Below are 112720 nucleotides of genomic sequence, written 5' to 3'. Positions count from 1 at the left end.
CCCTGCCAGGACGCCCTCGTGACCGGACAGCTCATCGACGTCCCGGACCTGCTCACGGACCCGCGCTACCCGCGCTACAGGAAGGCCATGACGGGGAGCGGAATCCGGTCGGTCCTCGGGATCCCCATCGCCGTCACTGCCGCCTCGCACGCCCTCGCGGCGTTGAACTGCTATGCCGAGGGCCCCGGCGGCTTCCCCGAGGAGCGGCGTGCCATGGCCCAGGAGCTGGCGCGGCTCGCGTCCAAGTCTTTGCTTCTCGCGATCAGGGTTGCCAACCAGTCGGACAGGACCGCCGAGCTGGCCGCCAAGGTCGAGTCGCTCACGGCGGTCAGCCTGGCACTCGGGCTGATCATGGCCCGCACGGGCTGCAATCCCCAGCAGGCCATGGAAGAGCTCCGGAGCGCTTCGAGCGACGGCGAGCAGGAGCTCGGGGACGTGGCCTCCTCGATGCTGACGCACTTCGGCCGCGACGATCCGAGGGCGCGGCTGAGCTGATCCGCGTCAGTCGTGCCACCGGCCCTTGTCTTCCGGGCAACCACACTGGGAAGGTCGGGACCATGACGTTCTACATCGAGTACTCGGTCCCGGCCGAAGGCGGCGACGCGGACCTTCCGGTCAACGACGCCGAAACGTCAGGCGCGGTCCGGCTGACACAGGTGCCCGCCGAGCACGTGCACACCGCCGAGCTACCGGTCAGGAGCGCCGTCTTCGGCGCGAGCCTCGCCGAGGCCAAGGAGGCGGCGGAGGAGGTTATCTCGCACAGCCGCGCGACCCGGGCCGAGCTGTACGACGACGAGACGGACAGCCTGGACGCCGGCAGCGGCCGGCTGGTCGCGCGCTATTCAGAGGACGGCCGCTGGTCGGACCAGTAGCCGCCCTCCGGACTCGGGTCAGGCCCTACTGCGGGGTGCCCGCACCGAGCCTGCCCGCGAGCCGTTCGCGCATGGCCGCGCTGGCCTCGTTGAGGCCAACGATCTCTACGCGCTTGCCGTGATGGCGGTACTTCTCGAGGATCGCGTCCACGGCGGCGATGGTCGAGGCGTCCCAGAGGTGGGAGGCGTGCAGGTCGATCACGACGTCCTGCGGGTCATGCGCGTACTCGAACTGCGTGTAGAGGTCGTTGGAGGAGGCGAAGAACAGCTCGCCCTCCACGGTGTAGGTCGCCGTCTCGCGCCCCTCGACCGTCGCGACGGCCCGCCGGACGGTCACGAAGTGGGCCACCCGCCGCGCGAAGAGCACCGTCGCGACGAGCACCCCGACGCCGACGCCGGCGGCGAGGTTGTGGGTGAGCACGACGACGACGACGGTCGCCGCCATGACCGTGGTCTCGCTCTTGGGCATGGCCTTGAGCGTCCGGGGGTGGATGCTGTGCCAGTCGAAGGTCGCGACGCAGACGAAGATCATCACCGCGACGAGGGCCGCCATCGGAATCAGGGACACGAGCGGTCCGAGGGCGACGACGAGGACGAGCAGGAACACGCCGGACAGGAACGTCGAGATCCGCGTCCGCGCCCCGGATGCCTTGACGTTGATCATCGTCTGGCCGATCATCGCGCAGCCGCCCATGCCGCCGAGGAAGCCCGTGACGATGTTCGCCACGCCCTGGCCCCAGGCCTCGCGGGACTTCCGCGAGCGCGTGTCGGTGATGTCGTCGACGAGCTTGGCCGTCATGAGCGATTCGAGCAGTCCCACGAAGGCCACGGCGAGGGCGTAGGGGAAGATCACCTGCAGCGTCTCGAGGCTGAAGGGGACGTCAGGGGTGAACAGCTGCGGGAGGGAGTCGGGGAGCTCGCCCTTGTCGCCCACGGTCGGGACCGAGATGCCGGCCAGGACGGTGATGAGCGTGACGGCGACGATCGCCACGAGCGGTGCGGGCACCGCCGTCGTCAGTCTGGGGAGTCCGACGACGATGGCCAGCCCCAGCGCTGTCAGCGGGTAGACGAGCCACGGGACGCCGATCAGCTCGGGCACCTGGGCCATGAAGACGAGGATGGCCAGGGCGTTGACGAAGCCGACCATGACCGAGCGCGGGATGAACCGCATGAGCCGCGCCACGCCCGCGAGGCCGAGGACGATCTGGAGCACGCCGGCGAGGATGATGGCCGCGATGAGGTAGTCCACGCCGTGGGACTTCACGAGCGGGGCGATCACGAGGGCGACGGCGCCCGTGGCGGCGGAGATCATCGCGGGCCGCCCCCCGACGACGGCGATCGTCACGGCCATCGTGAACGAGGCGAACAGGCCGAGCCTCGGGTCGACCCCGGCGATGACCGAGAACGCGATCGCCTCGGGGATCAGGGCCAAGCCCACCACGAGGCCGGCCAAGGCCTCGGTCCTGAGGCGGGACGGGGATCGGAGCGCCCGCCGCAGGGACCGGGCCTCCTCAGGGCTCTCGGTCCGGAGGGCGGGGGCAGGCATGGGTCTCCAAGGGGTGCATCGAAAGGGGATCGCCTTCAATTCTACGGGCCGCTAGCGGGGCTTCCCTCCTCGTCCCGCGCACGGCTGGTCTCGCGCACGGGGCGCGCCGCGTCGACGCCCGGCGCGAACCCCAGATGCTGGGCGTAGGCCCCCATCGTGAGGTTGACGAGGTCGCCCGTGAGCTGGTCGAGGCCGAACTGGATGCCGACGGTCCGCATCGCCCCGAGGTCGATCAGGACCATCCCCTCGACCCCGACGTTCTTCTCGAGCCACGAGAACAGGTACGTCTTCTCGCGCAGCTTCCAGTAGGTGCAGGCGTCGGTGTCGCCGAGGCCCGCCTCGGCCCCGCCGACGCACAGCCAGGTGAACAGCCGGCGGTTGAGATAGACGTGGTCGTAGACGTCGTCGCTGCTGTAGGCGTAGCGGAGGCGGTGGCCGATGAGCTCGTCGGTGGGCTCGTGGAGGGGCCGCGCCCCGGCGCAGTCGGTCGTAACGCCGTCGGCCGCCACGCCGTCGAGCCTGCCCTGGAACCACTGCTGGCGGGCCCGGTGGGGGTTCGGCTCGAGTCCCAGCTCCCCGACGGCGCCGGTCGCGAGGCCGCTCGTGAGGTCGAGGGCCATCGTGACGGCGACCGGGTGGTCAGCCTCCTCGCGCAGGTAGTGCAGGAAGAACAGGCCGGGCTGCATCTCGAAGACCTCGTACGAGGCCTCGCCCCGCTGCTCCCCCGCAGCGCCGCGGATGGTCCACGTGAGCCTCGAGTTCGGCGTCGAGGGCCTCAAGCACGTCGCCGTCCCGCAGGTCATCAACGGCTGACGCCTGCGAGCCGCGCGCACTCCTCCCACAGCCGCCGCCGCGCGTCGGGGTCCGAGCCCATGCCCGGCGTCGGCAGCTCCCGGCGCTTCATCCACAGCTTCCCCGTGACGGCCGCCGCCTCGTCCGAGGTGGCGAGCCAGACGGGGGTGTCGGCGCCCACCCCGGCGGGCTTGCCGAAGGTGTCCGTGACCCAGCGGAAGGGCCCGCCGACGTCCGTGAGCAGGGACGTGCCCGGGACGAGGCCCGGATGCACGGCGTTGACCACCACGCCCGTTCCCCGCAGGCGCTCGGCGAACTCCTGCGTGAGGAGGACTCGCGCGAGCATTGTGGGCGGCGTCGAGCGAAGGTAGCTGTACTCGCCCTTCGCCGTCTGCAGATCGTCGAAGTCGAGCCTCGTCCGCCCGTACTTGGAGGCGATGTTCACGACGCGCGCAGTCCCGGCCGCGGTGGCCGCCCGCCTGAGCGCGTCAGAGAGCAGGTCCATGAGCAGGAAGTAGGCCATGACGTTGGTCGCGAAGGTCAGCTCGAGTCCCTCGCGAGTGACATGGCGGTCCTTGCGGAACACACCGGCGGCGTTGACGAGCACGTCGAGCCGGTCGTGACGGGACAGGAACTCCCGCACGGCGGAGCGGATCGAGGCCTGCGAGGAGAGGTCGCAGGCGAGCGGCTCGAGCCTGGCGGAAGGGACGACGGCGCGGATGTCCCGCATCGCGCCTTCCGCCCGGGCCTGCGAGCGCCCGACGACGACGACGGTCGCCCCCGCGCGGGCCAGCCCGGTCGCCACCGCCCCGCCAATGCCGCCGGTCGCGCCCGTCACGAGGGCCACGCGCGCGTCCAACGGTTCCATGGCTTCGCCTCCGCCTGTTCAGTCGCCGATGGCGCGTCAGTCGCCGATGGCGCGTCAGTCGCCGATGGCGTGCCGGGCGCGGCGGACGATCAGCGGGTCTGGTTCGTAGACGACCCCGGGGTCCTTGCCCTCGTAGTCGAATTGGTGCAGGAAGTACCGCATGGCGTTGATCCGCCCGCGCTTCTTGTCGTTCGACTTGACCGTGATCCAGGGGGAGTGATCAGTGTCGGTGCGGAGGAAGGTGGCCTCCTTGGCCCTCGTGTAGTCCTCCCACCGGTCCAGGGATGCCAGGTCCATGGGCGAGAGCTTCCAACGCCGGACCGGATCGATCTGCCGGATGGCGAAGCGGGTCCGCTGCTCGTGGCGGGTCACCGAGAACCAGAACTTGGTCAGGTGGATCCCCGAGTCGACGAGCATCTTCTCGAACTCGGGGGCCTGCCGCATGAAGGTCTCGTACTCCTCGTCCGTGCAGAATCCCATGACGCGCTCGACGTTCGCCCGGTTGTACCAGGAGCGGTCGAACATCACGATCTCCCCCGAGGTGGGCAGGTGCTGGACGTAGCGCTGGAAGTACCACTGCCCATGCTCCCTGTCGGAGGGGGTGCCCAGCGCGACCGCCCGTGCGGAGCGCGGATTCAGGTGCTCCGTGAACCGCTTGATGGTCCCGCCCTTGCCGGCGGCATCGCGGCCCTCGAAGACGATGACCTGCCTGAGGCCATGGTCCTGGCCCCAGTACTGGAACTTGAGCAACTCGACCTGGAGCCGGTACTTCTCCAGCTCGTACTCCTCGCGGGTCATCCGCTCGTCATAGGGGAAGTCCTCCCGCCAGGTCTCGACCGCCGAGCCCAGCGGGTCGATGAGTTCGGGGTCTTCCCCCTGGCCGCCCCTAACGGTGTAGCCACGATCAACGAGATCGTCGATCGCCTCCCTCAGGTTCTCCCTGACCCACCACTGGTTCTGGCCCGGCCAGCGGACCTCGGCATCACTCATCCTTCGTTCACCCTCCCAGATACCTTCTCCGCCGTTCCCTGCCCACATGATCCGCCTGCCAGGCCGCGGATTCCACGGGGCTGCCGCAGATGATGGAACAGCGCACGACGGCGGCGGGCCAGCTGCGCTCCCGGCCCACCCGCCGTCGTGCGCGCCGCCAGCTGCCCTGGGCCGCTGCCGGGTGAACGGTGGGTGCGGGGGCAAGTAGTCGCCGGCTCCGCAAACGGGTACCGATCCCCGGTGTGCCCGGGCCCTGCGGACCCTAGGCTCATAACGACTGTTATGACTGACGGTTTCCCCGAGCTGGGACGGGTTGCCTCGGCCTCGGAAGGACCCGTGAGCACATGCCCCAGCGAGCCTCCGCCCTGCTCGACGACCGGCCCGGGGGACAGCGACCCCGGCGACGCCGTGCGCTCAGGGCGGCGCGCGCCGTCGTCCTCGCCATCCTGCTCGCGCTCGTGGCCGTCGTCGGCTACCTCGGGTACGCGGGCAGCCGCTTCGACGCCCAGACCGAGAAGATCGAGCAGGCCTTCCCGGACGGGTCCACCCGCCCGCCCAAGCAACAGCCGGGCGGGTCCGCTGGCGCCGCGCCCTCGCCCGGCGGCGCCGCCCCCGCCCCCGCGGACGGCCCGGCGGACGACGGCGGCGCGCGGCCGGCGTCGTCCGGCGCGGCAGTGAATATCCTCCTCGTCGGCAGCGACAGCCGCGACACGTCCGGCCGGCCGCAGGCCGGCGCGGGCGAGCCGTCCGACCAGCGCTCGGACACGATGATGCTCCTGCACATCCCGGCGGACCGGCAGGGCGCGTACCTCATCTCGGTGATGCGGGACCTCTGGGTGACCATCCCGGGACACGGCCAGGCGAAGATCAACGCGTCCCTCGCGTCCGGCGGCGTGCCGCTGCTCGTGCAGACGCTCGAGTCCCTGCTCAAGCAGCGGATCGACCACGTCACGCTCGTGGACTTCGCCGGGTTCGAGGTGCTCACGGATGCGATCGGCGGCGTGACCCTCGATGTGCCGGCGCCGTTCACCTCGAGCATCCTCGAGGGCCAGCGCTTCGAGGCCGGGACCCAGGCCATGGACGGGGAGACGGCGCTGGCGTTCGTGCGCGAGCGCTATGCCTTCCCGGACGGGGACTACCAGCGGGTGCGGAACCAGCAGGCGTTCGTGAAGGCGGTGCTCGGCAAGGTGGCGCAGCCTAGCGTGCTGGCCAACCCGGTGATGCTGGCCAAGCTCGTGGACGGCTTCTCCCCGTACCTCGCCGTGGATCAGGGCTTCGACTCGCGCACGCTCGCGCAGCTGGCCTTCGAGCTGCGCGACGTGCGGCCCTCCGAGCTGGTCAGCTTCACGCTCCCCACGGGCGGGATCGGGACGTCCGCGGACGGGCAGTCCATCGTGCTCCTCGACGGCGTCTCGACGAACGCCCTCGCCGCCGCAATGGCTGAGGGGACTGTGCCCCAGTTCGTCCAGGCGAACGGGCTGGAGGACGGGAACTAGGAGGCACGCCTCCCAACGTTGCGGGGTCACCTCCCAACGTTGCGGGGTCACCTCCCAACGATGCGGAGTCACCTCCCAACGATGCGGAGTCACCTCCCAACGATGCGGGGTCACTGTTGCAGCGGGACGAGCCCCCTGCGCTCCGGGGCGCACGACCGCGCCACTCGGCCGTCCCGGCCGACTCGCCCGCCGTCGTCGGCGCCCTCATCTTCACGTGAGCATCACGAGGGCGCTCGCTCCTACGCAACCGCATTGCAGGGGGATGACCCCGCAACGTAGGGACATGACCCCGCAACGTTGGGAGGTGACCCCGCATCTGGAGGAGAGTCAGCCCAGCAGCGGCCCCAGCGCGTCCGCGAGCGCCGCGGCGCCGACCTCCGCATCCTCGTCCACGAGGTGCTCCTCGGGCGAGTGGGACGCCGTGGGCAGGTAGGCCGCCAGGACTCCTGCGTCGTGCCCGGCGCCCGGGTCGAGCACGGGCGCCGGGCAGCGAGTCGAGCACGCGGTCGGTGAGCACCTTGTCGACGGAGCTGCACATCGAGGACCGCCGCCGGATAGCAGCCCCGCCCGGCTCACCTTTTGGTATTTTGAGACAGGAATACACCTCTGGTCTGGCTCTCGGAAGGACGTCGGATGCCTCTCGCCGAACCGTCGCCCCTCGTGGCCTCGGTCGCGTCCGAGATCGTCAGGTACGTCGTGGCGACCGGGCAGCCCGAGGGCGCGCGGCTGGTCGAGCGGACGCTCGGCGAGCACTTCAAGGTCTCCCGTTCTCCCGTGCGCGAGGCGCTCCGGATCCTCGAGGCCGAGGGCGTGGTCCGCAAGGCCGATCGGGGCGGCTACGTCGTCGCCCGGCTTCCGGAGGCTCCGCCGGTCCAGAGGGAGCCGTCCACCGACGAGCGCTACTACCAGGTCGCGGCCGACCGCCTCGAGGGCCGGCTCCCCGACCGGGTCACGGAGAACTACCTCCTGCGCAGGTACGGGTTCACCCGGACGGAACTGGGCGAGACGCTCCGGCGGATGTCCGCCGAGGGCTGGATCGACCGCACCCCGGGCTACGGCTGGGAGTTCCTGCCCATCCTCGACTCGCTCGCGAAGTACCGCGACAGCTACCGGTTCCGGCTCGTCATCGAGCCGGCGGCGATCCTCGAGCCGACGTTCGTGCTCAACGTCGAGGCGCTGCAGAGGTGCCGCGAGGACCAGCAGCGGCTGATCGACGGCGACATCTGGGACGTCTCGAACGCCGCGCTGTTCGACTCCAACACGGCCCTGCATGAGGCGATCATGGAGTGCTCCAACAATGCGTTCCTGTCGGAGGGCCTCCGCAGGGTGGACCGGCTCCGCCGTCTCATCGAGTACAAGAAGTCCCTCCCCCGCGAGCGCGCCCTCGTCCGGTGCCGCGAGCACGTCCAGCTGATCGACCTGCTGCTGGCCGGCCACAACGAGGCCGCCGCCGCCTTCATGCGCGAGCACCTGCGGAGCGTCACGGTGGAGAAGACGCGGGAGACGGAGCCGGCCGGGGAGACGGAACCGGCGCCAGAGCACGGCGCCGAAGGACCTGGGGCGGCCATCAGCGCCGGAGGGACTTCTCCACGCCGCTGAGCGCCAGGAGCGCGCAGCTGAACCAGATCGCTCCCGCCGGCCCCAGCCCGACCGTCGCGAGGCCCGCTCCCAGCGGCAGGACGACTTGGCCCAGCCGGTTGCCCACGAGCCGCACGGCGAGCGCAGGCCCGCGCCACGCGGCGGGAACCGCGATCGAGACGAGGGACATCGTGATCGGCTGCCCGAGCCCGAGGCAGAAGCCGCCGGCGAACAGGCACGCTCCGGCCAGCCAGGGCTCGGCCACGAGCGCGGGAGGGGCCGCGAGGGCCAGTCCGGCACCGTAGAGGCTGGTCAGCAGGAGCGCCTTGGACGACAGCCGGGAGGACAGCCACGGCAGGAACGCCCGGGAGAGGATCGACGCCGCGCCGCGGACGGCGAGCAGCGCGCCCACGACCGCCGGCCCGACGCCCGCCTGCTCGGCGACGATCGGCAAGAAGGCCGTGAGGATGTCCACCATCCCCAGCAGAGCCAGCGAGGCGAGGAGGTGGGAGCCGACGCCCGGCACCCGGAGGATCCGGCCCATCGTCGCGCGGCCGGCCGGGCCCGCCGCCCGGGGCAGGCTGCTGGCCTGGGCCTGTGTCTCGACCGGATCCGCGGCCGCCCTGGCCGCCGATCGGCGGGGCCGGCCGGGCTGGGCCCAGGGGGCCCACAGGGCAGGGAGGGCGAGCAGGGCGACGCCGGTCGCGATCGCCAGCGCGAGCGCGATCCCGGGCTCCCGCCCCGGCGAGGACCCGCCGTCGTCCGCCCCGAGGAGCAGCCCGGCGATCAGCGGGCCCACGAGCTGCCCGGCCGAATAGGCGGCGGTGAACCAGCCGAAACCCGCGTCGAGCCGGTCGTCGGGAACGTGCCTCGCGACCGCCGCCTGCCCGGCCACGGTGAAGATGAGGTGCCCCATGCCGAGAAGCGCGCTCCCGGCCGCGACGAGGACGACCGTGGGCGCGAGGGCTATGCCGGCCGACCCTGCCGCGAGCAGGATGCCGCCGATGGCCATCATGTGACGGAGCCCGCCCAGCCGCGCCGCGAGCCGGCCGAGCGCCATGGCGCTCACGAGCGGGAGGAGCGCGTACACCGCCGTCACGAGCCCCACGGCGAAGGGTCCTGCCTCAAGGGCCAGGAGCTTGTACGTCGTCACGGGCCGCACCAGGTTCAGCGCGGTCTGCGTTGCCAAGGCGGCCGCGACCAGCAGCCACAGCCAGGCGCCGAGGGCGCGCGCAGGGCGGGCGCTCACACCCCAACCCGCGCGAGGGCTCCGTGGTCGGCTGCTTCTGGGATGGGCATGGAAGGCCTCCAAGGAGAAGGGCGGGAAGGGCTCGTGTCCCACGACACACCGTGGTTTATGGTAGCCGCTAAATACCAGTCCTCCCGATCCAGCCCTCGTCTTAAACCACGAAGGGGACGGCAGCCTCCCGGGCGCCGTCCCCTTACGTTGGTTGCGAGGGATGTCCAGAATGGGGTCAGATAATGGCCTCCTTGAGCTGGCGGGCGGCCTCGGCCGGGTTCTCGGCGCCGTAGATGGAGCCGCCTGCGACGGCGACGTCCGCGCCGGCCCGCTGGACCGAGGCGATCGTGGAGAGGTTCACGCCGCCGGCGACGGAGAACGGCACGCGGGCGCGCTCGCCCGCCGTCAGCAGGACGCTGAGGTCGTAGCCGGGCTTGGCCTGCTCGTCGAGACCGGCGTGGAACTCGACGAACTTGGCGCCGAGCTGGCGCACCTCCTGAGCGCGGGTCACCTTGTCCTCGACGCCGATGAGGTCGACGACGACGCCCTTCTGGTGCGCGCGGGCGGCCTTGACCGCGCCAGCGATCGTGGAGTCATCGGCGGAGCCGAGCACGGAGACGAGGTCTGCGCCGGCCGTGAAGGCGAGGTTCGCCTCGAGCTCGCCCGCGTCCATCGTCTTGAGGTCCGCGAAGACCACCTTGTCCGGGTGGGCCTCCTTGACGGCGGTCACGGCGGAGAGGCCGGCGTTCTTCACGAGCGGCGTGCCGAGCTCGATGATGTCGACGTGCTCGGCGACCTGCTTGGCGAGGGTGAGGGCCTCTTCGGTGGTGAGCACGTCCATGGCGACCTGGAGCTTCATAGGTTCCTTCTTTCTCTTGCGGTGGGCTGGTGGGGGTGGTTCTGGGGCTACTCGAGGTTGGCGTGGCGCAGCCACAGCTCCTCGGCCGGGGTGCCGTCGGCGCCCCACAGGCTCTGGAACACGGCCTCGGAGGCGAGCAGCAGCGCCTGCTCGAACAGGCTGCCGGAGTACTGGCGCGAGAGCGCGCCGCCGTGGTCGGTCTTGCGGGCGGCGGGGACGACGACGACGGCGTCGGCCCGCGCGGCGAGCGGCGACTCGGGGTCGGTCGTGTACACCCCGATGGTGGCGCCCACGGCGGAGGCGGTGCTGGCCGCCTTGACGACGCCCGCCGTCGTCCCCGAGCCGGACGCGGCGAGCAGGAGGTCGCCGGAGCGGATCGCGGGGGTGGTCGTGTCGCCGACGACATGCACCTCGAGGCCGAGGTGCATGAGCCGCATGGCGGCCATGCGGAGCACGAGGCCGCTGCGGCCGGCGCCGGCGACGAAGACGCGCTCGGCGCGGCGCACGAGGGCCGCGAGGTCGGCGAGCTGCAGGCGGTCGAGCTCTGCGGCGGTCGCGGCGATCTCGGCCTGGATGAGGCTCAGGTTGCTGTGGACGGTGTCCGGCGCGATGGCTGCCCCGGCGAGGGAAACGTCCGCGTCGCTGCGGGAAACGTCGATGCTCACGCTCGCTCCTGTCTGTCTCAGTGTCATGTCCCGGTCCGGGCTCGTCCCCGGCGGCTGTATCCATCGTCGCGGCCCGAACGGGCGGGGAAAGCTGCCATTCAGGACAGTCCTTGCCACCCTTTCGGGTAGGCAGGGCGGGTGCTGGCGGGTTACGCTCGAGCGCATGACTGCCTCGCCCGCAGCGCTCAAGGACGAGCGCCTGGACCTGCTCGACGCCGCGGCCCTGCTCGCCGACGCCCCGCTCCTCGAGATCGCCGAGCGGCTGCGCACTGCCCTCGAGCCCTACGTCCGCTGCCGCGCGCTCGTCATCTTCACCGAGGACTGCACCGGCCGGCCGCAGAAGAAGGCCGGCGCGGAGGAGGTCATCTCGCGCGTCTCGATCGAGGAGCTCGACCGGATCCGCGACTCGCTGCCCGGGCTCGAGCCGCGCTGGGCCGAGGAGGAGGTCGCCGGCCGCGTCCGGCCCGTGCTGGCCCTGCGCTCGAGCACCAACGCGCTGCTCATCCTCACCGACCCCACCCCCGCGCCGGGGTGGGACGAGCGGGTGGACCTGCCCGCCGTCGTGCGCCTGTGGCACCTCGCCGCCGTGCGGATCCGCGAGAAGGTGGCGGAAGCGCCGCCGTCGTACCTGCGCGAGTCCCGCGCCGCGTCCGCCGAGCGGGCCCGGCTCACGGCCGAGCTCACGGACCAGCACTCGACGACGCTCGAGACGATCCTCGCGGCGCTGCGATCCAGCGCGATGGACGACGGCGCCGCGCGCCGCACCGCCGTCGACCTCGCCGCCGCGGCGCTCGTGCGCCTGCGCAGCCTCGGCGAGCGGACCACGGCGCTGCTCGAGGAACCGGTCGCGAGCGCGTTCGCCCGGCTGCTCGAGGACCTGCGCCCGCTCGTGCGGTTCAGCGGGATCGACGTGCAGTTCGTCGAGCCGCCCGCGGACGGGCGGGCGCTGCCCGGGGAGGTTGCGCACGCGGCGCGGGCGATCGTGCGGGCCCTCGTGCTCGCCATGGTCGAGCAGGACGACGTGAGCCGCGTGCGCACGCAGTGGGACTGCGACGGGACGAACCTTCTGATCAACGTGCGCGACGACGGCAAGGGCCAACTCTCGCTTGACGCCGAGAGCCTGCGCCGCATCGGGCAGCGGGTCGAGGCGCTCAACGGGCGGCTGAACGTCGAGGTCATGTCAGGCTGGGGGGCCGACGTCGCCGTCGTCCTGCCGCTCGACGCCCCCGAGCCGCCCTCTGCCGCGGCCGCGGGGTGGGGGCTCGGGCCGCGTGAGGAGGAGGTCTTGCGCCTCCTCGCCGCCGGGCTGCGGAACCGCGCCATCGCGGCGGAGCTGCACGTCTCAGAGAACACCGTAAAGTTCCACCTGCGGAACCTGTTCCGCAAGCTCGGCGTCGCGTCCCGCGCGGAGGCCGTGGCCCTCGCAGGGCCGCCCGGCCATGGCCAGCGCCCTCGGCAGCAGACAGTCAGGAAATAAACACAGTGCTGGACCTTCACCGCCTCACGCTGCTGAGGGGAGTCAAGCTGCACGGCAGCATGAGCGCCGCAGCACGGGAACTCGGGTATAGCCATTCCGCCATTTCGCAGCAGCTGGGAGTGCTGGAGAAGGAGACCGGCGTCGTGCTCCTGGAGAAGGTCGGCCGCAGCGTCAGGCTCACCCCGGCCGGCGAGGAGCTCGTGCGGAACACCGAAGCTATCCTCGCGGCCATCGAGCGCGCGGAATCCGATCTGGCCACGGCACACGAGCGGGCCCACGGCGTCGTGACAATCGCCGCCTTCGCCTCGATCAGCCGCAGTGTCATGCCTGCCGCCATGGCCGACTTGGCCCGGAGGTTCCCGGGCCTCGATGTGCGCCTCCGCCGTGAGGAACCCGAAGCGGCCGTCATGCAGCTGATGTCGCGGCAGGTTGATGCCGTGGTGACTGACGCTTTTCCCGGCACCCAAGGTGCTCCCGACGGCGGCATCCACACCACGGTGATCGGCCAGGACCCCGTTCGGGGCTATCTCCCTCACGGCGTGGCCTTCGATGATTTCGATCAGCTTCGCACTGCGCGCTGGGTCCTGGAACCCCTGAGCGCGGCGTCCGCCCAATGGGCCCTGCGGGTCTGCCGCGAACGGGGCATCGAGCCGAATGTCGCGCACTTTTCCTCCGACCTTCTCTTCCACCTCAGGATGGTTGAGCAGGGCCTGGCCGCAGCGTTTCTGCCCGACATGGTCGTGCGGGAAATGGGCAGCACGATCGTGCCGAGCTCCTGGCTGCCCGCCGACCAGCGGAGCATCCAGTACGTCGTGAGGTCCGGATCGGAGAACAGCCCGGCACTTGTCGCCGTACGGGAGGCCATCGTCCAAGCCTTCCAAGCGCACAATATGTAAGCATCACTGACACATAGATGTCATGAACGTTCGCTTGTCCTGACCGATGGCCGCGGCTACGTTTGATACACGCCGGAATCCCCCCGCACTCATGCGGTTGTTCCTGCGGTTCCTCAAGCGAGACCGGAAGGGAGCGAGCGCACATGTCCCTCATCGACGTTTCGTCCGCGGCGACGCCTGGCCCACGGCTGGTGGACGGGCCGGCCCTATGGCCTGCCCAGGCCCACACGCCGACAGTGCTGGGGCGCCAGCTCGTCGTCGAGCGCGGTGAGGGGTCCTACGTCTTCACCGCCGACGGGCGCCGCCTGTTCGACGGCACCGCGGGCCTCTGGCACGCCAACATCGGCCATGCGCATCCGGAGCTCGCCGAAGCCGCCTACGAGCAGATGAAGCGGCTCGAGACCTATCACATCTTCGCGCGCTTCACGAACGACAAGGCCCTGGCCCTCGGCGAGCGGCTTGCCGGGATCTCGCCGATCGACCGCCCGAAGGTGATCCTGAACTCCGGTGGCTCCGACGCCATCGACGTCGCCTGCAAGCTGGCCCGCCGCCACTGGCAGCGCGAAGGCCGGACCAACAAGAAGGTCATCCTCAGCCGCGAGTTCGCCTACCACGGCCTCCACGCCTACGGCACGAGCATCGCTGGCCTCGACTTCAACCGCGAGGGCTACGGCACCGAGTCCCTCGTGCCCGAGACGGCTCGGGTCTCCTTCAATGACCCCCAGGATGTCGCACGGGTGGTCGCCGAGGTGGGGCCCGAGAACATCGCGGCGATCGTCACCGAGCCGGTGCAGGGCACGGGGGGCGTCAACCCGCCAGCGCCCGGCTATCTCGAGGCCATTCAGACGATCTGCCGCGAGAACGACATCCTCCTGATCCTGGACGAGGTCATCACGGGCTTCGGCCGCCTGGGGACCATGTTCGCCGCCGAGCGCTACGGCATCGAACCCGATCTGGTGACCTTCGCCAAGGGAATCACCTCGGGCTACGCCCCGCTGGGCGGCGTCCTGGTCAGCCCGCGAGTGTGGGAGCCGTTCTACGTCGATTCCCCGGAGACGCCGATCTTCCGCCACGGTGCGACCTACGCCGGGCATGCCACCGCCGCCGCGGTGGCCCTGCGGCATCTGGACATCCTCGAGCGCGACGGGCTGATCCCCCGCGTCAGGGAACTCGAGACCGTGCTCGAGAACGAGTTCGCCCAGCTGGCCCAGCGGCAGGCGGCGGTCACCGACGTGCGTGTCGCCGGACTCCTCGGTGGCGTCACCCTCGCCGACCACCTCAAGGCCGAGCACGTTTGCGACGACCTGATCGAGCTCGGGTACATCGCCCGGCCCCTGCGCGGCAACACCGTTCAGGTCAGCCCGCCGTTCATCATCAGCAACCACGAACTCTCGCTCTTTGTCACCGCCCTCGAGCAGGCCATTACCGAAAGGGAAAATCGATGAGCCTCACCGCCACCACTGCTACGCCCCTCATCGCGGCGGACCCGGAGAGTGTTCGGCGCGCCGACGCCGTCATCCAGTCCATCAAGCTCCCCAGCGAGGGCATCGCGGTCCAGGACCCGGCCACCGCTGAGACCATTGCGCACATCCCCGACGCCGACGTCGAGGCGGCGCTCGAGGCCGTCAGCACGGCGGACAAGGCCGGGGCCGAGTGGGCGAAGACCTCGCTCCGCCACCGCGCCGACGTCCTGCGCGCGTGGTACGACAAGCTCGTCGCCCACGCTGAGGACCTCGCGCACCTCATCTCGCGCGAGATGGGCAAGCCGCTCGCGGAGGCCCGGGGCGAGGTCAAGTACGGCAACGACTTCGTGCGCTGGTACGCCGAGGAGGCGGTCCGCCCGGTGGGCAACTTCCGCGAGACGCCCGACGGCGGCGCGAACCTCCTGACGCGCCGCTCCCCCGTCGGCCTCGCGGTGCTCATCACGCCGTGGAACTTCCCCCTGGCCATGGCGACCCGGAAGATCGCACCGGCGCTGGCAGCGGGCTGCCCCGCGGTCATCAAGCCCGCGACCCTGACCCCGCTGACCACGTACTTTGCCGTGCAGCTCGCCGTCGAGGCCGGGGTGCCGGAGGAGCTGGTCCAGGTCGTCACCACGTCGAAGTCGGGGGCCTTCAGCGAGGCCGTCCTCCGCGACCCGCGGGTGCGGAAGGTCTCCTTCACCGGGTCGACGCCGGTGGGTCGCCGACTCCTCGAGCTCGCCTCGCAGAACGTGCTCCGCAGCTCGATGGAGCTCGGCGGCAACGCCCCGCTCATCGTCTTCAACGACGCCGACCTGGAGCGCGCCGTGGAGGGGACGTTCGCGGCGAAGCTCCGCAACGGCGGACAGTCCTGCATCGGTGCCAACCGCATCTACGTCCAGGACGGCATCGCGGATGACTTCGTGGCCGCGCTCACCGAGCGCTTCGCGCAGATCAAGGTCGGGCACGGCCTCGGCACGGGGACGGGCCTCGGTGCGCTGATCGACGACCGGGCGGTGTCCGAGATGAAGGCCTACACCGAGAACGCCGTGAGCCTCGGTGCCGAGCTGCTGACCGGCGGCCACGGGTACGACTCGCCGGGCAACTTCTTCGCCCCGACCGTCCTGGACCGGGTCTCGGCCGATTCCGACGTCGCCACGTCCGAGATCTTCGGTCCCATTGCCGCCATCCAGCGGTTCAGCTCGGAGGCCGAGGTCATCGCCCGTGCGAACGCGACCGAGTTCGGCCTCGCAGGCTACGTCTTCACGGAGAACCTCGACCGCGCCTTCAACGTCGCCGACAGCCTCCAGACGGGCATCGTGGGCATCAACCAGGGCGTGCCCTCCAACGCTGCGGCCCCGTTCGGCGGCATCAAGCAGTCGGGCCTCGGCCGCGAAGGCAGCTCCGAGGGCCTCGAAGAGTACGAGAACATCCGCTTCTACAACGTGGCCCGCCGCGCCACGGCGTAGTTCCACCCCCACCTCAACGCCTTGAGACCGGCGCCCGTAGCGGGCGCCGGTCTCAAGGCGTTAGTTTCCCATCGGAAGGGTTTTCGCCCTAATTATCCGCTCTTCCTGCGCGTCAGCTTGAATATGGAATTCAAATTCGGCGCAGAACTTGCCAAGGATTCGCCGAGTAGGCTGCCGGAAGGGGGCCACGGATGCGAGGATCGTCGGTGGAGGCCCCGCCGCTCGGGCATGTGGAGATCAAACATGGGGGTGCCGAATGGCATGGGATGCGGGTGATGGTGATCCGGGCGGTCTGTACCGGCATCTGGTGGAGCTCGCTCCGGATGCTTTGCTGATGGTGGGCGAGGACGGACAGATTGTCTTTGTCAACGCCGCAGCGGAGGACCTTTTCGGATATGTTCGGGACCAGCTGCTGGGCCGGCATGTGGACATGCTCGTACCGGCGCGGTTCAGGGGCCATTACAAGAACATCAGAAACGGGTTCCCTTCGGGTCCGCGCGTGCGCCGGGTCGGGACTGATCTGAAGCTGTTCGCTCTGCGCCGGGACGGGACGGAGTTCCCCATCGAGGTCGACCTCGCGGCACTGCCCGACGGGGACATCGTCGCTTCGGTCCGGGAGGTCAGCGATCGCCGCCGCGTTGAGACCGATTTGCGCGATGCACTCTCGCTGGTCAGTGCGACCTTGGAGTCCACGGCCGACGGCATTCTCGTGGTGACGGCCGACGGGCGGGTCGCCGGTTCCAACGAACAGTTCGCACGTCTGTGGGGCATTCCGGCTGACCTCCTGGCCTCCGGCGACGACGCGAAGCTGATCGGATTCGTGCTGGAGCAGCTCTCCGATCCGGAGAGCTTCCTGGCCAAGGTAACTGAGCTATACGGCGATCCGGGCGCCGAGAGCCTGGATGTCCTGGAGTTCCGAGACGGTAGGACGTTCGAGCGCTACTCGAGGCCTCAGCGCGTCGCCGAGGAGATCGTCGGCCGAGTGTGGAGCTTCCGCGACATCACTGCGCGCCGACGGGCCGAAGAGCGGGCAAATGAGGCGGTCTCCAGGCTGGAGTGGCTGGGCGCGATCGTGAATTCATCCGCCGACGCGATCGTGGGGTTGACGCCCGACGGCGTGATTGTCAGTTGGAACCCGGGGGCGGAACAGCTGTACGGGTACACCGCTGCCGAGGCGATGGGCCGCGATGCCGGATTCTATATTCCTTCTCACCTGCAGCAGGCCGAGGAAACGGTGATGGCAACCGTGCGTGAGGGAGGGCAGGTCCACAATTTCGAGACCGAGCGGGTGCGCCGGGACGGTTCCATCGTGCCGGTGTCGGTGACGGTGTCCCCAATCATCGACTCCGCGGGAGTGCGGGGGATCGCGAAGATCGCCCGGGACATCACCGAGCGCCGGGCCGCCGAAGCGGAGCTGCTGGCGGCCCGTGAGGCAGCGCTGGAGTCCAGCCGGTTGAAGTCGGAGTTCCTGGCTACGATGAGCCACGAGATCCGCACCCCCATGAACGGTGTCATCGGCCTGACGAGCCTGCTGCTGCAGACCCCCTTGGACGAGGTCCAGCGGCAGTACGCCGACGGCGTCAGAGCGGCGGGCGAGGACCTGCTGGCGCTGATCAACGACATCCTCGACTTCTCCAAGCTCGAAGCCGGCAGGGTCGAGCTCGAACCGGCCCCGTTCGACCCTCGCAGGCTCCTGAACGAAGTCGCCGGCCTGCTCGCCGAACAGGCACAGGGCAAGGGCCTGGAGCTGATCGCGCACTGCCAGCCCGATGTTCCGGCGCTGCTGCTCGGGGACGCCCGTGCCCTGCGTCAGATCCTGCTCAACCTCCTCTCCAACGCGGTGAAGTTCACCGCCGAGGGCGAGGTGGCCGTCCTGGCCACCGCGGAGAGCGCGGAGGCCGGCAACGGCCCGGGGGGCGGGCGGGTGCGTTTTGAGGTGCGCGACACCGGCATCGGCATCGCCCCCGAGCAGCAAGAGCTGATCTTCGACGCCTTCGCCCAAGCCGACGCGTCCACCACGCGCCGCTACGGGGGAACCGGGCTCGGCCTGGCCATTTGCCGCCGTTTGACAGAGGCCATGGGCGGACGGATCGGGGTGAGCAGCCGCGCGGCTGAGGGCTCCGTGTTCTGGCTCAGCGTGCCGTTGGCCGCCGTTGACGCTCCCTCCTCCCTCGAGCCCGACGAGCTGCCTGCCGGGTTGCGGATCCTGATCGTGGACGACAGCGCCACGAACCGGCTCGTCCTCGAGAACCAGCTCAAGGCCTGGCGCACGGAGCCGGAGACCGCCTCAGATGCGCTGGCCGCACTGTCCCGTCTCCACACGGCAGCGGCCGAGGGCCGGCCTTTCGACCTTGCCGTGCTGGATATGTTCATGCCCGGAACCGACGGGCTGCGGCTCGCCAAGGCCGTGGGCCGGGACCCTGTACTGGCCTCCACCTCCCTGCTGCTGCTGACCTCCGCCGGCCAGCCGGACCAGGCAGAACTGGAGAAGGCGGGGATCCGCGAGTGGCTGAGCAAGCCCGTGCGCAGCTCGGAGCTGTACGATCGGATCGCCCGCCTCATCGCAGCCCGCCGTACCCAGCGTGCCCCGGCGGCTCCGGCGGCGCCGGCGCCGCCGTCTGCCCCTGCGGCGCGCGGCAGAGTCCTCATCGTGGAGGACAACGAGGTCAACCAGCTCGTGGCCAAGAGCATGGCGGAAAGCCTCGGGTACAGCGTCGATGTCGTCGACGACGGAACCGCGGCCGTTGAGGCGACAGCACAGGGTGAGTACGCGGCGGTGCTCATGGACTGCCACATGCCCGTGATGGACGGCTTCGCCGCCACCGAGGCCATCAGGGCCAGGGGCGGACGGGACCAGGCCCTGCCGATCATCGCCATGACAGCGGGCGCCGCGGACCGAGACCGGGAGCGATGCCTTGCGGCGGGGATGAACGACTACCTCCCCAAACCCGTGGACATGGCCGAGCTCGAGACCACGCTCGCCCGCTGGACGGACGCGGAAGCACCCGGTGCGCCCGCTCCAGCGGAGCAGCCCCGGACCCGGCGCCCACCAGGACCCCTAGACCGGGACAGGCTGGAGACGCTCCGCTCGCTCGGCGTGCTCGACGCCACGGTCGAGGCCTTCCTCCGCGAAGCCGCCGCGGCACTGGTGGACGTGCGCGTGGCCGGACAGGGGGGCGGGGACGGACTGCAGAGGGCCGCGCACAGGCTCAAAGGCTCCGCCGGGAACATCGGGGCCGCCCGGGCCGCCCAGCTCTGCGCAGAACTTGAAAAACACGGGCGCCAGGGCACCCCTCCGGAGCCGATCCTGCTCGCCGAGCTCGAGGGAGAACTCGCCCAAGTGCGTGACGCCCTGGTTCACGTGCTCTCCGCCGAGCCGTGATCCGGTTTCCCAACGCAGGTTTAGACCGAGTCGAGACCGGCGCCCGATAGGGGCGCCGGTCTCTTACTCGTTGATGCCTACTGGCGGCTGTCGGCCAGAGCCGAGGATGGGACCGCTTCCTTCTGCTTCTGAAGAGCGTGCCGCTTGCGCACGATCGGCCAGAACAGGAGGAGGGCACCGGCCGCGACAAAGCTCGTCCATACCTGCGTGCGTCCGCTCTCGGTCAGCATCATGATCGCTACGATGCCGATGGCACCGGCGATCAGGATGATGTTGAGCCACGGGAAAAGCCACACCTTCAGCTTGAGGTTCGAGCGCTCCTCAGCGGACATTGCGGCCCTCAGGCGCCACTGGGTGACTGCGATGAAGACGTACACGAAGAGGGCCACCAATCCCGTGGAATTCATGATGAAGTCGTAGATTCCCGAGCTCGGCGCGACGAAATTCACGAGCGTCGCGACGAGGCCGCCGATCGTCGAGGCAATCACCGCGAGGGCCGGAACGCCGTGCTTCGTGCGCTTTGCAACGGCGGCCGGTGCAAGCCCCTGTTCGGCGAGGGCGGCGAACATCCGCGAGGCGGAGTACGTCCCCGAGTTGAGCACCGAGATCACGGCGGTGAAGATCACCAGACCCATGATGACCTCCGCTCCGAGGACACCGAAAAGCGAGAACAGATAGGTGAACGGGGCGACGACGGAGGGTTCGGGGAGCTGGTTCCACGGGACGACCGTGACGATGACGAGGATCGCTCCGACGTAGAAGAGCATGACGCGCCAGATGACGGTATTCGCGGCCTGCCGGATTCCCTTTGCGGGGTTCTCCGATTCCGCTGCTGCCATGACGGCGATCTCCGTTCCGAAGTAGGAGAACAGGACCAGCGCAATGCTGGAGAAGATCACGCCCACTCCGTTCGGCACAAATCCGTCGTGTTCCCACAGATTCGATACCGAGAAGGTGGCATCGGGCCAAAGGCCCAGCGCGAACAGAGCGCCAACCACGAGGAACACGACGATCGCGATCACTTTGATGCTCGCCAGCCAGAACTCGGTCTCCCCGAAGGTTCTCAGGGAGATGAGATTGCTGCAGACGAAGATCGCGAGCAGCGCGAGCGAACCAGCCCACGCGGGCAGCGCGGGAAACCAGCCGTGAAGAATGCCGCCGCCGACAACGGCTTCATAGGCGATGACCCCCACCCAGAAGTACCAGTACAGCCAGCCAACAACGTAGGCGGCCCAGTTTCCAAGGCCCACGCGGGCGTACTCCATGAATGAACCGACCGCCGGCCGAGCGGCTGCCATCTCGCCCAGCATGCGCATTGCCAGGAAGACCAACAGTCCGCCGAGGGCATAGGAAATGATGGCCGCTGGCCCGGTGCTGCGGACGATATTGGCCGAGCCCACGAAAAGGCTCGCACCGATGATCCCGCCGAGCGTGATCATGGTGACGTGACGGGTTCTCAGCTTTTGGGTCAAGGGCTGCTCCTCATGGAAAAGGTCTCCTCAGCGGGCGAGTTCGCCCGCTAGGTGAAGCAACCGTATATAGGCCAAAAGGCAGAGAAAAGCGAAAGTTGCTGACACGAAAGTGTTAGTTGCTCTTACATGTCAGAGCCGGAATAGCTGGTTCGGTTCTTCTCGCAGTGAGACTGGCTGCCCGGGACCACGGGGTTCCGGGCAGCCAGCCCAATGCAACGCCGATCGGGCTCCCGATGACTACGTTGACCTCGCTGGCGTGAGCGCCCTCGCGATGATCTCGTAGTGGCGGAACTCACCCACCATGGCACCAGCCTCGTTACTTGCGCTGCGGATCTTCTCCGATGCAGCGAGCGAGGCTTCGAGACTCGAAGCGGAATCGAAGAGCGTCACACCCGTGGCTTGGTTCGAGTCGCGATCGATCAGCCAGAAGCCGCCCTGGAAACCGGGGAGCTGGCGGACCGCCGGGATGACGTTCTCTTTCATCCGTCGAGCGGCTGTCTCAACTTGATCACCGCTGCCACCGGCCTCCGCAACGCGAGCATGGGTTGCGGTCTCGTGCACCTTTTCGCCGGTGTTCGCCAGCACCTCGAAATGGTCCACCGATACAACCTCAGCGCCAATCGCCTGGGCAGCATCGGTCCGGATCTGGTCCGCTGCGGCTCGGCTCGTCTCGAGCGCCTCCTTGGTGTCGAAGAAGGTAAACCCCACGCCGTCTCCCGTGGCGCGGTCAGCGAGCCAGTAACCACCCATGAAGCCCGGGATTCTCTGGGCAGCGGGGATGATCTGGTCCTGGATGACTTTGATCGCGGTATCGAGCCTGTCAGGTGAGGCCTTGGTAACAGTCCTTCTCGCGTAGAACATTGATCCTCCTCCTCGAAAGCGCGCCCGGCGGGCGCCCATCTGGCGTAGCACATGCCCTGAGAGACCTTCAAGGAGCTGGATAGGGCAGTTTAGGGACGCCCCCGCGGGTCGGAGGCCATGGCCCAGCCACGTCCATGTGCAGAGCGTCCTCGCGGCACGTGCTGCGGGTCCAATCGTCCACGCCGGCAATGCCCTGTCGCTTCTAGGCTCGTGTCACAAGGCAGGGGCCCCGTCGCGGACGCGGCCAGCCCGGATCAGACGAGAGGAAGGCTGCACATGCTGCTTGCCGTGATGCAGGCCAGCGCGACGTCGCTGGACGCCGAACGGAATGTGGAGGCCATCGATGCTGCAGCCGCCAAGGCTGCAGCGGAAGGGGCCGACCTCCTCCTCACCCCCGAGCTCTTCCCCGTGGGCTACGAGCCGCTCCGCATCCGCCGGGAGCTGGATCCGGCGGTGCTCCCGTCCCTCCGTGCATCGCTGGCGGCCCTCGCCGCGAGCCACCGTATCGGGCTTGTCTACAGCCTGCCGTCGGTCGGGCCGGACGGAGCATGGCATATTTCCTCGACCCTCCTCGACGCCCAGGGCAAGGTGCTGCTCGACTACTCCAAGGTCCACCTCTTCGGCGACGAGGAGCGCGCCGCGTTCTCGCCCGCGGACGCAGCTCCCGGCGTCGCCTCCATCGCGGGGGTCCGGGTGTCGATGCTCATCTGCTACGACGCCGAGTTCCCCGAGTCCGTGCGGGCGGCCGCCGTGCGCGGGGCGGAGCTCGTCCTCGTGCCCACCGCCCTGGCCGGGGACAGCCTCGCCGTCACACGCGTCCTGATCCCCGCGCGAGCTCTGGAGAACCACGTCTACGTCGCCTACGCCAACCACTGCGGTGCCTTCTCGGGCGGCAGGCTCATCGGCGGCAGCGTCGTCGCCGCACCGGATGGATCCGTGGCGGCAGAGGCCGGACCGGCTGCGGAGCTGCTCTTCGCGGAGGTCTCCACTCGAGCCGTCGGGGACGCCCGCACAGCGGTTCCGTACCTCGATGATCGCCGGCCGGAGGCCTACGGCGCCTGGGGAGTCTGAAGCGCGTCGTTACGCATACTGCAGCGCGAACCACAGCTCGGCCCGCGTCTGGGCCTGCCCCAAGTCCAGCTCGAGCAGGTCGGCCACGACGCCGATCTGGCGCCTCACGCTGTTCCGGTGCAGGCCGAGGGCCTTCGCCGTCGCGTCCCAGTTGCCGTTCTCGTGGAGCCAGCCCCGGAGCACCGCCAGGAGCGGGTCCCGGCGCCCGGGCTCGAGCGCGAGCAAGGGCGCGAGCAGCCTCGACGCGAGCATGGACCCGGCGACGGGACCGAGAAGGCCCGCCACCGTCCAGTTCTCCTCGTCCAGCCTGGCGCTGCGCCCGCTGGACTGCACCCGCGGACGCAGGGCGCTCGCGCGCTGGTAGGCGTCGGGCAGGTCCGAGAGCTCGGTCTGGTCGCCCACGACGAGGCGCCAGCCGAGCCGCTCGACGTCGGCCAGGAGCGCGTCGTCGACCTTGAGCCGCGTGATGGCCGCAAACCCGTACTCGGTGAGCTCGACGAGCTTCGTGTCGAAGACGCGCCGCCACTGGAGCACCTCGCGCACGGGGCTCTCGCCCGAGGGCCACTCCGGCGCGCCAGGCTTGATGCCCTGGACGACCCGCAGGGGTGCCGAGCGGCTCGAGGACGTGCTCTGCGCGAGGAGATCCTTGAGCCCATTGAGGAGCCGGGTCCCAGCGGTCGTCACGCTCTCGGGGTGGAGGAGCATCGTCGTCGCGAGCTGGCTGGGGGCGAGCGAGCCGCTCGTCCGCTGGCGGAAGAGCAGCTCGAGCAGGCCGACCGCAGACGAGACCACGTTGTTCTGGGCCGGGGTCAGTGCGGCGTCGGAGCCCAGCACGAGCGCGCCGAGGGTGGCGTCCTTCGTGCTGCGCAGCGGGTGCCCGACGACCCTCGCCGATTCCGGCGCGTCGAAGCTGTCCGTCTCGACCCGCGGGCCGTGCCCGGACAGCAGCCGCTCCAGCAGCGGCGCGAGGGCCGCTGAGCCGACCCCCGCCTGCCCCCTCGCCCCGTGGCTCCGGGCCCGGATCCTGCCATCCGCGCCGAAGAGGACGGCCCACACCGGGACGCGCTGCACGAGCACGGCCAGGAGCTCGTGCTCGGGGCGCCCCGAGAGGACGGCCCGCATGAGCTGCCGGTTCGCCTCGGCCAGCTCCCGGAAGACGCGGGCGCTGTCCGTCTCGAGCAGGCGGGAGAACTCGAGGCCGATCGCGGCGAAGGGAATCGACTCCGGGATCTCCAGCAGGGTCAGGTTCTGCCGGCGGCACGCCTCGACCACCTCGTCCGGCACGGCGTCGAAGTGCGGCTGGAGCCCGAACCCCAGAGCCCGGACGCCGGCGTCGACAAGTCGCCGGGCATAGGCGTCCGGGCCTCCCTGCGCGCCGCCGCCCAGGAACGGCAGGCCCGTGGTGAGGATCAGCTCGCCCTCGACGAGATACGGCGTCGGGTCCACGAGCTCGCTCGGCTCGACCCAGCGCAGCGGCTCCGGACCGCTGCCGCCGTCGTGCAGGACGCGCAGCCCCGGCGGGAGCTTGGCGAGGAACTGGTCGAGGGTGACATGGCTCAGGGCGGCGGCCGTCTCAGGCGACATGTCCGGGCTCCTGGTAGTCCGGGCACTCGTAGGCCCGAGGGAGCCGGGGGGCGATGCGGTTGATGATCTCGTCGCCGTGGCTGCCGATCGCTGCGCCCCATTCGTCGGCGCTCGCCGCGCCCGCTGCCGGGTCGCCGAAGAGCACCGCGATGTCGCCCACGGCCGCGCCGTCTCCGCTCGGGCCGAGATCGACCATGAACTGGTCCATGCAGACCTTGCCGATCACGGGGACCCGCCGTCCGCCGATCAGGACGACGTTCCTACCGCTGATCTCCTTCGGGATCCCGTCCGCATAGCCGAGGGGTACGAGGCCCAGGAGGCGCGGCTCGTGCGTGATGGCCCGGTGCTCGTAGCTCACTCCCGTGCCCGCCGGGACCTTCTTGACCATGACGATCGGCGCGGTGACCGTCAGGGCCGGCCTGAGGCCGTGCTCGGCGGGGTCCACGTGGTCTGCCGGGGACAGGCCGTAGATGGCCAGCCCGGCCCGCACCATGTCGAAGTCGAATTCCCGGCGCTGAAGGATGTTCGCCGAGCTCGAGACGTGCCTCAGCTCGGGCTCGAGCCCCGCGTCCTTGGCCGCCTGCACGGCGGCCTCGAAGCCGGCGACGGCGGTTGCGTTCCCCGGGTGGGCGGGGATGTCAGCCCACGCCAGATGCGTCCACACGCCGCGCACCTTGAGCGTCCCCTCGAGCTCGGCCTGGCGGGCGCGGGCCACAAGCTCGGGCCAGTCCTCGGCGCGGGCGCCGCCGCGGCTGAGGCCGCTGTCCAGTTCGAGATGCACGACGGCGGGGCGCCCCAGGCCGCGGGCGATGCCGACCGTGGCCTCGAGCTGGTGGACGCTGCCGAGGGACAGGTCGACGTCGTGTTCCAGGGCCTCGCGAATCGCCGCGCTCGTCTGGGTTGCCAGATAGAGCCACGACAGCACCGGGGCGGCGATTCCCGCCCGCCGGAGCGCGATCGCCTCGGTGAGCTGTGCGGTCCCGAGCCAGTCGGCGCCGGAGGCGAGCGCCGTCCGGGCGACCTCCACGAGCCCGTGCCCGTACGCGTTGCCCTTGACGACGGCCATGAAATGCGGGGCCCGCGTGAGGCTCCGCAGGGCCTTGACGTTGTCTGAGATCGCAGATAGATCGACGCTGACCTGTCCGCCCAGGCTCCATCCGGCCAGGTTCTCCTGAAGTGCAATATGTCCCATGAAGGATGACTATAGGGCATTTTGCACTCCCATGAGACATGCCTCACAACCCTAGGCTGGGGAGCGGTGACCCGGACTATGCGGTGACCCGGACTACTAAGGAGGGATGTCGATGATGACAACGCCTGCACCCACCAGACCACCCCTGAGGGCGAGCGGTGCCCGGCCCTCGCTCGGCGCGCAGCTGACGCGCCGCAAGCCCATCTCCCAGATGATCAGCGACGCCGGCGGCGAGGGCGGGCCGCGCCTCGTCCGCAGCTTCGGCGTCCTCCAGCTGACCATGATCAGCGTGGGAGCCACGCTCGGCACCGGCATCCTCGTGATCCTCGGGGAATCCGTGCCGATCGCGGGGCCGGCCGTGTGGATCTCGTTCGTGATCGCCGGCCTTGCGGCACTCCTCTCGGCGGTCTCGTACGCGGAGATGGCCGGCCTCGTGCCAGTGTCCGGCTCGAGCTACTCCTATGCCTACGCGACGCTCGGCGAGGGCATCGCGTGGGTCTGCGGCTGGTGCCTCGTCCTCGAGTACGCGGTCTCTGTCGCCGCGGTCGCCGTCGGGGCCGGGCAGTACGTCAACGAGACCCTGGCCGCCTTCGGCCGATCGCTCCCCGACGCCGTGTCGCAGCCGCCGGGCGACGGAGGCGTGCTCAACGTCCCCGCCGTGGTGATCGTCCTCCTGGCCATGGCCCTGCTCGTCCGCGGGGCCCGCGAGAGCGCGTGGGCCAACACGGCGATCGTCGTCGTCAAGGTCGCCATCCTGCTGTTCTTCTGCGCCGTGGCCTTCACGGCCTTCCACGCCGGGAATTTCGAGCCGCTCTTCCCGATGGGCGCCGCCGGAGTCTCCGCCGCGGCCTCGCGCGTCTTCTTCTCCTACATCGGCTTCGACGCCGCCTCGACGGCGGGCGAGGAGGCCCGGAACCCGAAGCGGGACCTTCCGCGGGCCATCATGCTGTCCATGGCGATCGTGACGGGCCTCTACGTCCTCGTCGCCGTGGCGGCGATCGGCGCCCGCGACTGGCAGTGGTTCGAGGGCACGGAGGCCGCACTCGTGAAGATCCTCGAGGAGATCACCCACCAGCCGTGGATCGCCCTCGTGTTCGCCGTGGGCTCAGTCCTCGCGATCGCCTCGATCGTCCTGACCGTCCTCTATGGGCAGACCAGAATCCTCCTCTCCATGTCCCGCGACGGCCTCGTGCCTCCCATCTTCGCGAGGGTCTCGCCCCGCACCGGCACCCCGGTGGCAGGAACGCTCATCGTCGGCATCGCCGTCGCCATCACCGCCGGCGTCGTGCCGCTCGGGGCGCTGGCTGACGCGACCAGCATCGGCACCCTGTTCGCGTTCGCCCTCGTCAACGTGTCCGTGATCTACCTCCGCCGCCGCCGGCCCGACCTCAGTCGCCCGTTCCGCGTGCCGCTCTACCCGCTCACCCCCGTGCTCGGCGCCCTCATGTGCGCATATCTCATGGCGAACCTCGGGGCGGACACCTGGCTCGTCTTCGGCGCATGGATGGCGGTCGGGGCCGGCCTCTACCTGGGCTACGGCCGCCGCCGTTCGATTCTCGCTTCCCTCAGCGATGAGGACTACATCCTGGCCCTCCGCGAGGAGCGCCCCGAACCCGTGAAGGTTGACGCATGACCGCCGCCGCAGCACTGAACCCCGACGTCTTCACCGTCACGGAGCCCGAGGCTCCGCTCACGATGCTGAACCCGGACTTTCCATTCAGCTACGACGAATACCTCGCGCACCCGGGCGGCCTCGGGTCCGTGCCGCCGGAGCTCCACGGCACCCAGATCGCGGTGATCGGCGCCGGCCTGTCCGGCCTCGTGGCCGCGTACGAGCTCATGAAGCTCGGACTGAGGCCCGTGGTCTACGAGGCCGACCAGATCGGCGGCCGCCTGCGCACGGCCCGCTTCCCGTCCTCGCCGGGGGTCACGGCCGATCTCGGCGGCATGCGCTTCCCTGCTTCCGGGAGGGCTTTCTACCACTACATCGACCTCCTGGGGCTCGAGACGAGGGAGTTCCCCAACCCGCTCGCCCCCGCCACGTCGAGCACGGTGATCGAGCTCGCCGGAACGAAGCACTATGCCGAGACGCCGGCGGACCTGCCGCCCTTCTTCCGGGAGGTGGCCGAGGCGTGGCGGGCCGCGGTCGACGACGGCGCGCGCTTCTCCGAGATGCAGGCCGCCCTCCGGGCGCGCGATGTGGCCCGGATCAAGGCGATCTGGAACGAGCTGCTCCCGACCATGGACGAGCAGACGTTCTACGGCTTCATCTCCTCGAGCGACGCCTTCCGCAAGGCCGGGTTCGCCCACAGGGAGGCCTTCGGGCAGGTCGGGTTCGGCACCGGGGGCTGGGACACCGACTTCCCGAACTCGATCCTCGAGATCCTCCGCGTCGTCTATACGGACGCGGACGACCATCACCGCCTCATTGTGGGCGGCGCCCAGCGCCTGCCCGAAGCGCTGTGGCACCACGCGCCGTCGTCCATGGCCCACTGGCCCCAAGGGACCTCCCTGGCGTCGCTGCATGACGGGTCCCCGCGCGGGGCCGTGGCCCGGATCGGCAGGGCCGCCTACGGGAACCTCGTGGTCCGCGAGCGGTGGGGGCGCGAGACGGCCTTCCCCGCCGTCGTCACCACGTGCCAGTCGTGGCTGCTCTCGACCCGCATCGACACCGAGGAGACCCTGTTCGCGCCGGAGCTGTGGACCGCGATCGAGAAGTCGCACTACATGCAGTCGTCGAAGACGTTCGTCATGGTGGACCGCCCCTTCTGGAAGGACCGCGACCCGGAGACCGGGCGCGAGGCGCTGTCGATGACGCTGACCGACCGACTCAACCGCGCCGTGTACCTCTTGGACGACGGCCCGGACCGGCCCGCCGTCATCCTGCTCTCCTACACGTGGAACGACGACGCCCTCAAGTGGCTCGCGCTCGACGCCGACGAGCGCACCCGCCTCATGCTCCACTCGCTCAAGCAGATCTACCCGGACGTGGACATCGCGGCCCACATCATCGGCCGGCCCATCACGGTCTCGTGGGAGGCGGACCCGAACTTCATGGGGGCGTTCAAGGCCAACCTGCCGGGCCACTACCGCTACCAGCAGCGGCTCTTCACGCACTTCAAGCAGGACCAGCTGCCGGAGGACCAGCGGGGCATCTTCCTCGCCGGTGACGACGTGTCCTTCACGGCCGGCTGGGCGGAGGGTGCCGTGACCACGGGACTCAACGCCGTGTGGGGCGTCATGAAGCACCTCGGCGGCTCCTCGGCGCCAGGCAACCGGGGGCCGGGAGACCTGCTGGATGAGCTCGGCCCGATCAGCCTCGACTGACGCGAGGCGTCGACGCCGCGACGACCACTGGGGGACCATGCGAGAGGGTCTTGGCGCAAGATGCGCCAAGACCCTCTCGATGTCCGTGATCAGCGCATGCCTAGAACGCAGCTGCTCCGGCTTCGGCGACGGTCTGGTCCTGGTCTCCTGACCCGCCGCTGACGCCGATGGCGCCGACGACCTGCCCGTCGCGGGTCAGGGGGATCCCACCGGCGAAGATCATGATCCGGCCCTGGTTGCTCGCGTGGATGCCGTAGAACTGGTTGCCAGGCTGGGAGTTGTCCCCCAGGTCCTTGGTCTGGATATTGAAGGCCCTGGAGGTGAAGGCCTTGTTGATGGAGATGTCGACGCTGCCGATCCACGCGCCGTCCATGCGGGCGTGGGACACGAGGTTTCCACCCTCGTCGACGACGGCGATGTTCATGGGCTGCCCGATTTCGGCGGCGCGCTTCTCGGCTGCAGCGATGATGTCGCGGGCCTCGGAAAGGGATGGCGAGGTCATGCCTGACTCCTATCGTGATGGGGTTGTGACGGGTTGCGTCGGTTGTTGGGTGCTCGCAGAGAGGGGAATGTTCAGGCCTTGACGTAGCCGTTGGGGTTGAGGACGTACTTGGTGGCGGCGCCGGCGTCGAATTCGGCGTAGCCGCGGGGTGCGTCGTCGAGGGTGATGGCCTTGGCGTTGACTGCCTTTCCGATCTGGACCTTGTCGTGCAGGATCGCCATCATGAGCTGCCGGTTGTACTTCATGACCGGGCACTGGCCGGTGGTGAAGGACAGCGACTTGGCCCAGCCGGTGCCGAGGGAAAGCGAGAGCGAGCCGTGCTTGGCGGCCTCGTCGATGCCGCCCGGGTCGCCGGTGACGTAGAGGCCCGGGATGCCCAGGGCGCCGCCGGCGGCGGTGAGGTCCATGAGCGAGTTCAGCACCGTCGCGGGGGCCTCGTGCGAGGCGTCCCGGCCGTGGCCGCGGGCCTCGAAGCCGACGGCGTCGACGCCGCAGTCGACCTCGGGCACGCCCAGGATCTGCTCGATCTGGTCCTTCGGGTCCCCCTTCGAGACGTCCACGGTCTCGCAGCCGAAGGAGCGGGCCTGGGCCAGGCGGCCCTCGTTCATGTCCCCGACGATGACGACGGCGGCGCCCAGCAGCTGCGCGCCCACGGCGGCGGCGAGCCCGACCGGCCCGGCGCCGGCGATGTAGACCGTGGAGCCGACGCCGACGCCGGCGGTGACGGCGCCGTGGAAGCCGGTGGGGAAGATGTCCGAGAGCATGGTCAGGTCCATGATCTTCTCCAGCGCCTGGTCCCGGTCCGGGAACCTCAGCAGGTTCCAGTCCGCGTAGGGGACCAGAACGAACTCGGCCTGCCCGCCGACCCAGCCGCCCATGTCCACGTACCCGTAGGCGGACCCGGGCCGGTCGGGGTTGACGTTGAGGCAGATGCCGGTCTTGCGCTCCTTGCAGTTCCGGCACCGGCCGCAGGAGATGTTGAACGGCACCGAGACGATGTCCCCGACCTTGATGAACTCGACGTCGGGCCCGACCTCGACGACCTCGCCGGTGATCTCGTGGCCCAGCACGAGGTCCTTCGGCGCCGTCGTGCGCCCGCGCACCATGTGCTGGTCCGAGCCGCAGATGTTCGTCGTCACCGTCCGCAGGATCGCCCCGTGCGGGACCTTCCGGCCCACGTTGGCCGGGTTGACCCCGGGCCCGTCCTTGAGCTCGAACGTCGGGTACTCGGTGTCGATGACCTCGACGACCCCCGGCTCTTTGTACGCAACTGCCCTGTTTCCAGCCATGACCACTCCTTCGTGCTCGTTCGCCGCGTATTGGCTAGCCCAGCGCTACAGCGCCCACCGCCAGGACCTTGTCCGTCTGGGCTTGAGTGATATCAGACATGCTTCCTCAGACCCAGCCCCACCAGAGTGAATCCGCCCACGAGGCAAAGGAACTACCCGTTCGGACGGCCGAGCCCACCCAAGTGGGCAGTGCGCCCGTCAGGTCCGCGCGATGGCTGCGATGTCCTCGCTGAAGTCGTCCAGGACCGCCGGCGTCACGGTGGCCCTCGTCTCCTTGATGGCGATGAGGTAGTCGTCAGTCGCGACCGCAGCGGAGTCCTCGGTCCCGCTGTAGACGGCGGCCTCGAAGGCGCGCTGCGAGGCCTTGCGGGCGGCGAACTCGATGTCCGCGGGGGTGAACCGCTCGGAGCTGTCCACGAGGAGGTCGACGTCGATGGCCTCCACGCCCACGGGCGGCAGGTAGCGGCGCCAGATGGCGCGGCGGGCCTCGGCGTCGGGCAGCCCGATCGGGATGAGGTAGTCGAACCTGCCGTGGCGCAGGAAGGCCTTGTCGAGGGAGCGGATGAAGTTCGTGGCGCAGATGAGGATGCGCCCGTTCTGCTCGCGGAAGGCCGGGATGATCTTGAGCAGCTCGTTCGTGACACCCTGCATCCGCGAGGAGGCCTCGCCCGTCCGATGGGCGGCGATCTCCTCGACCTCGTCGATGAACACCACGGCGTGCTCGAGGTCCTGGATCTCGTGGAACGTCTGCCGCAGGGCCGAGGCGAGGCCTGCAGGGTCCGCGGCGAGCCGGGACGGTGAGACCTCGACGAAGGGCCAAGCGAGTCGGGACGCGACGGCCTTCGCGAAGGTCGTCTTCCCGGTGCCGGGAGGGCCGAAGAGCACGACGGCGCGCGGCGGCCGCACGCCGAAGTTCTCCGCGACCTCGGGCTTGGCGAGCGGGAGCACAAGACGCCGCTCGATGATCTCCTTCTCCTCGCGCATGCCGGCGAGCTGGTCCCAGAGGCCCTTGGGCAGGATCCTGCCGCCGAGGTCGGTCAGGCGGGCCGCCTCCTGCGGCTGCAACGGGATGGTGCGCTCGAAGTAGGCGAGATCGCGGGTCTCGTAGCCGCTGTTGCGGTACGCCTTTGCCCCCGTCTCCCCCGCCGGCAGGAGCGCCGAGATGTGGAAGAGGCCGCGTGCGAGGAGGCGCTTCTCGAGCTCGGCGAGCAGGGCGCTGCCCAGCCCCTGGCCGCGCCAGGACTTGGCGAGGCCGAGCATGAGCACGTGTGCCCTGTCGCTGATGGCGCGGGCGACGACGACGCCGACCACCGTCTCCTGCACGAGCGCGACGAACGAGAGCCCCTCGGGGCACGCGTGCAGGATCTCGTTGAGCCCGTGGGCCGGGGCGGCGTCGGTGTCCCTCGTCTCCTCCCAGACTCGGACGACCTGGTCGAGGTCGTCGGCGTGGAACTCTCGGATCTGCCATTGGGCCACGGAAGGGACCGCCTCTCGTCATTGTGAAGTGGTGTCCCTGAAGAGTATTCGGGATCGCACCGGGCAGGAAAAGCGACGCTTCATGACCGATATCCATCGGCTTTCCTGCAGTGACCGCTTAACCGAGGCGGCGCCATCTTCCAGCGGTGCTTCATTGCCGGAGCCGCCAGCTCCGCAGTCAAATGAAGGTGATGCTCCTGGCCCACCCATGGCACGTCGTCGAGACTGGCCCCGCACCCACAGGACCGCCGTGAACCGGTACGAGAACTATCTGCACTTCACCCGCATCGACGCGATCCGCGAGACCGCCTCCGGCCTCCTCGCCGAGCTGCACGGCGAGAAGCTGCGCATCGACGTCATCCGGCACGACGTCGTCCGGATCAAGATCAGCCGCGGCGGGGTCTTCGACGAACAGCCGACCGTGGCCGTGAGCGCCGACGCCTCCGGCTTCGGTGCGGCGTTCGAGGTGACGCTCGAGCCCGACGCCGCGCGCCTGGCGACGTCCGCCATGGTGGTCACGCTCTGGACCGACCCGTTCCGGATCGACATCCGGCGCACGGACGGGACGGTTGTCTTGGAGACTGCCCGCGACGTGGACGGCAGCTACCAGACCTACGCCACGCTGAACGACGCCTTCACCTTCGCCCGGACCTGCCGTCCCGACGACTCCATGTTCGGGCTCGGGGAGAAGACCGGCCGCCAGAACCGCAAGGGCCGGGACTTCACCCTCTGGAACACCGACGTGCTCAACCCGTCCGCGGCCGGCGAGTTCACCCTCGGCCGACAGGCCGGCGACCCAAGGGCCGACCGGACCAGCGCCGAATTCGATCCCTACTACGTCTCCATCCCCTTCCACTACCACCAGAACGCCGTCACGGGGAATGTCTCGGCGTCCTTCATCGACAACGGCTACCGGGGCGCCTACGACTTCATCCCCGCCCAGCACTACCGGGTGCACTTCGCGGGTGGCCAGTACACCGAGTACGTCTTCTCGGGCCCGGACATGCCCGATGTCCTCGAGGCCTACACCTGGCTGACCGGGCGCACGCAGCTGCCCCCGCTCTGGGCCCTGGGCTACCACCAGTGCCGCTGGCACAGCTACTCGGAGGGGGACATCGAGAGGCTTGCCCTCCGGCTGCGCCAGGAGGGCATCCCGTGCGATGCCCTGTGGCTCGACATCGAGTACATGGACGGGTACCGCGTCTTCACGTGGAACAGGGACCTCTTCCCCGACGTCGAGGGCCTCCTCGCCCGCCTGGACGAGCACGGCTACCGGCTCATCACGATCGTCGACCCGGGAGTGAAGGCCGAGCCGGGCTACGCGGTCTTCGACGACGCCGTCGAGCGCGGCGTCCTCTGCCGCACCGAGGGTGGCGACGTCTACATCGGCCAGGTCTGGCCCGGGAACACCGCGTTCCCGGACTTCGCGACGGAGGAGGCGCGGCAATGGTGGGGCGAGCTCAACGCCGCCCACGTCGCGTCCGGCCTCGCCGGCATCTGGAACGACATGAACGAGCCGACCACCGGCGAGATCTCCCCGCTGGGGATGCGCTTCGGCAAGGGCCAGCACTCGCACGAGCGCTTCCACAACCAGTACGCGACCCTCATGGCCATGGGCACCACGCAGGGGCTGCTCAAGGCCATGCCCGACAGGCGCACGTTCGTCCTCTCCCGTGCCGGCTCCCCCGGCATCCAGCGCTACGCGGCGAACTGGATGGGCGACAACCTGGCCAACTGGGACCACCTCAGGGTTGGCATTCCCATGGCCACCGGGTTCGGCATCTCCGGGCAGGCGTTCGTCGGGGCCGACATCGGCGGGTTCTTCGGCAACAGCGACCCCGAGCTGTTCGCGCGCTGGATCCAGTACGGGGCGCTCACGCCGTTCTGCCGCAACCACTCCGTCATCGCGACCCGTGACCAGTACCCCTGGTCGTTCGGCCAGGCCGTGCTGCAGATCGCCAGGGAGGCGCTGCAGCTGCGCTACCGGCTCCTGCCGTACATCTACGCCAGCTTCGTCGCCGCCTCCGAGACCGGTGCGCCCGTGCAGAGGCCCCTCGTCTTCGACTACCAGTACGACCAGATCACCGCCGACATCGACGACGAGTACCTCTTCGGCCCAGACCTGCTCGTGGCCCCGGTCTTCGACAGGGGCGTCACCGCCCGGCACGTCTATCTGCCCGAGGGGCACTGGTACGACTGGCACAGCGACGAGGTCCATCCGGGCCGGCGGCACGTCGTCGCCCAGACCCCGCTCGACCGCATTCCGCTCTATGCCCGCGCCGGCGCCGTCGTGCCCCTGTGGCACGACGCCCCGCCCACCACCCAGGGCCACGCCCCGGCCGCCGTCGAGCTCCACCTGTTCGTGCCCTCCGTCGACGGCGTCCACCGGTCCTTCCTGCAGGAGGACGATGGACTCACCCGACAGGCCCTCGCCGGAGCGAGCATCCGCACTCGCTTCACCGTGACGCGCACCGGCAGCCGTGTCACGCTCGAGGCCGAGGCCACCGGGGACGGGTTCGACGGCTTCGCCCGCCGCGAGTTCGTCGTCGTCCTCCACGGCGCGGAGCCCTCGGCCGTCGACGTCGACGGCGCACCTCGGCTCGCGGACGGCCGCAGAGTGACCATTCCCAACACGGGAGAGTCGTTCACGCTGCGCGTGAGCCTCTGAGGGACGTCAGTATCGCGTGAGGATGCCCTGGAGCGCGGCCATGATTTCGGCATCGCCGTGCGGCTGCCGCTCGACGGCCACCGCAACCGTGGACCCGTCGCGCGTCACCATGAACCGGCCGCCGATGAACTTCACCGTCACGCCGGGCTTGCTCGCCTTCCGGAACTTGACCACGGGATCCTCCTCGAGACTGGTGGGTGCTCTGTGGATCTCGGGCCCCCTCGCTACAGAATGCCTCCGGGGCGCGGCGAAGTGGGGAAGGAAACGGCGAGGATCGGCCCAGTCTTCGGCTGCCTCAGCCGTCACATTTGGGCAAGGTCTGCGCCGGATTCGCGTCGGGTCAGCCCACGGCGGGCGCGATGCCCGTGTATGCCTCCAGCCTGCGCAGGAGCGCGTCCTGGAACCCGGGGTCCGTGGCGGCGGGGTGGGGTCCGCGCGCCCTGCCGTGGCGCCAGTAGCCGCCCGAGCGCGGGGTGATCTCTCCGGCGTCGGCGGTGGCGAGCCATTCCTGCGCACGGTGGCCCTCGTCGAGGTCGTCCGGCGCGCCGGGGCCGCCCATGCGGGTCGGGACCCAGCCGGGATCGACCGCGTGGGCCATCGAGTCCGGTCGCAGCCGGGCGTACGCCATCGCCAGGGCGGTGACGTAGAGCTTGCTGTCCTCATAGGCCCGTCCACGCGCACGGGACGGATCGAGGCCGCGAAGGTCGGCGGAGCCCGAGAGGTGCATCGAGCTGCTCAGGTAGACGAGCCGCGCCGGCGGCGCCATGAGGGCGGTCAGCACATAGGGCGCGACGGCGTTCACGGCCATGACCTCGGGCCCTCGGAGGACCCCCGCGTTATGGATGACGGCGTCGAACCGCCCGATCTCGTTCGCCTGCTGCGCGACGCTCACTGTCTCCTCCAGGTCCCCGAGGTCCCCGTAGACGACGGCGCGCATGGCGCCGCGGAGCGCAGGGTCGGCGACGCGGCCGGGGCGGCGGGCGTGGAGGACGACGTCGTGCCCCGCCCGGGCGAGCGACGTCACCGTCGCGAGGCCGAGCCCCGCGGATGCTCCGGTTACCAGGATCAGTGCCACAGCCTCCACCGTAGGCACCCCGCACTGACGTGAGGGAGGCCCTGCGAGTACCCCGAACGGCCGGGCCAGCCTCCGAGGCTCCTTTCTGACGCCTCTTGACCGATAAAGAGCGTGGCTCGTACTATATCGATATAGAAAAATCTCGAAAGGAGCCAGAAGTCGTGGAACTTCTTCAGTACGCAGCACACACCCCCGCCTTCACGGCGAGCCTCGCGCAGTCCGCCCTCCCGGACGCGCCTGTCATCGAGGACGAAACCGCTCCCCGGCAACGCTCGTGGGCCCACTCCACGCGAGCCGCTATGTCCGCCGCGCTGCACCGCGCCGCCGAGGCGATCGCCCCGACGGGCGTCGCGGACGCCGTCGCACCCGCGAGGCAGATGGGCTGAAATACTGGCCACATGGGCAAGGTGACGCTGCAGACCATCGCCGACGCGCTCGGCGTGAGCCGGATGACGGTCTCCAACGCCTTCTCGCGCCCCGACCAGCTCTCTGCCGAGCTCCGTGAGCGCGTTCTCGCGGCGGCCACCGAGCTCGGCTACGTCGGCCCCGACCCCCGCGCCCGCGCGCTCAAGCGGGGCACCACGGGGGCGGTCGGCGTGCTGCTCACCGACTCCCTCGCCTATGCCTTCACCGACGAGGTGGCCATGCGCTTCTTCAGCGCCATCGCCGAGGAGCTCACGCGGCGGGGCCTCGCGCTGACGCTCCTGTCCGCGGCCGAGACCGACGGCCATGTGCCGGCGCGCGACGTCAGCATGGACGGCGCCCTCGTCTACTCGTGCGACCCCAAGTCCCCCGCCGTGGACTGGCTGCTGAAGCGCCACCTGCCCCTCGTCTACGTCGACCAGACCGACCGGCCCGGCATCCCGAGCGTGAATGTGGACGACCGCGGGGGCGCCCGTGCGGCCGCCCGGCACCTCATTGACCTAGGGCACCGCCGGGTCGGGCTCCTGTACAGCATCCTCGGCAGCGAGCTCGAGGTCGATGCCGACCCGCAGCCCTCGGCCCTGGCCCATGCCACCCGCGAGCGCTACCTCGGCTGGAAGCAAGAGCTCGGGGCCGCCGGCGCCGAGACCGTCAACATCGGGGTCCCGATCGGCGGACGTGACCACCACTACCGCGCCGGCCGGGCGCTCCTCGACCGGCCGGACCGGCCGACGGCGGTGCTGTGCTTCTCCGACGTCATGGCCACCGACGTCGTCCGCGCGGCGCAGGACCTCGGGCTCCGGGTGCCCGAGGACCTCTCGGTCGTCGGCTTCGACGACAGCCCGGTGGCGCTGCAGCTGCGGCCCACCCTGACCACCGTGAGGCAGGACTTCACGGAGAAGGGCCGGCTCGCGGCAACGCTCCTGACCGAGGCCCTCGCGCAGGGTGCCGCCCCCGCGCGCGCGAGGCACCACATGCTGCCCACCGAGCTCGTCGTGCGGGAGAGCACGGCACCGCCGCCCTCCGTCACCGCGGCCGCCGAACGGTAGGCACGACGCCCACGCCGCGGCGGCCTCGCCCGGCGCGCGGGCCATTGCGATCCGGGGTGCAGAGGCGCAGCATCGGTCTCAGGGAGGCATGGGGCGGGACCACTTCAAATGAGGAGGCTTACCGTGCCTGAGATCGAAGAGAGCGTCTCCATTTCCCGTCCGCCGCAGGAGGTTTTCGACGTCGTCAGCAATCCCGAGAACATCCCCATGTTCGACTCGTCGGTGATCCACACGGAGCTCATCGGGGGCGGCCCCGTGGGCGTCGGCACCCGTTTCCGGGGCACGAGCAAGGTCCTGGGCCGGAGCTTCGACTGGACGGCAGAGATCGTCGAGCACGATCCGCCGCGGAGATCCACCTCCAAATCCGTGGAGGGGAAGCTGGACTTCACCGTGTCGATGACCTGCGAGGCGGAGGACGGCGGAACACGGCTGACACAGCGGATCGAGGCGGCCTCGGGGCTCGGCGGCATCTTCGGGCGCATCGGGGACCCGCTCGTGGAGAAGGTGCAGGCCCGCACCGTCCGTGCCAACCTCGAGAGCCTCGCCGAGTACCTCGCCGAGCATCCACACCCTTAGGGCGTGCGATGATGCGCAGAATAGGCGGGCGCCCGATGGGCAGACGCGGCATAGGCCTCATCGGGGCGGTGTATCTGGCCATCGGGGTAGTGGTCGCCAGCACGCACGGGTACCTGGTCGCATGGAACATACCCGGCAACTTTGTGGAAGGACTGGCGGCCATTGTGCTCTGGCCACTCGTGGCCTTCTTTGCTGTCGATCTGCACGGTCTGGTCACGTAGACCGACCTACCTCGCCATGGGAGCGCGCGGCGACCACTCATGCCAGGGGATATGAGGTGACCACGAGGTCCGCCCGGCCTCTGGTCGCCTCGACGAGCCTGGCGTTGGCCTCGTCGGAGCGGAGCACCCAGTCGCGGGCGTGTTCGGGCGACTTGCCGAATTGGACGTGCCGGCGGATGAGCCGCTCGACCCGGCGGGCGGGGTCCGCGTCCACGTACCAGACCTCGCTCATCCACGACCTTGCCGCGGCCCAGGCCGCGTCCTCGAACAGCAGGTAGTTCCCCTCGGTGACGACGAGGCGGGCCTCGGGCGGGACGGCGATGGCCGCTGCGATGGGCTGCTCGAGCTCGCGCTCGAACCCCGGCGCATACACGACGCCGCCCCCGCCCCGCGCGAGGCGGGCCAGGAGCGTGGCGTACCCGTCGGCGTCGAACGTCTCCGGCGCGCCCTTGCGGTCGGCGAAGCCGAGCCGCTCGAGCTGGACGTCCGCGAGGTGGAACCCGTCCATGGGCACATGGGCGGCCCAATGCTCGCCGTGCTCCTGGCGCACGCGGCGGAGGATCTCCTCGGCGAGGGTGGACTTACCGGCGCCGGGCGCGCCGCAGATGCCCAGGATCGCGCGGCCGCCGTCCCCGGGCACGAGGGCGGCGGCCCGGCGGGCGAGGCCGTCGAGGTCCACGGGCGGCTGCCGCACCTGCTGATCCGGCTTGGGAGCCGGGCCGGAGGCCCTGTCGGCGGGGATGTTCACCTGCCTCGGGATTCTGCGAGGCGGCGCATCCAGTAGCGGAACCAGTTCTCGCCGAAGGGCACGTACACGCGCACCGGTATGCCGCGGGCGGTGAGGTCGTGGAGGACCTCCGGCCGAACCCCGAGCACCTGCTCGATGGGCACGGGGCCGAGCGCGGCCAGAAGCGCTTCGCGCAGCACGCCGTCATGGGTGGCGAGGGCGAAGGGCACGTTCGTCGCGGCGATCCTGTGCGCCAAGCGCAGGAAGGCGATGTCCGTGGGCTCGCCGAAGGGCAAGGCCAGATCGGGTGGCTCGACATAGGCACCCTTGACGAGCCGGAGGTGGACACCGGCGTCCAGAAGGCGCCCCACGTCGTCAGGGGTGCGACGGAGGTTGGCCTGTGCCGTGGCACCGAGACGGTCGGCCAACCCTCTGCCGGCGACGTCGAGCACGCACGTCAGCACGGCGTCGGCGCGCGCGTGGTCCTCGGCGCCGACCTGGATCCGCCGGCCCGGCGGCAGCGCCTGGGCGATCACGGCGAGATCGTCGGCGCAGGCTGCCGGGTCGACGTCGAGGCCAAGGTGGGACAGGTCGACCGACAGCCACACATCCTCTGGGAGCCCGGCAAGGTCACCGGCCAGACGTCGATAGTCGTCGGCGACCCGCCGCGCGACGGCCGGGTCATGGACCTGTTCGCCGAACTGGTCGACGCTGCAGCCGATTCCCCGCGCGTGCAGCTCCCGGGCCGCCCGGACGGCGTCGCCGGCCTCGGTACCGGCAACATAGCGTGCCGCCGCCCGCCAGGCCGCGTCCTGCCCTCGAGGCACGGCCTTGACGGTTCGCTCGAATCGGGTGCTGGTGGCCAGGCGGAACAGGAGCGAACGATCAATCGACATGGCTCCATGATGGCAACCGAGAAGCCCGGCTTCGAGCGGTCTGAAGGCAACACGGCCGACGGCGGCTGACGGGTCATGTCCTCTGGGATGCCCGGCCAATCCTGTGGTAAACCTGCCTCATCCCTAGCGCGAACCCGTGGTGCGAGCGCGAGAATGGCTCCCACGGGGAGGATCGGTCAGCACAGCAGGGTTGGGCCAGCGCAGCGCGCCGCTGGCCTCAAGGGGGAGAGATGGGACACATCGGCGCAGGGAGCTCGGCATGAGGGTCCTCGTGGCGGATGGGGACCAGGAGTCCCGGGAGGCGCTCGAGTCCGCGGTGCGGAAGGCGGGCCACGAAAGCATCGCGGCGTCCGATGGGGACGCCGCGTGGGAGCTCTACCTCGAAAGGTCCCCGCACGCGGTGGTGGCTGACCTGCTGCTCCCCGGCCACGACGGACTCGCGCTGTGCCGCAGGATCCGTGCGCAGGACGCCGCCGGCCGCACCTACCTGCTGGTCCTCGTCTCCCCCACCACGAGCGAGGACGTGCTCGCCGGGCTGCGCGCGGGAGCGGACGACTACCTCGTGAAGCCCATCGACCCCGCGGCCCTGCACAGCCGGCTCATGGTCGCGCACCGGGTCACAACGCTCCAGGCCGAGCTCGCCCGCTACCGGTCCGCGCTCTCCGACCGGACCAGGACCGACCCCCTCACGGCGCTGAGCAACAGGCTCCGCCTGAGCGAAGACCTCGCGAGCATGCACGAGCGCGGCCAGCGCTACAGCGAACGCTTCGCGGTCGCCGTGTGCAGCATCGACGGCTACACGGGCTACAGGGAACAGCAGGGCGAGGCGGCCGCGGACCGGTCCGTGGGGGTCGTCGCCTCGGCCATCGCGGCGGCCGTGCGGAAGAGCGACCAGCTGTACCGGTTCGGCGGCGCGGAGTTCGCCGTCGTCCTCCCCCACCAGGCGTGGGCGGGTGCCCTCGCGGCGATGGACAGGATCCGGCAGACGGTGCAGGACTTGGGCATCGAGCACGAGGCCAATCCGGAAGGCGTGCTCACCCTCAGCGTGGGCGTCTCCACCTACAGCCCCGCGCGGCCCGTCACGTCGGAGCGGCTCATCGAGGAAGCCGATCAAGCACTCTCCCGGGCCCGGTCCAAGGGGGCGAACACGGTGGTGCTCGCCGAACCGGACCAGGAGACCGTCAAGCAGGGATGGTGAGGCGCACATGGAACCAGTAGAGATCCCGGGCGGCAAGGGGCGGCTCACGCTGCGACCGGACGGGTTGCTGCATCTGCAGTGGGACGAGCGGATCGTCGTGGAGGGCGCGGACGCCAAGGCGGCCATGGCCAAGGTCAACGAGCTCTGCCAGGGCACCCCGCACCCCATGCTCGTGGACATGGCGTCGACGAAGGCGACGTCCCGGGAGGCCCGCGCCGTCTTCTCCATCCCGTGCGACGCGAACCGGATCGCCCTGCTCGGCTCGAGCCCCGTGGACCGCCTCCTCGCGAACTTCTTCCTGGGCCTGCACACGCCCCCGTGCCCCACGCGCTTCTTCACGTCCCGCTCCGAGGCCATGGCCTGGCTTGTCGACAGCACAGACGAGGGCTGGACCCCGGGCTCCGGGGACATGCGGCGTCGCGGCCTGAGCTGACCTATGGACCCCAGTCCGCCGGACGACGAGCGGGGCATCCTCTCCGATCCGCGCCTGCAGAAGCTCGTCGAAGCGATCCTGACCCTCGCCTCGGGGGACCTGAGCGCGCGCGTCGAGCCCTCGGAGGCCGGGGACGAGCTCGACGCCGTCATCACGGGAGTGAACCTCCTCGCCGAGGAGCTCCACTACGTCTACATTGAGCTCGAGGAACGGGTCGACGAGCGGACGGCCATGCTCCTGCGGACCCAGGCTGAACTCGAGCAGCTGGCCGTCACCGACGTGCTCACGGGGCTGCCCAACCGCTCGATCCTGAGCAACATCGCGACCCGGGCGGCCCACGAGACCGCCGTCATCATGGTGGACCTCGACTCGTTCAAGGAGATCAACGACACCCTCGGCCACGACACGGGCGACACGGTCCTGGTCGAGGTCTCGCGGCGGCTGAAGTCGGCCGTCCGCGGCAGCGACGTCGTCGCCCGCCTGGGCGGGGACGAGTTCGCGATCCTCATCCGGGACACCACCGAGCAGGAGGCCGTGCAGATCGCCCGGCGCGCGCTCGACGCGCTCCAGGAGAACGTGAGCGTGGGCGACGTCTCGGTGCGGGCGACGGCGAGCATGGGCGTGAGCGTGGGCCCGCCAGACTGGCCGCAGCGCGTCCGGGACGCGGACATCGCTATGTACGAGGCGAAGTCGCGCGGGCGCAACACCATCCAGATTTTCAGGCCGGACATGCTCGACGCGACCACCGAGCGGGCCAAGACGGCGGCGGAGCTGCGCACCGCGCTGCAGAGGGACGAGCTCGAGCTCGTCTACCAGCCCGTCGTCGACCTCGGTTCGGGCCACGCCGTCGGCGTCGAGGCCCTCGTGCGCTGGAACCACCCGACGCGCGGCGTCGTCATGCCCGGGTCCTTCATCCCCATCGCTGAGGATTTGGGCCTCATCGTCGACCTCGGCCGCTCGGTTCTCGAGCAGGCGATAGCCCAGATGGGGGCGTGGGTGGACGAGGCCCCCGATCTCCCGGCCTTCACCGTGCACGTGAACCTCTCCGCCACCGAGCTGCGGCGCCCAGGCCTCGACCGCGACATCGGCTCGTGCCTCAAGACGTACGGCGTCCACCCGAGCCGCCTGGTGCTCGAGATCACGGAGACCGTGCTCATGACGCGCGGAAGCGAGGAGGCGCGCATGCTCGGCCGGCTGAACGACCTCGGCGTCAGCCTCCAGATCGACGACTTCGGCACCGGATACTCGTCCATCAGCTACCTGCGCGACCTCCCGGCCCAGACGGTCAAGGTGGACCAGTCGCTCATCAGCACCATCGACTCCGACCCGGACCAGGCGCAGTTCGTCGAGGCGATCCTGCACCTCATCTCCTCCGCGGGCCTCAGCGCCGTCGTCGAGGGCGTCGAGACGGCCCGGCAGGCGGAGCTGCTGCGCGGCATGGGGTGCCCCTACGCCCAGGGCTTCTACTTCAGCCGTCCGGTGCCGCCGGAGCGTGTCCTGGAGGTGCTGGCGGGGTTCTCCGCAGCCCGCGGCTAGTGTTGAGGACATGCGACGCCTTGCCAACCGGATCCGGCTCCTGCCGAAGGTCATGAGGCTTGCCTCGCATGCCCCGCGGAACCCGGGCGAGGCCTGGGAGCGCTACTGGAACACCGTCGGCACCGAAGACGCGGAGATCCTGTGGGACTCCGGGCGGCACGACGAGGGCCGCCCCTACGAGGAGCTCGTCCTGCGGCACCTCGACACCCGGCTGCCCGTCGTAGACGTGGGCTGCGGCAACGGGACCTGGACGCGCTGGCTCGCCGAGCGGTTCCCGCTCGCCCTCGGCGTCGACCTGTCCGCGAGCGCGGTGCACCAGGCGGCCCGGGAGTCGGCCGGGGTGCCGAACGCGGAGTTCGACGCCGTCGACGCCCTCGGCCCGGGCGCCGGGGCCGCGCTCCGTGAACGGCTCGGCGAGGCCAACGTCTTCATCCGCGGCCTCTTCCACATCCTCAAGCCAGAGGCCCAGCACCGGCTCGCCGCGACCCTCCACGACGTCGTCGGCACGCGCGGCCGGGTTCTTCTCACGGAGACTAACTTCCGCGGCTCCGGCCTCGCCTACATCGAGCACCTCGGCGCCACCGGCGACCATATCCCCGGCCCCCTCAGGGCGGCCATCGAGACGCTCCCCCCGCCCAGGCACTTCGGGGCGTCCGAGCTCAGGCGGGCCTTCCCGGACTCCGAGTGGCGCCTGCTCGAGGAGCGCGACGTCGTCATCGAGGCCGTCCCGATGGCCGAGCCCGGCGTCCCCGTGCGGATCCCCGGCTACTGCGCCGTCCTCGCGCCCCGCTGACCCCAGGTCACGTCCCCCGGCTCAGCGGCCCGGGCGGAGGACCCGCGCCGCCCGGATCACCGCGTCCGTGACTTCTGCGAGGCCCGGGGAGTCGAGGGTCCAGGCCTGCCAGTAGAGCTCGAGGTCCTCGGTCCAGGCCGGGTCGAGTTCGACGAGCAGCCCGCCCGGGTCCTGCTGGTCCGGCACCATGCCCCAGCCGAGCCCCGCCCCCACGGCCTCGACGTACTGCACCGAATCCGGGATGAAGTGCTGCGGCGGCGCGGCGTCCGGGGCCACGCGCGCGAGGAGCGCGAGCTGGTGGGAGTCCTTGCGGTCGTACTGCATGACCGGCGCGGCTGCGAGCGCCTCGGGCGTCGCGCCGCCGGGGAACCAGCGCTCGACGAACTCCGCCGAGGCCTTCGCCCGGTAGACCATCGTCCCCAGCGGGCGCACGCGGCAGCCCTGCACGGGGCGCGGGTCGGCGGTCACGGCGCCGACGGCGTCGCCCGAGCGCAGCAGGTCCGCGGTCGCGTGCTCGTCGTCGCGGAGAAGCTCGACGGCGATGCGCCCTCCCAGCGCGACTTCGCGGATCGCGGGCGGGAGCCACGTCGCGATCGAGTCCGCGTTGGCCACGATCGGCACCCGCAGCCGCTCGGCGACGCCGCCCGCCGCCCCCGGCCCGGCGCCGTCGTGCACCTCCTCGGAGCGCAGGGCGAGGAGCGCCTCGTCGGCGATGAGCAGGAGCTGGCGGGCCGAGCGCAGGAGCCGCTCCCCCGCCGGCGTCGGGACGACGGGCTTGAGCCGGCGGACCAGGACGCTGCCGACGCTGCGCTCGAGCGCCTTGATCCGCTGGCTCACGGCCGAGGGCGTGAGGCGCAGCTCGTGCGCGGCGGCCTCGAACGTCTCGTGGTCCACGACGGCGGCCAGCGCCCGCAGCTGCTCCAAGTCCATGAGGGGATGCTACGCGCGGCACTCGATCCACAGCGGCCCGGCGCTCGTCGCGGCCCGGGACACGGCGGAGAGCGAGCCGTCGTTCCCGATCCGGTACGAGGTCACGTGCGCCGAGCCCTCGCCGCACACGAGCAGGAAACGGCCCGAGGGGTCGGCGGCGGCGCTGGACGGCTGGGTCTCCGTGTCGATCCGGCCGAGGTACTCGAGCAGGCCGCCGCGGATCGCGAACGACGCGAGCGTGCCGGTGGAGCGCTCGGTCGTGTAGAGGAAGCGCCCGTCCGGGGTGAGCCGGAGGTCAGCGGCCCAGACGACGCCGGGGCCCGGGTCCACGATGCCCGCCGAGCGGATGGGGCCGGGCACGAGGCCGAGGCCCTCGACGGCCGAGACGCGCTGGAGCAGCTCGAGCCTGCCGTCCTCCGGCTCGCGGGCATACACCGCGATGTCGCCGGAGAGCTCGTGGTTGACGTAGGCGCGGTCCCCCGCGGCGTTGAGCCGCAGGTACCGGGGGCCGGAGCCGGGCTCGGCCGCGACGTGCCCGGTGGGCTCCAGCACGCCGTCGTCCGCCGTTCCCCCTCTCACGCTCCCCGGTCCGACGGCGCCCGCGGGGAACCAGCTGATCCGGTCGTCGCCGAGGGACGTCGCGTAGAGGAAGCGGCCGTCCGGGCTCGCGGCGGCGCAGTGCGTGTTCCGCCCGGACGCGTAGGTCGCGACGGCGCCGTCCGCCCCCGGGAGGGGGACGCGGTCGAGCCGGCCTTGGCCGTAGGAGGCGCTGTACAGCTCCCGCCCGCCCGGGGCGAGCGAGATGAAGCACGTCGAGGCCGGCAGCTCCCGCGAGGGGCCCTCGGCGGCCCGCCCGGCGTCGTCGAGGGCGAGGTCGACGACGTGCGGCCGCACCGCGTTGCACGCCGCGTACAGCGTGCCGTCGGGACCGAAGGCGAGCGCCGCGACGCCGTCCAGGCCGCCGGTGCGGGCGAGCGGCTCGAGCTCGCCGGTCTCCCGGTCGAGGGCGAGCGTGTCGACCGCGCCCGCTCCCGCGCACGCGATCGCGATGAGGGTTCTCTGGTCGGCCAAGGGGTCCGCCTTCCGCTCGTAGGGGTTCCTCTCCCTGACGAGTTTGTACCCCTCGGGCGGAGCTGCACACAGTCTGAAGCTATGAAGAGATGCTAATGTTGATCCAGAAATCGTTAGTTGATCTTCATCAGACCGGACCCTACCGTCGAAGGGTGATCCTCTCCTTCTTCTCCGGCCTCGGGGCGAGCCTCGGCCTCATCGTCGCGATCGGCGCGCAGAACGCGTTCGTGCTCCGCCAGGGCATCCGGCGCGAGTGGATCCTGCCGGTCGTGCTCGTGTGTGCGGTGAGCGACGCGGCGCTCATCTTTGCCGGCGTCGCGGGAATCGGGGCAGCGGTGCAGGGCGCCCCGAGGCTCCTGGACGTGATCCGCTGGGCCGGCGTCGCGTTCCTCGCCGCCTACGGCGCGTTCGCGGCGAAGCGCGCCCTCAACCCGGGCTCGCTCCGCGCGGCGGAGGGCCGCGGCAACGGGACGGTGTGGGCCGCCGTCGGGACCGTGCTCGCGCTGACCTGGCTCAACCCGCACGTCTACCTCGACACGCTCGTGCTCCTCGGCTCGCTCGCGAACGCGCAGGGCGAGGGCCGCTGGGCCTTCGGCGCCGGCGCCGCGACCGCGAGCGCGGTGTGGTTCCCCCTCATCGGCTACGGCGCGCGCTCCCTGAGCGGGCTCTTCGCCCGGCCCGCGGCGTGGCGCGTCCTGGACGGCTTCGTCGCGGCGCTCATGTGGACCCTCGCGGGGATGCTCATCGTCCACGGCTGACACTTGGTGGCGTCTCGTTTTTGGTTACCGTCGCTATTGGGTTGGGGGCCCTGATTAATCTGGCCTGGCCTTGAGGGGCGTCCCCAATGCGACGTCAGGGGGGTTCACTGCCGCCGTTGAAGGCCGTCGGCTTGGGGCGATGACTCACACCACCGCCTGTGGGGCCGGCCCGCGCAGCCACACCAGCTCTTGCGGCGGGTCTCAAGAGTGGAGGGGGAGTGGGGACCGTTCGATCTCGCCGCAGAGGTCAGGGGGCAGCGACGGCGACGGTGATCTCCCCGAGGTTCGGCAGGGCATGCCGCAGGCGGTGATGCGTCTCCTCGCGGATCAGCTCGGTCCGTGGATGCCGTCCGCGACCAGGGCAGCGGAGCCGGTCCGCCGCCCGACCCTGATCCGGTAAACGGCGACGGCCTCGTTCCCGGCGAAGCGTGCCCAGGAGCCCCAAGAGGCTGATCTTCAGCGCCCGCACACCCTCGCGGCTCGCCTCCAGGGCATCGACCGAGTCGGACGCGTCGTGCGTGTGCGGGACGAAGAACTCCTTCAGCCTCGCCTTCCACCCCGTCCCGTGGCCGTGCTCGTGCTGGTGACCATGGTCGTGTCCATGCCCGTGGGCCTCGCCGTGGTGGGGATGTTCGTGGACCTGCGCGTCCTCGAGCACGGCCTCCCGCTCGGCGTCGTGGATGTGCGCGTGCGGGCCGTTGCCGTGGGCGTTGCTCATGCTCCCTCGGCTGCTCACTTCACCGGCCGGACGGCGTTGCGGTGGTGGCGGGGCGTTCCCCCGACAGAGTGCTCGGCCTGGAAGATGGCATCCGAGACCATCTGGAACGCGTGCTCGTTCGCAAGGCGGTAGAACGCCCGCGTGCCCTCCTGCCGCACGCTCACCATGCGGGCCAGCCGGAGCTTGGCCAGATGCTGCGAGACGGCGGGCGGCGCCTTCTCCACGATCTCCGCCAGATGGTTCACCGACAGCTCGCCATGGGCGCGCAGGGCGAGGATCATCCGCACCCGCGTGGCATCGGCCAGCATCGAGAACACCTCAACCGCCAGGTCCACGTACTGTGTGTCCGTCTCAACATCGCTAACCTGCTTATCTGCGCCCATGCGCAAATAGTCCCACTGCCAGCTGCCTCGGGGCAACTAAAGAGTCCCCACGGAAGGACGCTACGAGTCGAGCGAGTTGACTATGTCCAGTGAAGGAAGCCCTCGAAACTTGGGTACTAGGCATCTGCTTGGCTGAAGTCGGCTGGGTGCACGGCGGATTTGGCCCAGCCCAGGGCCGACTGACCATCCCTTTCCGGTGTGTGGCTATCCGTCCTCTGGTCGACGGCGAGCATACAAAGCCCGCCAACCACACACCGAACAACGTAAGGAGATAACCATCGGTGAGCGGGAATCAAGAGGAAGCGGCCGCCGCGGCACCTGGTCATTTACCCGTGGTGGCGGCGGCCGCTTCTCGCGACTGCTGGTGGTCAGCTGGGGCTGGTTGCCACCGTGATCTCTTCGACGTTCGGCAAGGCGTGGCCCAGCCGGTGCTGCGCCTGGCGGCGCACCCGGTCAGCGTCCTCCACCGTCGAGCCGGGGGCTACGCCCACCACCGCGGTGCCGTGGATGCGGTGCCCGATCCAGCGCAGCTGGAGCTTCTGGACGCCCAGGATCCCGGGGGTGTCCTTGAGCGCGTGCTCGGCGCGGTTGACGAGGTCCGGCTCGATCCCATCGAGCAGGCGCCGGCCGATGCTGCGGATCGTGCCCCACAGCAGGACGAAGATCGTGATGCTGATCAGCAGGCCGACGATCGGGTCGGCCAGCGGGAAGCCGAGCATGACGCCGAAGGCACCGAGGACGACGGCCAGGGACGTGAAGCCGTCCGTGCGGGCGTGGATGCCGTCCGCGACCAGGGCTGCCGAGCCGATGCGGCGCCCGACCCTGATCCGGAAGATCGCGACCGCCTCATTCCCGGCGAAGCCGATCACACCGGCGGCCACGACCCACCAGAGGTTCTCCAGCGGTTGAGGGTTGAAGATTCGCTCGACCGACTGCCAGCCAGCGACGATCGCCGAGACCGTGATCACGAGGATGATGAATAGCCCCGCAAGGTCCTCAGCCCGACCCAGGCCGTAGGTGTAGCGCTTGCTTGCCGCTCGGCGGGCGAGGATGAACGCGATCCACAGTGGCACCGCGGTCATCGCGTCGGAGAAGTTGTGGACCGTGTCCGCGAGCAGAGCCACCGAGCCACTGAACGCGACGACGATGAACTGCAGGACCGTCGTGGCCAGCAGCACCAACAGGCTGATCTTCAGCGCCCGGACGCCCTCGGCGCTTGCCTCGAGCGCGTCGTCGATTGAATCGGACGCGTCGTGGGTGTGGGGGACGAAGAATTCCTTCACCGTCGCCCAGAAGCCCGTGCCGTGCTCGTGGCCATGCCCATGCCCGTGGGGGTGTGGGTGCCCGTGGTCGCCATGCCCATGCCCGTGGGGGTGTGGGTGCCCGTGGTCGCCATGCCCATGCCCGTGGGGGTGTGGGTGCCCGTGGTCGCCATGGCCGTGCTCGTGGGCGGAGGCCCCGTGCGGGTGCTCGTGCCCGCCGTGGTCGTGCCCGTGGTCGCCGTGGTCGTGCTCGTGGCGCTGGCCTCCCTGGGGTGCGAGGGTCTCGGGCGCTGGTCTGGGGATGCTCATCTGACTCAATCTCCTGCTATGTGTTGGGAAGGGGTGAGCGCCCGCTATTGGTGGTGGCGCGGCATGGACGAACTCATGTGCTCAGCGTGGTTCAGAACGTCGATGATCAGCTGACGCACATGGTCGTTCTCGAGCCGGTAGAAGACACGAGTCCCCTCACGGCGGGTTTCCACAAGGCCGGCCAGACGCAGCTTGGCCAGGTGCTGTGACACCCCGGTCGGCGGCTTCTCCGACACGTGGGCGAGGTCGTTCACCGGAAGCTCGTCGTCGAGGAGGGCGAACAGCAGTCTGAACCGTGTAGCGTCGGCCAGCATCTGGAACACCTCGGTCGCGAGATCCATCTCGTTCGCGGTGGGGCAGTGCAACTCGGCCGAAGCCTGCTTGTATGCGTTCACGTCTTCGCTCATGGTCTCGGGTGTCCGTCGGCGGTGGCGTGCCACGGGCACGCCACCGCGGATGGGATCTTCAGGATGCGGCCGCGTATTCGTCGACGGCCTCGGCGTGGATGTGCAGCATCCGGGCCAGCATTCCATTACCGCGGGTGTACTTCAGCGGCAGTTGGCCTCCCTCGGCGGCCGCCTTGGCGGTGCCGTCGAAGAAGGCGGGGCCCTGGTCGGGGGTCTTGTCGGACTTGTCGTCCGGGTAGAGGGGGTTGACGGTGTTCTCGATCTTGGGCCACAGGGCACGGGCGGCCTCGGTGGACTCGAAGTCGAGGGCGAGGACGAGGGTGTTGTCGAAGAGCTCGCCCGCCGTCTCCTTGAGGACGGCGCCACCGAGATAGCCAGGGTGGCCGTCGAGCTCACGGAGCCAGTCGCTGAGGTAGGCCCGTGCCTCCTCGCCCTTCTCCGGGTTGGCGACGAAGATGAACAGGTCACGGCGCTTGGTCATGACGGCTCCTTTCCTAGAGGGGTGACGGTTCGATCAGAAGAGAGGCAGCAGACTTCAAACACTGCTTATCTGCATTCATAAGCAGATCTTGACAGAGTCCCGACCCGATTGTCAACAAGTGTATATATGTATATATATGCACCTATCATGCACGCTCGGGGGTGGGCCTGGCCGCACCGTGTGTGGGCTCTCGTGGACGACGATCGCCTACGCTGGCCAGGGAGATCAGGGCCGCGTTCCTGGACCTGCGGGCGTAGAGTCCGTGCCTGCGCAGCCGCCGCCTCATGCCCGCATCGGTGACGTGCCCGATCGATCCCCGTCCCGGGAACAGCCTTTGGGTTCGTTCCGGCCCTGCGTTGACCAGAGGGGTGACGCCGGCCAGCCTCTCGTGCAGGAGCCTGCCCAGCAGTCTTCCCAGCAGCGGGCGGCTGCAGGGCTGTCGAGTCCGATGGAGAGACCCGTGGGGACGGGCTGCCCATCGCTGGTTTCGAGGTGAACCGGGGTGAGCTCGATGATCCGGGCAAGTGGGATGCCGTAGAGCAGCAGCAGCGCACCTGCTGCCCTGACGTCGTCAGGAATAGTGTCGTCGTTGAGGCAGCGCCGGACTTCGGCCCAGCGCTCGTATTCCCCCATCTCGATGCTCGGCTCGAGGTCCTGGGGCGGGCCAGCGGGAGAGCGGGTGAAAGATCCTTTGCGGATGTGGTCATGCAGGATGACAAACTTCGGTGCGCAGCGGCTTTAATGGTCAGGTGGTGGGAGGAATCCGATGATACGTGCCCTGATTGTGGAGGACAGCCCGGACATCTCCGGCCTTCTCGCCTCAACGCTGAGACGCCAGGGCTACGAGACGGCGTCGGCCGCCACGGGGCACGCCGCGCTCGACGCCGCGCGCCGGCTCCGGCCGGACCTCATCACCCTCGACCTCGGCCTGCCGGACATCGACGGCCTCGACGTGTGCCGCAGCCTGCGCTCGTTCACGGACGCGTACATCCTCGTCGTCTCGGCCCGCACGGACGAGGCGGACCGACTCGCCGCCTTCGAGCTCGGCGCCGACGATTACCTGACCAAGCCCTTCAGCCCGCGTGAGCTCGCCGCGAAGGCCGCCGCCCTCGTCCGCCGCCCCCGCACCGCGCTGGAGGAGGAGACCGAGGAGGAGACCGCCGCGAGGGTGCAGCGCGGGCTCATGCCGGAGCAGGCGCCCTCGCTGCCGGGGTACGACCTCGCGGGCGGCTGCCGGCCGAGCCGCAGCGTAGGCGGGGACTTCTTCGACTGGGAGTCGGACGGCGGCTCGCTCGCCGTGAGCCTGGCCGACGCCATGGGCAAGGGCATGGGCGCCGCGCTCGTCGCCGCGACGGCGCGGGCGGTACTGCGCCCCGGACGTCTCACCCGCAGCGCAGCCGACCTCGTCAGGCGCGCCGCCGACAGCCTCGATCCGGACCTCATCCGCCTCGGCTCGTTCCTCACCCTCCTGCACGTGCGCCTGGACGGCCCCACGGGCCGCGTCACCTACGTCGACGCCGGCCACGGCCTGGGGATCCTCGTCCAGCCCGGCGGCCACTGGGAGCGTGTCGTGAACAGCGGTCCGCCGCTCGGCCTCCTCCCCGGCGCCGTGTGGGCCGAGCACGAGCTCGAGCTGCCTCCAGACGGCACGGTCGTCATGGTCAGCGACGGCCTGCTCGACTCGTTCCCCGGCGTGGACGAGGCGCTCGACGCCGTCGCCTCGGCCGCCGCCCCGTCTCCGGATGCGCGCTCCGCCGTCGCGGCGATCCTCGACCTCGGCGAGGCCGCGGAGGACGACCTCACCGCCGTCGTCCTGCGCCGAGGGGGTGAAAGACTGTGAGCCGGCGAGCCCTCATCGTGGAGGACGGCGCCGACATGGCCCTCGTGCTCGAGGCGGCGCTCGAGGGGCAGGGCTTCGCGACGGAGACGGCCGGCAGCGGCCACGCCGCCCTCGAGGCCGCCCGAAGGCTGCGCCCCGACGTCATCACGCTCGACCTCGGCCTGCCGGACATCGATGGCCTCGAGGTGTGCCGCACCCTGCGCTCGTTCACCGACGCGTACATCGTCATCATCTCGGGGACATCGGATGAGGAGCACCGGCTCGAAGGCCTCGAGTTCGGAGCGGACGACTTCCTGACCAAGCCCGTCAACCCGCGCGAGCTGGCCGCCCGCGTGGAGGCGCTCATGCGGCGTCCCCGCGCCGCGAGTGCTCCGAGGAGCGAGCTCGAGACGGCTGCCCAGGTCCAGCGTGGGCTCCTCCCCGAGCGGGCCCCCGTCATGCCCGGCTACGACGTCGCCGGCGCGTGCCGGCCGAGCCGCAGCGTCGGCGGGGACTTCTTCGACTGGGAGTCCGACGGCGACGTGCTCGCCGTGACGCTCGCGGACGCCATGGGCAAGGGCATGGGCGCCGCGCTCGTCGCGGCGACGGCCCGCGCCGCGCTGCGCGGGGGCCGGCTCGAACGGGGCGCCGCCGCCATCGTCCGGCGGGCGGCCGATACCCTCGAGTCGGACCTCCAGCGGCTGTCCACGTTCATCACCCTCCTCCACCTGAGGCTCCAGGGCGCGACCGGTCGGGTGGACTACATCGACGCCGGCCATGGCCTCGGGATGCTCGTGCACGCGGACGGCAGCTGGGAGCGCGTGGTCAACGGCGGCCCGCCCCTCGGTCTCATGCCGGGCGCGGTATGGACGGGGGCCGTCCTGACCGTCGAGCCCGGGAGTGCGGTGGCCGTCATCAGCGACGGCGTCCTGGATGCCTTCGAGACCCTCGACGAGGCGCTCGAGGCCGTCGCCAGCACGATCAGGGGCTCGGAGCGCTCGGCCGACGCGGTCGACGCGATCCTCCAGCTCGCCCCCGACGCGGAAGACGACGTGACCGCCGTCGTCCTGCGCAGGAAGCCAGAGGAACCAGCGGAGCATCCGTGAGCCTGTTCTGGATCCGCCTCGTCGGAGCCCTGGCAGTCTTCGCCGGCGTGAACTACGTCGGGTGGCGGTGGGTTGCCTCGCTGAACTGGGAGGCCTGGTGGATCGCCGTCCCGCTCATTCTGGCGGAGACCTACTCGCTCATCGACGTGACCCTGTTCGCCCTCACGATGTGGCGGCTCAAGGACCGGGGCGAGCCCCCGCCCACTCCCCCGGGCCTGACCGTCGACGTCTTCATCACGACCTACAACGAGCCGATCGACCTTGTGATGGAGACCGCCCTCGCGGCCAAGGCCATCGGGTACCCGCACACAACGTGGGTGCTCGACGACGGCTCCCGCCCCGAGCTGCGTGGGCTCGCCGAGGAGAACGGCGTGGGATACGTCTCGCGCGGCGCGGAGTGGGCCGGCATGCCCCGGCACGCGAAGGCGGGGAACCTCAACAATGCCCTGCACGAGACGCAGGGGGAATTCCTTCTGATCCTGGACGCGGACCAGATCCCGGACCCGCGCATCCTGGACCGGACGCTGGGCTACTTCACGGCACGCAAGGTGGCGCTCGTCCAGACGCCACAGTGGTTCTTCAACGTCCCCGAGAAGGACCCGCTCGGGAGCCAGGCACCCCTCTTCTATGGGCCCATCCAGCAGGGCAAGGACGGCTGGAATGCGGCCTTCTTCTGCGGCTCGAACGCGATCCTGCGCCGCGAGGCGCTCATGCAGCTCGGGCTCGTCGGGTACGTGCGGGAGACCCACGCCAGGGTCGTGAAGGCGCTTGAGGCGGGGCGCGGCGTCGTCCGGCGCGCCCTCCGTCGCGCGGAGGCGCAGGCCGACGGCGCGGGCGAGCTCCTGCGCGTGGTCGACCGGGCGCTCCGCGCGGGGCGGGACCAGCTCGGCTCCGGGGCGTCCGTCGCCGCGGTCACCTTCCTGGTGCAGAACCAGGTCGAGGCCGCGGTCAAGTCCCTCGTGGCGGCGGATGTCCAGGCGCTCGCGGCGGACCTCGCGGAGATCGAGGCCCTCGAGCGCGAGCTGAACGGGACCCCCGACGACCGGCTGGCCGAGGTCGCACCGATCGACGCCGCCGTCGAGCGCCTCTCGGCCCGCGACTGGTCCCCGCTCGGGGCGCTGGAGTCGGTGCAGGCCGTGCTCGACTCCGTCACGGTCGAGCGGCGCGGCGAGGCCCAGCCGATCATGCCGCTCTCCACCATCTCCGTCACCGAGGACATGTCCACCTCGATGCGGCTGCATGCCATGGGCTGGCGCAGCGTCTACCACCACGAGATCCTCGCCAAGGGCCTGGCCCCCGAGGACCTCAAGACCATGCTCACGCAGCGACTGCGCTGGGCGCAGGGCACGATCCAGGTGATGCTCCGGGAGAGCCCGCTGCGCCTCCCCGGGCTCTCGCTCGGCCAACGGCTCATGTACTTCGCCACGATGTGGAGCTACCTCGCGGGCTTCGCCGCGGTCGTCTACCTTGCCGCGCCGGCCGTCTTCTTCGTCCTGGGCATCCTCCCCGTCCAGAGCCTCAGCTCCGACTTCTTTGCGCGGTTCGTCCCGTTCATGGCGCTCAACCAGCTGCTGTTCATCCTGGCCGCGCGCGGGGCCGCGACGTGGCGCGGGCAGCAGTACAGCCTCGCGCTGTTCCCGACGTGGATCAAAGCATGCACGACGGCGGCGGCGAACGTCTGGTTCGGCCGGCCCCTGGGCTTCGCGGTCACCCCCAAGGCGCGGCAGGAGGGCGGGGACGCCCTGCTGATCCTCAGGCCCCAGGCGGTGGTCGCCGCGATCCTCGTGCTCGCCGGCGCCGTGGGAGCGGCGCGGCTGCTGGCCGGTCAGGCCGAGCCGCTGGGTACGCTGGTGAACATGGTCTGGATGGCCTACGACCTTCTGGCACTGAGCGTGCTCGTGGGCGCGGCGCGGTACAAGGGGTTTGAGCAGCAAAGGGGCACCGAATGAACTTCGAGATCGTGGACCGCGGCGGCTACACGGCGCTGGCAGGGACCGGCCGGCTCAACATGGTCAGCGCGCCGAAGCTGCGGGACGTCGTGACCGAGGCGATCGGCCAGGGCCACAACAGGCTCGTCCTGGACATGGCGGGCACCGAGTTCATCGACTCCTCCGGGCTCGGGGCGCTCGTCGGGTGCCTCAAGGCGGCGCGGCAGGCTGGCGGGGACCTGCGGATCGCGAACGTCGGCTCGCAGGTGCAGATGGTCCTCAAACTGACGAGCATGGACAGGATCCTCACCCCGTACGCGAGCGTGGACGAGGCCTTCGGCGATGACTGAGTTCCTCGCGGCCGGCATGGTGCACGGCCCCGCCCAGCCCAACGTCGTCGACGCCTTGCAGGACGAGTTCGCGAGGATCTGGCCGCGGGCCTCGGAGATTCGGCCGGAGGACCGGATGCAGTTCGAGCTCGCCGTGGTCGAGATCGCCAGCAACGTCGTCCAGCACGCCCACGCCACCGAGGGCACGGTGCTCGAGCTCGCCGTAGAGCTCGAGATCCGCCGCCACATCCTGCTCGCCCGGCTCTACGAGATCAACGCCGAGCCCCTTCCGGAGGTCCTCGGCGACGGCCAGCTCCCGCCGCCGGAGGCGGAGCACGGGCGCGGTCTCGGCATGGTGCGCCAGCTCGTCACGACGGTCACCTGCAGGCGCCAGCATGGCTCCAACGTCTGGACGCTGAGCCGCACGCCCGGGGCGCCCTAGCCCTGCGGTCCGTCGTGCCTGGCCCTGCGGCGGTCCCACAGCCGCTGCGACGCGATGACGCCCCCGGCCAGGACGAGGAGGGTCGCCAGGGCCCAGACCCAGTCCGGGACGGGTCCCTGCCCGGAGGCCTGCCGCGCGCCATCGCCGCCCGTCCCGGCCAGGCCGCTGCTCCCGGCCGGGCCCGACGCCGGCCACTCACCCCGCGAGAACACGGCCGCCGGTCCCTCGAGCCGCGATCTCAGCGAGGCGGCCAGGGCCGGTTCCACGGTGAGCCGCCAGTCCCCGATGCGCCCCGCCAACTCGGCTTCCGCCCTCTCGGTCTCCTGCCACAGGACGAGCCCGAGAGACGGCTCGCTGCCCGCCGCCGCGGCGATCTGATCGAGCCACGCGCCCTTGATCTCCACGGCGCCCGCGCCCGGGGAGCCCTCGGCCCAGAGGGCCCCCGTAACGACGGCGAAGGGCTTGCCGCGCCGGGCGGCAAACTCGCCGACGAAGTCCCGGCCGGCGCCGTCGTCCGTCCCGTAGCCGTAGCCGCCCGCCAGCTCGGAGGCGAACTTGCCCGGTTCGGGCACGGTGTTCGGCGTCAGCTTCGGCGGCGTGCCGGCGTCGAAGACGCCGAAGTGCTGGGCCGAGAGGCCCACCCAGTCCACGGCGTCGTCGCCGGGGTAGTACGGGGCGTACGGCGAGTCCTCGGCGCCGACGCTGCCGCTGCGGTCAGTGTCCAAGTCTGCGACCGTGTCCGGCGAGATCCCCTCGATGGCCCCGCGCACCCCCGCGAAGGGGTAGCCGGCGCCGTAGGTCGGGGCCCACAGGGTCTGGGCCCCGGCAGCGTGGACAGCCTCCGCGACGGTGCGGAAGGCCGCGGCGTACGGCTTGGGCCGCTGTCCCCAGACGGTCCAGGTGCCGTTCATCTCCGGCCCGAAGCGGACGAGTATGGGCGGCGTCGCCGCCGTGGGCGCCCCGGTCGCCTCCCTGAGGCCCGCGAGCAGGTCGCCGAGCCGCGCGGCCTCCGCCTGGGTTGCGGCGGCGAGTCCTCGGTCCGGCGCGAGCGTCAGCACGAGCCGGGCGCGGTGGCGCGAGGCCTGCTGGGCCGCGTCCCGAACCCTCTGGCGGCCGGCCTCGTCCAGCGGATAGGGCACCGAGATGCCCACGGCGGACGGGACCGCGCCGAGACGGGACGCGTACGCGGCCAGGCTGTCGCCGTGGTCCAGTTGCGGCCCGAAGGCGGGCAATGCGGCGCGGGACGGCGTCGGGACCGGCGCGGATGCCGCCGGCGCGGCCACGACCGACATCGCCACGGCGGGCGCGCCGCCGGCCGTGGCGGCCGCCGCGAGGGCCAGGGCCGCCGCGAGGGCCAGAGCCGCCGCGCGGAGCCTGATCCCGTTCCTCTGCTGCGTCACGTCCGGCGTGCCGCGAGGGCCGCCGTGAAGGCGTCGGCCGCGGACCGGCTGCTGTTGATCCGCCAGTCGACTTCCTTGGCGTAGTGGAACCAGACGAAGCCGATGACGTCGGGCTGGGCGTTGAGGTAGGCGACGAGGTCGGTGATCCACGTTGCCTTCGATCCGCCCGCCTCGGCGGAGGCGGTCTCGGCGACGATGATCGGCTTGCCGGGGGCGAGGATCCTCAGCTCGGAGAGGCCCTGCCCGAAGAGGGACTGCGGGGACGTCCACGCGCTCCAGGGCTGCGACGTGCCCCAGTTGTAGCCGTCGAGGGCGACCGTGTCGACGTACGCGCCGCCGGGGTAGAGGCCGGCGAGCGGGGTCGAGCCGGCGTACGGGACGTTGGGGCTCCAGACCCACTCGACGTTCGTCGCGCCCGTTGCTGAGACGACGTCGTGCACGTGCCGCCAGGCCGCGGCGTAGTCGCCGGCCTCGTTGCCGTTGACGCCCTCGGACCACGGGTACCAGTTGCCATTCTTCTCGTGCGCGAAGCGCAGCTTCACCGGCTCGCCCCAGGAGGCGAGGGCGTTGCCCCAGCTCGTGATGTACGCGTCGAAGGTGCCCGCGGTGACGTTGTCCAGAGAGTAGGCAGGCTGGTCGACCCCACCGCCCCAGGTCCAGGGCTCCCACGTCAGGAGGGGGACGGCGCCGCGGGCGCGGGCGGCGTCAAGCTCGGCGAGAGGCGGGGCCTGCTGGAAGTCCTTGTAGAGCATGATGAGGCTCGGGGCCTCGCCCGCGAGGGCCGTCACCTCGTTGAGCTCGGCCGAGGCAAGCGGGCCGCCCGGGTTCGCGACGCCGAAGGCGAGCCGCGGCGGTGCCGCCGCAGGGGTCACGGTGAACGACGCCGTCGCCCGGTCCCTGCTCGTCGCGGCAGTGACCGGCACGGTGCCGGTCGAGTACGCGGGGATGCGGACCGTCGTCTGGAACCAGCCGCTGCCCGAGGTCGTGAACGGCGCCGTAGCGGTGCCCGCCGTGACTGTGCCGGCGAGCTTCCTGCCGAACGACGTCCCGGTGACCGTCACCGTGGTCCCGGCCCGCCCCGTCGCGGGACTCAGGGTGATGGCAGCCGTGGAGGTCGGGTTCGCTCGCGGGGCGGCCGTGGCCGGCGCCACTCCCATGGCGCCGAGCAGGAGGGCGAGGAGGACAAGCGGTAGGGCGCGAATGGTGAGGCGGAGCACGGAGGCCTTCTCGGGTGCGGGGGCGGGGCACAGCCCTCCCAGTATCGCGACACCGAGTCACGTTTGTCTCACAGACTGTGAAAAGAATGTGACTCGGGACCTGCTCGCTGGAGAATCCGCGACAATCCCTCGACGCGACTCCGCGAGGGCTTGACCGGCCGCGCGCCTTCCTGCCCTCAGGCCCAGACCCTGAAGCCGCTCGGCTTGTCGTAGAGCTTCCTCGTCTCGTTGCCGTCGGCCGCGATCCAGAGCATCGAGTCGTCCACCGACGCCTGGTCCACGATGCCGGTGGCGACCTGCTTGTTCCATTGCCACACCTCGACCGTGCGCCCCACGAGCTGGGACCAGTCGTCGCGCAGCCCCCTGCCGCTCTCTGTCTTCACCACGCTCGCCCTTCCCATTGTGACCCCGTCATACTACCCTTGATATGTAATTGATATATCAGAGGCGATCGGATGTCTAGCGTCGTCTCTCCGCCCGCACAGTTTCGGGTACGTATCTCGACGCCGAAATGCCCTTTCTGGTACGGATGTCGGCGCCGATCATCGGTTTCGGGTACAGGTCCCCGGGCGTCATCGGGAGGCCGAGGGGAGCCCGGTCCAGGGTCGGCATAGAGCGCGGCGGCGAGCCGAAAACGGCCCGGGGGCGCCCGCCGTCGTGCATCACCCCGGTACCAAGTGCGGGGGCGAGCGTCAGCGGCCGACGGCGACAAACATCCAGCGCAGGGTGAGGTAGCAGCCCGGCGCGCCCATGGGGAGTCGTGCACGTCGTGTGCGATGAAGGCCGTGATCAGCGTCACAAGCCTGGGGTGCTCTGGCCTCATCGGATCGGGCCGGTGACCCCGCATCGTTGAGAGGTGACCCCGCATCCTTGGGGAGTGCCCCCTCATCGCAGGGAGGTGACCCCCCCAACGTGGGGAGGGGAGGGGTCGTTAGGCGCCGGCGCGGATGCGGCTCAGGGCGGCCTCGCGGCGTCGTGCGACGACGAGCTCGTCGACGACGACGGCGACCGCCGGCCCGAGCGCGACGACGACGAGGCACCACACGACCGGCAGGCCGACCGCCGCGAGCACGACGGCCGTCCCGACGATCGCGAGCTTGCCGAGCGTGAGGAGCACGTGCAGCGCGTCGAGGCCCATGAGGTACGAGTACAGCCCGAAAATGCCGAGGACGAACACGGCGACCGGGATCGCGACGCAGGCGACGACGGGGGCGGCCGGCAGCACCGTGGCGTGCTCGACGTAGTAGGCCGCGACGTGCAGCCCTGCCCCCGTCCCGGCGATCGCGGCGAACACGACGATGTGCCCGTACCCCCACACCCACGACTTGTGCCGTTGGTGGTGGAGCGCCTCCCCCGACGGGAAGATGAAATACAGCCACCACATCCCGAACGTGAGCCCCGCGCCCGCGAACCCCATGAGGCCGGCCTCGAAGCTCCAGCCCTGGTGCTCGACGACGGCGGCGAGCGCCGCGACCGTGCCCAGGAGCCCCTCGCCGAGGGCGATGATCGCGAACAGCCCGTACCGCTCGGCCACATGATGCGCGTGCCACGGGGTCTTGCCGTACCGCTCGGCAAGCCAGGGCGCGGCGAGCTCAAGCAGGATGAGCACGCCGGTCATGGCGAAGGCGGGCCCCACCGGCTGGTCGATGAAGATCATCGTGACCCAGCCGACCTGCACGAGGCTCACGAAGCCGGCGTAGGCGAGCGCGGTCCGCCGGTGTGCGGGGTCCTGGGCGGCGGCGCGCAGCCACTGGCCCACGAGGGCGATGCGCATGACGACGTACCCGAGCACGAGCACGGTGTTGTCGAGGTGGTCGCCCTCGTCGACCGAGGCGAACGTCGCCGGGATGCCGAGCGCGAAGATGAGGACGCCGAGCATCTGGACCATGGTCATGACGCGGAAGACCCAGTCGTCCGTGTCGTAGGCCGAGGCGAACCACGTGAAGTTCACCCACGCCCAGCAGACGCCGAACATGATGAACGCGAACGCGGCCAACGAGGACGCGACGTGCCCCTCGGCCATGAGGTGGGCGACCTCGTTGCCCGCGACGCCGAAGGAGACGACGAACGCGAGGTCGAAGAAGAGCTCGAGGGGGCTCGCGGTGCGGTTCTCCTCGTGCGGATCGCGCCCGCCCATGCGCGCCACGTGGTGGTCTTGGGACTGGGTCATGCGGGCAGAGTAGCGCGCGTCAGCCGCACGGCGAAGCGGGGTCGCCTCAGGCGGCGGCCTTCGCCTCCGCGAGAACGCGCCGGGCCTCCGAGCCGCGCGCCCGTGCGCGCCCGCGCACGCGCACGGCGGCCGTGGCGGTCAGTGCCACGAGCGGCAGGGCCGCGGCGATGAGCCAGGCAGCGGTGAGCCCGTGGTCGCGCGCCACCGCGCCGGTCAGGGCGGAGAGGAGGAGGGCGGCCGCGCCTCCGGCCGTGGGCACCGCGGCGAGCCGCGTCGACCGCCAGCGGGCGCTGCCGCCCGACGCTGCCAGCGACCGCGCCGCGACGCTGCCGAGCATGGTGGACGCCCCGAGGAGCACTGTAGCGGGGACGACGGCGGCTGCGAGCGCCGCGTCGGGGATCACCGCCATCCCGAGTGCGGCGGCCAGGCAGCCGGCCATGCCGAGGACGAGCCCAGCCACGACGGCGCGCCGCCGGCCCGCCCGTTCGGCCACGCGTGAGAGCGGCCACTGCAGGGCGAGCGTGCTCAGGGACCACACGACGACCACGAGGCCCATGAGCCCTGCGTCCGCCCCCCGCTCAGCGAGGCCGAGGGGGATGAGGGAGAACAGCTGCGAGTACAGCGCCAGGAAGACGGAGCCTGCCAGAACGACGGGCACGAGAGGCGTGTGCCGCTCGGAGTGGGTGAGCTCCGGCTGCACATCGGTGCCCTCCGGTGCCGGCCCCTTGGGCTCCCGGATCGGAGACGACGGAAGGAGGAACAGGGAGCCGATCCCGACCGCGAGGAAGATGCCGGCGGCGACGAGCGCGACAACGCCCGCATTGCCGGGCATGTGCGGCGCGGCCAGGCACGCGGCCGTCACCGCCCCAGCCTCCCCCGCCATGGCGAGTGCGGCGAACGGGGCGGGGCCGCGGCGGCCGGAATCCCGGCGCCAGCGCGCGTCCGCGGCGCCGACGAGGCCCTCGAGCGCCGGGGAGAAGAGAGCAGCAGCCATGCCGACGACGATCACGCCGGCCACGAAGACTCCGGGGTGCGCTGCAAGAGCGATGGCTGCGAGGCCGGCGGCCCGCATCAGGCACCCCAGCGCGACCATCAGGCGGGCGCCCATGCGATCCGCGAGCACGCCGCCGAGCAGGAACAGTCCCTGCTGCGCCGCCACTCGCGCCCCAATGAGAAGACCGACGGCAGAGGCGTCGAAGGCGTACCGGTCCTGGGCGATGGCGGCGAGGAAGGGCACGACGCTCGAGAAGCCGACCATGAAGAGGGCCTCCATGGCGAGGAGCGGGCGCAGGGACGGGCCGCCGACCGGCCGAGTTTTGTTCACAGTCGACAATCGTACTCTATTGAGAACGATCATCAACAAGCCGGGCGAACCGCGGGGAGGGCTCAGACCTCCACGCGGGCCCTCCGCGGCAGGAAGAACAGGCTCGCGGCGGCCGCGAAGCACAGGGCCGCACCGACATCCACTCTGTCGGGGAGGTCTTCCCACACTAGCCAGCGCCGGGGCGGGTGCCCCATGGCCAATCCCGAGGCGGTGGCCCTGAGGGCTACTCGACGCCTTGGCCCGTCTCGCCCCCCTCGAGCACGCGCTTGAGCGTCTCGAGGTCGGACTGGATCGTGGCGGCGTCGGCCTCGAAGGCGGCGTCGTCCACGCCCTCCGCGCGGCGGAGGTGGAAGACGGCAAGGCTGTGCGGACCGTCGGCGAGAATGCGGAACTGGTTCAGGAACGCCGTCCCGTCCGGGAGGGTGACCTCGTGGTCGAGGATCCCGGCCGCTGTATCCCCGACGAAGCGGACCTCGACGAAGCCCATCGGGGAGTCGGCGAGCCAGCGGCCGCCCTCCTCGCGGATGCCGGCGGCGAGGCCCGAGGCCCAGCGCGGAAGGTTGACCGGGTTGCCGGCGAACGAGGCGACGGCGCGCGGCGACAGGGCGATCGGGACGCTCAGGTGGCGGAACTCGGACATTCGCCAAGCCTACGCCTCCCCCCGCCCCCCTTTCGGGTACGCATCTCGCCGCCATTTCGGGCTTTCGGGTGCACGCGCCCAAACCGTGCACCCGGAGTCAAGGCCCCGGCGCGCTGGGTCAAGCCCCGCCCCGCGCCCCGCCCGGACACTGGATCAACGACGGAACTCACTGTGGAGGACACCATGGAAACGCTGGAGACCAGCCTGCTCGATTCGATCTCCCCCGCCGAGGGCGCCCCGGGCCGCGAGATCCTGGACCCGGCCACGGGCGAGGTCGTCGGCCGCGCGCCGGAGCACACGCTCGAGGACCTCGAGAGCGCCATCGAAGCCGCGGCGGCGGCTCAGCCCGCCTGGGCCGCAGCCGGGCACGAGGCCCGCTGCGCCGCCCTGCTCGCCGCCGCGGACGCCGTCGAGGCCCGCGCCGAGGAGCTCGCACGCCTGCTCTCCCGCGAGCAGGGCAAGCCGCTCAACGGTCCGAACGCCCGCTTCGAGGTCGGCTCGTGCGCGGCCTGGCTCCGCGCCGCCGCGACGACCCCGCTCGAGGCGGAGACCGTGGTGGACGACGGCGAGACCCGCGCCGTCCTGCACTACCGGCCCATCGGCGTCGTCGGCGCCATCGGGCCGTGGAACTGGCCCATGATGATCACCGTCTGGCAGATCGCCCCCGCCCTGCGCATGGGCAACACCGCCGTCGTCAAGCCCAGCAAGAACACCCCGCTCTCGGTGCTGGCCCTGATCGAGGTCATCAATTCGGCCCTTCCCGAGGGCGTGCTGCGCGCCGTCTCCGGCGACCGCACGATCGGCGCCCGGCTCGCCGAGCACCCCGCCGTCGGCAAGGTCATGTTCACCGGCTCCACCGAGGCGGGCAAGGCGATCATCCGCTCTTCGGCGGACACCATCAAGCGCCTGACCCTCGAGCTCGGCGGCAACGACGCCGGCATCGTCCTGCCCGACGCCGACCCCCAGACCATCGCCGAGGGCATCTTCTGGGGCGCGTTCATCAATACCGGCCAGACCTGCGCCGCCCTCAAGCGCCTCTATGTCCACGAGGACCTCTACGAGGACATCTGCGCCGCCCTCACCGAGGTCGCCCAGGCCATGCCCATGGGCGTGGGACTCGACGAGGCCAATGTCCTCGGACCGCTGCAGAACAGGGCCCAGTACGACGTCGTCGCGAACCTCGTGCAGGCCGCGAAGGATTCCGGCGCGCGCATCCTCACCGGCGGCAACCCCGACGAGAGCCAGCCCGGCTTCTTCTACCCCGCCACGCTCGTGGCGGACATCGACAACGACAACCCGCTCGTCGCCGAGGAGCAGTTCGGCCCCGCCCTGCCCATCGTCAGGTACTCAGACCTCGACGACGCCATTGACAAGGCGAACGCCCTCGAGGTCGGCCTCGGCGCCTCCGTCTGGTCGAGCGACCCCGAGAGCGCCCGCGAGGTCGCCGCCCGCCTCCAGGCCGGCACCGTGTGGATCAACCGCCACGGCGTCGTCGACCCCCGCGTCCCGTTCGGCGGGCACAAGCAGTCCGGCTACGGCCTCGAGTTCGGCGTCGAAGGCCTCAAGCACGTCGCCGTCCCGCAGGTCATCAACGGCTGACGCCTCGCCCCCGCGAAGGGGCGACCGACGACGGCGGCGGGCCGGGGAGCAATCCCCGGCCCGCCGCCGTCGTGCACGTTCCGCCCCTCGCGGGCGGATAAAATTGACGAGCGCACAGTGCGGGTCAGCAGGGAAGGCAGAGGGTGGCCGAGAGCGAGAACGACCACGATCCAGCCCTCCTCGGGGGGCGTTACCGACTCCTTGAGGTGGTCGGCCGCGGCGCCATGGCCACCGTGCACCGGGCGAGCGACGAGGTCCTCGGCCGGGACGTCGCGGTCAAGACCTTCCGCGCGCACGCCCCCGACCCGCGGCACGAGCTGCGGCGGCGCGGCGAGATGGAGGTGCTCGCGCGCCTCACCCACCCGAGCCTCGTCCAGCTGTACGACGCCGGAACGGACCCGCTCGACGACGGCACCCAGCGCATCTCCTACCTCGTCATGGAGTTCGTCGAGGGGCGCGACCTGCGCTGCGTCCTCGCCGGGGGGCCGCTCGCGGACGACGACGCGCGGCGGCTCGCGCTCGACCTCGCCGAGGCGCTCGCGTACGTGCACGCCCAGGGGATCGTGCACCGGGACATCAAGCCAGCCAACATCCTTGTTCCGGACGGCGGGCCGGGCACCGGTTCGGCGGCCACCTCGCGGCGGCGCGCGAAGCTGACCGACTTCGGGATCGCGCGGCTCACGGACGCCGCGCGGCTGACCATCACGAACACGACCATCGGAACGGCGAACTACCTGAGCCCCGAGCAGGCGCGCGGCGAGGCCGTCGGCCCCGCCTCGGACATCTACTCGCTCGGGCTCGTGCTGCTCGAGTGCCTCACCGGCACGATGGAGTTCACGGGCAGCGCGGTCGAGGCCGCCGTCGCGCGGCTCATGCGCGATCCGCGAATGCCGCAGGGGCTCGGCGAGCCGTGGTCGCGGCTGCTGCCGGCGATGACCGCGCGCGAGCCCGGCGACCGGCCGAGCGCCGAGCTCGTCGCCGCCGTGCTGCGCCGCGAGGCGGAGCTCCCGGCCGCGGCGGGAGCTCTGGGTGCCGGCGCCGCCACCGAGGTCATGACGCCCGCGGCCGGCACGAGCGTCCTGCCGGCACGGCCCGCACGGCCGCCGCTCGTGGGTGCCGGGGCCGGCGCAGGCGCCGCGGCCAGCGTGGCCCCGGAGCCTGCGGGCACCCAGATGCTCCACACCGCCGGAAGCGCGTCGCCGTCGGCCGGCGCCCATGCGCCGCGCTCGCGCAGGAGACGGCCGCTCGCGTGGGCAACCGCGGCGGTCCTCGTCGTCGCGGCGCTGCTCGTGGCGGTGCCGCTCGCCCTGCAGGCCAGGCTCTCCAACACCGGGGGCACCCCGTCGTCGCCCGCCGCCGAGCAGCCCTCGTCCCCGGCGACGCTCGCCCCGGCCCCCGCACCCAGCCCGAGCGCGCCGGCCCCGAGCCCAATGCCCAGCGCGGGCGACGACTCGAAGGGCAAGAACCGGGACGCGGCCAAGTCGAAGGGCAACGACGACGATTAGCCCGCCGTCGTAGACCGACGTTGCAGTCAGCCCGCATGGGCTGACATGGCTGGGAACCTCGGTGACCCCCGAACCTATCTTCCCGGCGGCCCGCCTCAGCCCTCCCGGCCCGGGATGGGCGCGCCGCTGGGCAGCCCCGCCGCGACGTAGCCCTCGTACAGCTGGTCCCAGTCGGGGCCCGAGCCGGCGCCCCCGTCGTGCGGCCCCTCGGGGCGGCCGAGCTTCCGCGCGAGCTCGGCGAGGCACACGTGCCAGCCGGCGGCGTTCCGGGCGGCCGTCCGCGTGTCGGCGAGCCAGTTCCGCAGCGTGAGCTCGGCCTCGGCGTCGGAGCCCTCCACGAGGAACTCCATGAGGTCCCCGCCCCACTCGAACGCCCAGCGGCGCGGCGGCTCCCAGTCCACGATCCTCTCGGCGCTGGACTCGAGGTTCGGGTCGCCGCCGAAGGCGACGATGCCGGCGTCGTGATCGATGCGCACGCGCGAGGGAAACCAGCCCTCGAGCCCCTCGGCCGTGCTGACGGCGGCCCAGGCCTCGGCGGCGGGGACCGGATAGGAGCGGATGAACGTCACGGCCCCGCGCCCCTCGACCTCGGCGTACTGCCCGTCGAGCTCGTCGATCTCGGCCATGCGGCTCAGCCCCTGAGGAACCCGAGCAGCGCGTCGTTGACCTCGTCGGCGTGCGTCGCGCAGATGTTGTGCGGGCCGCCGTCGATCACCACGAGATTGGCCCCCTCGACGAGGCCCGGGATCCGGGCGGACGAGGCCGCGATCGGCACGATGCGGTCCTCGGCGCCGTGGATGAGGAACAATGGGACCTCCACCTTGGGCAGGTCGGCGCGGAAGTCGGTGCCCCAGATGTCGACGACGGCGAGGGTCGCGAGCGCGGAGGCGCGGAACGCCTTGACCTTGTGCCCGAGCACCGCGCCCTCGCTGACGCGGTTGCCGAGGAGCTGGTCCGTGTTGAGGAAGTTCGCGAAGAACTGCTCGAAGAAGCCGTAGCGGTCGGCGCGGATCGCGTCCTTGATGCCCTCGAAGACATCCCCCGGGACGCCCTCGGGGTTGTCGTCGGCCTGCAGGAGGTACGGGGTGACGGAGCCGATGAGCACGGCCTTTGCCACACGCTCCGAGCCGTGCCGGGACAGGTAGCGGACCACCTCGCCGCCGCCCATCGAGAAGCCGACGAGGACGGCCTCGCGCAGGTCGAGGTGGTCCAGGAGGGCCGCGAGGTCGTCGGAGAGCGTGTCGTAGTCGAAGCCCTCGCTCGGGTGGTCGGAGCGGCCGAACCCGCGCCGGTCGTACGTCACGACGCGGTAGCCTGCCTCGAGCAGCGCGAGGTGCTGGGAGTCCCACGCCTGCCCGTCGAGCGGGAAGCCGTGGATGAGGACCACGGGCTGGCCGCTGCCGTGGTCCTCGAAGTAGAGCTGGATGTCGGTGCCGTTCTCCTGCCCGACGGTGACCTTGCCCATGCGTGCCCCTTCCGCTCCGTGCGGGGCCCGGGCGGCCCCCTTGGCATGCTACTCACGCACGACGGCGGCCGGTCAAGGAGCGCTCGACGGCGCCTGCCGGGGCTGGGCCCCGCTCGGCACGGCTGTCTCCCCCTGCCCACGCCGCATCGCAACACGCTGAAAAGATCTCCGGATAACAGCATGTTGCGATGCCGCGTTTGAGACGCGGGCGGCACCGCTTCCCATGCCGACAGGCGAAGATGGGTCAGTGCCGGTAGGCCGTGCGCACGAGGAGGTCGAAGGCCCGGTCCGGGAGGATCTTGCGCAGCGCCATGAGCTGGGGCGCGCCGGCGCCGACCGCATATCGGGGCCGCGGATGCCGCGACCGGACCGCCCGGACGATCGCCCGGGCCACGACGTCCGGCTCCGAGGCCCGGCCGGGGACATAGGTCCCGGCCATCACGGCAGCGACCCGCTTGGCGGACTCGGCGTAGGCGGTCCCCTGGGCGCTCTCGAGAGCGGTGTCGACGGCGGTCGCGCTCCACTCGCTGAGGATCGGGCCCGGCTCGATGATCACGACCTTGATCCCGAACGGCCGCAGCTCGATCCGGAGCGAGTCGGAGAGCCCCTCGACCGCGAACTTGCTCGCGTGGTACCAGGAGCCGAGCGGTTCGTAGAACTTCCCGCCGATCGAGGAGACGTTGACGATCGTGCCCGAGCCGCGCTCGCGCATGCCGGGCAGGACGAGCTGGATCAGCCGCGCCAGGCCGAACAGGTTGACCTCCATGAGCCCCCGCGCCTCCTCGAGCGGCACGTCCTCGAGAGGGCCGTAGGAGCCGTACCCGGCGTTGTTCACCAGGACGTCGATCCGGCCCGTCTCGCCGAGGATGCCCTCGACCCCGGCGGTGAGCGAGGCGTCGTCCGTGAGGTCGAGCGCGAGGGGGCGCACGCCGTCGTCCGCGAGGGGTTCCAGGCGGTCCACCCGCCGGGCGGCGCCGTAGACGGTGTAGCCCGAGCGGGCGAGCGCCCGGGCAGTCTCGGCGCCGATCCCGCTCGAGGCGCCGGTCACGAGGGCAACGGGCAGCAGGTCCATGGACCCACGCTACCCGCGCGGGCCTCGCCTAGTCTGGAATGCATGACCCGCCGCAGCCTCGCCGCCTCGTCCCGCTCCCAGGTCCCGCCGTTCGCTGTCATGGACATCCTCGCCCGGGTCGACGCGCTGCGGGCCGCGGGGCGGGACGTCGTGAGCCTGTGCGCGGGCGAACCCTCGGCGGGCGCCCCCGAGGCGGTGTCCGCGAAGGCGGCCGAGGTCCATGCCTCGGGCCGGGCGCTCACCTACACCCCCGCCCTCGGGATAGCCCCGCTGCGCACAGCGATCGCCGGCCACTACAGGCGCTGGTACGGGGTCGACGTCGACCCGGCCCGGATCGCTGTCACGACCGGCTCCTCGGGGGCGTTCGTCCTCGCGTTCCTGGCCGCCTTCGAGGCCGGGGACCGCGTGGCCCTCGCCCGCCCGGGCTACCCGGCCTACCGGAACATCCTCGCCGCGCTCGGCTGCGAGGTCGTCGACGTCGACTGCGGTCCCGAGACCCGCTACCAGCCCACCCCTGCCCTGCTCGACGCCGCCGCGTCCGCGCACGGGCCGCTCGCCGGCGTCGTGCTCGCCTCCCCCGCCAACCCGACCGGGACCATGGCCAGCCCCGCCGAGCTCGCCGCCCTCGTGGACTGGTGCGCCGCGAGCGGCGCGCGGCTCGTGAGCGACGAGATCTACCACGGCATCACCTACCCGGACGACGCCGGCGAGCACCGGGCGCGCGGGGTGTGCGCGTGGGAGCTCGACCCGGAGGCCATCGTCGTCTCGAGCTTCTCCAAGTACTGGGGTATGACCGGGTGGCGCCTCGGCTGGATGCTCCTGCCGGAGGAGCTCATCGGCGCGGTCGACGCCCTCGCCGGCAACGTGGCCCTGTGCCCTCCCGCGCCCTCGCAGTACGCGGCCGTCGAGGCCTTCTCCCCCGCCGCGTACGAGCAGGCCGACGGCTGGGTGGCCGGCTACGCCCGCACGCGGCGGACGCTCCTCGACGGGCTCGGCGAGCTCGGCTGGGGCCCCGCCGCCCCGGCCGACGGCGCGTTCTACCTCTACGCCGAGCTCGGCGACCAGCTGGCGCGGTTCGGGGACTCGCGCGAGTACTGCCGCGCGCTCCTCGAGGCCGAGGGCGTCGCGCTTGTGCCGGGCACCGATTTCGACGCCGTCCATGGCGGGCGCGCGGTCCGGCTCAGCTTCGCGGCGGGGCAGGACGCTGTCGAGGCCGCCGTCGGGCGGATCCTGCGGTTCCAGGCGGGCTGACGGCGGCCCTCGCGCCCCCGCTCACCCACGTGGCCAAGGACCTGTCTCGCAGCCAAACCGGTGCAAACCGCGGCCAAAGGACCTGTCTCGCCCCGCCCTCACACGGCTAGGCGACACGCCCTAGAAGCCGACCGTTGGCGTGGCCCTAATGGCGTTGACGGTCCTATCTGCCATGACTTGGGCGTCGCTTCCGGAATCAAGGATCGTATTCCGAGCTGATTCGGGGTCCACCATGACGGCCGTCACGGCGAGGCCGTCTGAAGCCTCGGTCGTCAACAGAGCGTCCACCTGAGCCGCGAAGCACGAGTCACTCGACGTGGAGTGGACGTCCATCGCCACCACGTGGTTGTTGGAGACGAAGTTTCCAACCCCCGCGATCAGCCGGATGATGACAGGCGTCGCACCCGTCGGCCGGATGCTCTGTGAGTCGATGACGTGGGAGAAGTGGTTGCCGACGACAGAGTTGTTGCTGCCGCTGACACGGAGAAGTCCGTGGAGGTCGTCCAATCCGTTGTCGATTCCCACGAAGGGCGTCCAGGGCTCGTGGTCGCGCAGGAAGTGATTCGTGGCCACGAGGTTTTCCGAACTGTCCCCGGCGAGAATGAGCATCCCAGGGTAGAACGAGTGCAGACGGTTGTTGCTGACGCTTGAACGCCTGACGCCCTCGAAATGGACGCTGCTCGCACCACGGGGGAAGACGTTGTTGGCCGTGATCAGCAGCCCGCCATGGTTCTCCGCGTAGATCGAGTGTCCCTTGAAGCCTGCCCCGACCAGGTTGTCGGTGATCTTCGATGCCTGCCCCCACCCGCGCAGCTCGATGCAGCTTCCGCATTCAGCGATGAAGTTGTCGTGAATGGACAGCGCGTCGGCGTTGTAGATCGTGAGGGCATGCTCGAGGTAGACGAACCCCATGCCGCTCATGCGGAACGAGTCATTGGCGCTCGCGACATAGATGCCGGTCTTGCCGTTGACGTAGGTGTTCTCGGGATGCATTCCCGAGCCATCCGAATCGAAGTGCAGCCCGTCGATGCAGAAGTTGGAGAACTCCACCGAGCTGATCCGCGGGCTCCCGCTTCGCTCGACGTAGAAGGCCGCTCCCTTGGATTCATCCCCGTCTCCGCCGAAGGGAATGTCGACGATGATGCGGCTGCCTCCGGGCCACAGCTCATGCAGGTCGGGCCATTCCTCTTCGGGGACGTTGAACCGGATGCTCGAGGACGTAAAGCCGTGTCCCGAGCCCTGGATCGTGAGGAAGCTGACGTTGATCAGCACCTGCGTCCGCAGGTGGTAGTCCCCGGGCGGGAGGTAGATCACCGCGCCGGGCTTTCCCCCGTTGTTCGCATCGGTGTCGGTCTGCCGGTCCTTGATGTCGGCAATGATGCTGTTGATGACTTCGCCGACGTCCTCAGACGGGTTGCCCACGGGCCACGTCGTGACATCGTAGTAGTTGTTGCTTGACATAGGTTCTTCCCCCTTCGTGGCGGAGTTCAGCCGAGCGGGTAGGCCGTGCCGGCGGCATCCCGGGACGAGAGCGTGGCGCCGCCCTCCCGGAGGGCCGGGAACGCCAGGGCGCCGAAGGAGCCGACAATCTCGACGATGGGCCCGTCGACGACGACTCTCACCGGGCCGCTGCACGGCACGGACCACTGCCCCAGGTCGCAGGTCGCCGTCAGGGTGCCTCCCTCGGGCCCCCCGGTTCGCTCGAGCCGGAACACGTTCCGGATCCCCTCATCGAGGGAGAGGCTTCCCCCCTGCGTCCATTCGACGTCGAAGGCGCCCCCCACCGGCAGCTCCCGCTCCCGGAGCTCAGCGAGCGGCCAGCCGGTACCCCGGCGCCCCTCCAGGCTCAGCGGGAGCCGGACCTCGAGCCGGTCCCCGACGAGCGCTAGCCTGTGCGGGAGACTGTGCGCTCCGGCCCAGCCTGCCTCCGAGTCGGAGACGTGGCGGAGCCAGTAGACCATCCCCGGACTGCCGTCCTTGTCGCGGTAGACCGCCCCCGCGTAGTAGGAGGGGCCGTAGGTGAGCCGCCGCCAGGGCGTCTCGGCGACGAAGCGCCCATCGACGATGTCACCGAGGGCGTAGGCCTCGTAGTGCGGGCGCACCGGCTCCCAGACGGAGACGAGCAGCGCCCACTTCTCCCCGACGCGGACCACCTGGGGGCACTCCCACACGGAGCCGGTCCACACGCCGTCGGTCTCGCTCGAGTGGCGCGAGGCGAACACGCCGTCGTACCGCCACGCGGAGAGGTCGTCGGAGGTCCAGGTATAGGCGACCGCGGTCCCGTCGGGGCGGCCGGATCCGATGATCATGCGCCAGCAGGTGCCGTCGTGGAAGACCAGGGGGTCCCGGAACGCCACGGACTCCTCGCCGTCGGGGAGCTCGGCGACCACGGGGCCCTTCACCCAGCCCTCCCAGGTGATGTCGCTGCCCGGGGCCGGCCGGGCGGTGCGGGCCCTGCCGATCTCGAAGGCGTCGTCGTCGACGGAGGTGTAGAACATGGTGGCTGCGCCGTCGGGTCCGGTGGCGATGCTGCCGGACCAGCAGCCGCCGTCGCCCTCCCCCGGCTCGAGGGCAACGGGCCCGGTCGTCCACGTCAGGAGGTCGTCGGAGGTGGCGTGGCCCCACCGGCACTGGGGAGCCCAGTCGGCGGCCCCGGGGACGTGCTGGTAGAAGAGGTGGTACGTGCCGCCGTGGAACGTCAGCCCCAGGGGATCGTTGATCCACCCCGAGGGCGAGGTGAAGTGGAAGGCGGGGCGCGAGAGCTGGTGTCCCGTCCCGCTGCTGGGGTCCAGGGCGACCGGGCTTTCGTCAATCGCGGAATGCTGTGGCATGTCGTCTCTCGCTTCTTAAGTCTGGCGGGGAGGCGCGACCGAGTCGCGGGGCACGAGCGGGCAGGGCAGCAGGACAGGCTCGAAGGGTCCGGCCGGCCGGTCGCTTCCCTCCGAGAGCATCTCTGCGGCGGTCTCGAGCGCCCAGGCCCCCATCTCGTAGTGAGGCAGGGCGACGGTGGTCAGGGCAGGGAAGAGGTTCGCCGCGATGATCTCCTGGTTGTCGAAGCCGACGATCGAGAGGTCCTCGGGGATGGTCAGGCCAAGCTCTCGGGCGGCCCGATAGGCGCCCATGGCCATGCGGTCGTTGTAGCAGAACAGGGCTGTCGGCTGGGAGCGGGCGAGGATCTCCTTGGCGAGCTCGTAGCCCTCTGCGGGTTCCGAGACCGCTTCCCCGACGAGTTTCTCCTCGTAGGGGATGCGGTGTTCCGCAAGGACCTGGCGGTAGCCGGCCAGCCGGCCGTGGGTGGCGGGGACGTCGTCGCTGTTGTTCAGGAAGGCGATGCGGCGGTGGCCCGCCTCGGCCAGGTGCCGGACGGCGGCGACGGCACCGCCGACCTCGTCCGGAATGACGGACGGGAGTGTGCCCGTCCCGTCGGTCGCGTCGATGAGGACGGCGGGCAGCCCGGAGAGGTTCGGGGGGAGGGAGATTGTCCGGTGGTACATCGTGGCGTACAGGATGGCGTCGACCTGCCGGTCGAGGAGCGCCTGCACGTCGGCCCGGTGCGCTTCGGCGTGGCTGCCACGCTCTGCGCTGACGATCACCAAGGTCAGGCCGTGGGCGCGGGCCGCCTCCTGGGCGCCGAGGATGATCCGGCCCGCATGGGGCGTGGTGGCGATCTCCTCGCTGAGCAGGCCGACGAGCCCGGACCTGCGGGTCCGCAGGGCCTGGGCCACTCGATTCGGGCCATAGCCCAGGCGCTGCGCCGCCTCCCGCACGCGGTTCCTCGTCTCCTCTGCGACGCGGGTATGCGGGGTCTCGTTCAGCACGTGCGAGACGGTCGTGACTGAGACGCCGGCCAGTTTCGCCACGTCCCGGATGCCCACGGTCTTCACGGTGTTCCTTTCGATGGGAGTCGCACGGAAGCCTCAGCCCTTGACCGCGCCGAGCGTCATGCCTGCGACGATCCTGCGCTGCAGGAACAGGGTGAGCAGGACGACCGGGATCGAGTAGACGGCGGCGAGCGCCGTCATGGGGCCCCAGTCCAGCCCGAACTGGGTCTGGAAGTTGGCGATGACCACGGGGGTGGTCTGGGAGCGCACCGCGGTGAGCAGGAGCGCGAAGAGGAACTCGTTCCACGAGGCGAGGAACGCGAAGATCGCGGTGACGGAGACCCCGCCCGAGACGACCGGGATGACGACCTTCCACAACGCCCCGAGCCGGCTGCAGCCGTCCACGAGGGCGGCCTCCTCGAGGTCCCGCGGCACGGCGTCGAGAAAGCTGCACATGAGCCAGATCGACAGCGGCAGCGAGACGGTCGTGTGGGCGATCGCGAGCCCGACCGGGGTGTCGGCGAGGCCCACCGAGCCGAGCATCGAGGCGAGCGGGAGGCCGACGGCGACCGGCGGCACCATGCGCGTGACGAGCGAGGCCAGCACGAACACCGATCCCGCGGGGGTCTTGAACCGCGTCACCGCGTACGCGGCGGGGACGGCGAGCACGAGCGAGAGGAGCGTGCTCACGACGGCGGTCTGCAGGCTGTTGACGAACGAGGCCAGCACGCCGGGCCGGCCCAGGGCGCCCGCGTAGTTCTCGAGCGTCCAGGTCGTGGGCAGGAGGGTGGGCGGGACGGCGATCGTCTCGCTCGGCGTCTTGAACGAGGTCAGGATGAGGTAGAGGAACGGGAAGCCGTAGAGGACCAGGGCTGCGGCGAGGGCGGTCCACAGGATGACCCGGGTGCCGCGGCGGCGGGCCTCGAGCCCGCCCGCCTCGGCGGTGCGGCTGGCCCTGCGGACGACGCCGGCCGCGGCCTTGCGCGTCGGGCCCGCCTCGGTGCGGCGCAGGCTGGGGGCGAGGGTCATCAGGTGTCCTTTCCGGGCCGCCAGATCGTGGCGAGGGCGACGACGGCGACGGCGAGCATGGCGACGAGGTAGACGGTGCCCATGGCGCTTGCGAGGCCCGGGTCGCCGAAGCGGACCATGGTGCGGTAGACGAGGAGGCTCATGACCTCCGAGGCCGACTGCGGGCCGCCGTTGGTCTGGATGAGGATCGTGTCGAACGCCCTCGCGGCATCGATGCCGCGGACCACGAGGGCCACGGCGATCACGGGGCGCAGGAGCGGCAGGATGATGCGGAAGAGCAGCACGGTGGGCCGCGCGCCGTCGAGCCTCGCCGCCTCGAGCAGATCGCCGGGGACGTTCTGGAGGCCGGCGAAGAGCACGAGGCACATGAACGACGTCGTGAGCCACACGTCCGGGATGGCGACGGAGTAGAGCACGATCCCCGGGTCCGAGAGCCACCCAATCTGGTTGGGGTCCGAGAGGATCCCGGCTTGGGCCAGGAGCGCGCCGAGGAGGCCGAAGTTGTCGATCATGAGGAACTTCCACAGCAGGCCGGCCACGATCGGGGCGATCATGAGCGGGTACAGGAAGACCGTGCGGAACACCTGCGCCCGGCGCCCGAGCGCGGCGAAGACGAGGGCCATGGCCAGGCCGAGCGCGAACTCCGCGGTGACGACGACGAGGGTGTAGACGAGGGTCCGCCACCCGGCGCCCATGAACGCCTCGGAGGCGAAGGCCGCGGCATAGTTGGCCAGGCCCACGAACTCCCGCGGCCCGCCGGCGACGGGGGAGATCCGGAAGAAGCTGTCGTAGACGAGCCGCAGGAGCGGGTAGGCGACGAAGAGGGCGAGGAAGGCCGCGGCGGGTGCCATGAGGAGCAGGGCGAAGCGGCGGTCGGTGAGGCGCATGGGTGGTCCTTCGCTGGGGACCGGCGCCGGTGCGGGGGATCGGCCCCCGCACCGGCCCCGGGGCTAGGGGTTGACGATGTCCTCGACCTTGGCCTTGGCCTCGGCGAGGAGCGTCGCGGAGTCGCCGCCGGCCACGGCCTTCTGGAGCATCGGGACGAGGACGGTGTCCACGATCTGCTGCCACTTGTCGGTGGCCGGGCGGGTGGCAGTGGCGCGGGCGCTGAGCGTCTCGACGAGCGGGCCGAAGCTCTCGTAGCCGGCCTGGTCCTGGAACTTCTCGTAGGCCGAGACGCGGGCGGCCAGGCCGAGCTTGGAGCCGATCGCGAGGTCGTTGTGGTCGAAGGCGCACTTGACGAAGGCCTTGGCGTTCTCAGCGTTCTTCGTGGCCTTGGGCACCGAGAGGTACCAGGGGCCGGGGATGCCCGCGACGCCGGCCTCGCCGCCGATCATGGGCGCGACGCCGACCTTGCCCGCCACGGGCGAGTCGGCCGGGATCTGCCGGTAGGCATGGGCCCAGAAGCGGGTCATGGCTGTCTTGCCCTGGTAGAAGAGGTTCTGCGCGGCGGCCCAGTCCACCTGCGCGGCGCCCGACGGCGCGGACTTCGCGAGGCCGACGTAGAAGTCGAGGGCCTCGCGGTGGGCCTCGTTGTCGATGATGACCTTCCCGTCCTTGTCGAGGACGACGCCGGGCGAGCCCGCCTGGAGCACGTGGGCGAGCCACTCGGTCTCGACGCCGCCCTTGACGTCCGTGCCGAACATCCCGTCCTTCGTGAAGAACTCCGCGGCGTCCTGGTACTGCTCCCACGTGGTCGGGGCGGCGAGGTCGTAGCCGTAGCGGTCCTTGAAGGCGGCCTTGTTGGCCGGGTCCTCGAAGAGGTCCTTGCGGTAGAAGAGCACCTCGGCGTTGGTCCACACGGGCATGCCGACGAAGTGCCCGTCCGGCTTCGCCTCGGCAACGAGCGCCGGGAAGATGTCCTTCTTCGCCTCGTCCGTGAACAGGTCGTCGAGCGGCTGGACGGCGTCCTTGACGTTCGGCAGCCAGACGGAGTCCACGGCGGCGACGTCGAAGGAGACCTGGCCCGAGGAGAACTCGCTCGTGAGGCGGTTGAAGAGCCCCTCGTACGGCAGCTCGACGAACGTGGTCTTGATGCCCGTGTCCTTCTCGCACTGCTCGGCGATCGGGGTGAGCTCGGCGTGGCCGCCGGCCTCGACGAGGACGGTGACCGATTTGCTGTTCGGGTCGGAGGTGGGGCCGCCCACACCGCACGAGGTGAGGGCGATGGCGGTGACGGCGGCACCGGCCAGCAGGGTGCGCTTCAGCGCGCGGTGTGAGGACAACACTGTCGGCTCCATTCGGGAGGGTAACGGGTGCGAGACGCGGGGGTATTCGGGATGGACGTCGCTGCCGACCGGGGCTCGAGGGCTTCGATCCCGATCCGGCCCGGTGACAAATCGTTCTGCTAAAACGACTTGGCACGACGGTAGGGCCTGCCGCGGCACCCGGTCAAGGGGTCCGGTGAAAAATCATTTTGGCAAGCGGAATTCCGCGGATGAGCGTCCCCTCGACCCGAGACCCCTTGCGTGCACGCCCGAGGTGCCCTAGCGTCCTGTCCAGCGGGCCTGAAGAATCGTTTTGGCACTGTTTGGCCGTGGCCACATCGCCAGCTGGCCCAGCCCCCATCCCCTGCTCAACGAGGAGTGAGTCCATGCTGCGTCTCGACCCCTACCGACCGACCTCCACGCCGTCGTCCATCGGCGTCCCGCCCGGGCACTCCCGCCGCACGGCGCTCCGGCTAGGAGGCGCCGCCGCCCTCGCCGCAGTGGCCACTCTGGGAGGAGGCCGCCGCGCCCACGCTGCACCGCCCGCCGTCGTGCGCCAGCCGCCCGCCCCGCCCGGCCCCCGGTCGGGTGGCTACGCCCGCATCGTCGGCATGCTCTGAGGGGGCCGTCGATGGCGACCGTCTACGACGTCACGACCTGGACCGTGCCCGGCAATCCAGGGCTGACCGCCGCCTACGACATCGGCGCGGTGATCAACAGCATCATCGCCGACGTCAAGGCCCAGCAGACCAGCCAGGCCTCGAAGCCAGGCGCGGTCATCTATATCCCGCCCGGTGACTACTCACTCAAGACCCGCGTCACCGTGGACGTCAGCTACCTCACGATCCGCGGCTCGGGCCACGGCTTCACGTCCTCGAGCATCCGCTACAACGCCGGCAACACCTCCTCATGGCACGAGGTCAACCCTGGCGGGAGCCGCGTCCGCGTCGAGAACACAGACGGCCAGGGGGAGGCGTTCCGCGTCGCGCGCGGCGGCGACCCGCGGCTGAGCTCGGTCACGTTCGAGAACTTCTGCCTCGATGGCGTCTCCTTCGCCCCGCACCAGAACTCGTACCTCAACGGCAAGACCGGCATCCTCGTGGACACGGCCAACGACGCCTTCCGGGTCCAGGGCATGGGGATGGTGTACCTCGAGCACGGCCTCGTGGTGCGCGACGCCGACGCGCTGCGGGTCAGCGGGAACTTCCTCGCCGAATGCGGCAGCTGCGTCGAGCTCGTCGGCTCAGGCCAGGCCTCGGCCGTGACGGACAACCACCTCGGGGCCGGCTATGTGGGCTTCGGCCTCTTCGCCGAGGGGCACGCGGGCCTGCTCGTTGCCGCGAACAACGTCTTCCCGCGCGGCAAGAGCCTCGTCCAGCTCAAGAACTGCTCGCGCTCCACGATCACGGCCAACCGGCTGCACGGCTTCTACCCGGGCCTGATCGTGTTCGAGGGCGCGTGCGACGAGAACCTCGTCCAGGGCAACCACCTCGTGCGTCAGCCCGAGCCGTGGGGTCCCATGCAGCCGTACGGCAACGGGCGAGACGACCTCTTCGGCCTCGTGCACGTGCGCGGCAGCGGCAACACGATCACGGGTAACCACCTCAGCTACGACGTCCCGTCCGCGCAGGTGGCCCCGTCCGGGGCGACGCCCACGATCGTTCTCGTCGCCTCCGGCAGCGGGAACTTCATCGCCACGAACCACACGCGCGCGTCACTCCCGGTCAAGACGGTGGTCCTCGACGCGTCGACGAGCGGATCGATCGTCGTGGACTCAGGCACCGATGAGCAATTCGTGCACCACGGCGCCCAGCACTCCTTCCGCGCGACGCCGTAGGCCCTCGGCCCGGAAGGTCACCCGTGGGGCGCGAACTCCTCGGTGTCGACGTCGGCCTGGCCTGCGGGGGCGTATCGCGGGCCGGAGACGGTGCCCTCGTTGACGAGCTCATCGACCCGGGCCAACACGTCCGCGGGCAGCTCGAGGAAACCGGCCGCGAGGTCCTCGTCGAGGTGCGCGGCGCTGCGCGTGCCCGGAAGGGCGATGACGTGATCGCCGCGGGAGAGGACCCAGGCGATCGCGAGCTGCGCGGGCGAGCACCCGGCGTCGGCCGCGAGGGCGCCGAACCGGTCGAGGAGGGCGAGGTTCGCGGGCCAATGCCCGGCGTCGAAACGCGGCAGGGAGCGTCGGAAGTCCCAGTCGGGCAGCGTCGACGGGTCGCGCAGTACGCCGCCGAACGCGCCGCGGCCGAGGGGGCTGAAGGCGACGAACGCGATGCCGAGCTCGCGGCATGCCTCGAGGGTTCCCAGCTCCGGGTTGCGGGTCCAGGGCGAGTATTCGTTCTGCAGCGCGGCGATGGGGTGCTCGGCGTGGGCGCGGCGCAGTGTCCCCGCGCTGATCTCGGAGAGGCCGACGGCGCCGATCTTGCCCTCGCGCTCGAGCTCGCCGAGCGCGCCCACGCTCTCCTCGATGGGGACGATTTTGTCCCAGCGGTGGAGGTAGTAGAGGTCGATCCGGTCCGTGCGGAGGCGCTCGAGCGACGCATTCACGTGGGCGCGGATCGTTTCCGGCCGACCGTCGATGACTCGCTTGCCGTCGCGGGAGTACATCCCACCCTTCGAGGCGAGGAAGAACTCGTCGCGGCGCGACGACAGCGTCTCGCCCAGGAGCGTCTCGTTGGCTGTGGCGCCGTAGATCGTGGCCGTGTCGAAGTGGGTCACGCCGGCGTCGAGGGCGTGGAGGAGGAGCTTGACGGCGTCCTCGCGGGTGGGGAGCGGCCCATAGGTCTGGTTGAGGTTCATCCAGCCGAAGCCCACGGGCCCGACGTCCTTACCGGCGATGCTGCGGGGATTCACGGTCATCCCTCGATCCTTGCATGCGCGCGCGACCGGTCTGTCATGGGGCGTCACCCGTGGCCGCGCAGCCTCTCCATCTCCCGGCGGTCCTTCTTGGTGGGTCGCCCGGTGCCGCGGTCGCGCTGCGGCAGGCCCAGGAAAGGCGCAGGCGGCCGCTCGGGGGTGTGGTCGGTGTAGCACTTCGACGCTGCCTCGGCGCCGACGCGCTTGACGATGAGCACGTGTACTTCGAGGATCCGCTCGAAGCCACTCTGCCGGATGCGGACCGTGTCGCCGGGGACGACCGTCTGGGAGGCCTTGGCCGGGTTGCCGTTGAGTCGAATATGCCCGGCACGGCACGCAGCCGTCGCGGCCGAGCGGGTCTTGAAGGCGCGCACAGCCCAGAGCCAGGAATCGATCCGGACGGCTGAGGCGGACGAGGCAGCGGGGGCGTGGGAAGGGGCCATGGTGCCCAGCATCCTACCGGCGTATCGTCATTGGATGGGGGGTTACCCCATGTGGGATGGCCAAAGGAGTTCAGCATGCCCGACAAGCAGCCCCATCAGCCCGAGCAGCACAAGAAGCCGTCGAAGACGATCAAGGAGCAGCGCGCGGCCAAGAAGGCCAAGAAGGCCAGCGCGTTCGACACCGATCCCGTCGCGCATCTGCGCAAGCCACGCTCGAGCAAGTAGCCAGCCAGACCAGGACGGCGGCCGCGCGAGTGGCCGCCGTCCTTTGTCCTTGCGTGCTTTCTTTCCCCTTGAGGCATATGCCTCCGACGGGATTCTTCCTAGCGGCCGCTCTGTAGGCCCGCCCGGGCCATGGCATCCGCGTAGCCGCGGCCCATCTCGATGAGCCACTCGGTCTGGCGCTCCCTCGAGCCGGCGAACGCGCGGCCGTGGAGGGCGCGGGCCTTGTAGACCTTGAGGCCACGGCGCCAGATGAGCGGGTTGTCCGTCTTGAGCAGCATCTGCGCGAGGCGGTTCGCCTCGGTGCCGTGGGCGACGATCGCCGAGGCCCGGGGGACGAGCTTGAGGAACGCGAGGAGCGGCTTGAGCCCGGCGTTGACCTGCTCGGGGGTCAACTTCCCGTTGGCCTCACCCGGGGTGAACCAGGGATGGACGTTCCACGGCATGATCCACTCCGGGCGCAGGCCGAGCTGGTACTGGAGGCCTAGCAGGCGCGTCGCAGCGGCGTCGTCGCCTGCCCACACATAGCCGCGCGGGCTGGCCTCGCCCGTGTTGGAGAAGAGGCTCACGATCCGGCACTCGTCCACGGAGTGCATCGGGTCTACGTAGGGGACCTCGAAGCCGGGGCGCAGCTTGCGCAGGAACTCGACGTGCTGGTTCACGGGGGCGATGCTCGGGCCAAAGTTCGGATCCGCCGAGATGGGGGCCTGTGCAGCCGAGATGGGGGCCTCCACCACCGAGATGGGGGCCTGGGCCGCCGAGATCGGGGCCTCCGCCACCGAGACCAGAGCCTCCGCCACCGAAATGGGGGCCTGGGCCGCCGAGATCGGGGCCTCCGCCACCGAGACCAGAGCCTCCGCCACCGAAATGGGGGCCTGGGCCGCCGAGATCGGGGCCTCCGCCACCGAAATGGGGGCCTCCGCGCTCGAGGTCGGGGCCTCCGCCACCGAGGTCGGGTCCTCTGCCACCGAGATGGGATCCTCTGCCACTGAGACCGGGGCCTCCGCCGCCGAGACCGTGGCTGGGGCAACCGCGACCCCGGCCAGCGCGAGCTCGAGCTCCGCCGCCGCCCGGAGGGCCGCCTGCTCGGCAGCCGAGGACGCAGCCAGCGCCTCCTGTGCGACCTGCTCGGCGGCCGACGCCTCTGCGGCAGCAGCCTTCGCCGCCGCGGCCTTGGCGACGGCGGCGGTGACAGCGGACTTGGCAGCGGCCGCGGCGGCATCGGCGGCGCTCCGAGCCCGCTCGGCGGCGGCGCGCGCCTCGGCGACGATGGAGTCGGCCACGCGAGGGGACGCACTGGCCCCCAGGGAGACGGCGGCCTCAACGGGCACGGCGGCGGCCACGGACACGGGAGCCGAGACCGCCTCGGCCTCGTCGCGCATCGCGAGGGCAGCGCGCCGCTCGGCCACGGTCGTCACGATGACCTCGGACGCCGACCCGGCCCGGCTCGTGGACTTCTTGGCGGGGGCCTTCACGGGAGCAGTGGCCGCCGCCTTCGCCGTCGTGGCCTTGGCGGTGCTCCGCTTGGTCCCGGCCTTGGGCCGCGTCGGCTCGTCGAGGTCGTCGTCCTCGTCATCCTCGTCGTCGAACAGGTTGTCGAAGAGGTCGTCGAAGTCGTCGTCCTCGTCGTCGTCGACCTGCGGGCCGTAGCCGAACCCCTCCTCGTACTTGGCGTCGAGCTCGGAGCGATAGTCGGAGTCGAAATCGTCGTAGTAGTCGGGCTCGGCCAGGGCGGTCATGAGGGCGGGGGTCTCCTCGTCTCGGGCGGGCGCGGGCCGGTCGCGGGCGCGAGGAGTCGCGTCCGGTCCGGATTGGTCAGGGGGTGGCTCGGCCTTCGGGCGTGAGCTTCACGAGTCTAGCAACCCGCGGTTGCCGCACGTTCCCCCGATGTTCACCCGAGACGGGCCTCACCCGCGTCCTCACGGGCAATCCCGCCCGCGGATGGGACGGCCGCCACACCAGCCGACGGCGTGTCGCCCACACCCGGGCGTGTCGTCGGAGCCGCCGCGTCCGGCTCCCGAAGCGTCGCACCGGACCCCCAGGGCCTTTGCCCCTCCCGTGCCGGAGCCCGCCGGGCCTACGATCGCAGCATGAGCGCCGTGAGCATCACCGGTCTCGTCAAGACGTTCGGCCGGACGCGGGCCCTCGACGGCCTCGACCTCGAGGTGCGCGAGGGCGAAGTGCTCGGCTTCCTCGGCCCCAACGGGGCGGGGAAATCCACGACCCTGCGCATCCTCCTCGGCCTCCTGCGCGCGGACTCGGGGCGCGTCGAGCTGCTGGGCGGGGACCCGTGGCGCGACGTCGTCGCCCTCCACCGGCGCGTCGCGTACGTCCCAGGAGACGTGAGCCTGTGGCCCCAGCTCACCGGCGGCCAGGCGATCGACCTCATGGGCCGCCTGCGCGGCGGCCTCGACGAGACCCGCCGGGCCGAGCTGATCGACACCTTCGAGCTGGACCCCTCGAAGCGCGGCCGCACGTACTCGAAGGGCAACCGGCAGAAAGTCGCCATCGTCGCCGCGTTGTCGTCGCGCGCCGAGCTGCTGGTCCTCGACGAGCCCACGGCCGGCCTCGACCCACTCATGGAGGCCCTCTTCCGTGAGGAGATCCGCCGCGAGAAGGCCGCGGGCCGCAGCGTGCTGCTCTCGAGCCACATCCTCGCCGAGGTCGAAGCACTCGCGGACCGGATCAGCATCATCCGCCAGGGCAGGGTCGTCGAGACGGGAAGCCTCGAGCAGATGCGCAGCCACGCCCGCACGTCCGTCGCCGCGACCCTGCACGGCGGCACCGACCAGCTCACGTCGATGCCCGGCGTCCACGACCTCAGCGTCGAGGACCACCGCGTCCGCTTCACGGTCGACGCCGACGGCCTCGGCAGCGCGATGAACACCCTCGCCACGCACGGGGTCACGGCGCTGACCGTGACCCCGCCGAGCCTCGAGGACCTCTTCCTCCAGCACTACGGGGAGCGGATCCCGCCCTCGGGAAACGGCGCCGAAGGAATCGCCGGCGAGCACACGCGTGCGGCGGACGACGGCGGCCGGAGCCCCCGCCGTCGTCCGCGCCACCGCGGCACCCCCCGCGAGGAAGAGCGTACCGAGGACGGCGGCCCGCAATGAGCCAGCTTGCCGGCGCCGGCCGGCTCACCCGCTTCGCCCTGCGGCTGGACGCGTGGAAGCTCGTGCCGTGGATCGCGATCATCGCGCTGTTCCCCCTCGCGTCCTACTCGGCCTACGACTCGCTCTTTCCGACGCCCCGGGACGCCGTAGTCCTCGAGGTGAGCCTCCAGACGAACCCGGCGTTCACCCTCCTGTTCGGCCACGCGACGAACCTCGAGACAGCGGCCGGCTTCACGACGTGGCGGATCCAGGTCTTCGGCATGTTCTTCACGGCCCTCATGGCCATCTTCACGGTCACGCGCCACGCCCGGGCCTCCGAGGACACCGGCCAGGCCGAGCTCGTGGACTCCGGCGCGGTGGGGCAGCATGCGCGCCTCGCCTCCGGCGTGCTGCTCGCGTGGGCGGCCTCGGCGGCGGTCGCGGCGCTCATCGCCGGGACGCTCACCGCCGCGGGCGCCGCCCCGGAGGACGCCCTGGCCCTGGGCGGGATGCTCGGCGGCATGGGCATCGCGTTCGCGGGTGTTGCGGCGGTCACGGCTCAGATCGGCTCGTACGCGCGCACGGCCAACGCCCTCGCCGCCGCGGTCCTGGTCGCGAGCTACGTGCTGCGCGGCCTCGGGGACACGCTCGAGGACGCCGAGTGGCTCCTCTGGACGAACCCGATGGGCTGGGCGGAGCTCATCCGCCCGGCCGCCGAGAACAACCCGGGACCGCTCGCCCTGCTCGCCGCCGTCGGGATCGCCACGGCGGCCGTGGGCGCGCGGCTCGCTCGGCGCCGCGACTTCGGGGCCGGGTTGCTCCGTCAGGGCACCGGCCCAGATCGCAGCACGGCCGGAATCTCCCGGCACACCGTGCGGCTCAGCCGAGGCCCGATCGCCTCGTGGCTCGCCACGTCGGCACTCCTGGGCTTCGTCTACGGCATCGTTGCCGGGACCATGTCCGGCTTCTTCTCCGAGAACCCGTTCGTCCAGCAGATCCTGGCCGCCCGCGCCGCGACGGAGGAGGACCTCGTGTTCGCCTTCGTCCAGATGCTCACGTTCATCATGGCCATCATCGCCGCGGTCTTCGGCGTCCAGCTGGCCCTGCGCTTCGCCGTCGAGGAGGACGAGCGCCGCTCGGAGTGGGTCCTCTCGGCGCCCTTGGCCCGCGCGCGGTACCTCGCGCCCACCGTCGCCGCAGCGCTCGGGGCCCCGACGGTCGCCGTCGCGGTGAGCGGCACCGTCCTCGGCACGACGGCGGTCGCGACCGGCACGCGGGCCGACGCGTGGCTCGTGCTCCTCCAGACGCTCGCCCATGCGCCGGCGGTCTGGCTCGCTGCGGCCCTCGCCCTCGCGCTCGTCGGCGCCGCGCCGCAGCTGCGCTGGATCGCGTGGCTCGCGCTGGTGTACTGGATCGTCCTGACGCTCTTCGGTCCCGTGCTCAAGGCCCCCGACTGGCTCATGGACACCAGCCCGTTCCACGTCATCCCCCGGATCACGGCGGACGACGCCGACTGGGCGCCGGTCGTCGTCGTCCTCGCGATCGCTGTGGTGCTGATCACTGCCGGGTTCGCGGCCTACCGGCGGAGGGACCTGCGGACAGTATGAGTCCGCAGGAGGCGGCGGGCGGTGCCCGCGCTGCCGAGGAAAGTGAGAGACTGATGTCTCCGGTCCCCGGCGGGAATGATCCCGGGATCCGGGCGGTTTGCACCCACAAGACGTTGCCTCCCGAAACCATTTCACCCAGGAGCTCCCTTGCCTTCCGCATCCCAAGAAACGCCCTCGGGCGCCGGCCACCCCGGCTCCGTGGCAGAGAAGCATCCGATCAGCCGCGAGAGCCGCCTCGTCGTGACCGTGCTCGTCATCGCGGCGTTCGTCGTGATCCTCAACGAGACCATCATGAACGTCGCCCTGCCGCGGCTCATGGCCGAACTCAGCGTCGACGCGACCACGGTCCAGTGGCTCGCGACCGCCTTCATGCTCACGATGTCGGTCGTTATCCCGACTACCGGGTTCCTCCTGCAGCGCCTCTCGACGAGGACCGTCTACCTCCTGGCCATGGGCCTGTTCAGCGCCGGCACCCTGCTCGCCGCGCTCGCCCCTGGCTTCGGCGTCCTGCTCCTGGCCCGCGTCGTCCAGGCCTCCGGGACCGCGATCATGATGCCCCTGCTCATGACAAGCGTCCTCTCGCTCATCCCGGTCCAGCGCCGCGGCCAGGTCATGGGGACCGTGAGCATCGTCATCTCGGTGGCCCCCGCCATCGGCCCGACCCTGTCCGGGATCATCCTGCAGTTCCTCTCGTGGCGGTTCATGTTCCTGACCGTCCTGCCGATCGCCCTTGCGGCGCTCCTGTACGGCGCCTCGAAGCTGCGCGGCGCCCCCGAGGGCGAGCGGCCGCGGCTCGACGCGCTCTCGGTCATCCTCACGGTGCCGGCGTTCGGGGGCGTCGTGTACGGGCTCAGCCAGCTCGGCGGGGAGGCCACGGTCGGCCTCGGCCCGGCGATCCCGCTCGCGGTGGGCGGCGTGGCCCTCGTCGCGTTCGTCCTGCGCCAGCTCGCGCTGCAGCGCTCGGGCTCGCCGCTGCTGGACCTGCGCGCGTTCACCTACCCGATGTACACGATCGCGACGGCGCTGCTCATGGTCGGCATGATGGCGCTGTTCGGCGTCATCATCCTCCTGCCGATCTACCTCCAGCAGCTGCGCGGCCTCGACACGCTCTCGACCGGCCTCCTGCTCCTGCCGGGAGGCCTCGTCATGGGCCTGCTCGCGCCCAGGGTCGGCAAGTGGTTCGACGCGGTCGGCCCGCTCCCGCTCACGCTCACCGGCACCTCGCTCATCACGGGCGTGCTCGTGGCCCTGAGCTTCATCACCGCGGACAGCCCGGTGTGGATCGCCCTCGCCCTGCACGTCGTCCTGTCCCTGGGCCTGGCCCTACTGTTCACGCCAACGTTCACGAGCGGGCTCAACCCGCTCCCGCGCCACCTGTACAGCCACGGCTCGGCCATCCTGAGCACGCTCCAGCAGGTCGCGGGCGCGGCGGGCACGGCCCTGCTCGTGGCCGTCATGGCCGCCACGACGCACGCCGCCGCCGGGGAGCTGCCCGCGCAGGACGCCGCCGTGGCCGGCTTCCGGGCCGCGTTCCTCGTCGCCGCGGGCGCCGGCGCGATCGCGATCGTCCTCGCCGCGTTCCTGCGCAACCGCGTGCCCGAGCACGCCCCGGCGGGCGAGTCCGCGCCGTCGCCCGCGCACTGACCACGCCGGGAGCCGACCTACCCCGCGGAGAACCCGCCGTCGGCCTTGAGCAGCTGCCCGTTGATCCATCCTCCGGGCCGGCTCAGGAGGAAGGCCACGACGCCGGCGATGTCCTCGGGCGTGCCCAGCCGCCCCCAGGGCTGCTGTGCCGTGCCCGATGCCCGCACGCCGTCGTCCATCCAGCCCGTGTCGATCGGCCCCGGATTGAGCACGTTCGCCGCGATCCCGAGGTGCGCGAGCTCGCGCGCGGCGGCGAGGACGATCCTGTCCAGGGCGCCCTTGCTCGCGCCGTAGGGCAGGTTGTGGACCGTGTGGTCCGAGGTCAGCGCCACGATCCGCCCGAGGCCCGCCCACTCGGGCGGAAACTGCTCGGCGAAGGCCTTCACGAGCAGCCACGAGGCGCGGGCGTTGACGGCAAAGTGCCGGTCGAAGGATTCAAGGCCCGTGTCGAGGATCGACGAGTCGACCGACTCGGCGTGGCTGAGCACGAGCGCGCGCACCGGCCGCTCCGCGCCGGCGTCGTCGAGCAGCCGGCGGGGGACCTCGGGATCGGCCAGGTCCGCCTCGAGCGTGCTGACCGCGGCGCCGAGGCCGCGCAGTTCCTCGGCGAGCCGGCCGACGTCGTGCGGCTGGACGCCCCACGGCATGCGCGCGTCGTAGGGCGACCAGTACGCGAGGGCGAGGTCCCAGCCGTCGCGGGCGAGCCCGCGCGCAATCCCCGCCCCGATCCCGGCGAGGCGACCGACGCCGGTCACGAGCGCGAGCGGGCGGCCGGCGGCCTGTTCGGGAACGGGGCTGGTCACGGGCGGCGCTCGTAGACGACCGTCGTGCGCAGGGCCCGGAATCCGACCCGCTCGTACAGCCCGACGGCGCCCGTGGGGCTCTCGGAGTCGACCCCGAGGTCGGCGAGCCGGTAGCCGGACTCCCGCGCGGCGCCGAGGACCTCGGACAGCAGGCGGGTCGCGAGGCCGCGTCCGCGCGCCCGGCGCCGCGTGCCGACAAGTGCGACGTAGAGCTCCCCGGGAACGAACTCATTGCACAGCACGTACGCGTCCACGGCCTCGTCCGGGTCCAGCGACGGGTCCGCGCTGAGCGCCACACGGCTGAGCGCGGGCCGGAAGCTGCGCGCCGCAAGCTGGTCGGACCAGCGCGCGGCATCCCGCTCGACGGCGCCCCAGTGGTCCGAGAACGCCTCGTTGTGCGCCCGGCGGGTGCCCTCGGCGTGGTCCTGCGCGAGGGGGAGCACGACGGCGTGGTCCCCGGTTCTGTCCGAAGTCCAGGACCTGGCTCCGGGCCTGGCACCGGCCGGGGCACCGAAGGGGGAAGCCGGGGCCCGCCAGCCCGCGAGCTCGGCTCGCATGTCCTGGAAGTACCTCGCGGGGCCGTAGCCGCGGGCGGCCGCGAGACGCACCGCCGAGGAGCTGGGCTTGCCGCACCACACCGAGCACACGAGGGGCAGGCTCGGGTAGCGGGCGGTGGCCAGCTCGGCCGCTCGGGGCTCGATCCAGTCCATCACGGCACGCCCGAGGCCCATGCCGCGCCACTCTGGGTGCACCCCGCCGGAGAGCAAGGCCTTGGCCATCCGGTCCACGAGCCCCTCGGAGATCCGAAGCTGGCCGTAGGCCACCATCGTGTCCCCGTCCCAGGCCGCGATGGTGTCGAGGGAGGGGTCGACTCCGGGCTCGCCGAGCTCCTCGACGAGGTCCTCGGGCTCGTAGAACTCGTCCGTGTCGTCGACGCGGGCCAGGAGATTGCTCAGCTCCGCCCACGCGGGAGCATGGTCAGGCTCGATCGGCTTCCAGACGACGCTCATGGCGCTCCTCGCGGGCGAGCACCGGGCAGAGGGCCCGGGCGGCAGACGGGTGCTCCCACGCTAGCACCGGCGCCCCGCGGAGGGGAGCAGCGTGGGTCCACAGCGTGTGAACTTCTGGAGACAAGTTATCCACAGGCTGGGCATAAGTCCGTGGATACCGGCGGGTTGCCGCTAATCACATGCCTGTAAGTTATCCACGCCGTGGACAAGCCTGTGGATATCCGGAGGCGCGGCGTTCAGACCTCGAAGCCGTCCACCACGAGGTCCTGGTACTCCAGGTGCCGCTTGAGGAAACGGCGGACGTAGGGGCAGTAGGGCCGAACGCGCTGACCCTTCGCGCGCACGTCGTCGAGGGCGAAGGTCACGAGCCGGCTCGCGAGGCCGAGGCCCGAGTACGCCTCGCCCACTTCTGTGTGGTCGAACGCGATCACCGCGCCGTCCTCCTTGAGCCGATACTGCGTGAAGCCTGCCGTCACGCCGTCCACACGGACCTCGTAGCGGTGGCGCTGCGGGGTATGGACGATCGCGACGACGCCCTGCTCTGCTGCGTCCGTGGGTGCCTGGGCGGGCATGGTGTCCTTGCTTTCGGGGTGGATGGTCGTCGGGGGGCTGGTCTTGGGGCGGCTGGTCGTGCGGCGGCCGTCGCGCGCCCCGCCGCGTGGGCGGAGCCGGACGTTGGGAAGGGCCGGCGCCGGAAGCGCCGCGTCGCCCCCGGTGAGCTCGACGACGGGCCCGAACGGCTCGCCGTCGTGCGCCATGCCCGCCTCCGCGCCTTCCGCCTTCGCGCTGCCCGGCTCCGCACCGATCTGCGCCTGCCACAGCGCGCGGAACCCGACGATCTCCTCGTGCGATCGGCCCACGAAGTTCCACCACATGGTGATCTCCTCGCCGAACGGGGGGCCGCCGAGGATCATGATGCGGATCCGGGTATCGCCGGGGTTCTCGAGCCTCACGCGGGCCCGACCGGGCGCGGCGTAGGCGAGGTGGGCCTGCGGTACGGGCTCGCCGTCGAGCACCGCCCCGCCGCTGTCGGGCAGGAAGGCATGTTCGAACTCGGTCGCCAGATCGAGGACGACGGCGGCCCCCGGCCCGAGCGAAAGCTCGGCGCCGAGCAGGGCCGAATAGGTACGCACCGGAGAGGCGGAGCCGTGCAGCTCGCCCAAGAACACGCGCAGCTCGGCCCCCCGAACGCCGTTGCCGCCTGCGTCCTCGAGCACGACGGCGTGCGGCACGTAGCGCTCGAAGCCCGGCCTGGCGCCGCGGAAGGGCTCGGGGAGGGCCGCCCACAGCTGGACCCCGTGGAGGACCGTCGTGGCTGGCGTCGAGTATTCGGAGTGGTTGATGCCGCGGCCGGCGGTCATGAAGTTGAGCTCGCCCGGCCGCACGCGGGCGTGATGCCCGGCGCTGTCGCGGTGCTCGACCTCACCCGAGAAGAGCCAGCTGATGGTCTGCAGGCCTGTGTGCGGGTGCGGCGGAACCCGCATGCCGCCCGTCGCGGAGACGTCGTCGGGCCCGTAGTGGTCGGCGAAGCACCACGCGCCCACCAATGAACGATGCTTCGAGGGCAGCGTGCGGCGGACCGGCATCGCCCGCAGTCCGCCGAGCGGGACGTCGCGCGGCTCGATGATCTCGAGAGCAAGTTCTGGCCCTTCGGCCTCGACCCCGCAGAGGGTCTCGGCAGGGTCAAGCTCCAGATTGCTCATGGGTGTACCTCCTGTGCAGAGCCTACGCCCGCCCTCCGACAGCCCACACCGCCATCCACTTTCCAACAGGCGTTACCCCCAGAGTTATCCACAGCTGGGAATAAGTTCGCGGCTTCCGGGTCGACACGGGCGACGAACCGGGATCGAGCGCGTAAACAGCCTCTGAACTACACGCCTGTAAGTTACGCACACTGTGGACGGCGCCTGTGGACAAGAAGTCTTGACCGCGCGTCGCTGGAGTCCTAGTGTGGAAATATTCAACAAGTTTGTTGATAAAGCTGTTGCTTGATCATCCCGCGTGGTGCGAGGAGGGAGCAGACGGTGGCCGCTACATCAACAGCCCCCGCCCAGGACGCCGAGGACCGCCTCACCCGGGCCTTCTCCGCCCTCGCGGATCCCCTCCGCCGGCAATTGCTGGCTCGGCTCATCCGAGGGGACGCGACCGTCAACGAGCTCGCGGAGCCGTTCCCGGTCACGCTGCAGGCGGTGTCTCGGCATCTCAAGGTGCTCGAGGAAGCCGGCCTCATCACGCGCAGCCGCGATGGCCAGCGCCGTCCCTGCCATCTCGTCCCCGAAGCCTTCGGCCCCCTGGCCGTATGGATCGACACCTACCGGGAACGCACCGAGGAGAAGTACCGACGCCTCGACGCGCTTCTGGCCTCAGACACAGGAGAGCAGCCATGACCGCCAACACCAGCAAGACCAGCACGGCGAGCAACACCGTCCAGATCGTCGCCGATCCTGGCATGCCGTACATCGACATGACCCGTGAGTTCGAGGCGCCCCGCGAACGGGTGTTCCGGGCGCACTGCGATCCGGAGATCTTCGCCAAGTGGATTGGACCCGAGCGGCTCTCGACCACCATCGAGCACATGGAGGCACGCACGGGCGGCTCCTACCGGTTCGTCCAGCGCGAGGGCGAGCACGAGTATGCCTTCCGGGGATCCTTCCACGAGGTCACTGAGCCGAGCCGCGTCGTCATGACGTTCGAGTTCGAGGGCGCCCCAGGGAACGTCGAGCTCGACACCAGCACGTTCATCGCCCTGCCGGACGGCCGGTGCCGTCTCGAGATCCATTCGACGTACGAGTCCGTGGCCGCGCGCGACGCCATGCTGCAGTCGGGCATGGAGACCGGCGTGGACGAGGGCTACCGGCAGCTCGACGCGCTTCTAGCCTCTGGCGACGCGTAGACGCTCCCGCCACCTCCCTTTATCCACAGCTGTCCACAGGCGCCGGGGAAAGGTTGTCCACAGGCAGGGTCCGCGCCCGCGGCTGCGGGGACCCCGCCTCGGGCCGACTGCCGGCGTCTTCCGCGCCAGCACTGGCGATACGCCCGAGTAACTACATGCCTGTAAGTTGTACACACTGTGGACAAAACCTGTGGAGAACGGCGGGAGACCACGTGGAGAACCCCGAGACGACGTGGAGAACCATGAAGACCAACGCCGAGATGGGGGCGTAAGACGCCGAAATGGGGGCCTGGGACGCCGAGATCGCGGGGTCAGGGAGTCACAACAGCAAGAGGCGACCCCGCAACGCAGGGAGGTGACCCCGCATCCTTATGACGTGACCCCGCAACGCAGGAAGGTGACCCCGCAAACGAAGGGGCGGGTTCGCCTAGATCCCGAGGCCGCCGGGACCGATGTTCAGGGCGGTGACGCGCGCCATGGTCACCACAGCGAGGATGACGGCGACGGTTGCCATCCCGCCCCACTGTACGAGCGCGCGGCGGCTGCCGCGTGGGGCATAGGCAACTGCTGCCGTGGCGAGGGCGCCCGTGACGAGGCCACCGAGATGTGCCTGCCACGCGATCTGGGGCACGACGAAGCCCAGCACCGCGTTGATGGCGATGAGCACGAGGAGCTGCCGCGAGTCCCCGCCGCGCTGGCGCATGACGACGAACATCGCACCGAAGAGCCCGAAGACCGCGCCGGAAGCGCCGACGACCCCCACGAGGCTGGGCGGGGTGAGCAGGAAGTAGCCGACCGAGCCGCCGACGGCGGAGAGCAGGTACACGGCGAGAAAACGCGCGCGGCCGAGCAGCGGCTCGAGGGCCTGCCCGAAGATCCACAGCGTGTACATATTCACGAGGATGTGGAGGACGAATGTCGGCGCGTGCAGGAACGCGGTCGTGAGCATCCGGTAGGGCTCAATGCCGGTCAGGAGCGTGGCGTACGCGAACTCGAGGTAGACGTACGAGTTGGGCACCGCCCACTGCAGCGCGTAGACGACGGCGCACGCGGCGATGAGCAGCGTCGTCACGAGCGGCCGCCCGCCCGGCCGCGCGACGGCGCCGTACGCCGTCCGCGGGGCCGGGGCGGCGAGCTCGCGGACACAGTCCACGCAGTGGAAGCCGACGGCGGCCGGCCGCTGGCACTCCGGGCACGCGGGCCTGCCGCACCGCTGGCACCTCACATAGGAGATGCGGTCCGGGTGGCGCGGGCAGACCGGTTCCGCCTCCGGGCCGGCCGCCGGGCTTCCATCGCTCACGTGCTGGGTGTCCCTGCCGTTCTTGATCTAGGAGAGGGTCAGAGCTGCTCGACGTCGATCGAGGAGATGACGACGTCCTCGACCGGGCGGTCCTGCATGCCGGTGCGAACGCCCTCGATCGTGTCGACGACCTTCTTCGAGTCCTCGTCGGCCACCTCGCCGAAGATCGTGTGCTTGCCGAAGAGCCAGCTCGTGTCGACCGTCGTGATGAAGAACTGCGAGCCGTTCGTGCCCTTGCCGCCCTGGATGCCGGCGTTGGCCATCGCGAGCTTGTAGGGCTCCTTGAAGGTCAGCTCGGGGTGGATCTCGTCGTCGAAGCGGTAGCCGGGGCCGCCGACTCCCTTCCCGAGCGGGTCCCCGCCCTGGATCATGAAGTCCTTGATGATGCGGTGGAAGATCGTGCCGTTGTACAGCGGCGTGCCGGACTTGTCCTCGCCCGTCTCGGGGTGCGTCCACGCCTGCTCGCCGGTCGCGAGGCCCACGAAGTTCTTGACCGTCTTCGGCGCGTGGTTGCCGAAGAGGTTGACCACGATGTCGCCGTGATTGGTGTGGATGGTTGCCTTGGCGGTTGCATTTGCGCTCATGGGCCACATTCTTCCACGGGCGGCTGAGCCCTTCCCGAGGAGTCCCGGTGTTCCGCGCTCGGTGAAATCGGGTAAGAGGAGCGTGTCGGGGGGCGCTTTGCCGTAGCCCCGGGGCCGCGCCCCACGTAGGCTGGCGTTGGTTCAGGGAGAATCCGGAGGTAGCCGTGAAGAAACCACTCGAGAAGAGCTTGAACACGACGGAGTCCATCGCGCGTGACGTCGCCCGGGACATCGAGCACGGCGTCGCCGCTGGCGTGGAGAACGCCAGGGAGTGGGCGCAGCCCCGCGTCGACGCCGCCGTCAGCTGGGCGGTGCCGCGGCTGCAGCATAGCCTCGACTCGGCTTCGCCGAAGATCCAGGAGGGGCTCAAGAGCGCGGCTCACAACCTCGCCGAGGGCGTCGCGACGGTGACACCGAAGATCCAGGACGGTCTCGCACACCTGGCCCCGCGCATCACCGACGCCGTGGACAGCACGGCGCCGCGCCTGCACGAGGCGGTCGACAAGGCGGCTCCTGCCATCAAGGACGCGGCGGATCAGTACATCCCCCGCATCTCCGAGGGCATCGCGCACGCGGCCGAGTCCGTCAACCGCGGTCTCGCACACGCGCCGGCGCGGATCGATGACGTCGCCCATCGCCTCGCCGAGTCTGGCATCGTCCGCCAGGCGGATGCGGCGGCGAAGGACGCCGTCGTCGCCGCTCAGCGCGCCGTCCACTCGGCAGCGGACGAGCTCGCTCGCCCCAAGCGGAAGCGCGGCCGCGGCCTCCTCATCTTCGGAGTGATCGCCGCCGCAGTCGCGGCGGGCGTCGCGGCGTGGAAGGCTGCCAAGCCGGTCGAGGATCCGTGGAAGGTCCCGTCCCCCGTCACGCCGTCCGACACCGCATCCGGCACGGGCACGCCGTCGCCCGTCCCCGCCTCGGGCGCAGCGGCCGGCGCCGCCGGCGCCGCCGCCGCGACGGGGGCCGCCGCCCTCGACAAGGACGCGGCCGCCGAGGAGGCCTCGGTCGAGGCATCCTCGGTCGCCCAGGCCGAGGCCGAGGCGGCGTTCGACGCCGGTCAGGCCGCCGTGCTCGAGGACTCCCCGGCCCGGGCCGCGGAGGGCGAGGGCGAGGACACGGCGCTCGTCGACGAGTCCGCCGCGGTCGCCGGCGCGAGCCTCGAGGCCGAGCCGCAGGCCACTGACGCCGTCCTTCCAGACGTCGAAGAGTCCACGCCCGCCGACGAGGCCGAGGAGGACGCAAAGGGGGACGGCAAGCACAAGGCCAATGACGCCTCCGCGGCCATGCGTAACATCGCCTCCGCTTCCCGCCGTGAGAACGGCGAGGGGACGCCCGGCGCCTGACGCTCGGAGCGGACGCACACACGGCTGAGGCCCCGCCGCTGGCGGGGCCTCAGCCGTGTCAGCACTCAGAGCGCGGCTTCTCGGAGCCACCCCGGGCCCCGTCCACAGCCCGCGGGCCCGCTGCCGGCGGGGGGCGCCTTTGCTAGATTTGACCGTGATGCCTGACGACCCCGCCTCCGAGCCGACGACGAGCGCGCCTCCTCTGCCGAGCGTCTCGATCGTCATCCCGGCGTACAACGAGGAGAGTGTGATCCGCCAGTGCGTCACGGCGGCCATCTACCAGTCGGTGCCCGCGCACGAGATCATCGTCGTCGACAACCTGTCCAAGGACTCGACCGCCCACATCGTGCGCCAGCTCGCGCAGGAGTACCCTGAGTCCCCGATCAGACTCCTGACCCAGAACCGCGAGCAGGGCCTCATCCCGACGCGCAACTATGGGCTCGACTCGGCCACAGGGGACGTGATCGGCCGCATCGACGCGGACTCGCTCCTGGAGCCCGACTGGGTCGAGGAGGTCCAGCGCGCGTTCACGGACCCGAGCGTCCAAGCCACGACGGGCCCGGTGGTCTACTACGACATGCCCATGCGCCGCTTCGGGCTCAAGGCGGACGACAAGGTCCGTCAGCTCCTTCTCAAGCTCTCCCGGCACCAGTACCACTTCCTCTTCGGCTCGAACATGGCCATCCGGCGCACGGCCTGGGAGACCATCCGGGACTCGACGTGCCTGGACGAGAAGGACGAGATGCACGAGGACATCGACCTGTCCCTGCATCTGGCCGAGCACGAGCTGCGCATCCAGTACTGCCCGGAGATGGTCTCGGGCATGTCCGCGCGCCGGCTCGAGGACTCGCCCAAGGACTACCGCTACTACGTGCAGCGCTTCGACCGGACCTACAAGGCGCACAATATCCGCAAGATCGCGCTCAAGGCCCCTATGGCGGTGGTCTTCTCGGTGTACTATCCGGCCAAGCTCCTGCGCGCGATCCACTCGGCGAACCAGCCGCCGGTCAAGCGCGGCGGCGTGTAGCCGGGCAGGAGCAAGGGAGGCGCACCATGGCGGGCGGGCAGCAGAGCGAGGCCGAACACCACGCGCTCGCGCTGTGGGCTGCCGAGTGCGCGGAGCGGGTCCTGCCGCTGTTCGAGCGGGAGAGGCACGACGACGTGCGGCCGCGGCGCGCCGTCGAGGCCGCCCGCGCGTGGATCCGGGGCGAGATCGAGGTGCCCCTCGCACGGGCCGCGGCCCTCGCCGCGCACGACGCGTCGAAGGAGGCCATCTCGCCCGCCGCCCGCGCCGCGGCCCGGGCCGCGGAGCACGCCGCGGCGACGGCGCACGTCGCAGACCACGCCCGCCGCGCGGCGTCCTACGCGGACCGCGCGGAGCGCGAGGCGGGCGACGCCCTCCCCCCGGCTGGTTGAGCCGGGCCGAAACCCACCCGGCGCGCACCGAACACGCTCAGTCCGTGCCGAGCCCCGGCTCAGGGACGTCGCCGCGTCGCGTTCGGCGCTGCCCCAGGACGACGACGGCGAGCCCGGCGAGGATGAGCCCGAGGCCCGCGTACGTCCCGGCGGGCAGGACCTCCCCGAGGAACACCGCCGCGAGCAGGGCGGCGCCGGGGATCTCGAGCAGGATGAACATCGACACGACGAGCGGGCTCATGACCGCGACGAGGTGGTTGAAGGCCGTGTGCCCCACGAGCTGCGCCGCGACGGTGATGGCGAGGATCCCCGCCCAGCCCCACGGCTCGAAACCCGTCAGGCGCTGGCCCGAGCCGATGGCCATGAAGGCCACGAGCGCCGCGCACACGCCGTAGCACAGGGCCGTGTAGGTACCCGTCGACATGGTCCGGCGCGCCTGAGAGCCCGCGAGCGTGTAGAGCGCGGCGAGGGCTCCGCCGGCGACGGCGAGGATGTCCCCGAGCAGCGCCTCGGGGGAGGAGCCGAGGTCGAGGCCGGTGATCGCGAGCACCCCGACGAAGGAGAGGCCGAGCCCGGCGAGCACCGTGCCGGGCAGGCGCCGCCCGCGCACGAGCGAGAAGACGGCGATCCAGCCCGACTGGAGGCACACGAGCGCCGTCGCCGCCGCGACGGAGGTCAGCGTGAGCGAGAGGATGAAGCACACGAAGTGAAACGCCAGGGCGACCCCCGCGACGGCGGACCACAGGTACTCGCGGCGGCCCAGTCGCCCGAACTGGGCGGGGCTCCGGACGGCGACGGGAGCGGCCATGACGACGGCCGCGATCGCGTTGCGCCAGAACGCGATCGCGAGCGCGGTCACGGAGGTCGCGCCCAGAGTCGCCGCGATGAGCGGCCCGGAGGCGGACACGCCGAGCACGCCAAACGCCGTGATGAAGAGGGTCACCGGACCACCCTATGACGTCGCGCCGTCCCTCCTGATACGGGAGGAGAAGGCGACGTCGGGCAGCTGCTGGGGCGAGGGCGACGCCGCAGCCCCCCGATTCGGGTACGTATCTCGTCGCCAAATGCGGATTCCGGGTACAGCGGCTGGCGCCGTCCGTGTACCCGAAACCCGATTTCCGCGTCCAGATCCGTACCCGAGACTCCTCCCGCCCCGAGGGACGGAAGGCCCCGCACGCGTCCGGACAGCAGAACACCCCCGGCCAGGTGGCCGGGGGTGTTCTCTCGGTGGAGGCAAGGGGACTCGAACCCCTAACCCCCTGCTTGCAAAGCAGGTGCGCTACCAATTGCGCCATGCCCCCGAGGGGCGGGCCCTGCGGTCCGTGCTACTCGACCGGGTCGGTCGAGCCGCTCCAGACCTGCTTCTGGGCCTCGGACTCCTTCGCCTTCCGAAACAGGAAGGCGCCCGCGACAGCAGCGACTGCAAGTGCAATCAGCTTCTTCACGGGCACCTCCGATGCGGAAAACAGGGTTCCGTGGGCGTACCAGGACTTGAACCTGGGACCTCTTCGTTATCAGCGAAGCGCTCTAACCGCCTGAGCTATACGCCCTCACGTGGCCCTCGGGCCGAGATATGACTCTACAGCACACCTCGGCCCGGGGCCAAATCCGCCCTCAGTCGTCGGTGAGGGTCACGCCGATGCCGCCCACGAGGGTCGCGGCGATGTTGTAGAGCACCGCGGTGAGCATCGCGAGGGCCGTGAGCAGGACGACGTTCACGACGGCGATGATCGTCGCGAAGGACGCGACCTGGCCGAGCGAGGCGACCTTCTTGAGGTCGAACCCGCCCCCCTCGGAGCCGGCCACCTCGCCGAGGAGCCCGTTGACGCGGTCGAAGATGCCGGTGACGTCGAGGACGGTCCACAGCACGATCGACGCGACGACCGTGACGATGCCGAGCGCGACCGACAGCAGGAACGCCATCTTCAGGACGCTCCACGGGTCGACCTTGCTCACGAGCAGGCGCGCGCGCCGCTGCTTGGCCTTGGGCGCCGGGCGCACGAGCCCGGCCTGTCCCGGGCGCTGCCCCGGCTGGGCGGGGCGCTGGGGGGCCGCGGCGCGCTGCGCCGCGGCCGCCGTGAGCGGGCGCTCGGCGGGACGCTGGCCGGGGGAGTAGCCCGGGGCGTTCGACGGCGGGGCGGCCGGCCGCTGCGGGGGGCGCGACGGGGGCGCCGCCTGCGGATAGCCGCCGCCAGCCGACGGCGAGTTCTCGGGCGTGCTCACTCGTTACCTCCGGGGGTCTGGTCTCGGTCTCCAGCCAACGTTACGGCATCGGGGTCCTGCTCAGGCACCGGCGTTTCACCGTCCGGACTCCCGGCGGCCGTCACGGTGCCTGCCTCGGGGGACTCCTCGGTGCCCTCTTCGGCGCCCTCCTCGCCGAGCGTTCGCTCGATGTTCTTCGCGACGGCGATGATGCGGTCGCCCTTGTCCGGCTTGGCGAAGATGACGCCCATCGTGTCGCGGCCCTTCGCCGGGACACCGGCCACGGCGGAGCGGACAACCTTGCCGCCCTCCATCACGACGAGGACCTCGTCCTCCTCCTGGACGATGAGCGCCCCGACGAGGTGGCCGCGCTCCTCCTGGTACTTGCCGACCTTGATGCCGAGGCCGCCACGGCCCTGGATGCGGTACTCCTCGATCGAGGTCCGCTTCGCGTAGCCGCCCTCCGTGACGATGAAGACGTAGGAGCCCTCGGCGATGACGTCCGCGGCGAGCAGCTCGTCGTCGTCCCTGAACTTCATGCCGGTGACGCCGCTCGTCGCGCGGCCCATGGGGCGCAGCGCGTCGTCGTCCGCGCGGAAGCGCACCGACTGGCCGTGCCGCGAGACGAGCAGGAGGTCGTCCTCCTCGCTCACGAGCTGCGCCGAGACGAGCTCGTCGCCCTCGCGCAGGTTGATCGCGATGACGCCGGCGGAGCGGTTCGTGTCGTAGTCCTCGAGCCGGGTCTTCTTCACGAGCCCCGCCTTGGTCGCGAGCACAAGGTACGGAGCCTGCTCGTAGTCGCGCAGGTCGAGGACCTGGGCAATCCGCTCATCGGGCTGGAACGCGAGCAGGTTCGCCACGTGCTGGCCCTTCGAGTCGCGACCGCCCTCGGCGAGCTCGTACGCCTTGGCGCGGTACACGCGGCCGAGGTTCGTGAAGAACAGGAGCCAGTGGTGCGTCGTCGTCACGAAGAAGTGCTCGACGACGTCGTCCCCCCGCAGCTGCGCCCCCCGCACGCCCTTGCCGCCGCGCACCTGCTGGCGGTACTGGTCGGAGCGGGTGCGCTTGACGTAGCCGCCGCGGGTGATGGTGACGACCACCTCCTCCTCGGGGATGAGGTCCTCGACGCTCATGTCCCCGTCGAAGCCGCGCAGGATCTGGGTGCGGCGGTCGTCGCCATGCTTCTCGACGATCCCCGAGAGCTCCTCGGAGATGATCTGCCGCTGGCGCACCGGGTCGGCGAGGATCGCGTTGTACTCCGTGATCATCGCCTCGAGCTCGTCGTTGCGGTCTTGGATCTTCTGCCGCTCGAGGGCCGCCAGGCGGCGCAGCTGCATGTCCAGGATCGCGCGGGCCTGGACCTCGTCGATCTCGAGCAGGGCCATGAGCCCGTCGCGTGCCTCCTCCACGGTGGGCGAGCGGCGGATGAGGGCGATGACCTCATCGAGCATGTCGAGGGCCTTGAGCAGGCCGCGGAGGATGTGGATCTCCTCCTCGGCCTTGCGCAGCCGGAACCGCGTGCGGCGGACGATGACGTCGATCTGGTGGGTGACCCAATGGCGCACGAACGCGTCGAGCGAGAGGGTGCGCGGCACGCCGTCGACGATCGCGAGCATGTTCGCCGCGAAGTTCTCCTGCAGCTGCGTGTGCTTGTAGAGGTTGTTGAGCACGACCTTCGCGACGGCGTCGCGCTTGAGCACGATCACGAGACGCTGGCCGGTACGGCCCGAGGTCTCGTCGCGCAGGTCGGCGATGCCGGAGATCTTGCCGTCCTTCACGAGCTCGGCGATCTTGACCGCGAGGTTGTCCGGGTTCGCCTGGTAGGGCAGCTCCGTGACGACGAGGCACGTGCGGCCCTGGAGCTCCTCGACGTTGACCACGGCGCGCATCGTGACCGAGCCGCGGCCAGTGCGGTAGGCGTCCTCGATGCCCTTGTGGCCCAGGATCGTCGCCCCCGTGGGGAAGTCCGGGCCCTTGATGCGCTGCAGGAGCGCCTCGAGGAGCTCCTCGCGGCTCGCCTCGGGGTTGTCGAGGTACCACTGGACGCCGTCGGCCACCTCGCGCAGGTTGTGCGGCGGGATGTTCGTGGCCATGCCGACGGCGATGCCCGAGGAGCCGTTGACGAGCAGGTTCGGGAAGCGGGCCGGCAGGATCGTCGGCTCCTGGTTCTTCCCGTCGTAGTTGTCCTGGAAGTCGACGGTCTCCTCGTCGATGTCCCGGACCATCTCCATGGCCAGCTGGGCCATCTTGGTCTCGGTGTACCGGGGTGCCGCCGCGCCGTCGTTGCCGGGGGAGCCGAAGTTGCCCTGGCCGAGGGCGAGCGGGTAGCGCATCGTCCAGTCCTGGATGAGCCGCACTAGGGCGTCGTAGATCGCCATGTCGCCGTGCGGGTGGTACGTGCCCATGACGTCGCCGACGACGCGCGCGCACTTGTTGAACGCACGGTCGGGGCGGTACCCGCCGTCGTACATCGCGTACAGGACGCGGCGGTGCACGGGCTTGAGGCCGTCGCGCACGTCGGGCAGCGCGCGACCGACGATGACGGCCATCGCGTAGTCGAGGTAGGACCGCTGCATCTCCGTCTGCAGGTCGACCTGCTCGACGCGGTCGATCACGGTGCCTTCGGCGGGGAAGCCGGCACCCTCGGCGTCCGGGGTCCCGGGGGTCTCGGGAGTCTCGTCGCTCACAGATTCTCTCCTTGGTTACTCTCGGGCAGCTCTCGGGCGCGGGCTCAGATGTCCAGGAACCGGACGTCCTTGGCGTTCTGCTGGATGAAGTGGCGGCGCGATTCGACGTCGTCGCCCATCAGGACGGAGAACGTCTGGTCCGCGGCCGCGGCGTCCTCCATCGTCACCTGCAGCAGAGTGCGCCGGTCCGGGTCCATGGTCGTGTCCCACAGCTCGGTGTAGTCCATCTCGCCGAGGCCCTTGTAGCGCTGGATGCCGTTCTCCTTCGGCAGCCGCTGGCCCTTGGCGACGCCGACTTGGATGGTCTCGTCCCGCTCCCGGTCGCTGAACACGTAGTCGTGCGCATGGTTGGACCACTTGATGCGGTACAGCGGGGGCTGGGCGAGGTACACGTAGCCGTGCTCGATGAGCGGGCGCATGTACCGGAAGAGCAGCGTCATGAGGAGGGTCGTGATGTGCTGGCCGTCGACGTCGGCATCGGCCATGAGCACGATCTTGTGGTACCTCAGCTTGGCGATGTCGAAGTCCTCGCCGATGCCCGTGCCGAACGCGGTGATCATCGACTGGACCTCGGCGTTGCCGAGCGCCTTGTCCAGGCGCGCCCGCTCGACGTTCAGGATCTTGCCGCGCAGCGGCAGGATCGCCTGGGTCTCGGGGTTGCGGCCGCGCTTGGCCGAGCCGCCGGCCGAGTCGCCCTCGACGAGGTAGACCTCGCAGCGCGAGGGGTCCTTGCTCGAGCAGTCGGAGAGCTTGCCGGGCATGCCGAACGACTCGAGCGGGCTCTTGCGGCGTGCGTTGTCCCGTGCCTTGCGCGCGGCCATGCGGGCCTGCGAGGCCTGGATGGCCTTGCGGATCACGTCCCGCGCGGGGCCCGGGTTGCGCTCGAGCCAGTCGCCGAGTTGGTCGGTGACGACGCGCTGGACGAAGCCCTTGACCTCGGAGTTGCCGAGCTTGGTCTTCGTCTGGCCCTCGAACTGCGGCTCGCCGAGCTTGACGCTGATGACGGCGGTGAGGCCCTCGCGGATGTCGTCGCCCGTGAGGTTCTCCTCCTTCTCCTTGAGGATGGCCTTCTCGCGCGCGTACCGGTTCACGAGGGACGTCAGCGCCGCGCGGAAGCCCTCCTCGTGCGTGCCGCCCTCGTGGGTGTTGATCGTGTTCGCGTAGGTGTGGACGCTCTCGGAGTAGGCCGTGGTCCACTGCATCGCGATCTCGACCGAGATCTTCTTCTCGGTGTCCTCGCTCTCGAAGGCCATGACCTCCTCGTGGACGACCTCCGTCTTCTTCGAGGAGTTGAGGTGCTTGACGTAGTCGAGCAGGCCGTCGTCGTACTTGTAGTCGACGACGCGGCGGTTCGACCCGCCGCCGCTGCCCTCGCGCTCGGCCTTGGGTTCGTCGCCCGCGAGCTCGGTCTCCTCCTCCTCGCCGCGGCGCTCGTCGGCGAGCGTGATGCGCAGGCCCTTGTTGAGGAAGGCCATCTGCTGGAAGCGCGCGCGCAGGGTCTCGAAGTCGAACTCGATGGTGTCGAAGATCGCCGGGTCCGGGTAGAACGTCTGGGTCGTGCCGGTGGCGTCGGTGGCCTCGCCGCGCTCGAGCTCGCCCACGGGCTTGCCGCCGTCGTGGAAGGACATGCGCCACGCGTGCCCCTGGCGGCGGACCTCGGTGTTGACGCGGGTCGAGAGCGCGTTGACCACGGAGATGCCGACGCCGTGCAGACCGCCGGAGACGGCGTACCCGCCGCCGCCGAACTTGCCGCCGGCGTGCAGGATCGTCATGACGACCTCGACCGTCGGCTTGCCCTCGGTCGGGTGGATGTCGACGGGGATGCCGCGGCCGTTGTCCTCGACGCGCACGCCGCCGTCGTCCTGGAGCGTCACCAGGATGTGGTCGCAGTACCCGGCCAGGGCCTCGTCGACCGAGTTGTCGACGACCTCGTACACCAGGTGGTGGAGGCCGCGGGGCCCGGTCGATCCGATGTACATGCCGGGGCGCTTGCGGACGGCTTCGAGGCCCTCGAGCACGGTGATGCTGCTGGCCCCGTATTCCTTCGGTCCCGACGTGCGGGCCCCCGTCTGGTCGGCACGCGGCTCACCGGTCGGGTTCACTGCACTCTCGTCAGCCACAGGCGGTCTCGACCCCTCTTCTGTTGGGATGGCTTAACGGGTCAATTCTACCGGCTGCCGCGCGCTGGACCGGACAATGGCACCCCGCATGCCTCTGGGAGGCCCGGGAAGGGCTCGCAGCGCCGCCAACTGGGCCCTTCCCAAGGGGCAGTGTGCCTCCCGGGGCGCTGAGCGCCTCACGCGCCATTTGCCGGGGTCACCTCCCTGCGACCCGATCACCTCCCCGCGACCCGGGGTCACCCGTACGTGTCGCGGGGGCCGCGGCCGCGCACGTGCCGCGCTCCCTTGCGCCAGCTCGGCGCCGAGGGGCCGAGCACGTGGAGCGAGGTGACGACGCCGTCGCCCAGCTCGCGCCGGAAACGGTCCAGGAGCGCCGTGCTCATGAGCCGCAGCTGGGTGGCCCACGCGGTCGAGTCGCACCTGACCCGCAGCACGGTGCCCTCGAAGCTCTCGGGCGTGCAGTGCGCGGCGATGTCGTCGCCCACGAGCTCGCGCCACCGGGACATGACAGAGCCGACCGCCACGGGGGAGGACCAGCCGCGCTCGGCGACCATCCGGTTCACGACGCTCCCGAGCCCGAGCGGGTCCCGCCCGCTGTAGCCCTCGGCGGGGCGGGCGCGGCGCGGGGGTGCGGGGGCGTTGGGGTCCCGCACGAGCGGCCCGCTCACGCGCACGCGCACCTCGCCGCGGGCCTGGGCCGCGTCGCGGGCGCGGTTCAGCGCGGCGCGGGCGGCATCGATCTCGCCAGAGTCGGCCCGTGAAGAGTCGACCCCGGCAGAGTCGACCCCGGCAGAGTCGATCCCGGCCCGGGGGCCCGGCGTCCTCGGGGCCGCGGGGACCTCCTCGCCCGCCGCCATGTCAGGCATCCTCCCCGGGGACCAGGGGGGCGAGCGCGCCGGGCACGACGCGCACGCGCCGGCCCGCGAGCTCGGCCGGGACGTCCTCGTCCACGGCGGCCGTGACGAGCACCTGCTCGGCCTTGGCCACGATGGCCGCGAGCCGGGCCCGCCGCGCGGCGTCGAGCTCGGCGAAGACGTCGTCGAGGATGAGGATCGGCTCGTCCCCGGCCACGGCGGAGTCGTCGATCATGACGTAGTAGGCGGCCAGACGCAGGGCCAGGGCGAACGACCAGGTCTCCCCATGCGAGGCGAAACCCTTGGCGGGGGCGTCCCCGAGGGTCAGCTCGAGCTCGTCCCGGTGCGGGCCCACGAGCGTGAGGCCGCGCTCGAGCTCGCGCTGCCGGGCCTGGGCAAGCGCAGCGAGGAACCGCTCGGCGATCTCGGCCACGCCGAGGCCGGCCAGCCCGGGTGCAGCGTCGCCGTCGCGCACGACGGCGGGCGACTCGCCGCCGTCCTGAGCGTCGCCGCCGCCGTCCATCGCTGGGAAGTCCTCGCCGTCGGACTCCGGGACGGAACCCTCGACGCTCGAGCGGTACACAGCGCCGGCGACCTTCGAGCCGTCGGTGAGCTGGGCGTACGCGGCGTCGAGGTGCGGCACGAGCCGGTCGACGAGCTCGAGCCGGGCATGCAACAGCCGCGCGCCGGCCTGAGCGAGGTGCGCGTCCCACACGTCGAGGGTCGATTCGACCGTGGCCCCGCTCGGGTCCGGCGCCGGGGAACGGCGCGAGAAGCGCGCGGCGCGGGCGCTCTTGAGCAGGGCGTTGCGCTGCTTGAGCACGCGGTCGTAGTCGGCACGGGTCCCGGCATGGTGCGGGAGGAGGACGGTGAGCAGCTCGTCGAGGAAGCGGCGGCGCGCGGACGGGTCGCCCTTGACGAGCGCGAGGTCCTCGGGCGCGAAGAGGACCGTGCGGGCGATGCCCAGGAGATCCCGCGCCCGCACCGGGTTGCCCCGGTTGATCCTGGCCCGGTTCGCCCGGCCGGGTGCGACCTCGAGCTCGAGCATCGAGCGCTGCGCGCCGCGCACGAACGAGGCCCTCACGAGCGCGCGCTCGGCCCCGAAGCGCACGAGCGGGGCATCCGAGCTGACGCGGTGCGAGCTCAGGGTCGAGAGCATCCCGAGGGCCTCGACGAGGTTCGTCTTGCCCACGCCGTTGGGCCCGACGAGCACGGTGGCGCCGGGGGAGAGCTCGAGGTCCAGCTGCTCGTAGCTGCGGAAGTCCGTGAGGGAGAGGCGGTCGACGTACACCGGGCAGAGCTGGGGACTAGGTGGCTGGCCGCGTCGCGTGGCCGCCGAATTGGTGGCGCAGCGCGGAGACCATCTTCATGGCGGGGGAGGAGTCCTCGCGGGACTCGAAGCGGGCGAAGAGCGCGGCGGTGATCGCCGGGGCGGGGATCGCGTTCGCGATCGCCGCCTCGACGGTCCACCGGCCCTCGCCGGAGTCCTCGACGTAGTCGTCGATGTTGGCAAGGCCCGGATCCTCCTCGAGGGCCTTGACCAGGAGGTCCAGGAGCCACGAGCGGACCACGGTGCCCTTCTGCCATGCCCGGAAGGTGCCCGGGAGGTCGGTGATGATGTCCTTCGACGCGAGCAGCTGGTATCCCTCTGCGTAGGACTGCATGAGCCCGTACTCGATCCCGTTGTGGACCATCTTGGCGTAGTGCCCCGCACCGGTGGCGCCGGCGTGCACGAAGCTGTCGGCCCGATCGCCCCCGGGGCGCAGTGCGTCGAAGAGCGGCATCGCGCGCTCGACGTCCGCTGCGTCGCCGCCGGCCATGAGGCCATAGCCGTTCTGCAGGCCCCACACGCCGCCCGAGACGCCGCAGTCCACGAAGCGGATGCCCTTCGCCGCGAGCTGGGCCGCGTGCCGCTGGTCCTCGGTGAAGCGCGAGTTCCCGCCGTCGATCACGAGGTCCCCGGCCGAGAGCCTCTCGCCGAGCTCGCCGATGACCCGGTCCGTGATCTCGCCGGCGGGGACCATGACCCACACCGTCCGCGGCGCGGGGAGTGAGGCGATGAGATCGTCGATCGAGGCCACGTCGGTGACGTCCGGGTTGCGGTCATAGCCGGTGACCTCGACGCCGCCGAGCCGCAGGCGCTCGCGCATGTTGAAGCCCATCTTGCCGAGGCCGATCAGTCCGATGTGCACGTGGATGGCTCCGTTCTCGGTTCTCAGGAGCAGCCGGGGGCTGCGCGGCCCGGCGCGGGGGTCAGTTGGGGAGGCGCACGGGCATGACGAGGTAGCGGTAGTCGACCTCGTCGTCGCCGTCGAGCTCGCGCTGGGCCGTGATCATGGCCGGCTTGGGGGCGCTCGTGAAGGAGAAGCGCACGAATGGCGTCTCGATGACGCTCAGGCCCTCGATGAGGTAGTGCGGGTTGAACGCGACCGTGATCTCCTCGCCGGTGAGCTTGGCCTCGAGCTCCTCGGACGCCTGGGCATCCTCGCCCGTTCCGGCGTCGAGGGCCACGAGCCCGTCGGTGAACGCGAGCCGGACCGGGGTGTTGCGCTCGGCCACGAGGGACACGCGCCTTACGGCCTCGACGAGCTCCTGCGTCGCGACGACGGCGTGGATCGGCGTCGAATCCGGGAACAGCGAGCGGATCTTGGGGTAGTCGCCGTCGACGAGGAGCGACGTGGTCGTCCTCCCGCCGCTCTCGAAGCCGATGAGGTGGCTCTCGTCCTCGGCGAGGGCGACGTTGAGGCTCCCCGCGCCGCCGAGCGTCTTGGCGACCTCGTTGAGCGTCTTCGCCTTGACGAGCGCCGCCGTCGAGGTGCTGGGGTTGGCCGGGGACCACGGCAGCTCGCGCATCGCGAGGCGGTAGCGGTCGGTGGCTAGGAGCGTGATGAGGTCGTGCTCGATCTCCATGCGCACGCCGGTCAGGATCGGGAGCGTGTCGTCCTTGCTCGCGGCGATGATCACCTGGGCGACTGCCTTGGCGAACGCGTCTCCCGAGACGGCGCCGGTGATGGGCGGCAGTTCGGGGAGGGCCGGGTACTCGCCCTCGGGCATGGTCGCGAGGTGGAACGAGCTGCGGCGGCACGTGAGCGTGACCTTGGTGCCGTCGGTCTCGACGTCGACGGGCGCGGCCGGGAGGCTGCGGCAGATGTCCGCGAGGAGGCGGCCGGAGACCAGGATTGTGCCCTCCTGGACGATCTCCGCGGGGATTTCGAGGCGAGCCGAGGTCTCGTAGTCGAAGCTCGAGAGGCTCACGACGCCGTCGTGCGCCTTGAGCAGGAGGCCAGCGAGGACGGGGACGGGCGGCCGCGGGGAGAGCGAGCGGGCCGCCCAGCTGACGGCCTCGGTGAGGACATCCCGTTCGACTCGGAACTTCACGGAGGTGATCCGCCTTTCATCGCAGTCTTCTCGAGGCGCCCGGGGGCGCGGTGCAGGCCGCGGTCCGGGAATCACAGGAAATCACATGAAGTCAGAGGAAGGAGTCCCCGGAACGCTGACCACAGCTTAGCCCCATGTGCCGAGACGAGTTCAACGGCTGGTCTGGGGAGGGCGAGGGGCCGGGGATGGCGGACGACGGCGGGCGGCCGGCACGGCCGGGCCCGTTGCGGTCGCGCTGTGGTTCGGTCATGGAGCCAGGGTGGCGTGCTGCGGGCCCGGAGGGTGACTGTTGTTCAGGGATCCTCGGATTTCTTGGGATTCGTGGTGTTAATAACTGCTGTGGAAACTGTGGAAAACCGCCTCGCGACCAGCGCTGGCGCGGATGCAGGGTGTTCACGGCGTGTTGATCGGCTGCGGACGAGTAGGGGCCCGGCTGTGGAGGGCAGGGTTCGTGTCATTCGTGGTCTCCACAGCCGCCGAGGGGGTTTTAAGCCCCTGGACGGCCGATGTGCACTTAACCGTCCACAGGCTTGTCCACAACTGGCTGTTAATAAGGTGCGGGTGCGCGGGGACTCGTGCTTTCGTCCCCTGCCCACACCCGCCGTCGGCCCTGCTGCGGGCGTCGGCTCAGGTGTTCCGCTGGGCCTGCTTGATCTTGTTCGTCAGCTCGGTGACCTGGTTGTAGATCGCGCGGCGCTCGGCCATGAGCTCGCGGATCTTGCGGTCCGCGTGGATTACGGTCGTGTGGTCGCGGCCGCCGAGGACCTGGCCGATCTTCGGCAGGGACATGTCGGTCAGCTCGCGGCACAGGTACATCGCGATCTGCCGCGCCGTGACGAGCGTGCGGGTGCGGGACTTGCTGTTGAGCTCCTCGACCGTGAGCTTGAAGTAGGCCGCGGTCTCCGCGAGGATCTGCTCCGCCGTGATCTCGAGGGCGGAGTCGTCCGAGATGAGGTCCTTCAGGACCATCTCGGCGAGGCCCACGTCGACCGGCTGCTTGTTGAGGCTCGCGAACGCCGTGACGCGGATGAGGGCGCCCTCGAGCTCGCGGATGTTCGCCGAGATGCGGGACGCGATGTACTCGAGCGCGTCATCCGGCGCCGAGAGCCCGTCGCTGTTGGCCTTCTTGCGGAGGATCGCGATGCGGGTCTCGAGCTCGGGAGGCTGGATGTCCGTCAGGAGGCCCCACTCGAAGCGCGACTTCATGCGGTCCTCGAAGCCGTGCAGCATCTTGGGCGGCTGGTCCGAGGTGATGACGACCTGCTTGTTGCTGTTGTGCAGGGCGTTGAACGTGTGGAAGAACTCCTCCTGGGTCGCGTTGCGGCCCGCGAGGAACTGGATGTCGTCGATCAGGAGCAGGTCCACGTTGCGGTACGTGGTCTTGAAGCTCGTGCCCTCGTCGTCGCGGATCGAGTTGATGAAGTCGTTCGTGAACTCCTCCGAGTTCACGTAGCGGACCCGGATGCCGTTGTAGAGCCGGCGCGCGTAGTGCCCGATCGCGTGCAGCAGGTGGGTCTTGCCCAGACCCGAGTCCCCGTAGATGAAGAGCGGGTTGTACGCCTTGGCCGGCGCCTCGGCGACGGCGACGGCGGCCGCGTGCGCGAAGCGGTTGGACGCGCCGATCACGAACGTGTCGAACACGTACTTGGGGTTGAGCCGGCTGACCTCCTGCGAGGTGCTCGGCGGCGTCGGCGCGGGGCGCAGGTCCTCGCGGATCTCGGGCCGCTTGACGGGCTCGAACGTCTCCTCGCGCACGGGCACGAGGTCGGTGTCGACGTCGATCGCGCAGCGGATGTCCTCGGAGAAGACCGAGCGCAGGGCGTCGTCGAGCGCGGGCTTGATCTGGCCCTGGAGGACCTCGCGGGTCAGTTCGTTGGGGACGGCGACGAGCAGCGTCGAGCCGATGAGGCCCTGCGCCTGGGCGAGCGAGACGAAGCCGCGCTGGCGGGGCGAGACGCGCTCGTCCTCCTCGAGGAGTCGGACGACACGGCGCCACGAACTGCCAAGCGTGTTGGCCTCGTTGGCTTCCTCAGTGCCCATGGACTCCTCTTGCTGCTGGTCGGTTCTTGCCGTTGGCCGTGCTCTGCGCCGATGACTGTGTGTGACGCTGTGCTTCGTGTGCCTGGCAGGGGCCCGACGGCGGCGCCGGGGCCGCTTCTTGGCCTCCGCCCGTCCACAGGGATACCCACAGGAGTGGACAGTGAGCACTCGGACAGCCTAGTTGATGGGACAACCCAGAAGATAACTGGGAAGAGGGCGGTCATGAATTACACTGTTGTGGTTCTCTCGCCGGCCCGCGCGGACGCGCTGTCCACAGGGCTGTGGGTGCGATTGGACACAGCTGGGGACACGCGGCCGGCCTCGTCGCCCCTCCTTCGCGCACCCTCCCGAATTGACGCCGCCGCCGCGCGTGCCCTAACGTCGTTAAGTCCTTTGTGTCTGCCTACTGTCCTGTCGCATGCCCACGGACGCCCTCTCGAGCCCGGCCCCGTGGCCGGGAGCGCGGCGGCGGACGGCATGAGGCGCGACGGGGCGGCAGGCCCCGAATACGCAGCGTCCGCCAGCACATCCGTCATCCGGCAGGCGCTCTGGATCCACTGGAGTGAGACCGTGAGCAAGCGGACTTTTCAGCCGAATAACCGCCGTCGTGCCAAGAAGCACGGCTTCCGCCTTCGTATGCGCACCCGCGCCGGCCGTGCCATCCTGGCCGCCCGCCGTTCCAAGGGCCGCACCGCACTGTCGGCCTGAGCGCTGAGACTGCAGGCCCGGCCGCAGGCTAGCGCGGAGTAGGCACATGCTCGCCGCGCCCCACCGTCTGCGTTCCGGCGCCGATTTCACGCACACCGTACGTTCCGGCGTCCGCCAAGGGCGCCGGAACGTCGTGCTGTATGCCGTGGATTCGCCGGGGCGTCCCTCGCGCTTCGGCTTCATCGTCTCCAAGTCCGTGGGGAACGCTGTCACCCGCAACCTCGTTAAGAGGAGGCTGAGGGAGGCGGCAGCCTCGTCGCTCCGCCGGCACCCGGCGGGCGTCGACGTCGTCGTGCGTGCCCTCCCGGCGTCGGCCCAGGCGCCCTGGGAGGAGCTCAGCCGGGACTACGAGTCGGCCTTCGGCGGCGCCCTCAAGCGCCTCAGGGCCAGGGGAACCGCTGGCGACACGGGACAGGAGGCGACGGCACATGACGAGCGCTGAGGCGGGCCGCCCGCCCGGGCGCGACGGCGCACCCGGGCGGGCGTCCGCCGTCGTCCGCGCCGTGTGGACGCTTCCGCAGCGCCTCATCATCCTGCTCCTCATCGCCTACCGGGCCGTGGTCTCGCCGCTCTACGGGCAGGTCTGCCGGTTCTTCCCCTCGTGCTCGGCCTATGCGCTCGAGGCGATCACAGTCCACGGGGCTGTGCGAGGATCGTATCTGGCGGCACGGCGCCTGCTGCGCTGCCATCCCTGGAACTCCGGGGGACTCGACCCGGTGCCCGAGGGCCACCGCCACTGGCCCGAGGACCGGGTCCCGCGGATCGTGGTGCTCAACCACCCGGACCGCTACTGGACAGACGGGCCGGACAACGGCAACGACTCGGCCGCGACGACACGAGGAATGTAGGGAAAACTGATGGACTTCTTCGGGACAATCATGTTCCCGTTCCAGTGGCTGGTCTCCTTCATCATGGTGGCCTTCCACGACGGGCTGACGTTCCTGGGCCTCCCGGAGGCCTCCGGATGGACGTGGACGCTGTCGATCATCGGGCTTGTGATCGTCATCCGCGCGGCCCTCATCCCGGTCTTCGTCAAGCAGATCAAGGCCCAGCGCGGCATGCAGCTCCTGCAGCCGGACCTCCAGAAGCTGCAGGCCAAGTACAAGGGCAAGACCGACCAGCTCTCGCGCCAGGCCATGGCGCAGGAGCAGATGTCCCTGTACAAGAAGCACGGCACCAACCCGTTCTCCGCGTGCCTGCCCATGCTCATCCAGATGCCCTTCTTCTTCGCGCTCTTCCAGGTCCTCTCGGGCATCAGCAACGCGAACAAGAACAACACCGGCATCGGCGCCATGAGCCACGATCAGGTCGTCCAGTTCGACGCCTCGAGCATCTTCGGCGCCCCCCTCTCGGCCTCGCTCCTGCACGGCGGCGGCGGGGACGCCGTGGCCGTGGCCGTGCTGTCCATCCTGATGATCATCGCGATGACCGCCTCGCAGTTCATCACGCAGAAGCAGATCATGGCCAAGAACATGTCCGAAGAGGCCATGGCCAGCCCCTTCATGCGCCAGCAGAAGATCCTGCTCTACATCCTCCCGCTCGTCTTCGGCGTGGGCGGCATCAACTTCCCCATCGGTGTCCTCATCTACTGGACCATCAGCAACCTCTGGACCATGGGCCAGCAGTTCTACGTGATCCGCCGCATGCCCGCCCCGGGTTCGCCCGCAGCCAAGGCCCTCAACGAGCGCCGGGCCGCCAAGGGCCTGGCCCCCATCGACGTCACCACCGGCAAGGCCCTGAAGCCCGAGGAGATCCCGGCCCCGCCGGCCCCGAAGACGCAGCGCCAGCAGCCGCAGAGGAAGAACAGAAGGAAGAAGGCATGACCTCCGAGAGCACCGCCGTGAACGCCAGCGAGGGCACCGAGCCCGAGGACGAGTCCGCGCGCCAGACGCCGATCAACCGCCTCGAGGAGGAGGGCGATGTCGCGGCCGACTACCTCGAGGAGCTCCTCGACATCGCCGACATCGACGGCGACATCGACATCGAGGTCCGCAACGGCCGCTCCTACCTTTCCGTCGTTGCCGAGGAATCGGCCGAGGGGCTCGACGCCCTCGTGGGCCAGGACGGCGAAGTCCTCGAGGCCCTGCAGGAGCTCACGCGGCTCTCTGTCCTCGCGTCCACGGGGTACCGCTCGCGGCTTGTCCTCGACATCAACGGCTACCGGGGTGAGCGGTCCACGGCCCTCCAGGAGATCGCCGAGAACGCCGTCGCCGAGGTCAAGGCCGGCAAGGGCCCGGTCCACCTTGAGCCGATGAGCTCCTACGAGCGCAAGATCGTCCACGACGCCGTCGCGGACCTCGGCTTCGTCAGCGAGTCCGAGGGCGAGGGCGCCCAGCGGCACATCGTCGTCTCGGCCGGCTGACGTGATGGGGGAGCCTCACCGCGCGCACCCGGGCGACACGGACGACGCCGCCGGACGCGGAGCCGCCGCCGGGGTGCCGGATCTTGCCGGAGCCGAGCTGGCCGCGGCCGAGCGCCTCTTCGGCGACCGGCTCGACGTCGCGCGCCGCTACGTCGGGCATCTCGCGACGTCCGGCCTCGAGCGCGGCCTCATCGGCCCGCGCGAGGTTCCCCGGCTGTGGAGCCGGCACGTCCTGAACTGCGCCGTCGTCGAGTCCGAGTTCCCCGAGGGCGCCTCGGTTGCGGACGTCGGCAGCGGGGCCGGACTGCCCGGGCTGTGCCTCGCCATCGCACGTCCGGATCTGTCCCTGACGCTCATCGAGCCGCTCGAGCGGCGCGTGGCGTGGCTCGAGGAGGTCATTGCGGACCTCGAGCTCGGGAACGTGCGCGTGCTGCGCGGGCGCGCCGAGCAGGCGGTGGGTGAGGTCGACGTCGACTTCGTCACCGCGCGGGCCGTTTCCGCCCTCTCGACCCTCATCCCCATCACCCTTCCGCTGCTCGGCGGGGAGGGCT

At 70.7% G+C, this 112720-nt stretch carries 104 protein-coding genes, 2 tRNA genes and 1 pseudogene (2 of these 107 only partly in view); 46 read left to right on the top strand and 61 right to left on the bottom strand.

The window, feature by feature from the left end:
• Positions 1–495, top strand: partial view of a GAF and ANTAR domain-containing protein gene (locus BV907_RS02700; protein ID WP_175637340.1) — the 3' portion only. The gene continues 234 nt to the left of window position 1, outside the view; 495 of the gene's 729 nt are visible here — the last part of the coding sequence; the start codon falls outside the window, past its left edge; the stop codon is at positions 493–495.
• Between the two features lie 62 nt (positions 496–557).
• A complete protein-coding gene (locus BV907_RS02695) occupies positions 558–872 on the top strand; it encodes a hypothetical protein (protein WP_077488112.1) in 315 nt (104 codons plus the stop codon).
• A 25-nt stretch (positions 873–897) separates the two neighbouring features.
• Here the strand turns inward: BV907_RS02695 and BV907_RS02690 are convergent, their stop codons facing one another.
• Genes BV907_RS02690 through ppk2 form a run of 4 tightly spaced genes read right to left on the bottom strand, consistent with a single transcriptional unit; the run spans position 898 to position 5068 of the window.
• On the bottom strand, positions 898–2418 hold the full coding sequence (locus tag BV907_RS02690; protein WP_077488111.1) for a SulP family inorganic anion transporter: 1521 nt from the start codon (positions 2416–2418) through the stop codon (positions 898–900).
• A gap of 41 nt (positions 2419–2459) precedes the next feature.
• Positions 2460–3197, bottom strand: a complete 738-nt coding sequence (locus tag BV907_RS02685; protein ID WP_217697875.1) for a MoaF C-terminal domain-containing protein — start codon at positions 3195–3197, stop codon at positions 2460–2462.
• 23 nt (positions 3198–3220) lie between these two features.
• Complete coding sequence (locus BV907_RS02680) at positions 3221–4078, bottom strand: SDR family NAD(P)-dependent oxidoreductase (protein WP_077488109.1); 858 nt, start codon at positions 4076–4078, stop codon at positions 3221–3223.
• A gap of 54 nt (positions 4079–4132) precedes the next feature.
• A complete protein-coding gene (gene ppk2, locus BV907_RS02675; RefSeq protein WP_077488108.1) occupies positions 4133–5068 on the bottom strand; it encodes a polyphosphate kinase 2 in 936 nt (311 codons plus the stop codon).
• Positions 5069–5412: 344 nt separating this feature from the next.
• Here ppk2 and BV907_RS02670 point away from each other — a divergent pair, with 344 nt between their 5' ends.
• A complete protein-coding gene (locus tag BV907_RS02670; protein WP_077488107.1) occupies positions 5413–6564 on the top strand; it encodes an LCP family protein in 1152 nt (383 codons plus the stop codon).
• A 327-nt stretch (positions 6565–6891) separates the two neighbouring features.
• Here the strand turns inward: BV907_RS02670 and BV907_RS18170 are convergent, their stop codons facing one another.
• Positions 6892–7041: a hypothetical protein gene (locus tag BV907_RS18170; RefSeq protein WP_217697874.1), complete on the bottom strand. Its 150-nt coding sequence runs from the start codon at positions 7039–7041 to the stop codon at positions 6892–6894.
• 156 nt (positions 7042–7197) lie between these two features.
• On the opposite strand from BV907_RS18170, the gene BV907_RS19540 reads away from it, so the two are divergent.
• Positions 7198–8163: a GntR family transcriptional regulator gene (locus BV907_RS19540; protein WP_077488105.1), complete on the top strand. Its 966-nt coding sequence runs from the start codon at positions 7198–7200 to the stop codon at positions 8161–8163.
• Here BV907_RS19540 and BV907_RS02655 read toward each other — a convergent pair.
• The 3 genes from BV907_RS02655 to hxlB form a co-directional block, all read right to left on the bottom strand.
• Positions 8132–9391, bottom strand: a complete 1260-nt coding sequence (locus BV907_RS02655; RefSeq protein WP_077488104.1) for an MFS transporter — start codon at positions 9389–9391, stop codon at positions 8132–8134. The genes BV907_RS19540 and BV907_RS02655 overlap by 32 nt on opposite strands.
• Positions 9392–9617: 226 nt before the next feature.
• Entirely contained in the window at positions 9618–10241 is a 624-nt protein-coding gene (hxlA, locus tag BV907_RS02650; protein WP_077488103.1) for a 3-hexulose-6-phosphate synthase, read from the bottom strand.
• A gap of 47 nt (positions 10242–10288) precedes the next feature.
• Entirely contained in the window at positions 10289–10900 is a 612-nt protein-coding gene (gene hxlB, locus BV907_RS02645; protein WP_425441598.1) for a 6-phospho-3-hexuloisomerase, read from the bottom strand.
• 169 nt (positions 10901–11069) lie between these two features.
• Here hxlB and BV907_RS02640 point away from each other — a divergent pair, with 169 nt between their 5' ends.
• From BV907_RS02640 to BV907_RS02620, 5 genes are all read left to right on the top strand, one after another.
• Positions 11070–12383, top strand: coding sequence for a LuxR C-terminal-related transcriptional regulator (locus BV907_RS02640; protein WP_077488101.1), 1314 nt, complete (start codon positions 11070–11072; stop codon positions 12381–12383).
• Positions 12384–12388: 5 nt separating this feature from the next.
• A complete protein-coding gene (locus BV907_RS02635; RefSeq protein ID WP_077488100.1) occupies positions 12389–13279 on the top strand; it encodes a LysR family transcriptional regulator in 891 nt (296 codons plus the stop codon).
• 143 nt (positions 13280–13422) lie between these two features.
• The gene (locus BV907_RS02630) at positions 13423–14724 is read left to right on the top strand and encodes an aminotransferase family protein (protein ID WP_077488099.1); all 1302 of its coding nucleotides are present in this window, start codon (positions 13423–13425) and stop codon (positions 14722–14724) included.
• The gene (locus BV907_RS02625) at positions 14721–16208 is read left to right on the top strand and encodes an NAD-dependent succinate-semialdehyde dehydrogenase (RefSeq protein ID WP_077488098.1); all 1488 of its coding nucleotides are present in this window, start codon (positions 14721–14723) and stop codon (positions 16206–16208) included. The genes BV907_RS02630 and BV907_RS02625 overlap by 4 nt, the downstream gene beginning before the upstream one ends.
• A 256-nt stretch (positions 16209–16464) precedes the next feature.
• Positions 16465–19590 (top strand): PAS domain S-box protein, encoded by a 3126-nt coding sequence (locus BV907_RS02620; RefSeq protein ID WP_077488097.1) that lies wholly within the window; start codon positions 16465–16467, stop codon positions 19588–19590.
• Between the two features lie 77 nt (positions 19591–19667).
• On the opposite strand, the gene BV907_RS02615 is transcribed toward BV907_RS02620, so the two are convergent.
• Both BV907_RS02615 and BV907_RS02610 read right to left on the bottom strand, forming a co-directional pair.
• Positions 19668–21062: an amino acid permease gene (locus BV907_RS02615; RefSeq protein ID WP_245827753.1), complete on the bottom strand. Its 1395-nt coding sequence runs from the start codon at positions 21060–21062 to the stop codon at positions 19668–19670.
• A gap of 237 nt (positions 21063–21299) precedes the next feature.
• Positions 21300–21923 carry a hypothetical protein gene (locus tag BV907_RS02610; RefSeq protein WP_077488095.1) on the bottom strand — a complete coding sequence of 208 codons (624 nt, stop codon included), beginning with the start codon at positions 21921–21923 and terminating at the stop codon, positions 21300–21302.
• Between the two features lie 276 nt (positions 21924–22199).
• On the opposite strand from BV907_RS02610, the gene BV907_RS02605 reads away from it, so the two are divergent.
• Entirely contained in the window at positions 22200–22994 is a 795-nt protein-coding gene (locus BV907_RS02605; protein WP_077488094.1) for a nitrilase-related carbon-nitrogen hydrolase, read from the top strand.
• Positions 22995–23003: 9 nt separating this feature from the next.
• Here the strand turns inward: BV907_RS02605 and BV907_RS02600 are convergent, their stop codons facing one another.
• Positions 23004–24578, bottom strand: coding sequence for a PucR family transcriptional regulator (locus BV907_RS02600; protein WP_077488093.1), 1575 nt, complete (start codon positions 24576–24578; stop codon positions 23004–23006).
• Positions 24568–25770: an alanine racemase gene (gene alr / locus BV907_RS02595; protein ID WP_077488092.1), complete on the bottom strand. Its 1203-nt coding sequence runs from the start codon at positions 25768–25770 to the stop codon at positions 24568–24570. The genes BV907_RS02600 and alr overlap by 11 nt, the downstream gene beginning before the upstream one ends.
• 115 nt (positions 25771–25885) lie before the next feature.
• On the opposite strand from alr, the gene BV907_RS02590 reads away from it, so the two are divergent.
• Both BV907_RS02590 and BV907_RS02585 read left to right on the top strand, forming a co-directional pair.
• Entirely contained in the window at positions 25886–27403 is a 1518-nt protein-coding gene (locus BV907_RS02590) for an APC family permease (protein ID WP_077488388.1), read from the top strand.
• The gene (locus BV907_RS02585; RefSeq protein ID WP_425441593.1) at positions 27400–29097 is read left to right on the top strand and encodes a flavin monoamine oxidase family protein; all 1698 of its coding nucleotides are present in this window, start codon (positions 27400–27402) and stop codon (positions 29095–29097) included. The genes BV907_RS02590 and BV907_RS02585 overlap by 4 nt, the downstream gene beginning before the upstream one ends.
• A 100-nt stretch (positions 29098–29197) precedes the next feature.
• Here the strand turns inward: BV907_RS02585 and BV907_RS02580 are convergent, their stop codons facing one another.
• The 3 genes from BV907_RS02580 to BV907_RS02570 form a co-directional block, all read right to left on the bottom strand.
• Positions 29198–29599, bottom strand: coding sequence for a GlcG/HbpS family heme-binding protein (locus tag BV907_RS02580; RefSeq protein WP_077488091.1), 402 nt, complete (start codon positions 29597–29599; stop codon positions 29198–29200).
• A gap of 71 nt (positions 29600–29670) precedes the next feature.
• The gene (fdhA, locus tag BV907_RS02575; RefSeq protein WP_077488090.1) at positions 29671–30888 is read right to left on the bottom strand and encodes a formaldehyde dehydrogenase, glutathione-independent; all 1218 of its coding nucleotides are present in this window, start codon (positions 30886–30888) and stop codon (positions 29671–29673) included.
• Positions 30889–31086: 198 nt separating this feature from the next.
• Positions 31087–32364 (bottom strand): ATP-binding protein, encoded by a 1278-nt coding sequence (locus BV907_RS02570; RefSeq protein WP_077488089.1) that lies wholly within the window; start codon positions 32362–32364, stop codon positions 31087–31089.
• 250 nt (positions 32365–32614) lie between these two features.
• On the opposite strand from BV907_RS02570, the gene BV907_RS02565 reads away from it, so the two are divergent.
• Positions 32615–35032 (top strand): glycoside hydrolase family 31 protein, encoded by a 2418-nt coding sequence (locus BV907_RS02565; protein WP_245827752.1) that lies wholly within the window; start codon positions 32615–32617, stop codon positions 35030–35032.
• A gap of 6 nt (positions 35033–35038) precedes the next feature.
• On the opposite strand, the gene BV907_RS18660 is transcribed toward BV907_RS02565, so the two are convergent.
• Positions 35039–35206 carry a hypothetical protein gene (locus BV907_RS18660; protein ID WP_175637339.1) on the bottom strand — a complete coding sequence of 56 codons (168 nt, stop codon included), beginning with the start codon at positions 35204–35206 and terminating at the stop codon, positions 35039–35041.
• A gap of 166 nt (positions 35207–35372) precedes the next feature.
• Positions 35373–36107 carry an SDR family NAD(P)-dependent oxidoreductase gene (locus tag BV907_RS02560; RefSeq protein ID WP_077488087.1) on the bottom strand — a complete coding sequence of 245 codons (735 nt, stop codon included), beginning with the start codon at positions 36105–36107 and terminating at the stop codon, positions 35373–35375.
• Between the two features lie 161 nt (positions 36108–36268).
• Here BV907_RS02560 and BV907_RS02555 point away from each other — a divergent pair, with 161 nt between their 5' ends.
• From BV907_RS02555 to BV907_RS02545, 3 genes are all read left to right on the top strand, one after another.
• Positions 36269–36493 carry a hypothetical protein gene (locus BV907_RS02555; protein ID WP_077488086.1) on the top strand — a complete coding sequence of 75 codons (225 nt, stop codon included), beginning with the start codon at positions 36269–36271 and terminating at the stop codon, positions 36491–36493.
• A gap of 12 nt (positions 36494–36505) precedes the next feature.
• Positions 36506–37579: a LacI family DNA-binding transcriptional regulator gene (locus tag BV907_RS02550; protein WP_077488085.1), complete on the top strand. Its 1074-nt coding sequence runs from the start codon at positions 36506–36508 to the stop codon at positions 37577–37579.
• 123 nt (positions 37580–37702) lie between these two features.
• Positions 37703–38155, top strand: a complete 453-nt coding sequence (locus BV907_RS02545; RefSeq protein ID WP_175637338.1) for an SRPBCC family protein — start codon at positions 37703–37705, stop codon at positions 38153–38155.
• Between the two features lie 258 nt (positions 38156–38413).
• On the opposite strand, the gene BV907_RS02535 is transcribed toward BV907_RS02545, so the two are convergent.
• Both BV907_RS02535 and BV907_RS02530 read right to left on the bottom strand, forming a co-directional pair.
• Positions 38414–39124 (bottom strand): nucleoside/nucleotide kinase family protein, encoded by a 711-nt coding sequence (locus tag BV907_RS02535; RefSeq protein WP_245827751.1) that lies wholly within the window; start codon positions 39122–39124, stop codon positions 38414–38416.
• Positions 39121–39999 (bottom strand): proline dehydrogenase family protein, encoded by an 879-nt coding sequence (locus tag BV907_RS02530; RefSeq protein ID WP_077488082.1) that lies wholly within the window; start codon positions 39997–39999, stop codon positions 39121–39123. Before BV907_RS02530 ends, BV907_RS02535 begins: the two co-directional genes overlap by 4 nt.
• Before the next feature lie 259 nt (positions 40000–40258).
• On the opposite strand from BV907_RS02530, the gene BV907_RS02525 reads away from it, so the two are divergent.
• The 4 genes from BV907_RS02525 to BV907_RS02510 are packed head-to-tail and all read left to right on the top strand — an operon-like array spanning position 40259 to position 43959.
• Positions 40259–41197 carry a diguanylate cyclase domain-containing protein gene (locus tag BV907_RS02525; RefSeq protein WP_077488081.1) on the top strand — a complete coding sequence of 313 codons (939 nt, stop codon included), beginning with the start codon at positions 40259–40261 and terminating at the stop codon, positions 41195–41197.
• A gap of 7 nt (positions 41198–41204) precedes the next feature.
• The gene (locus tag BV907_RS02520; protein ID WP_077488080.1) at positions 41205–41630 is read left to right on the top strand and encodes a DUF7793 family protein; all 426 of its coding nucleotides are present in this window, start codon (positions 41205–41207) and stop codon (positions 41628–41630) included.
• A 3-nt stretch (positions 41631–41633) separates the two neighbouring features.
• The gene (locus tag BV907_RS02515) at positions 41634–43166 is read left to right on the top strand and encodes a putative bifunctional diguanylate cyclase/phosphodiesterase (protein WP_077488079.1); all 1533 of its coding nucleotides are present in this window, start codon (positions 41634–41636) and stop codon (positions 43164–43166) included.
• Between the two features lie 10 nt (positions 43167–43176).
• On the top strand, positions 43177–43959 hold the full coding sequence (locus BV907_RS02510; protein WP_077488078.1) for a class I SAM-dependent methyltransferase: 783 nt from the start codon (positions 43177–43179) through the stop codon (positions 43957–43959).
• 21 nt (positions 43960–43980) lie between these two features.
• On the opposite strand, the gene BV907_RS02505 is transcribed toward BV907_RS02510, so the two are convergent.
• Positions 43981–44889, bottom strand: a complete 909-nt coding sequence (locus BV907_RS02505; protein WP_077488077.1) for a LysR family transcriptional regulator ArgP — start codon at positions 44887–44889, stop codon at positions 43981–43983.
• Positions 44890–44898: 9 nt separating this feature from the next.
• The gene (locus BV907_RS02500) at positions 44899–45960 is read right to left on the bottom strand and encodes a lactonase family protein (RefSeq protein WP_175637337.1); all 1062 of its coding nucleotides are present in this window, start codon (positions 45958–45960) and stop codon (positions 44899–44901) included.
• 152 nt (positions 45961–46112) lie between these two features.
• Here BV907_RS02500 and BV907_RS02495 point away from each other — a divergent pair, with 152 nt between their 5' ends.
• On the top strand, positions 46113–46718 hold the full coding sequence (locus tag BV907_RS02495; RefSeq protein WP_077488075.1) for a LysE/ArgO family amino acid transporter: 606 nt from the start codon (positions 46113–46115) through the stop codon (positions 46716–46718).
• A 339-nt stretch (positions 46719–47057) separates the two neighbouring features.
• Here BV907_RS02495 and BV907_RS19650 read toward each other — a convergent pair.
• The 5 genes and pseudogenes from BV907_RS19650 to BV907_RS02470 all read right to left on the bottom strand — a co-directional run.
• A pseudogene (locus BV907_RS19650) lies at positions 47058–47436 on the bottom strand (cation diffusion facilitator family transporter); the annotation flags it as partial.
• A 14-nt stretch (positions 47437–47450) separates the two neighbouring features.
• Positions 47451–47819 carry an ArsR/SmtB family transcription factor gene (locus BV907_RS02485; RefSeq protein WP_175637335.1) on the bottom strand — a complete coding sequence of 123 codons (369 nt, stop codon included), beginning with the start codon at positions 47817–47819 and terminating at the stop codon, positions 47451–47453.
• A gap of 368 nt (positions 47820–48187) precedes the next feature.
• Positions 48188–49390: a cation diffusion facilitator family transporter gene (locus BV907_RS02480; RefSeq protein ID WP_077488073.1), complete on the bottom strand. Its 1203-nt coding sequence runs from the start codon at positions 49388–49390 to the stop codon at positions 48188–48190.
• 44 nt (positions 49391–49434) lie between these two features.
• Positions 49435–49797, bottom strand: coding sequence for a metalloregulator ArsR/SmtB family transcription factor (locus tag BV907_RS02475; protein WP_077488072.1), 363 nt, complete (start codon positions 49795–49797; stop codon positions 49435–49437).
• A 58-nt stretch (positions 49798–49855) separates the two neighbouring features.
• Complete coding sequence (locus tag BV907_RS02470; protein WP_077488071.1) at positions 49856–50278, bottom strand: hypothetical protein; 423 nt, start codon at positions 50276–50278, stop codon at positions 49856–49858.
• Between the two features lie 766 nt (positions 50279–51044).
• On the opposite strand from BV907_RS02470, the gene BV907_RS02465 reads away from it, so the two are divergent.
• From BV907_RS02465 to BV907_RS02445, 5 genes are read left to right on the top strand one after another with little or no spacing between them, the layout of a single operon-like run.
• Complete coding sequence (locus BV907_RS02465; RefSeq protein WP_077488070.1) at positions 51045–52118, top strand: SpoIIE family protein phosphatase; 1074 nt, start codon at positions 51045–51047, stop codon at positions 52116–52118.
• On the top strand, positions 52115–53203 hold the full coding sequence (locus tag BV907_RS02460; RefSeq protein ID WP_077488069.1) for a SpoIIE family protein phosphatase: 1089 nt from the start codon (positions 52115–52117) through the stop codon (positions 53201–53203). Before BV907_RS02465 ends, BV907_RS02460 begins: the two co-directional genes overlap by 4 nt.
• On the top strand, positions 53200–55152 hold the full coding sequence (locus tag BV907_RS02455) for a glycosyltransferase family 2 protein (protein WP_077488068.1): 1953 nt from the start codon (positions 53200–53202) through the stop codon (positions 55150–55152). Before BV907_RS02460 ends, BV907_RS02455 begins: the two co-directional genes overlap by 4 nt.
• Positions 55149–55481 carry an STAS domain-containing protein gene (locus tag BV907_RS02450; protein WP_077488067.1) on the top strand — a complete coding sequence of 111 codons (333 nt, stop codon included), beginning with the start codon at positions 55149–55151 and terminating at the stop codon, positions 55479–55481. The genes BV907_RS02455 and BV907_RS02450 overlap by 4 nt, the downstream gene beginning before the upstream one ends.
• Entirely contained in the window at positions 55474–55902 is a 429-nt protein-coding gene (locus BV907_RS02445) for an ATP-binding protein (RefSeq protein ID WP_077488066.1), read from the top strand. Before BV907_RS02450 ends, BV907_RS02445 begins: the two co-directional genes overlap by 8 nt.
• Here BV907_RS02445 and BV907_RS02440 read toward each other — a convergent pair.
• The 6 genes from BV907_RS02440 to BV907_RS02415 all read right to left on the bottom strand — a co-directional run bounded on the left by BV907_RS02440 (position 55899) and on the right by BV907_RS02415 (position 62653).
• A complete protein-coding gene (locus BV907_RS02440) occupies positions 55899–57302 on the bottom strand; it encodes a glycoside hydrolase family 26 protein (protein ID WP_077488065.1) in 1404 nt (467 codons plus the stop codon). The two genes, BV907_RS02445 and BV907_RS02440, sit on opposite strands and share 4 nt — an antisense overlap.
• Positions 57299–58519, bottom strand: coding sequence for a glycoside hydrolase family 26 protein (locus BV907_RS02435; protein ID WP_425441592.1), 1221 nt, complete (start codon positions 58517–58519; stop codon positions 57299–57301). The genes BV907_RS02440 and BV907_RS02435 overlap by 4 nt, the downstream gene beginning before the upstream one ends.
• 176 nt (positions 58520–58695) lie before the next feature.
• Entirely contained in the window at positions 58696–58902 is a 207-nt protein-coding gene (locus BV907_RS02430) for a hypothetical protein (RefSeq protein WP_245827750.1), read from the bottom strand.
• 548 nt (positions 58903–59450) lie between these two features.
• Positions 59451–60689 carry a low temperature requirement protein A gene (locus BV907_RS02425; RefSeq protein ID WP_245827749.1) on the bottom strand — a complete coding sequence of 413 codons (1239 nt, stop codon included), beginning with the start codon at positions 60687–60689 and terminating at the stop codon, positions 59451–59453.
• Positions 60690–60735: 46 nt separating this feature from the next.
• Positions 60736–62013: an MFS transporter gene (locus BV907_RS02420; RefSeq protein WP_077488062.1), complete on the bottom strand. Its 1278-nt coding sequence runs from the start codon at positions 62011–62013 to the stop codon at positions 60736–60738.
• A 223-nt stretch (positions 62014–62236) separates the two neighbouring features.
• Positions 62237–62653 (bottom strand): polyketide cyclase, encoded by a 417-nt coding sequence (locus tag BV907_RS02415; protein ID WP_077488061.1) that lies wholly within the window; start codon positions 62651–62653, stop codon positions 62237–62239.
• A 183-nt stretch (positions 62654–62836) separates the two neighbouring features.
• Here BV907_RS02415 and BV907_RS02410 point away from each other — a divergent pair, with 183 nt between their 5' ends.
• Together BV907_RS02410 and BV907_RS02405 are read left to right on the top strand one after the other, a co-directional pair.
• Entirely contained in the window at positions 62837–64252 is a 1416-nt protein-coding gene (locus BV907_RS02410; RefSeq protein ID WP_077488381.1) for an aldehyde dehydrogenase family protein, read from the top strand.
• Positions 64253–64395: 143 nt separating this feature from the next.
• On the top strand, positions 64396–65757 hold the full coding sequence (locus tag BV907_RS02405; protein WP_077488060.1) for a serine/threonine-protein kinase: 1362 nt from the start codon (positions 64396–64398) through the stop codon (positions 65755–65757).
• Between the two features lie 95 nt (positions 65758–65852).
• Here the strand turns inward: BV907_RS02405 and BV907_RS02400 are convergent, their stop codons facing one another.
• The 3 genes from BV907_RS02400 to BV907_RS02390 all read right to left on the bottom strand — a co-directional run bounded on the left by BV907_RS02400 (position 65853) and on the right by BV907_RS02390 (position 68294).
• Positions 65853–66383: an SRPBCC domain-containing protein gene (locus BV907_RS02400; protein ID WP_077488059.1), complete on the bottom strand. Its 531-nt coding sequence runs from the start codon at positions 66381–66383 to the stop codon at positions 65853–65855.
• A 5-nt stretch (positions 66384–66388) separates the two neighbouring features.
• Positions 66389–67222, bottom strand: coding sequence for an alpha/beta fold hydrolase (locus BV907_RS02395; RefSeq protein WP_077488058.1), 834 nt, complete (start codon positions 67220–67222; stop codon positions 66389–66391).
• Between the two features lie 244 nt (positions 67223–67466).
• Complete coding sequence (locus BV907_RS02390; protein WP_175637334.1) at positions 67467–68294, bottom strand: oxidoreductase; 828 nt, start codon at positions 68292–68294, stop codon at positions 67467–67469.
• Between the two features lie 42 nt (positions 68295–68336).
• Here BV907_RS02390 and BV907_RS02385 point away from each other — a divergent pair, with 42 nt between their 5' ends.
• Positions 68337–69545 carry an aminotransferase class I/II-fold pyridoxal phosphate-dependent enzyme gene (locus BV907_RS02385; protein ID WP_077488057.1) on the top strand — a complete coding sequence of 403 codons (1209 nt, stop codon included), beginning with the start codon at positions 68337–68339 and terminating at the stop codon, positions 69543–69545.
• 120 nt (positions 69546–69665) lie between these two features.
• On the opposite strand, the gene BV907_RS02380 is transcribed toward BV907_RS02385, so the two are convergent.
• The 6 genes from BV907_RS02380 to BV907_RS02355 form a co-directional block, all read right to left on the bottom strand.
• Positions 69666–71006 (bottom strand): NosD domain-containing protein, encoded by a 1341-nt coding sequence (locus BV907_RS02380; RefSeq protein ID WP_077488056.1) that lies wholly within the window; start codon positions 71004–71006, stop codon positions 69666–69668.
• 26 nt (positions 71007–71032) lie between these two features.
• Complete coding sequence (locus BV907_RS02375) at positions 71033–72376, bottom strand: glycoside hydrolase family 32 protein (RefSeq protein WP_077488055.1); 1344 nt, start codon at positions 72374–72376, stop codon at positions 71033–71035.
• A 15-nt stretch (positions 72377–72391) separates the two neighbouring features.
• Positions 72392–73429 carry a LacI family DNA-binding transcriptional regulator gene (locus BV907_RS02370; RefSeq protein ID WP_077488054.1) on the bottom strand — a complete coding sequence of 346 codons (1038 nt, stop codon included), beginning with the start codon at positions 73427–73429 and terminating at the stop codon, positions 72392–72394.
• Between the two features lie 33 nt (positions 73430–73462).
• On the bottom strand, positions 73463–74395 hold the full coding sequence (locus BV907_RS02365) for a carbohydrate ABC transporter permease (RefSeq protein WP_077488053.1): 933 nt from the start codon (positions 74393–74395) through the stop codon (positions 73463–73465).
• Positions 74395–75282: a carbohydrate ABC transporter permease gene (locus tag BV907_RS02360; protein ID WP_077488052.1), complete on the bottom strand. Its 888-nt coding sequence runs from the start codon at positions 75280–75282 to the stop codon at positions 74395–74397. The genes BV907_RS02365 and BV907_RS02360 overlap by 1 nt, the downstream gene beginning before the upstream one ends.
• 63 nt (positions 75283–75345) lie before the next feature.
• Positions 75346–76620: an ABC transporter substrate-binding protein gene (locus tag BV907_RS02355; RefSeq protein ID WP_077488051.1), complete on the bottom strand. Its 1275-nt coding sequence runs from the start codon at positions 76618–76620 to the stop codon at positions 75346–75348.
• Positions 76621–76988: 368 nt separating this feature from the next.
• On the opposite strand from BV907_RS02355, the gene BV907_RS02350 reads away from it, so the two are divergent.
• Together BV907_RS02350 and BV907_RS02345 are read left to right on the top strand one after the other, a co-directional pair.
• Positions 76989–77222, top strand: coding sequence for a hypothetical protein (locus BV907_RS02350; RefSeq protein ID WP_077488050.1), 234 nt, complete (start codon positions 76989–76991; stop codon positions 77220–77222).
• Between the two features lie 11 nt (positions 77223–77233).
• Positions 77234–78439 (top strand): right-handed parallel beta-helix repeat-containing protein, encoded by a 1206-nt coding sequence (locus BV907_RS02345; protein WP_077488049.1) that lies wholly within the window; start codon positions 77234–77236, stop codon positions 78437–78439.
• 17 nt (positions 78440–78456) lie between these two features.
• Here the strand turns inward: BV907_RS02345 and BV907_RS02340 are convergent, their stop codons facing one another.
• Both BV907_RS02340 and BV907_RS02335 read right to left on the bottom strand, forming a co-directional pair.
• On the bottom strand, positions 78457–79461 hold the full coding sequence (locus BV907_RS02340) for an aldo/keto reductase (RefSeq protein ID WP_077488048.1): 1005 nt from the start codon (positions 79459–79461) through the stop codon (positions 78457–78459).
• Between the two features lie 44 nt (positions 79462–79505).
• Complete coding sequence (locus BV907_RS02335) at positions 79506–79901, bottom strand: RNA-binding S4 domain-containing protein (protein ID WP_077488047.1); 396 nt, start codon at positions 79899–79901, stop codon at positions 79506–79508.
• A 75-nt stretch (positions 79902–79976) separates the two neighbouring features.
• Between BV907_RS02335 and BV907_RS18655 the strand changes: the two genes are divergently transcribed.
• Positions 79977–80126 (top strand): hypothetical protein, encoded by a 150-nt coding sequence (locus tag BV907_RS18655; protein ID WP_175637333.1) that lies wholly within the window; start codon positions 79977–79979, stop codon positions 80124–80126.
• Positions 80127–80224: 98 nt separating this feature from the next.
• Here BV907_RS18655 and BV907_RS02330 read toward each other — a convergent pair whose 3' ends face one another.
• Complete coding sequence (locus BV907_RS02330) at positions 80225–80719, bottom strand: uracil-DNA glycosylase family protein (RefSeq protein WP_245827777.1); 495 nt, start codon at positions 80717–80719, stop codon at positions 80225–80227.
• A 1494-nt stretch (positions 80720–82213) separates the two neighbouring features.
• Between BV907_RS02330 and BV907_RS02325 the strand changes: the two genes are divergently transcribed.
• From BV907_RS02325 to BV907_RS02315, 3 genes are all read left to right on the top strand, one after another.
• Positions 82214–83239 (top strand): ABC transporter ATP-binding protein, encoded by a 1026-nt coding sequence (locus tag BV907_RS02325; RefSeq protein ID WP_077488046.1) that lies wholly within the window; start codon positions 82214–82216, stop codon positions 83237–83239.
• The gene (locus BV907_RS02320) at positions 83236–84825 is read left to right on the top strand and encodes an ABC transporter permease (protein ID WP_077488045.1); all 1590 of its coding nucleotides are present in this window, start codon (positions 83236–83238) and stop codon (positions 84823–84825) included. Before BV907_RS02325 ends, BV907_RS02320 begins: the two co-directional genes overlap by 4 nt.
• A 198-nt stretch (positions 84826–85023) precedes the next feature.
• The gene (locus BV907_RS02315; protein ID WP_245827748.1) at positions 85024–86469 is read left to right on the top strand and encodes a DHA2 family efflux MFS transporter permease subunit; all 1446 of its coding nucleotides are present in this window, start codon (positions 85024–85026) and stop codon (positions 86467–86469) included.
• Between the two features lie 17 nt (positions 86470–86486).
• Here the strand turns inward: BV907_RS02315 and BV907_RS02310 are convergent, their stop codons facing one another.
• The 3 genes from BV907_RS02310 to BV907_RS02300 form a co-directional block, all read right to left on the bottom strand.
• On the bottom strand, positions 86487–87272 hold the full coding sequence (locus tag BV907_RS02310) for an SDR family oxidoreductase (RefSeq protein WP_077488043.1): 786 nt from the start codon (positions 87270–87272) through the stop codon (positions 86487–86489).
• Complete coding sequence (locus BV907_RS02305) at positions 87269–88282, bottom strand: GNAT family N-acetyltransferase (RefSeq protein WP_077488042.1); 1014 nt, start codon at positions 88280–88282, stop codon at positions 87269–87271. The genes BV907_RS02310 and BV907_RS02305 overlap by 4 nt, the downstream gene beginning before the upstream one ends.
• A gap of 236 nt (positions 88283–88518) precedes the next feature.
• Positions 88519–89985, bottom strand: coding sequence for a pirin family protein (locus tag BV907_RS02300; RefSeq protein ID WP_077488041.1), 1467 nt, complete (start codon positions 89983–89985; stop codon positions 88519–88521).
• Positions 89986–90306: 321 nt separating this feature from the next.
• Here BV907_RS02300 and BV907_RS02295 point away from each other — a divergent pair, with 321 nt between their 5' ends.
• Both BV907_RS02295 and BV907_RS02290 read left to right on the top strand, forming a co-directional pair.
• Entirely contained in the window at positions 90307–90669 is a 363-nt protein-coding gene (locus BV907_RS02295; protein ID WP_077488040.1) for an ArsR/SmtB family transcription factor, read from the top strand.
• Positions 90666–91175, top strand: coding sequence for an SRPBCC family protein (locus tag BV907_RS02290; protein WP_077488039.1), 510 nt, complete (start codon positions 90666–90668; stop codon positions 91173–91175). The genes BV907_RS02295 and BV907_RS02290 overlap by 4 nt, the downstream gene beginning before the upstream one ends.
• A 427-nt stretch (positions 91176–91602) precedes the next feature.
• Here the strand turns inward: BV907_RS02290 and BV907_RS02285 are convergent, their stop codons facing one another.
• Together BV907_RS02285 and BV907_RS02280 are read right to left on the bottom strand one after the other, a co-directional pair.
• Positions 91603–92475 carry a rhomboid family intramembrane serine protease gene (locus tag BV907_RS02285; protein WP_077488038.1) on the bottom strand — a complete coding sequence of 291 codons (873 nt, stop codon included), beginning with the start codon at positions 92473–92475 and terminating at the stop codon, positions 91603–91605.
• Positions 92476–92513: 38 nt separating this feature from the next.
• Positions 92514–93059 carry a peptidylprolyl isomerase gene (locus BV907_RS02280; protein WP_077488037.1) on the bottom strand — a complete coding sequence of 182 codons (546 nt, stop codon included), beginning with the start codon at positions 93057–93059 and terminating at the stop codon, positions 92514–92516.
• 164 nt (positions 93060–93223) lie between these two features.
• Here BV907_RS02280 and BV907_RS02275 point away from each other — a divergent pair, with 164 nt between their 5' ends.
• From BV907_RS02275 to BV907_RS02265, 3 genes are all read left to right on the top strand, one after another.
• The gene (locus BV907_RS02275; RefSeq protein WP_139346565.1) at positions 93224–94402 is read left to right on the top strand and encodes a hypothetical protein; all 1179 of its coding nucleotides are present in this window, start codon (positions 93224–93226) and stop codon (positions 94400–94402) included.
• Between the two features lie 157 nt (positions 94403–94559).
• The gene (locus BV907_RS02270; RefSeq protein WP_077488036.1) at positions 94560–95429 is read left to right on the top strand and encodes a glycosyltransferase family 2 protein; all 870 of its coding nucleotides are present in this window, start codon (positions 94560–94562) and stop codon (positions 95427–95429) included.
• A gap of 26 nt (positions 95430–95455) precedes the next feature.
• Positions 95456–95818 (top strand): putative immunity protein, encoded by a 363-nt coding sequence (locus BV907_RS02265; RefSeq protein ID WP_077488035.1) that lies wholly within the window; start codon positions 95456–95458, stop codon positions 95816–95818.
• A 37-nt stretch (positions 95819–95855) separates the two neighbouring features.
• Here BV907_RS02265 and BV907_RS02260 read toward each other — a convergent pair whose 3' ends face one another.
• The 12 genes from BV907_RS02260 to dnaA form a co-directional block, all read right to left on the bottom strand.
• On the bottom strand, positions 95856–96761 hold the full coding sequence (locus BV907_RS02260; protein WP_077488034.1) for a DMT family transporter: 906 nt from the start codon (positions 96759–96761) through the stop codon (positions 95856–95858).
• Positions 96762–97046: 285 nt separating this feature from the next.
• Positions 97047–97119 (bottom strand) — tRNA-Ala (locus BV907_RS02255).
• 24 nt (positions 97120–97143) lie between these two features.
• Positions 97144–97263, bottom strand: coding sequence for a DLW-39 family protein (locus tag BV907_RS19065; RefSeq protein ID WP_217697873.1), 120 nt, complete (start codon positions 97261–97263; stop codon positions 97144–97146).
• Between the two features lie 31 nt (positions 97264–97294).
• A tRNA-Ile gene (locus BV907_RS02250) sits at positions 97295–97368 on the bottom strand.
• Positions 97369–97432: 64 nt separating this feature from the next.
• The gene (locus BV907_RS02245; protein WP_077488033.1) at positions 97433–98041 is read right to left on the bottom strand and encodes a DUF3566 domain-containing protein; all 609 of its coding nucleotides are present in this window, start codon (positions 98039–98041) and stop codon (positions 97433–97435) included.
• Complete coding sequence (gene gyrA, locus BV907_RS02240; RefSeq protein ID WP_077488032.1) at positions 98038–100707, bottom strand: DNA gyrase subunit A; 2670 nt, start codon at positions 100705–100707, stop codon at positions 98038–98040. Before gyrA ends, BV907_RS02245 begins: the two co-directional genes overlap by 4 nt.
• Positions 100708–100751: 44 nt before the next feature.
• Positions 100752–102809 (bottom strand): DNA topoisomerase (ATP-hydrolyzing) subunit B, encoded by a 2058-nt coding sequence (gyrB, locus tag BV907_RS02235; protein ID WP_175637357.1) that lies wholly within the window; start codon positions 102807–102809, stop codon positions 100752–100754.
• Positions 102810–103063: 254 nt separating this feature from the next.
• Entirely contained in the window at positions 103064–103684 is a 621-nt protein-coding gene (locus BV907_RS02230; RefSeq protein WP_077488030.1) for a DciA family protein, read from the bottom strand.
• A gap of 1 nt (position 103685) precedes the next feature.
• Positions 103686–104972, bottom strand: coding sequence for a DNA replication/repair protein RecF (recF, locus tag BV907_RS02225; RefSeq protein ID WP_077488029.1), 1287 nt, complete (start codon positions 104970–104972; stop codon positions 103686–103688).
• A gap of 16 nt (positions 104973–104988) precedes the next feature.
• Entirely contained in the window at positions 104989–105873 is an 885-nt protein-coding gene (gnd, locus tag BV907_RS02220; RefSeq protein ID WP_077488028.1) for a phosphogluconate dehydrogenase (NAD(+)-dependent, decarboxylating), read from the bottom strand.
• Between the two features lie 61 nt (positions 105874–105934).
• Positions 105935–107059 (bottom strand): DNA polymerase III subunit beta, encoded by a 1125-nt coding sequence (dnaN, locus tag BV907_RS02215; protein ID WP_077488027.1) that lies wholly within the window; start codon positions 107057–107059, stop codon positions 105935–105937.
• 627 nt (positions 107060–107686) lie between these two features.
• Positions 107687–109099: a chromosomal replication initiator protein DnaA gene (dnaA, locus tag BV907_RS02210; RefSeq protein WP_077488026.1), complete on the bottom strand. Its 1413-nt coding sequence runs from the start codon at positions 109097–109099 to the stop codon at positions 107687–107689.
• A 570-nt stretch (positions 109100–109669) separates the two neighbouring features.
• Here dnaA and rpmH point away from each other — a divergent pair.
• The 6 genes in view from rpmH to rsmG are tightly spaced (at most 46 nt apart) and all read left to right on the top strand, a layout consistent with a single transcriptional unit that may run on beyond the window.
• A complete protein-coding gene (rpmH, locus tag BV907_RS02205; protein ID WP_077488375.1) occupies positions 109670–109807 on the top strand; it encodes a 50S ribosomal protein L34 in 138 nt (45 codons plus the stop codon).
• Positions 109808–109853: 46 nt separating this feature from the next.
• A complete protein-coding gene (rnpA, locus tag BV907_RS02200; RefSeq protein WP_077488025.1) occupies positions 109854–110249 on the top strand; it encodes a ribonuclease P protein component in 396 nt (131 codons plus the stop codon).
• Positions 110236–110655, top strand: coding sequence for a membrane protein insertion efficiency factor YidD (gene yidD, locus BV907_RS02195; RefSeq protein ID WP_077488024.1), 420 nt, complete (start codon positions 110236–110238; stop codon positions 110653–110655). Before rnpA ends, yidD begins: the two co-directional genes overlap by 14 nt.
• A 9-nt stretch (positions 110656–110664) precedes the next feature.
• Positions 110665–111630 carry a membrane protein insertase YidC gene (gene yidC, locus BV907_RS02190; protein ID WP_077488023.1) on the top strand — a complete coding sequence of 322 codons (966 nt, stop codon included), beginning with the start codon at positions 110665–110667 and terminating at the stop codon, positions 111628–111630.
• Positions 111627–112169 carry a Jag family protein gene (locus BV907_RS02185; protein WP_077488022.1) on the top strand — a complete coding sequence of 181 codons (543 nt, stop codon included), beginning with the start codon at positions 111627–111629 and terminating at the stop codon, positions 112167–112169. The genes yidC and BV907_RS02185 overlap by 4 nt, the downstream gene beginning before the upstream one ends.
• A 4-nt stretch (positions 112170–112173) precedes the next feature.
• Positions 112174–112720, top strand: the 5' portion of a protein-coding gene (gene rsmG / locus BV907_RS02180; protein WP_175637332.1) for a 16S rRNA (guanine(527)-N(7))-methyltransferase RsmG. Its footprint extends 161 nt past the window's final position; only the first 547 of its 708 coding nucleotides appear in the window; its start codon is at positions 112174–112176; its stop codon lies off the right edge, out of view.

It is taken from the genome of Sinomonas mesophila, from assembly GCF_001999765.1.
Classification (GTDB): domain Bacteria; phylum Actinomycetota; class Actinomycetes; order Actinomycetales; family Micrococcaceae; genus Sinomonas; species Sinomonas mesophila.
This window is presented reverse-complemented; position numbering and strand designations above follow the sequence as displayed.

Excerpts from the sequence above, each read along its gene's own strand:
- BV907_RS02415 (WP_077488061.1), bottom strand. The coding sequence starts at position 62,653 with ATGTCCGAGTTCCGCCACCTGAGCGTCCCGATCGCCCTGTCGCCGCGC.
- BV907_RS02335 (WP_077488047.1), bottom strand. The coding sequence starts at position 79,901 with ATGGCCCCTTCCCACGCCCCCGCTGCCTCGTCCGCCTCAGCCGTCCGG.
- BV907_RS02340 (WP_077488048.1), bottom strand. The coding sequence starts at position 79,461 with ATGACCGTGAATCCCCGCAGCATCGCCGGTAAGGACGTCGGGCCCGTG.
- BV907_RS02525 (WP_077488081.1), top strand. The coding sequence starts at position 40,259 with ATGAGGGTCCTCGTGGCGGATGGGGACCAGGAGTCCCGGGAGGCGCTC.
- BV907_RS02445 (WP_077488066.1), top strand. The coding sequence starts at position 55,474 with ATGACTGAGTTCCTCGCGGCCGGCATGGTGCACGGCCCCGCCCAGCCC.
- BV907_RS02185 (WP_077488022.1), top strand. The coding sequence starts at position 111,627 with ATGACCTCCGAGAGCACCGCCGTGAACGCCAGCGAGGGCACCGAGCCC.
- BV907_RS02480 (WP_077488073.1), bottom strand. The coding sequence starts at position 49,390 with ATGAGCATCCCCAGACCAGCGCCCGAGACCCTCGCACCCCAGGGAGGC.
- fdhA (WP_077488090.1), bottom strand. The coding sequence starts at position 30,888 with ATGGCTGGAAACAGGGCAGTTGCGTACAAAGAGCCGGGGGTCGTCGAG.
- BV907_RS02550 (WP_077488085.1), top strand. The coding sequence starts at position 36,506 with ATGGGCAAGGTGACGCTGCAGACCATCGCCGACGCGCTCGGCGTGAGC.
- BV907_RS19540 (WP_077488105.1), top strand. The coding sequence starts at position 7,198 with ATGCCTCTCGCCGAACCGTCGCCCCTCGTGGCCTCGGTCGCGTCCGAG.
- BV907_RS02360 (WP_077488052.1), bottom strand. The coding sequence starts at position 75,282 with ATGCGCCTCACCGACCGCCGCTTCGCCCTGCTCCTCATGGCACCCGCC.
- hxlA (WP_077488103.1), bottom strand. The coding sequence starts at position 10,241 with ATGAAGCTCCAGGTCGCCATGGACGTGCTCACCACCGAAGAGGCCCTC.
- BV907_RS02400 (WP_077488059.1), bottom strand. The coding sequence starts at position 66,383 with ATGGCCGAGATCGACGAGCTCGACGGGCAGTACGCCGAGGTCGAGGGG.
- BV907_RS02230 (WP_077488030.1), bottom strand. The coding sequence starts at position 103,684 with ATGGCGGCGGGCGAGGAGGTCCCCGCGGCCCCGAGGACGCCGGGCCCC.
- BV907_RS02605 (WP_077488094.1), top strand. The coding sequence starts at position 22,200 with ATGCTGCTTGCCGTGATGCAGGCCAGCGCGACGTCGCTGGACGCCGAA.
- BV907_RS02290 (WP_077488039.1), top strand. The coding sequence starts at position 90,666 with ATGACCGCCAACACCAGCAAGACCAGCACGGCGAGCAACACCGTCCAG.
- BV907_RS02590 (WP_077488388.1), top strand. The coding sequence starts at position 25,886 with ATGACAACGCCTGCACCCACCAGACCACCCCTGAGGGCGAGCGGTGCC.
- BV907_RS02385 (WP_077488057.1), top strand. The coding sequence starts at position 68,337 with ATGACCCGCCGCAGCCTCGCCGCCTCGTCCCGCTCCCAGGTCCCGCCG.
- BV907_RS02600 (WP_077488093.1), bottom strand. The coding sequence starts at position 24,578 with ATGTCGCCTGAGACGGCCGCCGCCCTGAGCCATGTCACCCTCGACCAG.
- BV907_RS02585 (WP_425441593.1), top strand. The coding sequence starts at position 27,400 with ATGACCGCCGCCGCAGCACTGAACCCCGACGTCTTCACCGTCACGGAG.
- BV907_RS02305 (WP_077488042.1), bottom strand. The coding sequence starts at position 88,282 with ATGAGCGTCGTCTGGAAGCCGATCGAGCCTGACCATGCTCCCGCGTGG.
- BV907_RS02670 (WP_077488107.1), top strand. The coding sequence starts at position 5,413 with ATGCCCCAGCGAGCCTCCGCCCTGCTCGACGACCGGCCCGGGGGACAG.
- BV907_RS02465 (WP_077488070.1), top strand. The coding sequence starts at position 51,045 with ATGATACGTGCCCTGATTGTGGAGGACAGCCCGGACATCTCCGGCCTT.
- BV907_RS02580 (WP_077488091.1), bottom strand. The coding sequence starts at position 29,599 with ATGACCTCGCCATCCCTTTCCGAGGCCCGCGACATCATCGCTGCAGCC.
- BV907_RS02330 (WP_245827777.1), bottom strand. The coding sequence starts at position 80,719 with ATGCACTCCGTGGACGAGTGCCGGATCGTGAGCCTCTTCTCCAACACG.
- BV907_RS02485 (WP_175637335.1), bottom strand. The coding sequence starts at position 47,819 with ATGGGCGCAGATAAGCAGGTTAGCGATGTTGAGACGGACACACAGTAC.
- BV907_RS02380 (WP_077488056.1), bottom strand. The coding sequence starts at position 71,006 with ATGTCAAGCAACAACTACTACGATGTCACGACGTGGCCCGTGGGCAAC.
- BV907_RS02505 (WP_077488077.1), bottom strand. The coding sequence starts at position 44,889 with ATGGACTTGGAGCAGCTGCGGGCGCTGGCCGCCGTCGTGGACCACGAG.
- BV907_RS02270 (WP_077488036.1), top strand. The coding sequence starts at position 94,560 with ATGCCTGACGACCCCGCCTCCGAGCCGACGACGAGCGCGCCTCCTCTG.
- BV907_RS02470 (WP_077488071.1), bottom strand. The coding sequence starts at position 50,278 with ATGACCAAGCGCCGTGACCTGTTCATCTTCGTCGCCAACCCGGAGAAG.
- BV907_RS02530 (WP_077488082.1), bottom strand. The coding sequence starts at position 39,999 with ATGTCGATTGATCGTTCGCTCCTGTTCCGCCTGGCCACCAGCACCCGA.
- BV907_RS02640 (WP_077488101.1), top strand. The coding sequence starts at position 11,070 with ATGACTGCCTCGCCCGCAGCGCTCAAGGACGAGCGCCTGGACCTGCTC.
- BV907_RS02350 (WP_077488050.1), top strand. The coding sequence starts at position 76,989 with ATGCTGCGTCTCGACCCCTACCGACCGACCTCCACGCCGTCGTCCATC.
- BV907_RS02515 (WP_077488079.1), top strand. The coding sequence starts at position 41,634 with ATGGACCCCAGTCCGCCGGACGACGAGCGGGGCATCCTCTCCGATCCG.
- BV907_RS02320 (WP_077488045.1), top strand. The coding sequence starts at position 83,236 with ATGAGCCAGCTTGCCGGCGCCGGCCGGCTCACCCGCTTCGCCCTGCGG.
- BV907_RS18655 (WP_175637333.1), top strand. The coding sequence starts at position 79,977 with ATGCCCGACAAGCAGCCCCATCAGCCCGAGCAGCACAAGAAGCCGTCG.
- BV907_RS02450 (WP_077488067.1), top strand. The coding sequence starts at position 55,149 with ATGAACTTCGAGATCGTGGACCGCGGCGGCTACACGGCGCTGGCAGGG.
- BV907_RS02610 (WP_077488095.1), bottom strand. The coding sequence starts at position 21,923 with ATGTTCTACGCGAGAAGGACTGTTACCAAGGCCTCACCTGACAGGCTC.
- BV907_RS02690 (WP_077488111.1), bottom strand. The coding sequence starts at position 2,418 with ATGCCTGCCCCCGCCCTCCGGACCGAGAGCCCTGAGGAGGCCCGGTCC.
- BV907_RS02345 (WP_077488049.1), top strand. The coding sequence starts at position 77,234 with ATGGCGACCGTCTACGACGTCACGACCTGGACCGTGCCCGGCAATCCA.
- BV907_RS02300 (WP_077488041.1), bottom strand. The coding sequence starts at position 89,985 with ATGAGCAATCTGGAGCTTGACCCTGCCGAGACCCTCTGCGGGGTCGAG.
- BV907_RS02625 (WP_077488098.1), top strand. The coding sequence starts at position 14,721 with ATGAGCCTCACCGCCACCACTGCTACGCCCCTCATCGCGGCGGACCCG.
- BV907_RS02325 (WP_077488046.1), top strand. The coding sequence starts at position 82,214 with ATGAGCGCCGTGAGCATCACCGGTCTCGTCAAGACGTTCGGCCGGACG.
- BV907_RS02365 (WP_077488053.1), bottom strand. The coding sequence starts at position 74,395 with ATGACCCTCGCCCCCAGCCTGCGCCGCACCGAGGCGGGCCCGACGCGC.
- BV907_RS02390 (WP_175637334.1), bottom strand. The coding sequence starts at position 68,294 with ATGGACCTGCTGCCCGTTGCCCTCGTGACCGGCGCCTCGAGCGGGATC.
- BV907_RS02410 (WP_077488381.1), top strand. The coding sequence starts at position 62,837 with ATGGAAACGCTGGAGACCAGCCTGCTCGATTCGATCTCCCCCGCCGAG.
- BV907_RS02265 (WP_077488035.1), top strand. The coding sequence starts at position 95,456 with ATGGCGGGCGGGCAGCAGAGCGAGGCCGAACACCACGCGCTCGCGCTG.
- BV907_RS02375 (WP_077488055.1), bottom strand. The coding sequence starts at position 72,376 with ATGCCACAGCATTCCGCGATTGACGAAAGCCCGGTCGCCCTGGACCCC.
- BV907_RS02620 (WP_077488097.1), top strand. The coding sequence starts at position 16,465 with ATGGCATGGGATGCGGGTGATGGTGATCCGGGCGGTCTGTACCGGCAT.
- dnaA (WP_077488026.1), bottom strand. The coding sequence starts at position 109,099 with ATGGGCACTGAGGAAGCCAACGAGGCCAACACGCTTGGCAGTTCGTGG.
- rnpA (WP_077488025.1), top strand. The coding sequence starts at position 109,854 with ATGCTCGCCGCGCCCCACCGTCTGCGTTCCGGCGCCGATTTCACGCAC.
- alr (WP_077488092.1), bottom strand. The coding sequence starts at position 25,770 with ATGGGACATATTGCACTTCAGGAGAACCTGGCCGGATGGAGCCTGGGC.
- BV907_RS02680 (WP_077488109.1), bottom strand. The coding sequence starts at position 4,078 with ATGGAACCGTTGGACGCGCGCGTGGCCCTCGTGACGGGCGCGACCGGC.
- BV907_RS02425 (WP_245827749.1), bottom strand. The coding sequence starts at position 60,689 with ATGACCCAGTCCCAAGACCACCACGTGGCGCGCATGGGCGGGCGCGAT.
- BV907_RS02520 (WP_077488080.1), top strand. The coding sequence starts at position 41,205 with ATGGAACCAGTAGAGATCCCGGGCGGCAAGGGGCGGCTCACGCTGCGA.
- BV907_RS02475 (WP_077488072.1), bottom strand. The coding sequence starts at position 49,797 with ATGAGCGAAGACGTGAACGCATACAAGCAGGCTTCGGCCGAGTTGCAC.
- yidC (WP_077488023.1), top strand. The coding sequence starts at position 110,665 with ATGGACTTCTTCGGGACAATCATGTTCCCGTTCCAGTGGCTGGTCTCC.
- ppk2 (WP_077488108.1), bottom strand. The coding sequence starts at position 5,068 with ATGAGTGATGCCGAGGTCCGCTGGCCGGGCCAGAACCAGTGGTGGGTC.
- BV907_RS02510 (WP_077488078.1), top strand. The coding sequence starts at position 43,177 with ATGCGACGCCTTGCCAACCGGATCCGGCTCCTGCCGAAGGTCATGAGG.
- BV907_RS02630 (WP_077488099.1), top strand. The coding sequence starts at position 13,423 with ATGTCCCTCATCGACGTTTCGTCCGCGGCGACGCCTGGCCCACGGCTG.
- BV907_RS02280 (WP_077488037.1), bottom strand. The coding sequence starts at position 93,059 with ATGAGCGCAAATGCAACCGCCAAGGCAACCATCCACACCAATCACGGC.
- BV907_RS02695 (WP_077488112.1), top strand. The coding sequence starts at position 558 with ATGACGTTCTACATCGAGTACTCGGTCCCGGCCGAAGGCGGCGACGCG.
- BV907_RS02395 (WP_077488058.1), bottom strand. The coding sequence starts at position 67,222 with ATGGGCAAGGTCACCGTCGGGCAGGAGAACGGCACCGACATCCAGCTC.
- yidD (WP_077488024.1), top strand. The coding sequence starts at position 110,236 with ATGACGAGCGCTGAGGCGGGCCGCCCGCCCGGGCGCGACGGCGCACCC.